Raw genomic sequence first — 115,343 nt, forward strand, 5'->3', positions numbered from 1 at the left:
TAAATACATCCATTCTTTCACCTTTTGCCAAGTTCTGTTTCTTTCATTATATGAAGGAACATTGAAAACAATCTCCAAAAAGTCTATACTAGAAAGCAGAATGAATCGATAAGGAATGATAGCAACTATGCAAAACTCAAGTGATTTCAGCAAAGGAAGTATTTCTGGAAACATTCTCCGCCTGGCTGTTCCCATGACTTTAGCTCAGCTCATTAACGTCCTGTACAATGTGGTAGACCGCATCTATATCGGCCATATCCCCCATACTTCCACAGAAGCACTGACCGGTATCGGACTGACTCTTCCAGTCATTACAATCATCACTGCATTTGCCAATCTGTTCGGCATGGGCGGCGCTCCCCTCTTTTCTATAGCCAGAGGATCCGGCGACGAGAAAAAGGCCGAAAAGATCATGGCAAACTCCTTTTCCATGCTCCTGATCAGCGGGATTCTCCTGGCTCTTCTTTGCTTTATATTTCGGCGCCCCCTCATGTATCTGTTCGGCGCCAGTGATGTCACCTACCCTTATGCCGATGCTTATCTGTCCATTTACCTGTGCGGCACACTGTTTGTCATGGTAAGTCTTGGTATGAATAATTTTATCAACGCGCAGGGATTTGGCGTAATGGGAATGCTCACTGTTTCCATCGGAGCAGTCCTGAATCTGATTCTGGATCCGATTTTTATTTTTGTATTCCATATGGGTGTCCGTGGGGCTGCCCTTGCCACTATTTTGTCGCAGTTCGTCTCCGCAGTATGGGTGTTCCGCTTTCTGACAGGGGAAAAAGCTGTGATCCGCCTCCCCCGCACTCTGGCGCGTCCACAGCTTTCTATCGTAAAAGATATTACAGGGCTTGGACTGTCCGGCTTTGTCATGTCCATTACCAACGGTTCTGTACAGATCATGTGCAACGCTATGCTGCAGCGCTGGGGCGGTGATCTCTATGTAGGCATCATGACTGTTATAAACTCTGTCCGCGAGATTATCACCATGCCTGTAAACGGGTTGACCAGCGGCGCGCAGCCTGTCATGAGTTTTAACTACGGAGCCGGGGAATACCGCCGGGTAAAAGCAGCAATCCGTTTTACTTCTGTCGCCTGTATTATCTTTTCCCTGGCAGCGTGGGCCCTTTTATTTTTCTTCCCGCACTTTTTTATTCATCTGTTCAACAGTGAACCGGAATTGCTGGAAAAGGGCGTTCCTGCTATGAGACTGTACTTTTTCGGAATTTTCATGATGGCTTTGCAGTTTGCAGGTCAGTCTACCTTCGTTGCTCTGGGCAGATCAAAGCAGGCTGTCTTTTTCTCCCTGTTCCGAAAAGTTATTATCGTGATCCCCCTTACCATTTTCCTCCCGGCAATCGGATTTGGCACCGACGGCGTATTTCTGGCAGAACCCGTGTCCAATTTTATCGGGGGAACAGCAAGCTTCGTTACAATGCTCCTTACCGTCTGGCCCCGGCTGAAAGAGACACCGACTGCAAAAGCGCCGGAATAGGATTCTTTCTATTCCGGCACTTTTGATGGCCGGTGCTTTTGATGTCTCATACTTCCAAAGACCGATATTTTTTACAAATGTATCGCATTCTCCCGAATCTCGTCCAAAATTTTCATTACTTTAAGACTTTCCTTCCTCGGCATTGTACTATTGTCTAGTTCTCCTTTATATACAGTCTCTTGAAAGGCAGCCGCTTCGTATTGATAACCATTCCCCTTTATTTCAAACACGTTTTTTTGACAGGGACGGTTCATATCAAAATTCTGACCGGGGGAGAAGCGGAATAATGTATCCGGCCTCCAGAAATACGGGATATAATATTCCCCTTTGTCTGTCATAATCCACATACTATTCTCTAATTTCTTTTCAATAGATACTGTCATTTCAACATCACACAGATCAGAAAAGTGCATGCTACAAAATGTTGTCAGATCAACACCCTCTTCATTCACTCTCACCCAGCTTTGGATTTTTTTCGGGTCTTCTTCTAGAAGCCATTTTGCAAGATTAATCCCATAAACACCGATATCCATCAATGCCCCTCCGCCCAGGTCAGCACTGAACAGCCGTTTCTTCGAGGGCTCTGCCTTTTCTCCAAAGCTGATTTTCATATGCTCTATTTTCCCAAATTCTCCCTTTTTTATCTTTTCTTTTAAGTAAACGTACAACGGAAGGAACCTGCTCCACATTGCTTCCATCAAAAGAGTTCCACTCTTTTCAGACAATTCCAGCAAACATTCCATTTGAGATGCATGCATTACAATAGGCTTCTCACATAAAACAGGCTTTTTCTTCTGCAGACACAGACAAATATTTTCAAAATGCCGAGGATGGATCGTCCCTATATATATGGCGTCTATTTCTTCATCCTCCGCCAATTGCTCATAATCATTATAATATCGTTCTGCACTGATAGGCGATCCTGTATGAGAGGCAGATGCCACTGCTCCTATCCGTACGTCAGACAGATTCTTTAGTCCTTCCGCAAATTGGTGCGAAATAAAACCTCCCCCTATAATCCCCCATGTAAACGGTTTTTTCATTCCTTTCCCTTCCCCTCTTCCTTTCGGTAACTGCTCGGCGTCATCTGGTAGGTTTCTTTGAACAGACGGGTAAAATAATTCTGATCCCTGTACCCGATTCTTGATGCCACGTCACCAATACTAAGATTTGTATGGACCAGTAGCTTTTTCGCTTCCACCATTCTGACTTTATTTAAATATTCCATAAAAGTAATTTTCATATGTTTTTTAAACATTTTGCAAAAGTAGGAATAACTTAAAAAGACATAATCAGCTGCATCCGACGTAGTAATCGGATACATATAGTTTTCGCTCACATAGCGGAAAACTATATTCATACGCTCCTCATCACTTCTGTTTTCCCGGATTCCCTGCATCCTGACATCTTTTTCAAACTCCTCAGCTTTTCGATAATACCAGACGATCAGTTTATAAAAATCCGCCTTTAAGATCATTTCATATCCCACCTTCTTTTCTTCAACTTCCTTCAGCAGTTCGTAAAGAATGGGAAGAATGTCACTTTCCGACTCCAGATCTATATAGGCCGGGTATGGAACTTTGTGGTTTAGAAGCGCTGCGATATATTTCATCTCATGTCCAATCCCGCCCAGTGTATACAAAATATCCGCATCAAATTGAATACATAAGATTTTATGCTTCTCATGGTTGATAAAATCTGTATAATGCTCCTCCTTTGTATTAATAAAAATCAATGTCCCCGGTTCTACAATCCTCTCTTTTCCATTTATAGACACCAGGACCCTGCCTTCTAAAATATAGAGTATCTCCAGATATTTATGCCAGTGAAGGGGAGATGAATATTCATGTACAAAAATTTTAAAAGACGCGCTATTGCTTTCACTTACAAAATATCTCTCTTCAATCCCTTCCTGCATAAATATCCTCCTCCCTTTTCACTACAAGATTTTTTCCATAACTTTTTTTACAAATTGCTGCGCGTCCCCGATTACCTTTTCCGGTTCCATATAATGTGAAAGTTCAAAGGAGACACTTCCATCAAATCCAACTTTTTTTAAAGAAGCAAATGTATCTTCCCAGTTATTAATTCCTCTTCCCGGCGGAAGTCCATAGTTTCCTATGCCGTCACCGTCGCGCATATGGACATGAAATATCTTTTTCCCCAGTTTTTCAATTACCATGGGAATGTACTCCCTCTGGATCATGTGCCATGCCACATCTAAATTAATCCCCAGAGCCGGATCCGATATCGAATCAAACATTCTTAGCATTGCATCGGAATTTCCTACAATTACATTAGCATGCCCTTCAATATTAAAACGCATGCCATACTTTTTACATATATCGACACACCTTTGTATTGTCTGTATATATTCCTTCCATATTATTTCCCCGTCGTAATCTTCCGGCATCTTCATATTCTGGGTCAGCTCTGCAAAAGCTCCGCCGCCAAGAAACGGCGACCAATAATTTGGAAGATACTGCACCTGACATTCATATCCGTTTACCCAGTTTGAAACCATATTGATCATCCCGGTTCCCAACTCATATCCGATTTTTACCATTTTTTCAAAATTATTCAGAGCTTCTTCCCTTATTTCTTCATTGATACTGGACAGCCCCTGAGTCAGCTCTGTATATATTGCAAACTGTGAAAGCTCCATCCCGTATGAGGCTATCAAGTGGCGCAGTTCCCGGATTTTTTCATTTGTATAATAAACGTCTACATCCTTTTGATTATGGGCAATCAATTCAATCGTATCAAATCCCATCTTTCCAATCGTATGAATTGCTGGTTCATACGGCGCTTGATACTGCGGAGCTGTAAAGCACCACACTGCACATCCAAGCTTCATTCCTATATTCCTCCTTATTCCAAATACTGTCTCTCCCCTGTTACTGCACTTTTATATGCCGCTAATATGGTTTCAACCGATTTTATTCCATCATATCCTGTAGTCATAGGCTTTCTGTGCTGTAAAATACAGTCGGCAAAATGTTTTTCCATAGCGAAAAATCCGTCTATTTCCTCATAAGGATAATCTGTCCACTGCAAATCACCCTTTTTGACAATCTGAAATCTCGGAGCATTATTTCTGTCCCACGTCACAAAAACAGTTCCTTTCTCTCCATATAATTCAAACTTGTCATAACACACGCCTTCCGGCGCAATGGTAGAAAAGCTCCAATGACCTTGCGCCATAATTCCATTCTGATAGGTAATATTCACGATTGCATTTTTTTCCGGAATCCCCGTACCCGCCTCGTCTATCTGAGCGTCTATACATTTCACTTCTGATTGTGCCAGCCATCTCATCAGATCCAGATGATGTGCCCCCATATCTGCAAGACATCCTCCTCCGGCCAACGACAGATCATGAAACCATTTTGTCTTAGGATAATAAAAGTCTCCGATTCCAGCATGAGACATCTGTGTCTTTATCATCTTCAGCTTTCCTATTTCTCCTGATTCGATACATTTTTTCATCGCCTGACAATATCCGCGAAATCTCTCGAAAAATGCCGACTGCAAAATAACTTTATTTTCTGAAGCTACCTCGCACATTTCCTGTGCTTCCTCCAGTGTATTGGCGAAGGGTTTCTGTGTCAGAATGTGTTTTTTCGCCTTTGCCGCATCCACAACCACTTGCCTGTGCATAAAATTGGGAGTACAGTTATAGACTGCATCGATCAAATCTGTCTGCAACATTTCTTTATAATCTGTAAATACATTTGGCACATTCAACTTCCTTGCAAACTCCCAGGCATTTTCCTCAATCACGTCGCACACAGCTGTCAGTTCTGTATTTTTCAACTGTTTAGCCGCAATAGCTTGTCCTTCCGCAATTGTGCCGCATCCAATAATTCCTACTTTCAATTTTTTCATTGCTTTTCCTCACTCTTATTCTTTTAATGCTCCCATCGTAAGACCTTGGGTAATATTTTTTTGAAAAATAATAGATATTGCCACCGGTATGACAGTGGCTATGCAGCCTGCTGCCATCATCATTCCATAATCAATACCGAATTTCGATGTAAATTCCGACAAAGCTACCGTTATCGTTTTATTTGACTGCGAGTTCATAAATATGAGCGCATACATAAATTCGTCCCACGCCATTAAAAACGCCAATATCCCGACCGCTGTAAGGCCTGGTCTTGCTATTGGAAGAATCACCCTTACATATGCTTCGAACCTCGAACATCCGTCCACCATTGCCGCTGCTTCTAGATCACGGGATATCGAACGGAAGTAGCCGCTCATCACCCATATGGTATATGTCATTGTAAAAGAAACGTAAAGCAGAATCAGGCAAATCATGTTGTCAATAATTCCCATCTTCCGAAAGATCACATACAGCGGGATCAAAAGCGAGATAGTAGGAAGAAGCTGGAAGAAGAGAATCAAAAGCAGCAGTTTATCCCGAAATCGAAATCTTAACCTGGCAAAAGCATATGCCGCCATACTTCCCACCGCCAAAGATATCACTGTGGTCACTCCGGACACAAAAATACTGTTAAACAGGGCCCTTTTAAAAACAGCGGCCGGAGAAGATACAATCGTCCCTTTGTTTAAAATTGTTTCAGAAAACATGATTTCCCGGTATCTGCTCCAGTCCGGGTGTTCCGGGAACCACGAAGCCGACAGATCCAGAAGATGCTTGGTAGGACTGATGCTGGAAATAAACATCCATATCAGCGGAAGAAGAGTCCATACAATAAACATAATACTCCCCGCCAGCAGTAATATTTTGCGGATGCTCCTTTTTGTCAGACTCCTTTTCATATATTCACCCCCTAGTATATATCATCTGATTTCAATACCTTCTTGTAGATAACCGCTATTCCCACTGTCAAAACTGTCACAATCATGGCTAAAGCAGAGCCATATCCGAAGTCGAACAGCCCAAATGTCTGATAGTAAGTATAATAGCTGATCGTCATCGTACTGCTATTTGGGCCGCCTTGGGTCAACATATACACAATGTCAAAAACTCTCATCGCCTGCGCTGTTCTCATGATTAAAACTACGAGAAGCATTGGCTTCAAAAGAGGAAATGTAATTTTTCTGAAAGAAAACCAGAATCCGGCTCCTTCCAGTTTTGCTGCTTCATAGTGGGATTCCGGTATGGTCGACATCCCCGCTAACAGCATAATCACAAACAGCGGAAGCATTTTCCATGTATCTGCCAAAATAATGACGTTCATTGCCAATTTGGGATCCCCAAGCCATACAATAGGTTCATCGATCAAACCTATCTGAAGCAGTAATTTGTTCAGCGCTCCATAGCTGGCATTCAAAATCCAGTTCCAAAGCTGTGCATTTACAACTGTGGGAACTGCCCAAGGCGCCAGCATCACCGCTCTTAAAAGTTTTTGGCCTTTAAACGGAATATTTAAAAATAACGCAACAATAAACCCCAGAATTGTCTGCAACACAAGAGAGCCTGCTACAAAATACATCGTAACACCCATTGCATTCCAGAAGTCACTGTCTGTCAGCACTCGGACATATTTTTCAATTCCGGTAAAACCATTATTTACCCCTGTCAGAACATTATAATCCGCAACTGTGAGATAGAGCGTATATATTAGAGGATATAACATCAATCCTATTATAATCAGCATGGCCGGGGATATCATAAATATCCCCAGTCTTGCCTCCTTTGCCAAAAACTTACTTTTCATTTCTGCCTCCTTAAAAGCCTTACCCCTTTATAGTCTCTGTGGTCTGATTCTGAAGATCGTTCAAAACCGTTTCCGGATCTTCATTGTTAGCAATCACTTTATGGATAGACTCCTGAACCATCTTGCTCCATTCCTGATACTGTACTAAAATCGGTCTGAAATGAGCGTATTCGTACTGTGGATATGCCATATCCAGTATCGGGAACTCTTCAACCAGGGCTTCGTCACTATAAAGCTCCTTTAAAGTCGGCATCTGTGAAACTCCACTCAAAAAGTCTTTTTGAACTTCTGGCCTGCAAAGCAACTTCAGAAATTCGACTGACCATTTTTCGCTGGCTGTTGTTGACACTACTGCGAAACCTCCGCCACCTGCCACGCTTCCACTGACGGCCTCCTCTGATCCGGGAAGCATTGTCATTCCTACTTTCCCGGCAACAGCAGATTCCTCTTCACTGTTTGTGGTTGTCCAGTAAGAAGACCATCCGGTTACAAACGCAACATCACCTGCCATAAATGTATTCATTACATTGCGGTCTGTATAAGTGATAGATGCAGGATCTACTACCCCGTTACCCATAGACTCTTTCAGCCATGTCAGTGCTTCTACCGACTGCTCACTGTTCAGCATCCACTCTCCGCTTGCATCTTCATCGCTTTCTCTATACTGACCTCCAAATCCATATAACAAGGATGTAAAATCACAGGTAAGTCCTTCCGACTGGCTTGCACCAAAGGCCATCCCATATTTCACAAGTCCTTCTTCTTTCATTTTTAAAGACATCTCACTTAACTCTTTCCACGTTTTTGGAGGCTCTGTATATCCGGCCTTTTCCAATATTTCCTTATTATAAAACAGCCATTTTGCATCGTTTCCTGTCGGAATACCATATTGGTGTCCGTCATATTTCAATTGCTCCCACGCAATGTCTACAAACTGCGACCCAAACTCATCATCCACATAATCATCCAGTGGAACGATCAGCTCTGAATCCGCAAATTCTGCCGGCCATACCGTATCAAGCGAAACAATATCCAGCTGGCTGCCTCCTGCAACCATAGTCATAATTTTGTTGTGCATATTGTCATACGCCTCAGAAAGCAGTTCAATTTCAATCCCTGTCTCTTCTTCAAATGTCTTTACTGCGTTCTCCATAGGACCTGTTCCTTCTGAAGACATTAAAATCACAAGTTTTTCAGGTTTATTATCCTCCCCTTCCTCTGTTCCACTATCTGTCTCTGCTTCCTGCGTCCCGCAGGCCGCACATAATCCTAATGTCAGTATAATTGTCATAAACATTGCCAAGATTCTTTTTTTCTTCATAACTTTTCTCCTCTCTTTGTTGTTGGATTCTGATCAGTCATCCATGCCTCAAAAATTCGTACCTCCCTTTAGTCAGTCTCATTATATCAATCAACTTTCTATATTGTCCATTTAATAGAATATCTCAATTTAGTACTGTATTGTCTTTTTTTCTTTTAATTGGAAATTTTTTCTATTATTCGCTATATTGTCTCTTTATTTTCTCCAATATTCCTGTTGGTTATAAATCCGAAATATTAAAATGCTAATTTTTATCACTCTCATCTTCTCTTTTTGTTTCTTTTTTGACAAATATTGACTTCCTGTTTTCCTCTGTGATACTTTCATTTTAACCTCCCTTTCATATAAAATAATAAGGAGGAAAAGCTATGATTAATGTAGGAATTATCGGCTGCGGCAAGATCGCCTTGACAAGGCATCTGCCGGAATACAGCCAGAGACAGGACTGCCGGGTCGCAGCTGTCTATGACCCCAATATAGAGCGGGCAAAAAATACCGCTTCAATTTATCATGCAAAAGTCTGCACCTCTGCTGAAGAATTGCTTCATCTTCCAAATCTTCATGCTGTCAGTATATGTACCGCTAATGTATTCCACGCTCCGCTGACATTACAGGCTCTAAAGGCGGGCAAACATGTCCTTTGTGAAAAACCCATGGGAATTACACTGGAAGAGTGCATCCAAATGACAGAAACCGCCGCCTTGACACAGCACATTTTAATGATCGGTCACAATCAAAGGTTCACAAAAACACATCAAAAGGCCAAAGAATTAATAGACGCTACTGCTATCGGAAAAGTTCTCACTTTTCAGACCCGCTTTTCTCACAGCGGGCCGGAAAACTGGACCATTGACCGGCAAAACAACTGGTTTTTCGATAAGTCAAAATCTTCCATGGGCGCCATGGGTGACTTAGGTGTCCACAAAACAGATTTGATCCAATATCTGACCGGAAAAGAAATAACAGCTGTCATGGCCTGCATGGATACTCTGGACAAAAAAAGGCCTGACGGCAGTCCCATAACAGTTGATGACAACGCCATTTGCATTTATAGGCTGGAAGGAGGTATTATAGGTTCCATGACCGTAAGTTGGTCAAATTATGGAGAAGAAGAAAACTCTACTATTTTGTATGGAACGGACGGTGTAATGCGCCTGTATGATCACCCTTCCTATTCCATTGTTATCGATCATAAAGATTCCACTCATGAGTACTATCAACTTGACCAGATACAGACAAACGATCATCAGACAAACTCCGGTATAATAGATGCTTTTATAGACGCCGTCTCTTCCGGCAAATCCCCCTTATCATCCGCTGAAAATGTTCTTTCCGCGATGAAAGCCGTCTTCGCATGTATGGATTCTGCCCGCACTGGAGAGTGGGTTTCCCTCAGACAAAAATAAAAGAAAGGAGCGACAGAAAATGAACAGACCTATTACATTGGCATCCGGACAATTCGGAGATCTCCCTTTGGAAAAACTTTGCCGTATTTCTTCGGACATCGGTTATGACGGCCTAGAGCTTGCCACTCATGCCCATTTTAATGTATACAGCGCACTGTACAAAAAAGAATATATTCCTTTCATAAAAGATACTATGGAAAAATATGGATTAAAGTGCTGGACTCTGTCCGCCCATCTCACCGGACAGTGTGTCGGGGATGTGTGGGACCCCCGCCTGGATGCTTTTGCTCCTTCCGATTTGTCCGGACAGCCCCAGAAAATTCGGAAATGGGCGATAGAAGAAATGAAAAAAACTGCCGAGGCAGCCTGTCTATTGGGCGTAAACACTATAACCGGTTTTACTGGATCTCCTATATGGGCATGGTGGTATTCCTATCCCCAGACAACTCCCGCCATGGTGGAAAAAGGATTCCAGGATATTTATGATTTATGGAATCCTATATTAGACGTCTTTGACCAATATCATATCCGGTTCGCACTGGAAATTCATCCGACCGAAATCGCTTTCGACTATTATTCTACACAAAGATTATTAGAAATATTTGATTTTCGCAATACACTGGGAATTAATTTTGATCCCAGCCATCTTGTATGGCAAGGTGTAAATGAATTGACATTTTTAAGAGATTTTAAAGATCATATTTATCATGTACATATGAAAGATGTGAAAATAAACAAAAATGAAAAGGCCGGTATCCTTGGTTCCCACCTCCCATTTGGGGATACCCGCCGAAAATGGAATTTCGTTTCAGTCGGTCATGGGAATGTTGATTTTGATGGAATCATACGAGAATTAAACCTGATCGGCTATCAGGGACCTCTCTCCATAGAATGGGAAGATACCGGGATGGATCGTTTAGCCGGAATGAAAGAATCCTATCAATATGTCAAGAAAATCAATTTTTCTCCTTCTGAAACCTCTTTTGATTCCGCTTTAAAACATCAATAACCGTTCCCGACAAAGAGGGAGTCCAAAATTAGACGGTGCAAATTACTTCGCACCGTCTTTTTTGATCACCGACTGGATTGTTTTGAAAAGAATACGAAAATCCAGTCCCATGCTCCAATCTGTAATATACTGCTTGTCCAATTTGACTACTTCTTCAAAATCTGTAATCTTGCTGCGCCCACTGACCTGCCAAAGTCCGGTAATTCCCGGCTTAATGGAAAGTCTTGCCCGGTGTCGGAGTTCATACTTCTCCCACTCGTCTAATGTAGGAGGCCGTGTTCCCACAAGAGACATATCTCCTTTGAGCACATTAAAAAACTGCGGAAATTCATCCAGCGATGTTCTCCGGATAAAATCCCCGATACCCGTCTTTTTCTGTCCGTTCGGAAGAATCTTATTTCCAATGACCCTCGGATCAAAATCCATTTTGAACATCATGCCGTCTTTCATGTTATTTTGATCCATCAGCTCTTTCTTCATCTCCTCGGCATTCATATACATGCTTCGGAATTTGTACATTTTAAACTTGCGTCCATTCTTCCCGATTCTTGTCTGGGTAAAAAATACCGGTCCCGGTGATTCTTTCTTGATTGCAGGTGCAATAAAAATGAACAGGACTATTGTAATGAGGCAGCCTACAAGTCCTCCAATAATATCCAGTATCCGTTTTCCCAAAAGCTGCTTGTCTGTGGCATAATTTATGCTTGTACTAAGAACAGTATACCGGCCGATCTTTTCCACAAACTGTCTTTTTCCTTCAAATTCCGGCAGCTGCCCCACATTAATGTGTACGGTGATTCCGGTTTCGCTCAACTGGTTAATGAGCTGTTCCGGCAAAGGATCTCTTGGCGGCATCACAACCAACGCTTCATCCACCCATTCCCGGCATACAAAATCAGCTGCTGTTCTTACTGTTGCAACAACCGGAATCTTATGGACGGACTGCCCTTCCATATTTTTATCAATCACAACGATTCCCGCCAATTTGTACCGCTCAAAACTGTAGTCCACAATTTCATGCACAACAGACTCTGCCATGGATTCTGTTGTAATAATAATAAGCGATGTCCGCTCGTCCTTAAGCCTCTTTCGCAGCAGCCGCTTCCACCCAAGACGCACAAAGTAGGTGACCAGCAAGTAAATAAGCCCCATCGCATACAAAGTGATACGCGAATAGATAAAGCCATCCTGTACACTGAACAAATAAAGAGTTGCCAGAAGTTCCAATATCAGTGTCTGCTGCACAATAGCCGCAAATTCTTTATAATATCCTCGTTTCAGTACATTTTTCAATGTCTCAAACAGGAAAATGATCATAATATCCGCCATGGTAAGGAAAATAGCCATGCTGCGGTATACTTCTATTCTGTATGGGTTGATAAAACCATGTCTGATCACATAGGACAATACAAAAGCAATGTGGAGACAGATCAGATCCAACACGAGAAAATCACCGTGTTTAAACCAGCCCTTAGAACCTTTTTTATACATCGCGTAATCTCCTTCCCCTTTTTTCCCTTATAACATAGTCTTTCCAGGATATTTGATTCTTCGATGTAATTTGTCGCTTTATTTTAACTTATAAGCAGTAAAATGTCAAATTTATCCCCTTTCGTTTGCTTCCGGACTGATATTTTCTTCTCCCAGAAGCTCCTCTATATTCTGCGGTGTCACCTTAAAATAAGGGACCATAAGATAGCGGTCGTTTTCAAAAGGAAGATCTTCCATTCCCTCCCCCGATACAAGAGCCGCTGCCAGCTTTGCCATCATTTCCGCCTGTCCCTCTTTATCATTATACACTGTCCCTGTAAGCTTGGAATCCCGAATCGCTTTCAATCCATCATCTGTTCCGTCTATGCCAAAGATCACAGGCCTTGAAGTTTCACTGTAATTCAGCTTTTCATAAGCATCTATCGCTCCCAGCGCCATGTCATCATTATTCGCCAGCACAAGCTCAATGCTGGTCTGATACTGACCGATCATCTGCTCCATCCGGTTCTCCGCCTGTGCTCTGTTCCAGTTTGCAATCTCGTAACTTAACTTTTCCAGTGCAATTCCTTTCTGCTGCAGCGTATTCACTGAATTTTCTGTACGGATAACGGAATCCTGGTGCCCTGCCTCTCCTTCCAGCACAACGTACTGAATCTTCCCATCCTTGTTGCGGTCGATCTGCTCATTCTCCCATATCTCGTCTGCTGCCAGCTCTCCCTGCATCACCCCGGACTGCTTCGCATCTGCTCCTACATAGTAAAGCCGGTCCCACTGCATGAGATCCTCCGCCACCGGTTCCCGGTTAAAGAAAATAATCGGCACATCATACTCTCTTGCCAGATCGATGATATCCGACGGATCTGCCCGGTCTACCAGATTGACGCACAGTACATTACAGCCGGCGTCAATCAGTTCTTTCACCTGGTCGTTCTGCGTCTTCTGCAGCCCCGCGGCATCTCTCACCGTCACTGCAGGCACTGTGCCGCCAACCTCCATCTCTTCTAACTGCGCTTTAAAAGAGTCAAGCATCTCATTTAAAAAAGTGTCACTTTGATTGTAGTAAGTAACTCCTATATAAAGCCGGTTTTCCTGATTTTGCTGCTGATTCCCGCAGGCACTAAGAAGCAATGCTGTCGTTCCCAGAATGATTCCCGCCGACAAAATTCTCTTTTTCTTCATTGCGCTTCCTTTCATTTTCTACTGACTCATTGTAAAAAGAATTTCCTGATTTTCTTCAGAAAACAGTTCTTCCTTTCGTATGATAGTATGATACACTTCTATACTCTGCATGTGATACAGATAATCATCCAGTTCTTTGGCTATTTCATTAAGACTCTGATATCCCAGATTAAATTCATCTGCTACCAGCAGACATTCCACCACACCGGTGTCCAGATAATAAGCCGCTTCTGTGGAATTTCCGATTCCATAAATCCGTGCGCCGTGGAGACTGTCTGAGGCCGCACATTCTCCTGCTGCCGTCAGGCTGCTGTCATCCAGCGCCGCAATAATATCGACCGCCGGCTGCACTCCGAGAAAGCTCTCTCCGCCTTCTGTAAAGGGATGTCCTACCGCCCACCGGATCCTGACATTTGAATCCGCCAGGGCAGCCCGAAATCCCATCTCCCGGCTTATCACTGCTGCCGAATCTGTTGTTTCAGAAAGGATTCCCAGTGTTTTACCGTCAAGTTTCCCTTCATAATCTTTTATCAATTCCTCCCCTAAGGCTTTTCCCATGGTATAATGATCCGGTTCCGTCACCGGGAACACAGTGTCTTCCCCATCTGTTAAAGCAGAACCCACCAGCATAATGGGAACTTTCTTCCCAATCTCCTGCAGCATTTCTTCTGTTTCTTCTCCTGGTACCGGATAGAGGATCAGCGCATCCGCCCCGTTTTCGATCTCATCCCGGAGCAAACGCTCTTCCTCCTGGGCTGTCAGTGTCTCTGCTGTACTTGCCACAGACATCTCTATGTTATTATCAGCGGCAGCCATTCTAAGGCCATATTTAAAAGCTGACCATTGCCGGTCATCGGAATTTGGGACAACAACTGAAATCTTGTATCTGTCATCCTGTCTCTTCTCGCTGATCATAACAATCGCCAACACGAGAATAAGTACTGCCAGCACCGCCTCGATCAGAATAAACGTTTTCTTGTCATTCTTCATCTTTGCTTTCCTTTGTCTTCTCTTCTATATCATTGATCTTCTCTTTACTTAATATATATCCGTTTTCCAGAATCTTTCCGTTTTCCTCTGTGTATGGAACTGCCGGAATGCGGATGGAAACCTTTGTTCCTTCATCCGGCTCACTCTCTACTACAAGCCCGTATTCTTTTCCAAATAAAATCTGGATCCGGTTGTTGATATTGATCAGTCCAACTCCCGAACCATGCTTATGGATCCGGTTGCTGTCTGTGAGCACAAATTCCACCTCTTCTTCCGACATGCCAAGTCCATTGTCCTCTACTGCAAGGATAATGACTTCCCCTTCTTTCCTTCCGGTCACCCTGATCTCTCCGCAGTCATCCATACTGCTGACACCGTAATTAATAGCGTTTTCCAAAATCGGCTGAAGGATCAGTTTCACTGTACAGTAGGAATAAACCTCTTCATCTACATCGAATTTCACTGAAAATGTATTTTTATAACGAATCTTCTGGATATTCATGTAGCTTTTCGCATGCTGAAGCTCATCCCGAATGCTGATCACTGTACGTCCCTTGGAAAGGCTGATCCGGAACAGGCGGGCCAGCTGTGAAATCATAAATACTGCTTCCTCATTACGCTCGCCTTCCACCATCCAGGTAATAGATTCCAGGGCGTTATATAGAAAATGAGGATTAATCTGACTCTGTAATGCATCCAGTTCGCTCTTTCTCCGCTCGTTCTGCTCCAGAACAATCTCCTTCATCAGACGGTCGATCTGTTCATAAGAATTTTGAATGGACTGTCCCAGATGCCGGATCTCAGGCGAACCTCCAATATAAATCTCCGGCTTTTTCCCCGCTTCATATTCCCTGACTGACTCATTTAACAGAAGGACAGGCCTTGATATCCTCTGAGAAACAACCCGGTTGATCGCACACAGCATCATAATCATCACAAGAATGATCATTACGATAAAATACCGGATATCGATCATTCCATGTGTAAAAGTTGAATAGGGAATTACCCCTACAAGCTTCCAGCCGGTGTAGCTTATTGTATTGACAACGACTTTCCGCCTCTCCCCTTCAAACTTCTCATCATAAACTCCGTCTTTGTATTCTGCAGCGCCCTTACTGTTTTCGCTGCTAATTCCATCACTGATCTGGATCTGCCTGGGGTGATAAATAATCTCACCGTTACTGTCACACAGATAATAATACTGTCCGTTATTATCTGTATTCAGTTTATTCATCATCCGGGAAATGCCCGAATAATCCATATCTACCAGAAGAACCCCCAGTCTGGTCACTCCGTCTTCCGTAATCTCTACTGCACGGCTTAAAGAGATGACCCAATAGTAACGCAGACTGTTATCATCAAAAAGATTTTGAATATGAGGAGTAGAAAAATGCACATTTTCCACTTCTTCCATCGCTTTCACATACCAATCCTGCTGTGTTACATTGGGATCTGCCTTTTCAGACACCACCGGTTCCGCTGCCATAAGACTTCCATAACTGTTGTACAAAGCAACACTTCTTAGATTTTCCCGGTTTGCTTCGTACATGAGATTCATTCCTTCCTGAATCACCTGATCCTGGTTGGAAAAATCATTTTCCTTAATGATATTATAATACAGGACATCAGATATCTGGCGCATACTCACCAGATAATCCTCCATGCTTTCTCCTGCCTGTTCTGTCAGCTTCTGCGTGCTTTGCACCATATCTTCTCTGGACAGAGTGGAAAATCGCATATACAGGATCAGACCCAAAACTATCATAATTGAAATAGAAATTACAGAAAGAACGATCATTAAAACCGACTGTATCCCTCTTGGCTTTAATTTTTGTAAATATCTGAAATATTTTTTCTTCACTTTTCCTCCTGCTCCGTCCTGTATTTTGACGGTGACACTCCAAACTGCCTCTTAAATACATAGCTGAAATAATTTGGATCCGCATATCCTACACTTTTTGCTATCATGTAACTTTTCTCCGCTGTTTCCAGCAGCAAATGCGCCGCCTTCTCCATTCGGTAACTGGTCAGATACCCGATAAACGACTGCCCTGTCTCCTTTTTGAAAATGGTTGAGAAATAGGAATTGGAAACACCCAGCAGATCACAGATGCTGTCCAAAGATAATTCCTCTTCAAAATAATGATTATCAATATATTCTTTGGCCCTGAATACAAAAGATTTACTGGAGCGGCTTCTTGCATTCATCAAGTTTTCCCGAAATAAAAAACTGATGTCCAACAGCCATTTTCGCAGAGCCTCCGGCTCCAGATCCAGAAGATTACTGTACAGCTGTCTTGTATCCCCTGAAAATTCTTCCACAACCAGATCATTATTAGATACAAACCGGTACAGAGCGCTCACCATCTCCATCACAGCAATATGATGATACTGCAAAGATTTATCGGGAAAAGACATCCGATCCATATACTTATCCACAGCTTCCGTCACATCCTGAGGTGATCCGATCCGAATCTTCTTAAACAGTTCCGATAACTCCGCATCATTAGCCGTAACGGCTCTTCCCGTTTCAGAAGGCGCAATTTCCTTAATGTTGATCGCCCTGCAGGCGCCATATATTGCACGGTAAGAAACCGCCTCCCTGGCACCGTTATAGGACTGGGACAACTCCAGGATATCGCTGCACACCTGTCCTACTCCAATGATAACCACCGCTCCGATCATACGACTGGCATAGCGGCAGAAGCGATCGCACTCGTCTGTCAGATCTGATACCTCATTTTCATTCTTCAGCTGTGCGATCATCACTGTATTTCCCAGATAGGAAAAATATTTTGGATGCCATTTACCGCCCAATCGTTCCATTGCCTGCTTCTGAACAGAAGTCGCCAAAAGCACCGGGTTCATATTCTTTGGAACCTGCCTTGAGGATGTATGGATCACAACACAGCAAAAAAACGGCCCTTTCAGGGAAATCTGATAATCTTCAATATATTTGGGAAGATCTCCCTCCATAATCCTTCCTTCTATCAAGGTAGAATAAAAGTTCGCCTGCAAAAGAGGCAGGGATTCCATATAATATTTCTGAAGGATTTCCGTATTTCTTTTCTCACTGATCTCCTGATCCAGCTTTATTTTCAATTGAGTAAATACATTTGTAAGCTCCAGTGAATTGACCGGCTTCAAAATATATTCTTCTACCTCCAGGTGTACTGCTTCCTTGGCATACTCGAACTCGTCAAACCCGGTAAAGATCAAAAGCTTAGTTGCCGGAAACTCCTCCTTGATCCGTCCCGCCAGTTCCATACCGTCCATATATGGCATCTTTATATCTGTCATGACTACATCCGGCTGGAACTCCTCTACCATTTCAAACGCCTTTACGCCATTGTTTGCATAGCCGATCACAGAAAACCCAAGGCCCTCCCAATTGATCTTCTTCATGATCACCTGTATAACTTCTTCTTCGTCGTCTACCAAAAGAACCGTATATTTATCCATAAATCTTTCTCCATGTACATAATTTCCATCCGTCATATAAACATTACCATACAAAAGAATGGCTGCTATTATTATAGCAACCACCAAAACCATTTGTAAACATTTACGGATGTTTTGAAACATACAACCCTGTCTTGACAAATAAATAAGGGAAGTATATCGTAAAATCACAGCGTATCCTTTATCCGCTCCACTCTCTTTTCACAAAGGATATACTCTTGCAAAAAGAGGGTAGTATTATTTGAACAAAAAAGGAGTCAACATGAAAAAAATATTATTTGTCAATGCCTGCGTAAGACCCTGCTCACGCACCTGTTTACTGGCACAGGAAGTTCTGAAAAAATTAAACGGACAGATAGAAGAAGTCCATCTTGGCCATGAACAACTTTCCCCTCTGGATCTGGAACTGTTAGAAAAGCGAAACCAGCTTATTTCATCCAAAAATTTTTCAGATCCTCTATTTCGCTATGCAGCCCAGTTTGCTGCCGCAGATGAAATTGTTATTGCAGCGCCCTACTGGGATCTGGCTTTTCCTTCCATCTTAAGGATATATCTCGAACATGTTACAGTAGTCGGCGTAACCTTCCAGTATTCCCCGGACGGTATTCCCCTGGGACTTTGCAAAGCAAAACGTATCATTTATGTGACAACAGCAGGCGGCCCTATCGCAGACCGAAACCTGGGCTACGATTATGTAAAGGCTCTGTCTGATGCCTTTTACAGTATACCGGAAGTGCTCTGCTTTCAGGCTGAAAACCTGGATATCCAGGGCGCTGACGTAAACGGCATTCTTGAAGACGCTGTTTTGCGAATCAAAGAAGCGCTCTGATCTTTTCCATTTCTATTATCAAACGGACCAGACAGCACATTGATCCTGTGCTCTGTCTGATCCGTTTGTTTTGTATATTATGCTGTTTTCTTTTCCAGCACGATCACCCGTTCCTGCAGGTCCCCCACTATTTTTAATAAAATGGAGGTATTATCGTTTTCAAGCTTTGTTATCCTGTAATAAGTTTCCAGATTATCTACCTTTTTATCGACATTTGCAATTTTCTCTTCTAGGCTTTCTCTCATCCTGTCCATTTCCTCAAGTAGACCATTCTCTGTCTCACGCAGCGCTCTCTGCAGCTTCTGATCGAATTTTTCCATTATCCGCTCTTCCGACTCCTGCATAATCGACCGTATTATTTCAATATCCTGTTTTTCTAACATAGTATTCCTCCTTTTGAATATGTGTAATTTACTGTTCCTTCTATATTTTTCAATTACTATTTCACTTACATCGTCTTTATGTCATCTATTATATCGACGAATTATACTTATGTCAAGTAAAAAAGAGGATTACTGCCATTTTTCTGATGTGCTGCTCTCTTCCCTTTAGTCCTGACTGTTCAGTCCGCTTTCCTCTGGGAAAAGATATGGTTCCGGGTCAATTGCTTCTCCGTCTATCTCCAACTGGAAATGCAGGTGATTCCCTGTAGAACGCCCTGTGGTTCCGCTTAAACCGATCTGCTCTCCCTTTTCCACCCTGTCTCCTTCTTTGACATACATCTCGCTGTGATGCATATATTTTGTCACAATTCCTTCTCCGTGGTCAATGATGATCCAGTTGCCGGCGGATCCGCCCCAGCCTGCTTCAATCACTGTTCCCGCTGCCACCGCATAGGTAGGGATATTTTCACTGCCGGTTCCAAGGTCAATCCCTTTATGATAGGAATGGCTCCACTGCCGCCACCCGAATCTGCTTGTTACCTGTGACCCCGGACATGGATCTGCAAACTCTCCAAGCAGACTGTCAAAAGTCTCCAGTGTCATTCGGTCCAAACGATAGAGATCATAAGTTTCCATCTGCCGGATCAGGCTTTTTCCGTAATCAACGTCCGTTGCCCAACGGCTTCCGATCCTCATGGCAAAAGTATTGGCGTCCGTTACCCCTTCGATCAGATCACTATATACTTCCTTCAAAAGTTTTGCCCTGTCCTCCATACTTTCGCTGTATGTATGGTACATCCGGAATCCTGCCCGAATGGTATAGCTTCTCCCTTCTTCTGTTTCTTCCCCTGTTTTCATCTGAACAGACCCGGCCGGCCCTCTCCCTTTGACTCCGAAAAGATTATTGTACTGAAAGGCCAGGTAGGAAAGCCCCTGTCCCTTCTCACCATAAGGACCATACTTTCCAAATCCGGATTCCTGAATAACCTGAGCAATCGTTACAGAAGCCGGATAGCCGTATTCATCCTGTACCTTCAAAGCTCCTGTGATCATCTCTGTAGTAATAAAGGGCGGAATATTCTCAAGAGGCATATCTGTACTGTACTTTATCCGTAAAACCTTGGGAATGAGCCGTTCTGACGGAGTAAACTCTTCCAGGAATCTTTCCTTTTGATTTCCCGTCACTGGTAGTACCTGTGGATTCCATCCTGTCTGCGGTACAGATGGCGACGGAGCAATCGGTTTTGTCTCTTCATCTGACCCGTTATCCGGTTCGGTTGGTGTCTCTGCAATCTCCGGTTCTTCCGGTTCCGTTGGTGTTTCCGGCTCCGCTGGAATTTCCGGTTCTTCCGGTTCCATTGGCGTTTCCGGCTCCGTTGAACCTTCCGGAGTTTCCGGCTCTGTCGGTGTCTCTGGTTCCTCTGGAATCTCTGGTTCTTCCGGTTCCGTTGGCGTTTCCGGCTCCGCTGGAATTTCCGGTTCTTCCGGTGTCTCTGGCTCCGTTGGAACTTCCGGAGTTTCCGGTTCCGTCGGTGTCTCTGGTTCCTCCGGAATCTCCGGTTCTTCCGGTTCCATCGATGTCTCCGGTTCCGTTGAAACTTCCGGCTCGCCTGACATTTCTACTTCATTAGCTTGTCCCAATCCCTGCTCCCCTGACGGCTCTTCTGCCCACGCTGTTGAGAATCCCGAAAATACTACGGTCGCCGCCATCAGCAGCGGAAGTACTTTCTTTACTTTTTTCTTTTCCAATCCTTTCCACTTCCTTTCCTCCTGTTTTTCCTCCCCTTTTTCCTGTTCTTTCTCCTAATCCTTCCTTAAGGACCATAAGACTTTTCCTCTGATCTGTCCTTCTTTCACTGGTCCGTAATATCTGGAATCGGAAGAATTCTCCCGATTATCTCCCATAATAAAGTATTCCCCTTCTTGCAGCGTCAACGGATTTTCCTGACCAATCCCGGGGCTTGTCTGTCCCTGTATATAAGGTTCTTCCAGTTTATCCCCATCTATGTATACTCCTCCGCTTTCTTTCTCTATATAAATTTCTTCTCCGGGAAGCCCAATGACCCGTTTGATCAGTGTCCTCCCATCCTGTATCCTGGCAAGCACCACATCTCCTCGTTTCAATTCCCCACGGACTTTTCCGTAAAGGGTCAGATCCTGATCCTGATATCCGGGAACCATAGAAGAACCTTCTACAACAGCAAGTCCGAAAAACACATGAGACAGCAAAAAAAGTACACAAGCCATTGCTCCGGTCCCTGCTGCCCACTTCTTCCAGCCCCGCTTTTCTGTTCGGATCTCTTCTATCCGACTGGAAACTGCCTGTTCCACCGGGCTCTCTTCTTTTATTTCCTTCCTATTCCATTCCGTCATGAAGCGCCTCTATCTCCTCCAAAATCTTCCGGGCATTCTCGCTGAAAATGCGCCCCTGCTCCTTCAAAAGCCCTGCCTTTTTCTGATATTCCTGCCGCTCCTTTTCATACATCACTTTTAATTCCCGGATCCGCTCCTCGCCCTCTTTTTCTTGCTCCCGGACTGCTTTTAAAATTTCTTCTGCCTCCTCTTTGGCTTTCCCCAGCATATGCTCCCGATACTCTCGGATCTGGGCCATGCTGTCAATCAGTTCCGTACTCTTTTTCCCGTATTCCTTCTTCCTCTCTTCCTCTTCCTCCGCCTGTTCCTCTATCTTCGCCTGCAGGCTCCGGATCACTTCTTCATACTTCCCGCTGATTATTCGGATGTGCTCCAGCACATCCTCTTCTTCCCAGCCTCCGATTACTTTCTTCCGGATCTCCATCTCTTCAATATAACGGGCGATCTCCTCTGTTTGCGGTAATTTCTTTTTTTCTGACATGGCTTCCTTTTCTCCTTCTGCCTATTCTTTTACTCGAACAGCTCCAGGGTAATCTTATGATCCCATTTTTCTCCTTCTTTTGCTTCTGTAAAACCATCATTATAGAAAAACCCAAGTTCCTCCGGCTCTTCCTCTTCTCTGATCAAGGTAAACAAGTAAAAATCCCAGCTTCCCTTCTTGCTGTCTGCCGGCAGAGTATCCCAAAATTCTGTCCCCGGAGCCGCCAAAATGAGGAGTTTTCCTTCCCTTGGTTCGCCATCCACGTATCCTTCCACATAGCATCTCTTTGGGTTGAAATCTTCTCCGCTTCGGTTCTCTGTCGTCCCCGATACCACCAGATACCTCCAGCCTTCTTCTTCCGGATAATAGTCATAATATCCCATGGGACTTGGCGGCTTTACCTGAGACATGTACTGGGTATCTTCTATATAGAGGGTAATCTCCTCCCCGATTCGGAGCGTCCCCTCCGCCTTGGTGACTTCCTGTGCCTCTGCCGGCTTCTTCCCGCATCCTGCAAGGGCCGATAAAACAAATACTCCCATTAACAGTAATACAGCCTGCCGGAATCCTTTCTTCTTTTGTTCTCTCTTCATGGTTTTACTCCACATGCAGGGTAGCATTAATGGTTCCTTTATTCATTTCCTGCTGATAATCATCCAGACTTCCAGTGTCCACCAAAAGGGAAATTGGATAATCTCCCGGCTCCAGTTCTTCCGCGATCTCCCATTTTGTCACTGCCGTTCCCGGCTCCAGCCATCCACTCTCATAGAGGACATCTCCTCCTTCCTGCAGACTTACTGTATATTTGAAGTAACAGGGATTTCCCTCCGGATTGGACAATGCTGCATGAACCGTCCTCTGACCTGCTTCCATATCGATGGTTCCGAATCCGGGAAGCATGATCTGGCTTGGATCCTCATTCTTCAGACCGCCCGGCATCTGATAAGCCATGGCTGAATCGTCCAGATCCGGCCCCCGGTTCTGGGCAAAATACCACCAGAGTCCGCCGGCAATCAACGCCAGCAAAATTACCAGCGGAATCAGAATCTTTCCCCAGCTCTTTCCGATCACCCGCACATAGATCACTCCCCCATCTTCCTCCTCACAGGGGATATATCCCAGTACTTTCTGTCCGTATCCCAGTTTAGCCTTAAAGGGGTTTACCGCCACTTCCGTCCCTTCCTCTCCCAGCAGGAACGCTGCCTCTTCTTTCTTTGAACGGTACCCGATATCCCCTATAATCTTCTGGGGCGTAATCTCCTCTTCTTCCGCCATCCCTGCCGGAATGTAATTCCAACAGCCTTCTTTCCTGCTGTAAGTTTTACTGCTGGTTTCCAGCTCTTTCTCCACTAATCTTCTGCTCATAGACTTTTCATTCCCTTCTCTTTTGTTCCTATTCCACTACCAGAGTAGTCTTGATCGCCCCTTGGTTCATTTCACCTTCCGGATCATCCACCGGATGAGTCTCCACCTGTACTGTTACTTCATAACTTCCCGCTTCCAGAGGTTCTGTAAGGTCGAACTCCATAACCGCATTTCCCGGCTCCACAAGTCCGGAAGTGTAAAGTTCTTCCCCAGTATCATTGCGTACAAGGTGGAATTTGAAATAACAGGGATTGCCTTCCGGATTAAAAAGAACATGCTCCACATGCTCCTCCCCTGCCCGGGCTGTGATCTGACTGATCCCCGGCAGCATGATCTGGCTTGGATCCTTATTTACCATCCCTTCCACATGGTAAGCAATCTGGGCTTCATCCAGTCCCGGAACCTCTTCATCCCTTAGATACCACAAAAATCCCAGCACAATCCCTGCCAGGAGGCACAAAAGCAACAGGGGTAAAAGGATGGTCTTTACCAGGGAGCGTCCTAAGATTCTCACACAACAGACCGGCTCATCCCCCTCTCCTTCCGGTACAACCGGAATATAACCAATGGTCTTTTCGTTCCACCGCTTCCCCGGGCGATATTCATAAAGCCCTGTCAGGGCCTCCCCGTCTTCTAAAGTAAGCTCTGCACTTCCGGAATCCTGCCGTCTTAAATCCCCGGCAATGCGTCTTTCCTTTTCCGGAAGTTCCTTATATTCTTCGATGGTAAGGTAAGGCCACTGATGACCTTTTTTATCCTGAAAGGAGCGCTGCTCCTTAATATTCTTTGTTATTGCATCAAACTGTATAAAATACTTCATGAGTTTCTCCTGTTTCTTACTTCCATTCTCTTTTTTCTTACATTTTATAGAAGGACTCTGACTGCTCTTTATTTTTCAAAACAGGGAGCCAGATCCTTTTCCGGCTCCCTGTTTTTCTTTGAATCATTTATTTTACTTTTCTTGTTTTTGATAGAATCAGGATTAGAGGGCTAAGAAGACAACTAATTCTGTGTGATCGTGTAAGTCAGGGTATCTACAAATTCTGTTCCTTTCGGTGTTCCAACTCCTGCAGCTTGTAGAAGCCTTGCCTGACCTGTAAGAGCCAGAGTCTGATCACCTGCAGATGGTGTACTCTTACTCTTCAACGTTCCTACAAAAACATCTGTCGGATCTCCAGTAGAACCTTCTGCTAATTTCGCCCCACCTTCATTTGCTGTATAGTCTACTTCATATTTAAGAGATCCATAAGTTCCATTGCTAACTACAGCACCCTGTGCTGACGCAACACCAACTCCTACTTCCAGACCATACGGAAGACCTTTGGTAGTATCAACCGGTTTCAGTTCCAGTTTCTGCTCTACTGCAGTAGCTGTATCTTGGAACATAATGTCTGACGGAATGGTTACATAGTATCCTGCATCTCCACCACCTGGTGTTACTGCTCCAGTAATATACTTCACTTCCGTTTCTGACTCTGCTGCAAATACGCTCATCGGTGCTACTGCACTCACTGTCATTGCTCCTAAAATTGCTAATGTTGCTAATCTCTTCTTCATACTTCTTTTTTTCCTTTTCTCTGTGTTTTTTTATTGTTTGGATGGCCTCTCCATCCTGTTCCCCTCCATCTCTTTTTTCCCGGCTGATGGATTTCCGTGTGTCTTGAAAGTGTATTTTTTAAAATGCACTTTCCTCCTCTTTTTCTTCTTTTTTATCCTTCAGCAGGATCAGTAAAATTGCTCCCGCTGAAATCATAACCATAGCCAGATATGCTATGGGTAAGGAGGCATCTCCTGTCCGTACCGGACTAGTGCGTTTCCCGGCGTTGATCGTGCTGCTTCCTTCGCTACCGTCTCCGCCGATTCCCTGAGTCTCTTTTGCAACATACGTTACATTAACTCCACTGTCCACTCCGGCGGCCTTAGCGCTCCCTAAGGGAGCTACCGCCAGCAGCAGACAGAGTCCGGCACATACCAGTACTTTTCTGATTACTTTAGATGTTTTCATCTCTTTTCCTCCATCTGCTGTTTTATGATGTTGGCCTTACATAATCCCGAAGTGTCAGAATATACTCTACAGTTCCCGTATAGCTTGTTCCTCTGGCATCTCCATTATTGGTTTTGGCATTAATCTGATAAGAAATACTTTTTCCTGTTGGAACGCTTTCTTTGGTGTCTGCTGTTGTTTCTGTTGAATCACCTGCATTTTTCAATACACCTACCCAAGCATAATTCCCTGTTGTTCCGGCTATAGGATCCGGACTTTCTTGAGTTATCTGGCGTTTTGTACCATCTGTTCCGTAAATTCCCATTGTCATGGTTTTGTTTCCAGTGGCTTCTTCTGTCATAGCTTTATCAGCCTCTACCTTAACCTCTACTTCTGGCTGGTCTTTTTCATTGTTGCCTTCTGCCGGATTCCCGCTACTTGGGTTCTTATAACGAATTGTTGCTGCTGCTCCTGCATAGCCTTCAGATCCTCCGCTTACATTAGCTTCATCCTCTGTCAGGATTACGTTAGCCGGTATGTAAACATAATAGTTGCTCTCCTGCCACTGCAGTTGAATTTCTGATGTTACACTAGGTGCTTCATCAGACTGTGCTCCTCCCGGACATAAATTGTTTTCAGTAAATGTTGGATTATCTCCCGCCAGATCTTTATTAGATTCATTCCACGCCACGATACAGTACTTGGCCCTGTCATCCCACTGCCAGGAAACGGTCGGATTACCATTAGTAGGATTTATCCGATTAAAAATAGGGAATGTGACAGTAGCCTCTCCATCGCCTCCGAAATCAATCCTTCCTTTATTTGTCTTTTGCTCTGTAGAACCTGCAACACTTGCTCCGCTTGTTAAATCTCCATCAAAAGCCCAGCTATGCCAATCTGGTGGATTACTATCTGGATTCTTCTTGTAAAGTGCAATATGTACTTTTGCTTCTGAAGCTGCACTATTGCCAATCTGTAAATCTACTGGATACCAAGGATCTGCCTGGAAGCTTCCGGTAACATCAAAACCTGTTTCTGCATTTGTTACTATAGGATCCGGACTTTCAATCTGCTGAATTGCTTCACCACCAGGTACCTTCTGCTCTTCAATCGTAGATACTGCCTTTGGAAGAACCTTGAGCTGGTTAGTATCTCCCGGAATATCAGAACTTCCTCCTGTAAGCAGGTTTCGCTCTGTATCACTGATTCCATCTGCCAGATTAATCTGTGCTGCAGACGCATTCCCTGCAGACCATACATAAATTTTGTAATCTGCCTTTTCATCCTCTTCATATCGGATAGACGGCTTACCGCTTTCATCTATACTGTTGATCGTAAATGGAAGAGAAATCGTGCCGTTATTAATGGCAACTCCTTTTGTCAGATCAAGGGTCAGCTTATTGTTCCAGTAGCTTCCTCCTGTGTTTTCTGTTGTTATTCCTCCTGAAGCATCGCTTTTCAGCGTTCCGTAGGCAACCGCTTCTGTCGCCTTAACATTATCTGTCATGATTCCTGTTGTCGAATCCGGCGTTTTCGTATCCTTCACTACTGCAAAGCTTACGCCTCCTGCCAGCAGGTCAGCTGCATTCCCGTTGAATCTAAAGTCTGCGCTTAAAGTTACACTGCCATTGTTGACATCCATGTCGGCATTTCCGCCTGTATAGGTCTCTTTATTGTAACTTGTCTCTCCATCCTGATCGATCCTTAAGGATGCATAAACCGGTACCAGTGTCAGCACACCGTCTGTTTGGCTTGCTGTAAACAGCGCATTCCAGATATCTCGGTAATTATCACTATATGGATTATTTGTTTCTACACTATTTCCTCCATACAGCTTATAGAGATCGACTCCGGTTTTTTCCGGAAGGAGCAAACTGTTATAAGTAGTGCTTCCTACCTTGGCTGCAAATCCACTGAAGTTATTCGAGTCTACAGCCTCAAGCTTCTGATAAACGTCAGTATAATCAATGACATTATCCTCTCCACTGATACTGGTATAGTACCGATCTGCGTTCGCTGCATTAAAAGCGTCAATGGCATTTTGCGCTTCTGTACCTGCGCTTCCGCCACTGGTAAGAACATCATTGATACCGCTGCTGTCGATTTTTACAGATACTCCATAGAGATAATAAAGTTTTGCAAATGGATCTGTCGCAGAAACTTTTCCCTCTGTCTTGCTGGACTTTCCAAAGACATAAGTCCTACTATTTAATTCCAGCTGTTCTTTATAACCTACCGCTACTACTTCCGATCCGTTGACTGCTTTCAGAGTATACTCTGACTTCTCATTAAAAGCGTCATCCTGATAGGTTGTTCCATTGTTAAATCCCGTCTGTCTCTGGATCGTAAATTTTCCATCTATCAGGGAGTCTGCTCCTGGTGTTCGGGCATACTGAGGTACGATTTCAAGAGTATACTTTACGGTATCTTCATCCAGGAAGATTTTCTCCATCTGACTATAGAGCTCATCAAAATTTACCAGATCTCCCAGATGCCAGACATTCTTATCCTGTCCTGTTTGACTGTTTGGATTTGTAATCTTTAATGTATCGGTATCTGAGTTCCCTTTTTTCATCGTAAGAGTAAAACCGTTAAAATACTGGCCTGTCGGGATATTTCCAAAGGATGTCAACACTGTGTTCAGCACTGCCTGATTCCCTCCGTACCCCATTTTGACTCCTTCTTTTGTACCTCCGTTGCTGTTCTTATCGTTATAGAGTACTTGAACCTCAATAGGCTCCGCATTAATCCGGAAGGTTCCCGGCTGATTGAACAAATCCTGATCTCCGGCGATCTTAAGACTATAAGTGTACCTTCCGGCCTCTCCTAACGGAAAGCTTGTCCCGGCTCCGTTGGTAGGGGTGCTTGTTATTTTATTTGAATTTGAAATAACTTTAGGCTTTGTATATCCTATTTTGGGTTTTAATCCTAACTGAACAGAATTATTTTCCGTTCCGGAATTATGTATGTTGTACCCATAAACAGCATATGGAATTGTAAGAGGATAATATAATGGTCCCTGTCCAGCACTGGGTCTTTTCCAGATATAGGAATTTTTTATATCTGTATTTGAAGCGGAAGCCTGATTTCCTGTTCCCAGCTCTATGCCGTTCGCTTCTGTCAAAACAGCTCCTGTCTGCGCTCCGGAAGCATGCGTTTGAAACAGTTTAAATGGGTATGCGCAGCCCTGAACCTTCACTTCATAGGAATACCATCTTACCCAGCTCTGATTCCAGGTACTTCCACTGGGTGTCCTTGCATAAGCATGAGAATCTCCTACCTTTAGCGTAAAGTTATTCATCTCATCGTCAGTTAATTTATGATTTGCATTAAAAGGTTCCGTTTCTTGCTGCTGCCAACTTGTACATGTAATGGTAATCTTTCCTCCCATTTCAAGATTTTTAGTAATGGATTGATTATTTCCTGATGGGAGTATAAAAGTCTGCCTCGCAAAGTCCTCGGTACTAAAAGCAGCATTACTTGTATAAATATCTATTGACAATGCCGTAGGTACAAAACTGTAACCGCCAGAACCACTTGGATTGTTGGATATAGTATCAAACTGGAAAGCCACCTCCGAACCGGGTGTGTATTGCCCTACCGGAACAGTGTCCTTCTGCCCCGTGCCTTGATCTCTTACAACGCTTACCTTACTGCCGTTTCCAGGAGTAAGACCTGAATTTTCCGTATAACTGGTATCAATCTCCAATCCCTCTGTGCTGCCTGTCCAGCCCTTATTGGCCCGTACAAATTTGCTCGCATGCGAATAACTGCTTCCACTTCCCTGATACACAGCGCGGGTCTGCCAGTCCCCCATGACATAAGGTTCTCCTCCGCCCGAATAGCTTCCCATTCCATAACCCAGATTATCATAATCCCATCTCTGGCCGTTTACATCGTCTATTTTAAGGTCGTATGTTGGGGTGCTGGTTCCTCCTGCTACATTCCCTGACTTAGTATAGACTCTGGAACCGCCTCTTGTCTGCGGATTACTTACCGGATCCCATGCACCGGAATCCATTGCCATATCAGAGTAGGCTGCAAAATACAGCCTGGCATCGGAATTATAGAGATAACCTTTGAAGTTTACGGTTGTAGGGCCGTCCAGCGTTACAAAGTAACCACTGTAAGATCTTGCATCGGCGCTCCGTTCAAGAGAATGGTCTTCTCCTTCCTTCGTTGTGTATACGGTTGTTGTTTCTTTATTATTGTCACTGACAGAGACTGTCTTCACTTCTATTTCCGCATACTCATATCTCGCCGGAAGGGTAAAGCTAAACGGAACAACTTTCCCGTCCGGGACATTAGTGATCGGCATTGCTGAAGGCAGATTATTCACTGTCGGTGATTGTCCATTTACAGATATATTCCAGTCTGTTCTGGATGACTGATTTTTATCTTGTATGCCTCCAAAATTAACAGTCACTGTATGACTTTTGCTGCTTTCTGTAGTATAGAAGAAACGAATCTCCACCTCTGCCGGTGTACCATCTGTCTCATTTCCTTTTGTCTCCGGCAGCTTATGCCCTACACTGACCTCTCCATAGTCGCCTGTATCCCGCGACTGATCGCCATCCTTCAAAACATAGTACCATTGCACCGGATTACTTCCATCTACCGGTCCCGGATACAGCCCGGTGATTTCAACTGCGTTCTCATAATCTGTACCGCTGCTATATACCAGTTCTGCATGTCCATATTTCCTCGGTACGCCATTCCCATACAAACTTTTTGGAACGTTGCTGTTATCCATCATGCCGCCTGCAAATCCTGCCGATTGGGTTGAAAGAAGATAATCTCTTTCTTCCCGATAATACTGCCATACCTGTATCTGTTCTTCCTGCTGTACAGATGTACTCTGTGCCTGAAAGGCTTTCAAATTCGCTTTCAACTGCTCCACAGGAATGGTTTCCGGCAACTCTGTTCCAGCTGTATCAGACATATCTGCCGCACTATCGGCTGCATTTGTGCCGGCTGCATCTGTACCGTCAGCAGTATTTTTTTCACTGCCTTGTATGGCTGCTTCAGCTTTAGAATCTGTACTCTGACTTTCGTTCGATGTCTGGCCGCTGTCTGAATCTGCTGTTTGTTTCTGTTGGGAATCAGCTGCCTCTCCGCCCGTTGTCACACTTTCCGGGTCATTGTTATGATCTGCAGGGTCAGCTGCATTAGCTGCGGCTGTATTCTCATCTGCCTCGCCTGTCTCCGCCTGTGTCTGAACTTCTGTCTGCGCACTCTGCTGTGTCTCGATTTTGCCGTTACTTACCGCCTCATCTGCAAACACGCTTTCCAGCCCTACGCCTGTCATCAGCGTTGCCGCTGCCAAACAGACTGCCAGGCTCCGTTTCAGCCAGTTTACTCTGCCTTTCCTTTTTCTGTGCTTTTTGATCTTGCCTTCTTCTCCTTTCACTTTTCCTTTTCACCTCCTCCCTTTTAATCTCTTATTCTTTCTGGTTCAGGAATGTCTCTCCTGCCTCTGCGTCGATCCATATCTGTCTGGCCTCACCTCCTTTAACAACGCGGGCTGCCCAGTACATGTTGTCCTGGTATTTTTCCAGCCCCAGCCGCTCTATCTCATATCCTTTTCCTGCTTCTTTCAGGATCTTCTTTTCTGCTTCTTCCCGGCTGACTGCCGCGGACTCTTCTTCCTCCAGAATTTCTCCGATATTCACCTCTACGGTTCCATCGTTTTGGACTGTCACTCCGGTCTGTTCCTCTATCCGCGCTTTTTCTTCTTCGGTATATTCTTTTTTCTTTGATGCATTGGCTTGTTCAGATCTTTCGGAGTTGTCTGCTTTACTTTTTTCATTTGTCTGTTCAGAATGATGATTTTCCGGAACACTTTTTCCTTTTTCCCTGATCCAGAATCCAGCTGTCAGGGCAAGAATTACTATGATGCAGATAGCAACCAAAATATTCCGTCTTTTTCTATTCACCACTTATCGCCTCATTTTCATACAATTTTTTCATGGTATCCTTTCCCATTCTCTTCCGATACACATTGTGCTACAGGAATACTTTCTATAATATTCGCTTGAAGCTCTCTTCTTCTTGCCAATCTCTGTTCCCGCAAACCATGGCTGCACTTTATCTCCGTCAATTCCTTTTGCATATCATCTGCTGCACAGGTTTCTGCATCCATCATTTTTACAATCTCTCCCAGGCTTCTGGAAAACCACTTATTTTCCATCTCCTTCTGGATGTACTGGTAATACTTTCTAATCTGGCAGGTGCTTACCGCTCCGCGATTACAGTATCCATCATCTTCCAGGCAACGGTTGACTTTCACTGACGATTCCATTACATTCAGAACATCAAGAAGAGTAATTTCTTCCAATGATCTTAGAAGATAATATCCTCCTTTTGCACCGGTTACTGTACCAAGCATTCCTGCTCCGCGCAGTTTTCGCGCTATCTTCAGAAGGTATTTGGGGGGTATTTTCATCTGGTCTGCAATCAAACTTCCTGTCATTATCCCTTTTGTATCGCCCAGGCATAAGAGAAACCGGATTGCGTAATCTGTCGTGAGGTTTAGCTGCATAATCTTCTCCTTTTTCTGCTTTTGTGTTCATCTTCAGTTTCATCTTCCATTCCAAACCCAAACCGGTAAGGTTTGTATTCAGTTTCTTTTAAAACAACACAATCCGCCCTGTGTTGTTTAATGAGTTAGAAAAATTTATTTTTTCACAAGATGTTTTTAAAACCAGAAAAATATATTAAAAATTTATTTGACGTGCAGATAAAAATAAAAGGGGAAATATGGATTTTTGGCATAGATTTTCCGTTTTTTACATTTTTATAAAAAACTATTGACAAAAATTGGAAATTTATGATATAGAATAAGAAAGAAAAACAACACAAGGCGGATTGTGTTGTTTTTTATTTGACTAAATCCATCTCATTGATTTTCTGACGGTGCCCTTTGCCGCTTGATACCAGATATTGCCTGGTAGTCTCAATGCTGCTATGACCTAAAATATCAGCTAATTTCAAAAGATCTTTCTCCCGTCTGTAAAATACACTTGCAAATAAGTGGCGTAAATTGTGAGGATAGACTTTCTCCGATGAAAGTCCCGCTTTTTCTCCCGCTCTTTTCATGCTGCGCCACAAGTTGCTCCGATCCAGCGGACGTCCTGTACGTGTTACAAACACGGGGCCTTCCTCTATGTTTTGCTCCTTGCAGTACTGCTTTAAACGTTCAATCAGTCGATCCGGTAAAAGGATTCTTCTTTGTTTTCCTTTGAGCAGAACATTGACGCTCCCTGTATCCAACAGTTCTGCCCGTATATGTTTCAGTTCTCCAATACGGATCCCGGTAGAGCACAGTGTTTCCACAGCCAGATACAAGCGCTTATCTTCCTCACATGCCTTTAGAAGGTTTTCATACTCTTTTCTCCCGAATTCCCTGGACTCCTCAATATATGCTTTTTTCTGAATGCGGATATATTTTACTTTCCAGGTTTCTCCCTTATATTCGAGATAATTATTAATAGCTGCCAGACGGTTATTTACCGTCGTTCCGCTATAACGTTCCTTCAGTCTGTTTCGATAGACAGCCATCCATTCTTTTGACAGAACATAATCTGGCTGCTGTATCATATCCCGAATTGTCCTTACATAATTTTTTTGTGTGGAAATCCCTTTTTCGCATTCAATCAGATATTTCCTAAAGTCTTCAAGCGCTTCTTCTGTGCTTTCCATATCTTGTTACGCTCCTTTCTTTTTGACATAAACAGATATTTTTTGTCTATATGGTACAAAAGACAGTATAGCGCGATTATATTAGACAACGGGGAAATAAAGTGAAAATTATATGACATAGATTGCTGGTAAATATTTACAATTTAAGACAGGGTAAAATGCAATTTGGCACGTAACACAGAAAAAGTGCCACGTGCCAAATCAATTAAATTATATTATTTCTTCTGAACATATTTCAGACAGTCCAGTGTTACCGCTACAAGGATAATGATACCGGAGAACACGAACTGAAGGTTTGTGTCGATACCGAGGATTGTAAGAGAATAGGTAAGTGCGGTGAAGATAAATACACCAACTACTACACCGGAGATCTTACCGATACCACCGGTAAAGGATACACCACCTACAACGCAGGCTGCGATCGCATCCATCTCCCAGCCCTGCCCATAAGCTGCAGATCCTGATCCTACCATTCTGATACACTCCAGCCATGATCCGAATCCGTAAAGGATTCCTGCCAGAACGAAAGCTCCTACTGTTACAGCAAATACGGAAATACCTGAAACTGCTGCTGCTTCCGGGTTTCCGCCGACTGCATACAGATTCTTTCCGAATGTTGTCTTATTCCAGATGAACCATACAATTGCAATGGCTGCTACTGCCCAAAGGATAATAGTTGGGAAACCATTGATCTTTGGAATGATCATGTTCGGAATTGTAGGCTCGATCGCACCAAAGGATACACCTTTTGTTGCGTAAGTAACAAGACCGAAAATAACAAGCATGTTTGCCATTGTTGAAATGAACGGATGCATCTTAAATTTCGCTGTGAAAAATCCTGCAATAGCTGTGAAGAATGTACATAAAACAACACATGCTACCAGCGCCAGAACGATTCTTAAGGCGATCGGCATAGTCGTAAAGTCAAAGATATGTCCGAACACACCGCCTGTATTGATTCCCTGGTGCATGATGATCGTTGCTGTGGTCATACCCATACCAACCATACGTCCGATGGAAAGGTCTGTACCTGCAAGGAGGATCAGAGCTGCAACACCAAGTGCAAGGAACATTCTTGGTGAAGCCTGCTGCAGGATATTCAATACGTTATTGTATGTAAGAAGCGGTGATCCTTTTATCATCGGAGTGATGATACACAGGATGATAAAGATTAAAAGGATCGCAATATACAAACCGTTCTGCAGGAGGAATGACCTGCGGTTAAATGTATATTTGTAGTTTTCCCATCTTTGAGCCATTGTCTCTCCGAATGTAAACTTGGACATACGGAGCAGGTCGATCAAATGGTATCTGTATGAGAAAGCTGCATGTCTTCTGTCTTTGATCTGCTGAAGATTTTTCTGCAGTTCCATTTTAGCATCAAACAGCCTGTTCTTATGAACGTATTTTTCATCTTTGATTTCCTGGTGATCAGAAAGCTTGGAAAGGTTCTGCTGATGTTCTTTTTCCAGTCTGGCAACATCCTCTTTGTATTTTTCTTTTGCCAGCACTTTTTCCTGCTCGCAGCTTTCTTTTACCGGCTGATAATATTCTTTATCGAAATGAGCGTTCAGATATTTCTCTGCATCAGCAATCAGTTTAGATATTTTATCTTTATTCTGTGCCTCTACTGCCTTTGCCTTTCCCAGAGTCTCCTGAAGTTTTGCAATTTCTGCATCCTTCTCACTCTTTGTCCGGCTTTTGTCTCTTTTCAGTCCGTCCATAACGTTCTGGATTGAAACAACTTTATCTGTACCATCTTCTCTCAGGCTGTCAATCTCTGTCTGAATTTTCCCGACATAATCCTTAATTGGCGCAAGCAGCTCCATTTCCTGCTCTGCCGTAAGGACTTTACTGTTTCCATTAGCCATATCTATCAATCTCCCTCATTATAGGTATTTTGCACTGAGTCTTAAAAGCTCTTCCTGATTTGTCTCTTTCGTATTTACAATTCCGGAAAGGTGTCCGTTGGACATAACTCCGATACGGTTGGTAATTCCCAGAATTTCCGGCATTTCTGAAGAAACAACAATGATCGTTTTCCCTTCTTTTGCCATTTTAATGATCAACTCGTAGATTTCGTATTTTGCTCCGACATCGATACCTCTTGTCGGCTCATCCATCATGAATACCTGCGGATCTCTCTCCAGCCACTTTCCGAAAATTACTTTCTGTTGATTTCCTCCTGAAAGACTGGTGATCATATCATCAGGTCCCATACATTTTGTATGCATCGTCTTAATTTCATTTGCGGTTGCCTTTACCATTTTGGCGTCTGAAAGCGCCAGACCGGATTTGTACTGATCCAGATTCGCAATGGTCGTGTTGAAGGTCAGGTCCGCTTTCAGGAAAAGTCCATTGGCTTTACGTTCCTCCGTAATCATGGCAAAGCCGTGATCCATTGCCTCTTTGGCACTGCTGAAGTTCATGAGTTTGTTATTAAAGTAAACACGCCCTGCTGCTCTGGTCCTCACTCCGAAGATTGTTTCCAGAAGCTCTGTACGTCCGGCTCCTACCAGTCCGTACAATCCGAAAATCTCACCTTCCCTTACATCAAAAGAAATATCCTGAAGGTATGGTTCAAATTTTGTAGATAAATGCTGAACAGACAGGATTACATCCTTCGGTGTATTATCTACTGGCGGGAATCTGTTCTCAAGAGAACGTCCAACCATCGCCGCAATCAGTTCATTCATATCTGTTTCTTGGGAACTCTTTGTCATAACAAGGTTACCATCCCGAAGTACAGATACCTCATCACAGATCGTAAAGATCTCATCCATTTTATGAGAAATGTAGATCAGAGCAATTCCCTGCTCCTTCAGCATTCTCATCATTTCAAAGAGCTTATCTACCTCCTGTACTGTCAGGGAAGAAGTAGGCTCATCCAGAACGATTACCTTTGAATTGTAGGAAATCGCTTTTGCAATCTCACACATCTGCCTCTGGGATACGGACATGTTCCGCATCGGCTGTGTAAGGTTAACTGTCATTCCAAGCTTTCTGAAAAGCTCAGATGCCTCTTTTTTCATTCGCCCCTCATCAACGATACCCATAGAGTTTACTGGATAACGTCCAAGGAATAAATTATCAACTACATTTCGTTCCAGACACTGATTCAGTTCCTGATGCACCATTGCAATGCCGTTTTCAAGAGCATCTTTTGGTCCGGAAAAACTGACTTCCTTTCCATCAAGGAAGATATTGCCTTCATCTTTCTGGTATGTCCCGAAGAGGCATTTCATCATTGTTGACTTACCGGCGCCATTTTCACCCATCAGTCCCATAACTGTTCCTCTCTTCACATCCAGATTGATGTGATCCAGAACCCGGTTACGACCGAAGGATTTGCTCATACCGCGTATCGATAAGACGATATCATCTTTCTTATCTGCCATTACTATTACTCCTGTATACGTATATTGATTTTCATGATCTATACCGGAAAGTTGTTTCCGGTATCTTCATAGTCCTAAATAGATTATTAGGGGAGAATTTCTTCTCCCCTATAATCGCCTCATCCCTATTCCCCAAAATTCTATTGACTAAGTATTGATGTGTAGGAACTTGCATTGTCTGTCTTAACCATGTTGATAGCAAATGCATCATACTGGCTTGGGTTTCCAAGACGGTTTGTGATGTTGGACTCTGTCTGTCCATCTCCACCGATGTATTCAACATCCAGGTTAAGAAGATCATCATAGTTCTGAAGAAGCGGCTGATATGTTGAGCTTAAGAAGTTATCAGAAGCATTGTAAATGTTCAGCCATACCTTCTTTGTTGCATGGTCTGCTTCATCAAGCTGGTTGGATACCGGCTCGTAAACTTTTGTAGAATCTGTAAATTCTTCATAGTTTTCAGCTGTTACTGCAACGTTCAGTGCGTAGTAAGAACGCTCATCTGCATTGTATGTATAAACATCGTCTGTCAGAACGTTTCCTGCTTCGTCTTCTGTTCCGATACCTGTATCAACATCTACGCCGTCCAGTGCGTTACGAAGTACACGAAGTGTCAGGTAAGCCTGTACGTCTGCATGCTGGCTGATTGTTCCACCGTATCCTTCAGCGATAGCAGCTACAGCATCGTTGTTTGCATCATATCCGAATGTCGGAACTTTGTTGTCTTTTGACCATGCATTGAACATTGACATTCCCATTCCGTCGTTGTTAGAAACAACTACGTCAATCTGATCACCAAAGGAGGAAGACCATGTTCCAATTGCATTACCTGCTGTAGCTGCATCCCATGTAGCACCTGCAGAGTTTTTCATTTCCTGTGAAGCCAGCTCACGAACAACATATGTTTTTCCACCTGCTTCAATGGAACCATCCTGTACTGCTGTTGCAGATCCGTCTGTGTTTGTTCCGATCGGCTCGCTGTTGATTGCTCCATCTGCCTCAACGCCTGTTCCAAGAGCTTTACGAACACCTCTTGTACGTGCGATAGAGTCGTTGTGTCCGATATCACCGATAGCCAGTACATATCCGATCACGCCGTCACCGTTACGGTCGATTGTATCGATGTTTGCTTCGATGTAGTCTTTTACCATTGTTCCCTGAAGTTCAGCACCCTGGTTTGCATCGAATCCTACATAGTATGTGTCATCGTTGAAGCTAAGTGCTGTCATGTCAAGCTCTCCTGTAGAGCTGTTAGATGGCTGACGGTTGAACCATACCAGCGGTTTGTCTTTGTTAGCTACCTCTGAGCTTGATGAGCTGGAGGAATCGTCACTTGAGGATCCGCTGTCGCTGGAACCACATGCAGTAACAGAAAGCGCCAGTACTGCAGCCATTGTCAATAAGGCCATTTTCTTTTTCATTTTACTTTTCTCCCTTCTTTTTCGCACAACTCGTCTGTGCTTTTGTTGATATTGACAGTATATCTAAGAAGCAGATTATAAAACATAGAATTTTTTTTGCCTTTCATTGAAATTTTTTAATATTTTTTGTGTATTATCAACAAGAAATTTTAAAAACGGAGAGCTCTACGCTCTCCATTTTCGTTCTTTCATCTTACAATATACAACTGCTGCTCCCGTACTCACGGTAGTCGCCAGGATCCCTGCTCCCACAATAGCCGCCGGATTCACGCTTCCGTACTGGCTCCTGTAGGCGATAATATTAACCGGGATCAGCTGCAAAGAAGAGATATTGATGATCAAAAATGTACACATTTCATTGCTGGCAATCCCCTTCTTTCTTACCGGCCCGGGCAGGATTCCTCTTCTTCTGTCCTCTTCTACATTTTTCAGTTCTTCCATAGCCTTAAGTCCTGCCGGTGTCGCCGCCCAGCCAAGCCCCAGTATATTGGCAATGATATTCGTTGTAATATGCCTGGCAGCCGGATGACCTTTAGGCAAAGCGGGAAATAAAAAGCGGATGACCGGCCTCATTTTTCTGGCAAGGCCTGTGATCATTCCGCTTCGTTCTGCAATCTCCATTAATCCTGTCCAAAAGGCCATTACACCTGCCATCGTTATACACAGTGTAATGGCCTCTTTGGAGGAATCCAGAGCTGCATTTGTAATTTCCACAAGATTTCCGGTACAGGCCCCATAAATGATCCCGGTCAGGATCATTCCGGCCCACAGATAATTGAGCATTCTTTCACCTGAACTGTCTTCTTTCTATATCTTATGAAAGCAGACGCCAGATATCACCAGAAATCTGTTTATTCTATTTCAGACGGATCAATCTGCTGCTGTTTCAGTTTCAGATACACGATCTCACGAAACAGTGCGTACAATACCGACACAATAGGAATAAAAATAAGCATTCCCACAATCCCCATCAGGCTTCCGCCTATACTGACTGCTGCCAGTACCCAAATAGACGGCAGTCCTACAGAATTTCCCACCACATGGGGATAGATCAGATTTCCTTCAATCTGCTGTAAAATTAAAAATAAAATGACAAAGATCAATGCTTTTACAGGATTTACCATAAATATAAGAAACGCACCGATGGCGCACCCGATAAAAGCACCGAAAATAGGAATCAGAGCGGTAAATGCTATTACAATACCTATCAGCAGAGCATATGGTATTTTTAAAACAGACATAGAAACCACAAACATGGATCCGAGGATTACCGCCTCCACACATTGCCCTGTCAAAAAACTGGAAAAGGTATTATAGGTAAGAGAAAATACCTCCAGCGCTGCCTCCGCTTTTCCTCTTGGAATAAAAGCGAACATTACCTTTTTCACCTGAATATTGAGCTTTTCCTTCTGCAGAAGAATATAGCAGGCAAATACAAATGCAATAAAGAAAGTTGTCAGTCCACTGATAATACTCCTTGCCACTGTTATAGTGGAATCCAGCATATTGCCTGCACCATGGCGGAAAAAATCCACTCCTACTTCCATAATCCTGTTCCAGTCAAAATTCAGGTTGCCAATCCAGCTTCTGATCTGTTCATTTCCTTCAAAAACATTTTCCGCCCATTTTTGTACTTTTGGCACAAAATTCTGGATACTGCTGCCCAGGCTTCCAAATGTAGCTCCCAGCTGCGGAATCAATATAAACATAACTACAGACACAACTCCGATTACCAGAATCAGAACCAGGATCAGACTGAAAGGCCGGGCGGCTTTTTTAAGCCACCTGGTCTTTTCTATTCTTTCCTCCGGGAAGAGATGGCGCTGAAAAAAATTCATAGGTACATTCAGTACAAACGCAAAGGCTCCTCCCAAAATGAAGGGAAAGGTAACACCAAAGATAAAGCGAAAAAACTCAAACACTACATCATATTTCCAGAGACATACGATAAGAAGTGCCGTAAAAATGATAATTCCTCTTATTTTTTTGATGTTTTCTTTATTTAAATCCATTTTATTTCCTCAATTTCTTTAAAAACTGTATGATCGGCAGGTTAAGAAGCGCCAGTCCATATACAGTCAGAAGCTGTGTTCCGTTTAATGTGACAACCTGGAAGATATTGTGAAGTCCAGGTATCATCAGCACGCCTGTGATCAGTAAAAGCCCTAATACGAATGCACCTATCAGATATACATTATTGAAGAAACGATTCGTAAAGATCACCGGCCTGTTGGATTTACAGTTAAATCCATGTACCAGCCTGGATGTACATAAGGTTCCGAATGCCAGAGTGCTTCCAAGAAGACTGCCTCCCTGATTCAGACCGATCAAAAATGCAATTGTAGTCATGGCTCCGATACAGAGTCCCTCTGTTCCTATTCTAAGGAGATAATCCTTGGTAAGGATCGATTCGTTGATCGGTCTTGGTTTTTCCTTCATTACATCCTTTGTATGAGGTTCCAGACCCAGTGCGATAGCAGGAAGACTGTCTGTCAAAAGGTTAATAAACAAAAGATGTACGGGTTCAAACGGAACCGGCAAGCTTGCGATTGATGCGAACAAAACAGTAAGAATCGCTCCGAAGTTTCCGGAAAGAAGGAACTGAATGGAATATTTGATATTCCTGTACAGGTTACGTCCGTTTTCTACCGCCTTAACGATAGTAGCAAAATTATCATCTGTCAGCACCATCGCCGCTGCATCTTTGGAAACTTCTGTTCCCGTAATTCCCATTGCCACACCGATATCCGCCTGTTTCAGAGCCGGCGCATCGTTTACACCATCTCCTGTCATGGCAACGATGTTGCCTCTGTCCTGCCATGCGCGGACGATTCGGATCTTATGCTCCGGTGATACTCTTGCATATACCGAAATTTTCGGAACAAACTCCTGCAGCTCTTCGTCAGACATATTTTCAATGACTGCTCCCTCACAGGCTTCTGATTCATCTTTTAAGATTCCGATCCGTTTTGCAATAGCTGCTGCTGTTACCTTATGGTCTCCGGTAATCATGATCGGCTTGATTCCTGCCTCGATACATTCTTCAACTGCTGCTTTAGATTCTTCTCTCGGCGGATCCATCATGGATACCAGTCCGAGGAAGATCAGATCATTTTCATCTTCCAGAGTAATAGCCCGGTCACCTTCGATTTCCCTGTAGGCAAAAGCCAGAACTCTAAGACCTCCTCTGGAGAATTCCATATTCTGGGCCTCGATCTTCGCCTTTTCCTCCTCTGTCATAGGCAATACATCTTTGCCAATGCGGACATGGGTCATTCTTGTAAGGAGAACATCTACCGCTCCTTTTACAACCATAATATGTTTTCCGCGAAGCTCATGCGCTGTAGACATCAGTTTTCTGTCGCTGTCAAACGGAATTTCTGACTTTCTTTCATAAGTATCTCTGACCTCAAGAGCCTCTTTGCCAAGACGGCTTCCCAGGTTAATAAGTGCAGTCTCTGTAGGATCACCGATTTCCTGACCGTCTGTGTTGGTGGAATCGTTGCAGAGAATACTGAAATGAAGCAGCATATTTTGATTTTCTTCATTCAGATCAATCTGTGCTGCCGGGATTCTTTTTTCATCCACATAGTAATCTTCCACTGTCATCTTATTCTGAGTCAGTGTACCTGTCTTATCGGAACAGACAATAGACACACTTCCAAGACCTTCTACTGCCTGCAGTTTACGGATAATAGCATGTTCTCTTGCCATTTTCTGAGTACCAAAGGAGAGTACGATCGTTACAATAGAACTTAATGCCTCCGGGATCGCCGCAACGGCCAGCGCAACAGCAAAAAGGAATGCATCTCCTACCGAACCGCCCTGGAAAATATTAATGGCAAATAAGATTCCACAGAAGATCAGTATTAATATAGAAAGTTTTCTTCCAAACTCATCCAGATTTACCTGAAGCGGTGTACGTTTTTCGGATGTGTTTTTCAAAAGGCTGGCAATCTTTCCGACTTCTGTTCCCATACCAATTCCGGTTACTTCAAAAGCTCCCCGTCCGTACGTAACAAAACTTCCTGAAAATACCCGATTCGTCTGATCACCAAGAGCCGCTCCTTCCGGAACCTCATCCAGAGATTTTTCTACGGAAAGACTTTCTCCTGTCAAAGCACTTTCATCTACTTTTAAGCTGGCACACTCTGCCAGTTTTCCATCTGCAGGTACACAGTCACCCGCCTCCAAAATAACACGGTCACCGATTGTAACCTCTCTTGCGGGAATCTGAATCAACGTTCCGTCACGAATAACCTTTGCTTCCGGTGCGGACATTTGCTTTAAGCTGTCCAACGACTGCTCTGCCTTAACGGTCTGTACAGTTCCCAGGATTGCATTCATGGTAATAACTACCAGAATAACAACAGTACTTTCCACATCTCCCAGAAATCCTGATACAATAGCCGCTATGATCAGTATGATAACGAGAAAGTCCTTATACTGTTCCAGAAAAATCTGAAAGACACTTTTTTTCTTTCCTTCTACCAGCTCATTAAAACCGTATTTTTCCTGGTTTTGTCTGGCTTGTTCGCTTGTCAGCATATTTTTCTCCTCACTTTCTTTTGCAATAAAACTCTTTGATGAAAAGGAACAAAAAAAGAGACTTTATTGCATAAAATTTGTTATGCAATAAAAGTCTCACTATTTCATTACGATACGGATGATTTCTCATCGTACTGACGTTATCGCAAACATACTATAAAATGTGTATGCTAGTTACTCCCTTTTATCTACAAACAAATATAAACGATATTTCCGGAACTGTCAACCTTATTTTTTCCAGAAATTCCCCCTTTTATGCATATTCTCCTTGAGTTTCCGCAAACTGCATTAAAAAGATAGATATGTCTTCCTAAAGTACCAATCTGCTGTTTTTTGAGAAATTTAGAATGGCAGCACCGAGAATAGAGGCACTTTTATAAGCCCCGTCGGAACCGGGCTTGGGGAGATATATTCTTTTATCTATTCAAACGGTCAGCTTAAGGCAGAGTTGACGGTTCACTGGACGTTTTGTCCTGTACCAGAGCCGGATGCCCTCTTTTGCATATGACAGTATGCCGAAGATGCCTTTTGCCAACCGATAATAGCAGAAACTGACTTTCTCCTTGATTGGATTAGCTTCCTGTATGATTGAAACTTTCAGGGGGTTTGTATCAGGACTTAATTCTTCCTGCGCTAAAAATGCCATGGCTAAAGTAATATAAAAGTTAAGCGCATTAATGGCTTCCAGTTTCCTTACACGGAAGTTTTCAAACTGATAGGTCTGCTTTTTACAACGAAAATATTCCTCGATCCGCCATCTGGAAAAGTAGGTTCTGGCAATGCGGATCACATCATCCTTTGAACGGATCTCTTTGTTTGTAGCCAGCATCATGGGATGTTCCGTGATCCCATAGACCAGGACCAGATAGATATCCTTCCGGGAGGCAGTGATATGAACTTTTACGTGGGAAAGATATGCGGTATGTCTTTTTCCTTTATAGAAAACATCCGCTTTTACTTTTCCTTTCCTCCGGTTCCGCAGTTCCGTTGCCTTTGTCCATTTATTGTGATAAAGAAGTTTCCGGTTGGATTTCAGACGGATCACGTAATTCTGCTTCAGATGGTCGAGGACGAGAAATATCTTATTGTCATCATAACCGCGGTCCATAACAAAGGTGGCCTTCCCAAAAAGAGCAGCTGCCTGTTTGATCGCATCAAACGTGATGGTGTTTACAGATTTATAGTCCTTCTCAGCAGAAGAATGGATCATGGAAAAAACACTGACAGGATGCTTGCTGGCAGTCAGGGCACAGGCCTCTGTTACATGGTATCCTTTTTTATAAACACTTTTCGTCTGTGTGCTTTCAGAACCATCGCGAATGATACCAAGAGCTTCAAACTGTTTTCCATCTGGTTTTACGATATCACTTTCATCAATGAGGACCACTGGTTCAGAGGGAACGCGTCTCTTTACGGTATGGAGATAAGAAGCAGCCGCAGAAGCCGGCGTTCCTTCTGAAAGATGATTGGAAAGCCGTTTTACAGTATTGGCTTTCTGTACTGTTTCATGAAGCTGGTCGGAAATATCAGTGAGCAGGCAGCTTCTGGATGCCAGAATGCCATAAACCATATCTGCTGTGAACTTTCGGTCTGGTTTCGAAAGTCTGCGGGAGATTTTATTAGTAAAAGTCAAAATTTTTCTTTTCAAACGATAAGTAGTTGATGTAGAATTAGCCATAAGGAATCCCCTTTCTTTTTTGTTTAGTAAAGTTTTTGTTTGGTAGCTTAATTTTACATCAAAAAGGAACAGGATTCCTTATATTTTGGACATTTTTTGAAAGTTGTGGATAACAAAACGCAGCATATTTGTCTTAGGGGATAATTCTGCGGAAACTCAAGATATTCTCTGATTGACAAGGCATATACTATTCCTTAGAATAGAAAGGATGAGAGTGTAGAAAATGAGGTTAAATAAAAATGAAAAGAGAAAAGTTTTCTTCCCGGCTCGGCTTTGTCCTTATCAGCGCCGGATGTGCCATCGGACTTGGAAACGTATGGCGCTTCCCCTATATTACAGGACAGTACGGAGGAGCTGCCTTTGTCATTATTTATCTGATCTTCCTGGCAATACTGGGACTTCCTATTATGACAATGGAATTTTCTGTCGGGCGGGCTTCACAAAAATCTGCAGCCAAATCTTTTGAGGTTCTGGAACCTGCAGGAACAAAATGGCACCTTACCAAGCTGGTTCCGCTTATTGGAAACTATATGCTTATGATGTTTTACACAACTGTCGGCGGCTGGACATTGGCTTATTTTTACAAAATGGCCTCCGGTCAGATGACCGGGTTAAACACCGCACAAGTAGAAACTACTTTCAGTGAATTTCTTGCAGATCCCGTACAGCAGATAAGCTGGATGCTGGTTGTAACAATTGTAGGATTTTTAATCTGTTCACGCGGCTTGAAAGGCGGTGTGGAAAAAGTATCGAAATACATGATGGGACTTCTGTTCTTCATTCTGATCATACTGGTTATCCACAGTTTTTTCCTGGAAGGCGCAAAGGAAGGGCTTTCCTTCTATCTGATTCCTAATTTCAAAACGGCTCTTGAAAATTACTCCCTTGGAGAAATCTTATTTGCTGCATTGGGACAGTCTTTCTTTACTTTGAGTCTTGGAATCGGAGCACTGGCAATTTTCGGAAGCTATATCGATAAAGAACACTCTCTCGTTTCCGAAAGCCTGAATGTAGTAATCCTTGATACAACAGTTGCCTTCTTCTCAGGACTGGTTATTTTCCCAGCCTGCTTCACTTACAATGTGGATGCCGGAAGCGGTCCGAGCCTGATCTTTGTTACATTGCCGCAGACATTCAGCGAAATGGCCGGAGGTCGTGTATGGGGTTCCCTGTTCTTCGTATTCCTGGCTTTTGCTTCTCTTACAACAATCATTGCTGTATTTGAGAATATTATCGCATTTGCCATTGATTTTGGCTGGACACGTAAAAAAGCTGTTATTGTAAATATTATTGCAATCATTATACTTTCCCTGCCATGTGCTCTCGGATTCAATCTATGGAGCGGATTCCAGCCCTTTGGACCCGGCACAACTGTACAGGACCTGGAAGACTTTATTTTATCCAATACGCTTCTTCCGCTTGGATCTCTTTTATACCTTTTATTCTGTACTAACCGGTACGCATGGAATTGGGATAATTACTATACAGAAGTAAACAGCGGAAAGGGCCTGAAGCTTCCAAAATGGACGAAAGGCTACCTGACCTATATTCTCCCTTTGATCATCATCTTTATTTTGATCCAAGGATTTATTGAAAAATTAGGTTTTCCGGCAAATTATCTTCTTCCGCTGCTTTGTCTGATCTATCCGCTGTATCTGATTATACAGGCAAGAATGGTAAAGAAAAAAGGATAAATTGTACTGGGGACGTAGTAAAGTTAAAATTTACTACGTCCCCAGTTACATATATCCATGGGTAAAACTGCGAAATACCCCGGGTAAAAATGTAAATATCTTTAAACTTCTGTTTCATTCATATACTGAATATATTGTTTTCCCCAATCTTCTAAAGTATCTAATACAGGAAGAAACTGCTCCCCTATATCGCTCAAATAATATTCTACTTTGGGTGCACTTGAGGAATTTCATCTGGAAAATGCAACTGCTGAATTTAGAAGAAAGCTGGGTATTTCTAAAGAGTATCATTTCTAAAAAGTATTACTTCTAAAGAATCCTTTACTTTGAAAATCTCAAAAAAATAACGGAGAGCCAATTACATGGCTTTCCGTTATTTTCAATAATGAGCGTGCGGGGATTCGAACCCCGGACAACTTGATTAAAAGTCAAGTGCTCTACCACCTGAGCTACACGCCCCTATTTACCTAAAAGTTTTGAAGAAAAGAAAGTGCCCAGAGCCGGAATCGAACCAGCGACACGAGGATTTTCAGTCCTCTGCTCTACCGACTGAGCTATCTGGGCAAAATTGCGGGGGCAGGATTTGAACCTACGACCTTCGGGTTATGAGCCCGACGAGCTTCCAGACTGCTCCACCCCGCGTCAGTATTTAACAAATATTTGGATTGAAAAGCCGATGATCGGACTCGAACCGATAACCTGCTGATTACAAATCAGCTGCTCTGCCAATTGAGCCACATCGGCTTATTGCAAGTATTGCTTGCTTCTCCGCCGATTCTTATCTCTCAAGAACTTAATCGGCTAATGGATGGAGAAGGATTCGAACCTTCGAAGGCGTTGCCAACAGATTTACAGTCTGCCCCCTTTGGCCACTCGGGAATCCATCCATAATATGGGACCTATAGGGCTCGAACCTATGACCCTCTGCTTGTAAGGCAGATGCTCTCCCAGCTGAGCTAAGATCCCATATAAACGACCCAGAAGAGACTCGAACTCTCGACCTCCGCCGTGACAGGGCGGCGCTCTAACCAACTGAGCCACTGGGCCATATTGAAGTAATACATAACTGATTATTATGTACCTTCAAAACCACATACAAGAAATCTATCCATCTTCCAGCCTTTTTGAACCTTCCTTGGTTATGCCCTCGACCGATTAGTAACAGTCAGCTCCATGTGTTACCACACTTCCACCTCTGCCCTATCTACCTCGTCGTCTTCAAGGGGTCTTACTACTTATCGTAGGGATATCTCATCTTGAGGGGGGCTTCACGCTTAGATGCCTTCAGCGTTTATCCCTTCCCGGCTTGGCTACTCTGCCATGGCCTTGGTAAACCAACAGATACACCAGCGGCCAGTCCATCCCGGTCCTCTCGTACTAAGGACAGCTCCTCTCAAATATCCTACGCCCACGCCGGATAGGGACCGAACTGTCTCACGACGTTCTGAACCCAGCTCGCGTACCGCTTTAATGGGCGAACAGCCCAACCCTTGGGACCTACTTCATCCCCAGGATGCGATGAGCCGACATCGAGGTGCCAAACCACTCCGTCGATGTGAACTCTTGGGAGTGATAAGCCTGTTATCCCCAGGGTAGCTTTTATCCGTTGAGCGATGGCAATCCCACTTTATACCACCGGATCACTAAGTCCTACTTTCGTACCTGCTCCACCCGTCGGTGTCGCAGTCAAGCTCCCTTCTGCCTTTGCACTCTTCGAATGGTTTCCGACCATTCTGAGGGAACCTTTGAGCGCCTCCGATACCCTTTCGGAGGCGACCGCCCCAGTCAAACTCCCCACCTGACATTGTCCCCCAGCCGGATCACGGCTGCAGGTTAGAAACCCAGCACTGCAAGGGTGGTATCCCAACAGCGGCTCCAAAAAGACTGGCGTCTTCTCTTCCTAGCCTCCCACCTATCCTGTACATGCAATACCGAATCCCAGTATCAAGCTGGAGTAAAGCTCCATGGGGTCTTTCCGTCCTGGCGCAGGTAACCAGCATCTTCACTGGTATTTCAATTTCACCGGGTGCATTGTCGAGACAGTGCCCAAATCATTACGCCTTTCGTGCGGGTCGGAACTTACCCGACAAGGAATTTCGCTACCTTAGGACCGTTATAGTTACGGCCGCCGTTTACTGGGGCTTAAGTTCAAAGCTTCGCTTGCGCTAACCTCTCCCCTTAACCTTCCAGCACCGGGCAGGCGTCAGCCCATATACCTCACCTTTCGGTTTCGCATAGACCTGTGTTTTTGCTAAACAGTTGCTTGGGCCAATTCTCTGCGGCCTGGTCTCCCAGGCACTCCTTCTCCCGAAGTTACGGAGTCATTTTGCCGAGTTCCTTAACAATGCTTCTCCCGTCGGCCTTAGGATTCTCTCCTCATCTACCTGTGTCGGTTTACGGTACGGGTACGATATGAACAATAGCGGCTTTTCTTGGCAGCCAGCTCACACATTTCCCTACTCTTAGTTCGGTATGCATCACGTCTTCAGATTGGCAGGCGGATTTGCCTACCTGCCTCCTACCTCGCTTGCCCCGGTCTCTCCATTCCCGGTAGTGCTCTCTTTCTGCGTCCCCACAGTTCTGTCATATCGTAGTACAGGAATCTCAACCTGTTGTCCATCGGCTACGCCTCTCGGCCTCGCCTTAGGTCCCGACTTACCCAGAGCAGATCAGCTTTACTCTGGAAACCTTGGATATTCGGCCGGAAGGATTCTCACCTTCCTCTCGCTACTCATTCCGGCATTCTCTCTTCCATACAGTCCACAGCTCCTTCCGGTACTGCTTCTTCCCGTATGCAATGCTCCTCTACCAATTGATCAGATCAATTCCCGAGCTTCGGTGGTGTGTTTCAGCCCCGGACATTTTCGGCGCAGGACCTCTCGACCAGTGAGCTATTACGCACTCTTTTAATGTATGGCTGCTTCTAAGCCAACATCCTGGTTGTCTTTGAAATCCCACATCCTTTTCCACTTAACACACACTTTGGGACCTTAGCTGCAGGTCTGGGCTCTTTCCCTTTCGACTGTCCAACTTATCTCGTACAGTCTGACTCCCACACACCATCTACACGGCATTCGGAGTTTGATATTCTTCGGTAAGCTTTGACGCCCCCTAGGAAATTCAGTGCTCTACCTCCGTAAGACTTGTGTGAGGCTAGCCCTAAAGCTATTTCGAGGAGAACCAGCTATCTCCGGGTTCGATTGGAATTTCTCCCCTATCCACACCTCATCCCCACCCTTTTCAACGGATGTGGGTTCGGTCCTCCATTGCCTTTTACGGCAACTTCAACCTGGACATGGATAGATCACCCGGTTTCGGGTCTACTCCGACTGACTCATCGCCCTATTAAGACTTGGTTTCCCTTCGGCTCCATCCCTTAAGGACTTAACCTCGCCAGCCAGCGTAACTCGCCGGACCGTTCTACAAAAAGTACGCGGTCGGACCTATATAGTCCTTCCACAGCTTGTAAACACAGGGTTTCAGGTTCTCTTTCACTCCCCTCCCGGGGTCCTTTTCACCTTTCCTTCACAGTACTATGCGCTATCGGTCACTAAGGAGTATTTAGCCTTACGGGGTGGTCCCCGCTCCTTCCTACAAGGTTCCACGTGTCTCGTAGTACTCTGGATCCCGCCTTGTCAACTTATCTTTCGCTTACGGGGCTTTCACCCTCTCTGGCTGGCTTTCCCAAAACCATTCTGCTAGACTTGTTGAATCAATTGTGCGGTCCGAACCCCAGCATGCACGCACGCTGGTTTGGGCTCTTTCCATTTCGCTCGCCGCTACTTTGGAAATCGATGTTTCTTTCTCTTCCTCCGGCTACTTAGATGTTTCAGTTCACCGGGTTCCCCACGCATGGCTATGGATTCACCATACGCTGACGGAGCTTTTCTCCGCCGGGTTTCCCCATTCAGATATCTCCGGATCATTGGATATTTGCTCCTCCCCGAAGCTTTTCGCAGCTTATCACGTCTTTCATCGGCTCTTAGTGCCAAGGCATCCACCCTGTGCTCTTTTCTGCATAACCAACGTGGATGAAAGGGACGGGTTCCCTTCCCTCCTCACATGTATAGCGTTACATGTGTTGGTTCTTTCGGCCAATTTTTTTACTTTGTTTTCTTCAAAGTGTTGTAATCATCACAACAGTTTCCTGTTCATAACAATTACCTCGGATGTCTTGTTAAGATATTTCATCTTATCTATTTCTTATATGCGGTTTTCAAGGTACATATCGTGCCTCATTCCTGAAGCACAGTGGAGAATACGAGATTCGAACTCGTGACCTCCTGCTTGCAAGGCAGGCGCTCTCCCAACTGAGCTAATCCCCCGTATGGGCTTAAGTGGGTTTTACCTCTTTTATCTGAAGGCTTTCGCCAATGGGCTTAAGTGGACTCGAACCACCGACCTCACGCTTATCAGGCGTGCGCTCTAACCGGCTGAGCTATAAGCCCATCTTTTCCAAAGGGCTTCCGCCACTTCTTTTCTTTTTTAATCTGGCGGCCACCTACTCTCCCACACCGTCTCCAGTGCAGTACCATCGGCCGCCCGGGTCTTAACCATCGTGTTCGGGATGGGTACGGGTGTTTCCCCCAGGCGCATCGCCACCAGAATCAAGTCATCAGCTTTTGACAGCTTGATCACTCAACAATAGACAACAACTCCCTACTTCTTTTCCCTAGAAAGGAGGTGATCCAGCCGCACCTTCCGATACGGCTACCTTGTTACGACTTCACCCCAGTTACTGGTCCCGCCTTCGGCAGCTCCCTCCTAAAAGGTTGGGTCACTGACTTCGGGCGTTACCAACTCCCATGGTGTGACGGGCGGTGTGTACAAGACCCGGGAACGTATTCACCGCGACATTCTGATTCGCGATTACTAGCGATTCCAGCTTCATGTAGTCGAGTTGCAGACTACAATCCGAACTGAGACGTTATTTTTGAGATTTGCTCCGCTTCACAGCCTCGCCTCTCTTTGTTTACGCCATTGTAGCACGTGTGTAGCCCTGGCCATAAGGGGCATGATGATTTGACGTCATCCCCACCTTCCTCCAGGTTGTCCCTGGCAGTCCCTCCAGAGTCCCCAACTTTACTTGCTGGCTACTGAAGGTAAGGGTTGCGCTCGTTGCGGGACTTAACCCAACATCTCACGACACGAGCTGACGACAACCATGCACCACCTGTCTCGATTGCCCCGAAGGGAAGGTGACATTACTCACCGGTCACTCGGATGTCAAGGCCAGGTAAGGTTCTTCGCGTTGCTTCGAATTAAACCACATGCTCCACCGCTTGTGCGGGTCCCCGTCAATTCCTTTGAGTTTCATTCTTGCGAACGTACTCCCCAGGTGGACTACTTATTGCGTTAGCTGCGGCACCGATAAGCTTTGCTTACCGACACCTAGTAGTCATCGTTTACGGCGTGGACTACCAGGGTATCTAATCCTGTTTGCTCCCCACGCTTTCGAGCCTCAACGTCAGTTACCGTCCAGCAAGCCGCCTTCGCCACTGGTGTTCCTCCTAATATCTACGCATTTCACCGCTACACTAGGAATTCCACTTGCCTCTCCGGTACTCCAGCTCCACAGTTTCCAAAGCAATCCCGGGGTTGAGCCCCGGGTTTTCACTCCAGACTTGCAATGCCGTCTACGCTCCCTTTACACCCAGTAAATCCGGATAACGCTTGCCCCCTACGTATTACCGCGGCTGCTGGCACGTAGTTAGCCGGGGCTTCTTAGTCAGGTACCGTCATTTTCTTCCCTGCTGATAGAAGTTTACATACCGAAATACTTCATCCTTCACGCGGCGTCGCTGCATCAGGGTTTCCCCCATTGTGCAATATTCCCCACTGCTGCCTCCCGTAGGAGTTTGGGCCGTGTCTCAGTCCCAATGTGGCCGGTCACCCTCTCAGGTCGGCTACTGATCGTCGGCTTGGTGCGCCGTTACCGCACCAACTACCTAATCAGACGCGGGCCCATCTCACACCACCGGAGTTTTTACCTCAAAACCATGCGGTTTCGTGGTCTTATGCGGTATTAGCAGTCATTTCTAACTGTTATCCCCCTGTGTGAGGCAGGTTGCCCACGCGTTACTCACCCGTCCGCCGCTCAGTCACAAACCTCGTCATTCCGAAGAAATCCAAAGTAGGTGCTTCGCTCGACTTGCATGTGTTAAGCACGCCGCCAGCGTTCATCCTGAGCCAGGATCAAACTCTCGTTAAAAAGTTCTCTCTCGGTCAGGAAAACTACTAGCTTTCCTATCCCGTTATTTACTGTTGGCACCAGGCTTCTATCTCTCGATTTCTGCCTGATTTCCGTTCTGAATATTTCTCTTAGAAATTTTCAGGGTCGTTGTCTATTGTTCAGTTATCAAGGTGCTTTCTGCTGTTTGCTGCCTCAACGAGTCAGCTCAAATATAATAGCATTTTTACTTTGTAGTGTCAATAGCTTTTTTTAACTTTTTTTCAAGTTTTTTCGACACCCAACAATTAGTATATTTATAATAGAAGAAACACTATATATTATACTATTGCTATTATGCAATTTGGCAAACAAAAAACCACTGATCTTTTATCAGTAGTTTTGCCAACGGAGAAAGAGGGATTTGAACCCTCGCGCCGGTTGCCCGACCTACACCCTTAGCAGGGGCGCCTCTTCAGCCTCTTGAGTATTTCTCCAGCAGAGGTTATTATACTAGACCTCCTCTTAAATGTCAATGTATTTTTTTATTTTCAAAAGAACTTTTTCTCCAGTAATAAAAGATAAATGCCAACGATGTCAATATCCACGTTACAGGATAACTGAACAAAATGCTTCCTATTGTCGGAGACAGTTCCAACGCTCCCACAAGCCATATGATCCTCATTGCACAGATTCCCACCAATGTAATAATTGCAGGACCTATAACATCCCCCACTCCCCGCAGGGCCTCAGGCAGTACCTCAATAAATACATAAAGAGTATACCACGGAACAATCCTCATCAGCATATCGCATCCTATTTCTATCACTCTTTCGTCCGATGTGAATAAACGAAACAGAGCACTTTTTCCTATAACAAGGAACAAACTTATCACTATAGCGCACAAGGTATACATTCCAATACAGATCTTCGTACTTTTTTTCACACGATCCATGCGGCCTGCGCCGTAATTTTGTCCGACAAATGATGTAATAGCAATACCGAAAGAAGTGCTGACAATCCAGAAAATCATATCCATTTTACCAAGAGCTGACCATGCCGCCACTGTATCTGTTCCAAATGTATTCAGTGCGGATAGAATTGCAATATTTGTAATGGCAAACAAAGTTGATTCAAATGCTGTCGGCAACCCCAGCCACAGTTGGGATTTCATAATATCTTTTGAAACTTTAAGTTTTCTTATAGATAAATGAAGAGATCCCTTTTCCCGGATCATATTCGCTAATACCAGGACAGCACTGAATACTTGAGACAGAAAGGTCGCTAATGCCGCTCCGGCCACCCCCATTTTCAACCCGACAACAAATAAAATATCCAGAATAATATTTAAAAAACAGCAGGCAATCAGATAGTAAAGAGGTGTCTTCGAATCTCCCGCCGCCCTCAAAATACTGGATCCCATATTATAAATGAAAGCAAAAGTAAGTCCTGCAAAATAGATTCTCAGATATACAGTAGCCTCCGGGATTGTTTCAGAAGGCGTATTCATTCCAGCCAGCATCTGCGGAGCAAAAATTATCCCTACAATCGTAAAGAAAATCCCTCCTGCCAGAGCAAGCACGAAAGCATTATGTAGGCCTTTTCCGATTCTTACCTGGTCTCTGGCTCCGAAGAAATGGGCTATAATTACTGACGCGCCCGAACAGAGACCTGTAAAGAATCCTACAATCAGGCTGACGATCTGTGCTGCAGATCCTCCAACTGCCGCCAGAGCAGTTTTCCCTACAAACTGTCCCACGATCACTGTATCTACTGTATTATAGAGCTGCTGAAAAAAACTCCCCAGCATGATCGGAAAAAAGAAAAACAAAAGCTGTTTCCAGATCACCCCTTCTGTAATACGCCGGGAATCCTCTATTTCACCAGACATACAAAATCCCTCCATATTCTATTACTTTATCCTTTCTGAATTATAGAATGTGGGGAGAAAGATTACAATTCCTTTATATATAGAAATATCAAATATTTTATCACGATAAAACAAAAAAAATTTATGATTCGTTTTCACGGATCACTTTTTCTATTCTGCTCTTTACTTCCGCTGCGATCTCTGTGGTTTTCATATCCTTGTATTCTTCATAATACATGGGTTTGAGAAAATGCACCTGTACTGTAACAGGAGCAATCGTATTTGTATCAAATGGTTTATAAGCATTTAAAAGTGCTACCGGAACAATAGGACACTTTGCTTTTGTAGCTGATTTAAAACTTCCTCCTTTAAAATCCCGAAGCTGATTGCCGTTTTTCGACCGTGTCCCTTCTGCAAAGATCAGGTAATTTCTTCCTTTTTTTACTTCATTTGTCACATCGATAATTACCTGCATAGCCTGTCTCACATCTTCTCTGTCAAGCATATATGCCTTCATGCAGGCAAAGACCTGCTTTAAAAACGGTATATTTGCAATCTCTTTTTTTGCTACTACAGAAAAAGGGCAGGGAGTTGCTTCTATTATTGCCAGAACATCATATAATCCCTGATGGTTCGGAAAAAACATAAATCCATTTTTCTTTGGTATATTTTCACTTCCGTGAACATCTATCGTCACATTTCCGCCACGATTAGCCCGAAGTGTAATATATTTCAGTAAAGCATACTGTTCCTCATCAGAATACTTTTCCGTATGGCTGGCATGATAACAAAGTCTGCACCAGGCAAACGGAACAAGCAAAAAGTTTCTGAAAACCATAAGTAATATTCTTTTCATCTCGTTTTTCTTCCCTTTTTAATTATACTTATTTTCTATACTCTTTCATTGCACTTTCATACAGATTGTTTCCATGACAGTCTGCCACAACGATCACCGGGAAATCTTCCACTTCCAATTTTCGCACCGCTTCTGTCCCCAAATCTTCATATGCAATCACTTCAGAGCTTTTGATACATTTTGACAGAAGAGCTCCGGCGCCTCCTACTGCTGCAAAATATACACTTTTATTTCTCACAATCGCATCCAGAACTTCCTGACTTCTTTTTCCTTTTCCTATCATGGCTCCAAGTCCCAGATCAAGCAGGCGAGGAGTATATTTATCCATACGGCTTGCCGTTGTAGGGCCTGCCGATCCGATAGGACGCCCCTCTCTGGCAGGAGAAGGACCCATATAGTAAATCATTGCGTTTTCAATTGGAAAAGGAAGCTTCTCTCCTCTTTTCAGCGCTTCGTCCATTCTCTTATGAGCTGCATCCCGGGCAGTATAAATGGTTCCGGTAATATAAACATAATCTCCGGATGTTAATTGTTCTGCCACTTCTTTTAATATAGGTGCTTTTATATGTTTATCCATAACGGATACTTCCTTTCTTCTCATATTCCTAGGTTATCTATTCTAAAATTCTATGTTTTAAAGTTCTCTGTTTTAAATCTCTCTGACTACGTGTCTGTTTACATGACAGCAGATATTGACTGCAACCGGAAGGCCTGCTATATGAGTAGGATAAGTATTTACATTGACTGCAAGGGCTGTTGTCGTTCCTCCAAGCCCTCCCGGTCCGATGCCAAGGCTGTTTACTTTTTTAAGCATTTCTTCTTCCAGTTCTCTTACCCAGCAAATATCCGAATGAACTCCGACTTCTCTCGTCAAAGCCTCCTTTGCCATCAGTGCGCATTTCTCAAAAGTACCTCCGATTCCCACGCCTACAACCATAGGAGGACAGGCGTTTGGACCTGCATCCTTCACTGCTGTTAAAATGGAATTTTTCACACCTTCCAGTCCATCGGCCGGTTTCAGCATGAACACGCGGCTCATATTCTCACTGCCGAATCCTTTGGGTGCCACTTTTATTTTTATTTTGTCTCCAGCCACAATTTTGGTGTGTATGACTGCCGGTGTATTATCTTTTGTATTCTCACGAATGATAGGATCTCCTACTACTGACTTTCTTAAGAATCCCTGTACATATCCCTGACGGACTCCTTCATTTACAGCTTCTTCAAGAAGTCCTCCCTCCAGATGGACATCCTGCCCTATTTCCAGGAAAATTACTGCCATACCTGTATCCTGACATATAGGAATGGTATCTTTTGCTGCAATTTCTAAATTTTCCTGGAGCTGATGCAAAATTTTTTTTCCAAGAGGAGCAGCTTCTTCCTCCTCTGCTCTTTTCATTGCAATATCCATATCCTTTGATAAATAATGATTTGCTTCGATGCACATCTCCTTGATCTGCTCTGTAATTTCATTCACATTAATTGTTCGCATAGTCTGTCCCCTTTTTAGTAAATTTCCCTGTATTATCCTTATATCTGCTGACTTATCCACATTTTATCTCTATAAGTATAATTGGTTTGGGAACATATTTCAATGTCGCTATTGACTTTTATCCTTTTCTATGCTTTAATACATATATAGTTAATTACTCAACTAATTAACCACTTAGCTAAATAACATGGACATAAAGTATGAAGAGAACTTTTGGGAAAGGAGGAAACTATGGAATGAAATTTAATCTTGACCAGGAAAAACCTATTTTTTTGCAAATTGCCGAAGGGATCGAAGATGGTATCCTGACCGGGGCTTTTCCAGAGGGGAGCCAGATTCCATCTATTACGGAATTTTCAGTAAATTATAAAATTAATCCTGCCACAGCTTTAAAGGGAATTAATCTTCTTGTAGATGAAAATATTATTTTTAAGAAAAGGGGTGTTGGAATGTTTGTTTCCGATGGTGCCGTTCAGAAGCTAAGACAAAAAAGACAAGATCAGTTTTATACAAATTATATCAGCAGCCTGATCGAAGAAGCCAAAAGGCTGGGAATTACCAGTGACGATATTATTGCAATGATTGAAAGGGGATTTTCACAATGAAAGGAATCGAGGTAAAGAATATATCCAGATCTTTTAAGGATACCAGGGCTTTGCACCAGATAAATCTCACATTTGAGGAGGGTAAAATATACGGCCTTCTTGGTCGCAACGGAGCCGGAAAATCTACGCTTCTTAATATTATCAGTAACCGCAAATATCCCGATGAAGGGTATGTAACTGTGGATGGTGTCCCATCTGTTGAAAACGATGACGCCTTAAGAAAAATTTTTCTGATCAATGAGAAAAATCTGTATCCTGAAAGTATGAAAGTAAAAGACGCCTTCAAAATATCAAAAGATTTTTATCCTTCTTTTGATGAAGCATATGCTTTGAAACTTTCTGAAATGTTTGAATTAAATATAAAGAAGAAAATAAAAAGCCTATCTACAGGATATCAATCTATTTTTAGAAATATTCTGGCTTTATCCGTAAATGTTCCTTATGTTTTCTTTGATGAACCTGTTCTCGGGCTGGATGCATACCATAGGGATTTATTTTATAAAATTTTGATTGAAAAATATAGTGAAGAGCCATTTACAGCAGTAATTTCTACTCATCTTATTGAAGAAGTAGCAAATGTCATAGAAGAAGTAATTATTATAAAAAAAGGAGAAATTCTTAAAAACGAATCCCGCGATAACCTTTTAGCCAACAGTTACACTGTCTCTGGAACTATTTCACAAGTAGATAGTTATTTATCTTCTCTTCCTAAATATACAGAGGTTCTGGGAGCAGATGTCATTGGCGGTCTGAAATCGGCATATATCCTTGGAAAGTCTGATAAGCACCTTCCTGAAGGACTGGAAAAGTCTCCTATGGATCTGCAGAAACTCTTTATCCATCTTACAAGTATATAAATTGGCTGTTATCGAAAGGAGTGTTTTTATATGAAAAAAATTTTAAAATATCAATGCCTTGATCTTTCCAAAGCATTAATTATTTACTATATCGTAATTGCTCTTATTCTCGCTATCGCTGTTGTGGGAATGAACATTGCCGGAGACAAAAATACAGGTGGAATTGGCTTTTCCTCAGAGTTTTTCTGTCTCATTGTAGGTCTTTGTCTGTTCCGTGAATATTTTTGTCTGTTCATGCAAAACGGAGTATCAAGAAAAAAGATTTTCCTGGGAGGATTACTTACTATTTCTATCCTTAGCCTGATCATGTCCATTATGGATACTTTGTTTCTATATATCATAGATATTATTTCGGTAAATAATGTACGTTATATAACTCTTTCTTCCAGTTTGTATTTTAATTTTATGTATGAAGCAAATCCGATAATAAAAACTTTCGTGGATCTTATTATTACCTTTCTTATCATGCTTATATTCTTCTCCGCTGGATATTTGATCGCCATTTTATTTTACCGATCTGCCAAGCCTGGAAAAGTATTGATCGCTGTAGGTCTGCCTCTGCTTGTTGTTGGCGGAATCCCCGTTATTACGGTATGCTTTCCCGATATTTTTGCGGCGCTTTTCTCCTTCTGCCTTATGGCTTTAGGTATTTCCAGCGGCAATCCGTTTATTGGAATGCTGACATTAGCTATTTGCATTTTTGTTATCAATACTTTCAGCTATCTGGTAATGCGGCGGGCAGAAATCTGATTCTCTTAATAAAGTAAACCATCCTCTAAATGCAAAACAGGCGGCCAGGCCGCCTGCTTTTTTTTATTCTTCCTTCCATTCTTCGCAAACTGTAAAAACTGCTTTTTTTACCTCTTCAATCTGCTCTTCCGTAATATGATCCGTGTGGAATCCGCCTGTGCATACTGTTACTGCATTTTCCCTGGCAGCAAAATTTTCTGCAAGATATCTGCAGAGAAATTCATCCTTATGACCGGTTACATTAATAACAGAAGCTGTACTGCTTATGCTTCCATCCTCCTTCAAAGAAGGACGGGGAATTGCCAAAACAGTACATCCTATGTGAGGTCTGTTTCCTCCCTCGAGAATAATATGATAATCATTTCCTATCTTTGTAAACTTTATTATTAATTTTGAAAAAGAAAGTTCTTTTTCGATTCTTTTTTCCTTCATTTTCTTCCTCTTATTTTGTGTTTTTTGTCCATTTTTCAGGATCTACATCCATAAACCTTGCTCTTTTAAATCTGTCTTTCTGGTCAAATGGAACAGTACAGTCGAAAATAGTCTTGCACGCAATCCCATGATCCCTGATACTTACGGAACAAGACGGATCATTGGATGGATCCAGCGGATGACAGCGGACGCCTGGAATTGTGATAATATCTGCATCTCCCTGGAACCGTGTATTCATTGCCCACAATACATCGTTCATATCAAAGCAGTCCACATCATCATCCACAAGGAACACATGCTTCAGTTCACTGAAAGCAGAAAATGCCAGAAGCGCTGCCTGTCTCTGCCGCCCTTCGTCACTTGCTTCCTTCTTCTGAAACTGAAGAACCGCCATATATTTTCCGCCTCCTGCGGAAGCACAGTATACATTTTTCAGCCTTCCCGGCATTGCTTTTTCCACCATTCCATAAATACTGGCTTCTGTAGGGATTCCTGCCATAGATACGTGTTCTTCACTTGGTCCGATGCAAGTCTGCATGATAGGATTTTCTCTATGAGTCACAGCTTTTACTTTAATCAGCCAGCAATTGGAACTTGCAGGTCCTGTATATCCTGGAAATTCAGGCATTGCATATCCGGTATGGCTGTTTTGATCTTCCTGCACCCTTACGCCCGGAATCACTTCTCCTTCTATTACATATTCTGCATTTGCAATAGCCCGCTCATTAACTGTAAGACATTTGCACAGCTCTACCGGTTTTTCGCGGAGAGCACCTGCAACTGCAAGTTCGTCATAACCAAGAGGAGTAGTAGGCGGCTCAAAGCAGGAACCGATCTCTATTGCCGGATCTACACCAATACTGATGGAAATCGGCAGTTTCTGTCCCAGCTGTTCTGCTCTTTCTGCCATAGCTCCGATATGTCTTGCTCCCGGCGTAAAGAAAATAGAAAGCTCATCTTTTCCCTGGATGCAGAGCCTGTGGATCGTCACATCACTTAGTCCTGTATCCGGATGTGTGGCATAGCACATTCCCATTGTAATATAGGGACCTGCATCATCCGGCGTATTGGTAGGCGCCGGAACAAGCTTATAGAGATCAAAATCCTCTTCATCCGCACGGTGTACGACCTGCTGGCATGGAGCCGGTTCCTTTGTAACAACAGGCGGAATCGGATGATCCACACTACGATAAAGCATTTTTCCCAGATCTTCAGGTTTTCCGCCAAGAAGAGCTGCCACCCTCTTTCTGCTTGCCAGAAGCCCAATTGCAACTCTTGCCCCGGGATGTCCTTTTACATGATTAAAAATCATGGCAGGTCCTTCTTTTGTAGGGCGCATCACCGTTCCTCCTGCTCCTACATGTCTATATACGCCGGACAATTCCGCCATCGGCTCCACTTCCGTATCTGTTTCTATCAGCTGTCCCGGCAGGCTTCTTAATAAATCAAGAGCACTTCTTAAATCATTTACTTTATAATCATTCTCTCTATGTTCCACTCTTGTTCCCTCCTTATTTTCATTACTATTTTCTTTTTCTATTTTATTTAATTTTCCTTTTTGAAGCAATTCCTTTTCTGTGCAGATTCATTCCATAATCGAATGAATGACATGTTATTATATAAAATTACAAAAATACCCGGGGTATAATGCAATCTGACACGTAGTAAACTTAAAAAATGTTACGTCCCCAATTGCATTATACCCCGGGTCATTTTATAATTATCTTATCTACAAAAGGAGGTTTTTTCTATGACTACATCTATTGACATGGAACACCTGAAACAGGATGCTGTAGATATTTTCCATTCTGGTTTCACCTGTTCAGAATCTGTAATTTATGCGATTAAAAAAAATTTTGAATTGGATATGCCTGATGACGCTCTTGCCATGAGCACCGGATTTCCATGGGGACTTGGCGGAGGAGGCTGTATCTGCGGCGCTCTTGCAGGTTCAACTATGTGCATTGGCTACTTTTTCGGACGGACTAAGCCCGGTGATCCCAGCAATGGTTTCTGCTTCCAGCTGTGCAATGAAATGCATGACTTTTTCAAGGAAATATGCGGCGGAACCTGCTGCCGTGTTCTGACAAGAGGTATGGAAAAAGATTCTCCGGAGAGAAAAGCTCAATGTACTAAATTTGTAATTGCCGCTGTTGAAAAAACTGCCCAGATCATTATCCGGGAATTTGAACACAGCAGATTTTACAATAAGTAAAAAAGATAAGTAAAAGAAAAAGCACCCTGCAAGTGAACAGCCATTAAATAGCGTATCAATTGCAGGGTGCTTTTATTTCTTTTTATTGATTACATCAATATTTTACTGCTCTTTTGTATCCTCTTCCGAGTCATTATCATCTTCATCGCCTTTTCTTACTTTCGCGATACTTGCAACTTTATCATTTTCTTGTAAATTAATAAGTTTCACTCCAGAAGTAATCCTTCCAAGTATAGATATACTTGCACATTCCATCCGGATCACAATTCCTTCTGTATTGATGATCATGATCTCATTTTCTTCATTTACTGCCTTGATGCCCACAACATTTCCTGTCTTCTCGGTGATCTTGTAGCATTTCACACCTTTTCCGCCTCTGTTCTGGGTAGTAAATTCATCCATAGAAGTACGTTTTCCCATTCCTCTTTCTGATACGATCAGAAGGTGTGTTCCCTGGGAATCAAGCTGCATTCCGATAATTTCATCATGATCTGTCAGATTCATTCCTCTGACACCCATAGAAGTACGTCCGGTAGGTCTTACATCCTTCTCGCTGAAACGAATACACTGTCCATATTTTGTAGCAAGAAGAACATCCCTGTCATTATCCGTATATTTTACTTCTATCAGTTCATCATCTTCCCGAAGTGTAATGGCTGCAAGCCCTGTCTTTCTTACATTGGCATATTCTTTCAGAGGCGTTTTCTTTACAAGTCCTTTTCTGGTTGCCATAAACAGATATTCTCCATCCCGGTATTCATCAATCGGAATAACTGCTGTAATTTTTTCCTCCGGCATAATCTGAAGAAGATTGATGATCGCTGTTCCTCTGGCTGTCCTTCCGGCTTCCGGAATCTCATATCCTTTCAGTCGGTATACACGTCCTGCATTTGTAAAGAACATAATGTAGTGATGTGTATTTGTCATGAACAATTCTTCTACATAATCCGCATCAATTGTCTGCATTCCTTTGATTCCTTTTCCGCCCCTGTTTTGAGCTTTAAAGGTATCTTCTGACATTCTCTTGATATAGCCAAGTTTTGTCATTGTGATAACCACATTTTCTTTTGGAATCAGATCTTCCATAGAAATATCATATACATCAAAACCGATCTTTGTTTTTCTGTCATCGCCGTATTTATCGCGAATCACAAGAATTTCTTTACGGATCACTCCAAGAAGAATTTTCCGGTCTGCTAAAATAGCTTTTAATTCCTTGATCTGCTCCATCAGCTCATTATATTCTTTTTCCAGTTTTTCTCTTTCCAGACCTGTCAGAGCACGAAGACGCATATCTACAATTGCCTGTGCCTGCGCGTCTGAAAGATCAAACCGTTTAATAAGTTCTGCCTTAGCAATCTGCACAGTCTCAGAACCACGGATGATACTGATCACTTCATCAATATGATCCAGAGCAATAAGCAGACCTTTTAAAATATGAGCTCTTTCTTCTGCCTTATTCAGCTCATATTTTGTTCTTCTTGTTACAACCTCTTCCTGGTGAGCCAGATAATGATTCAGCATATCAAGAAGATTCATTACTTTCGGCTCATTATTTACCAGAGCAAGCATAATGACTCCGAAAGTATCCTGAAGCTGTGTATGTTTGTAAAGCTGGTTCAGAATGACATTTGCATTGGCATCTCTTCTTAGTTCAATACATACCCTCATCCCTTCCCTGCTGGACTGATCACTTAATTCTGTGATCCCGTCAATCTTTTTATCTCTGACAAGTTCGGCAATCTTCTCAATCAGTCTTGCCTTATTTACCATGTAAGGAAGTTCCGTAACAATAATCCGGCTTTTTCCATTTGGAAGAGTCTCTATATCTGTCACTGCACGAACCCTGATCTTGCCGCGCCCTGTACGGTACGCCTCCTCAATTCCCTTTGTTCCGAGAATAGTGGCTCCTGTCGGAAAATCAGGACCTTTTATGATATTCAGTATATCTTCCATTGTAGTAACGCCCTTGTCTTCAATCTGATCATCTATGATCTTCACAACAGCGTCAATAACTTCTCTTAAATTGTGAGGCGGAATATTTGTTGCCATTCCGACTGCAATACCGGAAGTACCATTTACTAAGAGATTTGGAAATCTTGACGGAAGTACAACAGGTTCCTTTTCCGTTTCATCAAAGTTTGGTGCAAAATCAACGGTATCTTTATTGATATCTGCAGTCAGCTCCATTGATATTTTACTTAACCTTGCCTCTGTATAACGCATGGCAGCCGCGCCGTCTCCGTCCACGCTTCCGAAATTTCCGTGACCGTCAACAAGAGGATATCTGGTTGACCACTCCTGCGCCATATTGACAAGGGCTCCATAGATAGAACTGTCTCCGTGAGGATGATACTTACCCATGGTATCACCGACGATACGGGCACATTTTCTGTGTGGTTTATCCGGCCCGTTGTTCAGCTCGATCATAGAATAAAGGATTCTTCTTTGCACCGGCTTTAATCCGTCTCTTACATCCGGAAGCGCTCTGGAAGCAATAACGCTCATGGCGTAATCAATATAGGATTTCTCCATTGTTTTTTTCAGGTCTACTTCCTGGACTTTATCAAAAATGTTATCTTCCATTCTTTTCTACCTTTCTGTCTGCTTATCAGGCATTCAAATTATATATCCAGATTCTGAACATATTTTGCGTTTTCCTCAATAAATTCACGTCTTGGTTCTACCTTATCCCCCATCAGGGTTGTAAAGGTCAGATCCAGCTCTGATGTTGTCTCATCATCCATCACCACTTTTTCCAAAATGCGGTGTTCCGGATCCATGGTTGTCTCCCATAGCTGCTCAGCATCCATTTCTCCAAGTCCTTTGTAGCGCTGAATCTTATTATTTGAATCTCTTCCTACTTCCTGCAGAATCTTGTCTAATTCTTTTTCATCGTAGGCATACCAGATCTTTTTATTTTTTTCCAGCTTAAAGAGAGGCGGTTTTGCAAGATATACATATCCCTGCTTTATAAGCTCAGGCATAAATCTGTACATAAATGTCAAAAGCAGCGTACTGATATGTGCTCCGTCCACATCGGCATCTGTCATAATAATGATCTTATGATAACGAAGTTTTGATATATCAAAATCATCGTGGATACCTGTTCCGAATGCAGTGATCATTGCTTTTATCTCCGCATTGGCATAAATCTTATCCAGACGGGCTTTTTCCACATTCAATATCTTTCCTCGAAGGGGAAGGATAGCCTGTGTTGCCCTGTCTCTTGCCGTTTTGGCAGATCCTCCCGCGGAATCTCCCTCTACAATATAAATTTCGCAGTTTGCAGGATCCTTATCTGAACAATCTGCCAGTTTTCCCGGAAGGGACATTCCATCCAGAGCAGATTTTCTTCTTGTCAGATCTCTTGCCTTTCTTGCTGCTTCTCTTGCTCTTTGGGCAAGAACCGATTTTTCTATAGTGGTCTTGGCAATCGATGGATTCTGTTCCAGATAGATTTCCAGCTGCCTGCTCACTACATTATCCACAGCTCCTCTTGCCTCGCTGTTTCCAAGCTTTTGTTTTGTCTGTCCTTCAAACTGAGGCTCTTCAATTTTTACACTAACAATAGCTGTCAGGCCTTCTCTTATATCTTCTCCTGAAAGGTTTGGCTCGCTGTCTTTTAAAAGTTTATTTTTTCTTGCATAATCATTAAAGGTCTTTGTAAGCGCATTTCTAAAACCTACAATATGTGTTCCGCCTTCAGGAGTTGTAATGTTATTAACAAATCCATACGTATTATCTGTGTAGGAATCGTTATGCTGCATTGCAACTTCCACCTGCACGTTATTTACCATTCCTTCACAGTAAATAACATCCTCATAAAGCGGAGTGCTGCTTCTGTTCAAATACGTTACAAATTCTTTGATTCCCCCCTCATAATGAAAGGACTTTTCCACATCCCCGTCCTCTGGTCTGTGATCTGTCAACACAATTTTCAGGCCTCTGGTAAGAAACGCCATTTCCCGAAGCCTTCTTTTAAGCACATCATATTCAAAAACGGTTTCCTCAAATATAGTATCATCCGGCATAAAAGTTACCTTTGTTCCTGTCTTATCGGGATCGCATTCCCCGATCACTTCCAGTTTATTGATAACTTTTCCTCTTTCATAACGCTGTTTATAAATTTTTCCTTCATTACAGATTTCCACTTCCAGCCAATTGGAAAGAGCATTTACAACAGAAGCCCCTACTCCGTGAAGTCCTCCGGATACTTTATATCCTCCGCCTCCGAATTTTCCGCCGGCATGAAGTACAGTAAAGACAACTTCTACAGCCGGAATGCCTGCCTTATGATTAATTCCAACCGGAATCCCCCGCCCATTGTCAGTTACTGTAATGGAATTATCTTTATTGATTTCCACATAAATACTGTCACAGAATCCTGCCAATGCTTCATCTACGGAATTATCAACAATCTCATAGACAAGATGATGCAATCCTCTTGCAGATGTGCTTCCGATATACATACCGGGCCTTTTTCTTACAGCCTCAAGTCCTTCCAATATCTGAATTTCATCTGCACCATACTCATGCTGTACCTTTTCTGTACTCATAATATCCTCCTAGTTCTCCATTGTCACATGCCCCTGATGGACATGAAATACTTTATTAACAGAAAAACGCTTATTTACAAATTCATCTACTCCTGTACATGTAATCAAAGTCTGAATATCATTTATACTTTCTAATAAATAGTTTTGCCTGTATTTATCCAGTTCAGACAAAACATCATCAAGAAGGAGTACAGGGGTATCCTTTACAGACATTTTTACCAGTTCAATCTCTGAAAGCTTCAAAGAAAGAGCTGCCGTCCTTTGCTGTCCCTGCGATCCAAACTTACGTATATCTATTCCGTTTGTTACAAAACATATATCATCTCTGTGGGGACCGCATGTGGTACTTTTCATACGCATATCTCTTTCCCTGTATTTTTTCAACGAATCCAAAAGAGACATTTCTCCTGTATCAGGCTCATATGAAACCTCTATTTTTTCTGTATTTCCGGTTAATCTACAGTGAATATCTGAAATAATTTCATTAACCTGGTTAATAAATTTATTTCTTGTTTCTATTAATTTTTCGCCATATTCTGCAAGCTGGATATCCCATATATCCAATGTATCCAGAAGTCCTTTTTCTGTATGTTCCTGTCTTACTATATCTTTCAGCAAGTGATTTCTCTGGTTTATAATACGGTTATAATTAGATAAATTACTAAGATATACTTTGTCAAGCTGTGAAAGCTCCAGATCGATAAATCTTCTTCTCTCTGAAGGACCGTTTTTTATAATATTTAAATCTTCCGGTGAGAAAAAAACAATATTTACAATACCAAACAATTCGCTGGCTTTTTTGATAGGCATTTTATTTATGGCAATTCCCTTGGGACTGTTCTTTTTCAGATGAATATCAATTTGATAAATAATTCCTCTTTTTTCGATAAATGCTTCAATATGCGCTTCATCCTGTCCGAAAAGAATCATGTCTCTGTCTTTTGTACCTCTGTGGGACTTTGTTGTCCCGCACAGGTAGACAGATTCCAGTATATTTGTTTTTCCCTGGGCATTATTTCCATAAAAAATATTAGTAGAATCATCAAAATCCAGATTCAGAATATCATAATTTCTGAAATTCTTGAGTTTCAAAGATTTAATCTTCAATTTTTATCTCTTCCCCGTTATAAGTAACAATATCTCCGGCATACAGCTTTCTGCCCCGTCTTGTATCGGTTTCACCATTTACCTTAACAAGGCCGTCCTGGATCACTTCTTTTGCTTCTACACCGGATTCTACAAGCCCGGCCGCCTTAAGCGCCTGTCCCAGCTTGATAAATTCATCCCTTAAATGTACAGACTGCATTTTTTATTCTCCTCTTCCCTTAAATCGCATTAAAATTTACAGGAAGAATCAGATAAATATAATTTTCTGCTTCATCCTTAATAAAACATGGCGCCTTTGCATTCATAAGATAAAGATCCACTTCCTCATCATCGATTACTCTTAAAGCATCGATCAAAAATTTAGGATTAAATCCGATCATAAGATCCTTTCCTTCTTTATGGATCATAATATCTTCATTCATAGAGCCCAGCTGTGATTTGATCCGAAGTTCCATAACTTCGTCACCAATATTAATAATAATTGGTTTTTTATCCCCTTCTTTTACAAGAAGAGTAGCTCTGTCAATACAATTCAAAAGCTCTCTTTTATTGATCCTTACCTTTGTTTCATAATCACTGGAAAGCATCTGATCGATCTTGAAGTATTCTCCTTCGATCAGTCTGGAAACAACAATAGTATTATCAAACTCAAATACAATATGATTATTTGTAAAGTACATACATACTTCACTTTCAGCTTCACCGGAAAGAATCTTACTGATCTCGATTAATGTTTTTCCGGGAACAACAATCTTTCTGTCTTCGCAAGGCTCTTTTAATTCAATTTTACGAATAGAAATACGATGGCCGTCCAAAGATACCACTCTTAAAATTCCATTCTGTATTTCAAACAATTCTCCTGTCATCAGTTTATTGCTTTCATTATCAGCAATAGAAAAAATGGTCTGTCTGATCACTTCTTTTAATGTAAACTGTGAAATTGTAACAGTCTCATTTTTTTCGATAATAGGAAGATAAGAAAAGTCATCTCCTGATTTACCGGAAATATCAAATTTAGCTTTCTCACAGGTAATTGTCATCTGAAGATTGTTATCTGTCTCAATCACAATTTCATTATCAGGAAGCTTTCTTACAATCTCTGAAAAGATTTTTGCATCAATGGCAATCATGCCATGTTCTATAATTTCTCCTTCTATCTCTGTCTGAATACCAAGTTCCATATCGTTGGCTGTAAGTCTTATGATATCCATAGTGGCATCGATAAGGATACATTCCAGAATAGGCATTGTTGTTTTAGAAGGAACTGCTTTAGATACAATACTGACTCCTTTTACGAGATTTGATTTATTGCATATGATTTTCATAGCTGTGTATAACTCCTTTCACACGCGAAGTAAATAAAAATATATATTATAATTTCGTCTTATTCTTAGTAGGGCTTTTGATAAGGTGGAAAACCCCTCTAAGGCTTTGTATTCAGGGATTTGTCACTTTAAAAAGTATGTGGAAACCATTTTATTTCCATGTGGAACTGATTTGGAAAACTCTGTTCATGTTACAGACAAAAAAGAAATCAAAATGTTAATCCCCAGCTTGTCCACATAGTTATAAACAAGCTTTCCACGAAAGATTCCAAGCCTTTATAAAGGATTGATCTTCTTTTTAATGATATCTATTGTATTGTTAAGTGTTTCATTTTCTTCTATTTCAGATTTTATTTTATTTACGCCATGATTGATGGTGGAATGATCTTTTCCTCCAAGAATAATACCGATAACTTTCAATGATGTATCTGTCATGCTTCTGCAAAGATACATGAAAATCTGCCTTGGAACAGCAATTTCAGCATTTCTTTTATTGCTTTTTAAATCATCTATTGATATGCCGAAATGTTCAGATACGGTATCAAGAATAAGTTCCGGCGTTACTTCCCGCTGATTTTTGGAAGAAATGATATCCTTGAGAGCTTCTGCTGCAAGAGTGATATCAATTTCCCGCTGATTATTTTCCAGTTTGTAAAGCGCAATCAGTTTATTAAGAGATCCTTCCAGTTCACGTATATTTGTTTTTACATTTGATGCAATATACTCCAGAACATCGGCCGGAATGTTATACTTCTGTAAGGAATCCATTTCAATCTTTTTCTGAAGGATTGCCATTCTTGTCTCATAATCAGGAGTAGATATATCGGCAATCAGCCCCCATTCAAACCGGGTACGAAGTCTTGCCTCCAGCGTTTCAATATCCTTGGGAGGACGGTCACTGGAAATAATGATCTGTTTCCCGGCTGTATGTAAATGGTTGAAAGTGTGGAAAAATTCTTCCTGGGTACTTTCTTTTCCAATAATAAACTGAATATCATCAATAAGCAGAACGTCATTATTTCTATACTTATCACGAAAATCCGCCATAGAAGTTTCCTTTGGATTTTTCAGTGCGTGGATCAGTTCATTGGTGAAAGTTTCGCTCGTCACATACAGAACTTTTTTCTTTGGATTTTTTTCCAAAATAAAATGAGCAACGGAATGCATCAGATGAGTCTTCCCAAGTCCTACACCTCCGTAAAGGAAAAGGGGATTGTAAACTTCACCGGGAGATTCCGCTACCGCAAGAGAAGCAGCATGTGCAAAGCTGTTGTTTCCACCTACAACGAAAGTATCAAAAGTATATTTCGGATTCAGACCTGCCTTTTGTGCAGCTGATTTTGTTTTCTTTTTTTCAGAAGTTTTGGAGGCCATCTCCATAATTTCCTCTAATTGTTCATCGTCCTCAGAAATGAATACCACCTCGTATTCTTTTTCCGTAATTTCTGCAATAGAAACGGTAAGAGGAAGTCTGTACTTTTTATCAATATATTCGACGCTGGCATTCATATTGACAAGAATAAATACCGTGTTGTCTACTACTTTATAAACCCTCAGAGGTTTTATCCAGGTATTAAAGGAAACATTGGATAATTCATGTTCAATCCTTAAATGTTCAATGATTTCCTGCCATTTTTCTTCTACGATGTTCATTACAATTAACTCCTAATCTATCTGCATTTCAGGCATTTTATAACAAAAACCACTCCCTTATATTCTACATCAAAACGGATATTTAAGCAATGAAAAAAGCTTGTGGATAACTTTTTGAAAATCAAATCTGTGTAAAATAAAGGATTTGGAAGATAAAAAAAATCAAAATTAACATATTATCCACAAAAAAATTAAAAGATATCCACAAACTGTTGATAACTTTACTTCCTATTTATATATACAAATTTTTCAAAATCGTCGGTTTTGCTTGACTTGCGGGGCTTTTTTGCATATAATCAAAACGATGTCTTTTAGAAATAAGCGGGAGTATTCCTGTGTAAAATATAAGGGAGGTGGATATCAATGAAAATGACATTCCAGCCAAAAAAGAGACAAAGAGCTAAGGTTCATGGTTTTAGATCAAGAATGAGCACAGCAGGCGGAAGAAAAGTTCTTGCTGCAAGAAGAGCAAAAGGAAGAAAGAGATTATCAGCGTAGGCCGCATATTTGTGGCCTTTTCTTCTCTTCTTAATTTTATAAGGAAAGTTTTTGAACTTCCCAGCTAAAAAAAGGGATCATAATATGAATTTTTCCGAATCATTAAAGAAGAATAAAGATTTTCAGTACGTTTATAAAAATGGAAGATCAAATGCCAACAGATATCTGGTTATGTATGTTATTGATAATTGTACGGAAAAAAACAGAATTGGAATTTCAGTGAGTAAGAAAGTTGGCAACAGTATAGTAAGACATCGTTTAACAAGATTGATACGTGAAAGTTACCGTTTGAATGAAGATATGTTTCTAAGAGGAAAGGACATTGTAGTTATAGCAAGAGCAGGATCGAAAGGGAAAAGCTTTAAGGAAATCGAGAGTGCTCTCCTGCATCTTTCCCGTCTTCATAAAATGGTACCCTCCTAGAAAATAAGAGAGGGTAATATAGATTCAGTAAATGGAGTGAAAGACATGAAAAAGTTTTTGATAGGTCTTGTGAGATTTTATCAAAAATATCTTTCAGGAATGAAAGGATATTCTACCTGTATTTATTTTCCCACCTGTTCGCAGTATGCAATAGAAGCTTTGGAAAAATACGGAGCCCTCAAAGGAGGTCTTCTGGCAGTATGGAGGATCCTTCGCTGTAATCCATTTGCAAAAGGAGGATACGACCCGGTTCCATAGAATGATGGAAAGAGAGGTTGTAAAACGAATGACCATAAACGGAGGATAAGTAAATATGGAAGGTGTTGTGTTGACAGCAGCAAATTGGCCTATTGTCGGACAGATTGCATGGCTTTTGGGAAAGGTCATGAATGTTATCTATACGGTCTTAGATAATATTCTTCCTTCAGATGTAGGTCTGGTGGGATTATCAATTATTTTATATACTATTATTGTTTATATGATCATGATGCCGCTCACGATCAAACAGCAGAGAACGTCAAAAATGACAAGCGTTATGAATCCTGAGCTGACAGCAATAAGAAAGAAATATCAGAATAAAAGAGATCAGGCGTCACAGCTGAAAATGAATGAAGAAATGCAGCAGGTGTATGATAAATATGGAACATCCATGACAGGCGGATGTCTGACTATGGCGATCCAGATGGTTCTTCTGTTTGCATTGTATCCTGTTGTTTATGATATGGAAAGTTATGTTCCGGCAATCAAAAATGCAGCTGGTGATGTGCAGAAATTCCTTACTATTCCGGATCTGTCTCTTTCACCGATGCAGATGTTTTCTGAAAGAGCAGAAATAAGCAGTCAGTTTGGAGTTTCATCAGTAATTCTCATTGTAACGGCAATTGCACTTCCTGCCCTTTCTGTTCTGACACAGTATTTAAGTATGAGACTTTCACAGGCTATTTCAGGACAGGCAATGGATAAAGATAATCCAATGGCAGGAACAATGAAAACAATGAATATCACGATGCCGCTTATGTCATTGTTCTTTGTTATATCCCTGCCGGCAGGTCTTGGTATTTACTGGATCATCAGTGCAGTAGTACGTTGTATCCAGCAGGTGATCATTAACAGTCATCTGAAGAAAATGTCAGTGGAAGAACTGATTGAAAAAAATAAAGAAAAAGCTGAAAAGAAACGTGAAAAACGTGGAGAAAAGGCAGAAAAAATAAATGCCATGGCTCAGACAAATGCAAGAAGCATCCAGACAAAAGCAAAGACTTCAGTTATCAGTGATAAAGAAAAAGAAGAAAAACTGAAAAAAGCGGAAGAAAACAAGAAAAACGCAAAGGCAGGAAGTCTTGCTTCCAAAGCAAATCTTGTAAAGAATTATAACGAAAATAAATAAGAAATTCAGAAATGATCTTTTACAGGTTATTTTTGAGAAAATGTAGGGAGGGACATACTATGGATGAAATCACAGTATCTGCAAAAACACTTGATGATGCAATTACGGAAGCCTTGATCCAGCTTGGAGTAACAAGTGATCAGTTAGAGTACGATATTATCGAAAAAGGCAGTGCAGGATTTTTAGGGATTGGAATGAAGCAGGCTGTAATCAAAGCCAGAAGAAAACCTGAGAAAGAAAAAGAAGAAGAATTGTTGGAAGAAAGCATGGAAGAACTGGTAAAAGAAGCTGTTCCGTCCAATATTGATCTCGAAGTAGAAGAAGAGAAAGAACCTGTAAAAACAATCAAAAAGGAAACAAAGAAAGAAATAAAAAAAGATACTAAGAAAGCAGAAACTGAACTTGCCAAGGTAGAAGAAGGTACGATCAAAGAATGTGAGAAATTTCTTCAGAATGTACTTAATTCAATGGGCATGGAAGTAGAGATTCAATCATCCATTGATGAAGAAGGAGCCCTTAATATTGATATGAAGGGCGATAATATGGGAATCCTCATTGGAAAAAGAGGACAGACTCTGGATGCCCTCCAATATTTGACAAACAGAGTAGCAAATAAGATGCAGGCAGGATATGTGAGAGTAAAGCTTGATACAGAAGATTACAGAAGAAGAAGAAAAGAAACTCTTGAAAATCTTGCAAGAAATATTGCACACAAAGTAAAACGAACAAGAAAAGCAGTTTCACTTGAACCGATGAATCCATATGAAAGAAGGATCATCCACTCTGCTTTGCAGGCGGATAAGCATGTAACAACACACAGTGAAGGAGAAGAGCCGTATCGCCGCGTAGTTGTAACACCAGTGAGAAAGTAAAGGGGCAGGGGTTGTAAAACCCCTGCTTTTTTATTCAATAGGAAACTTCGTTCTTCAAATAGGAAGATTTATTTGTTTCAATAATATAGGAGAAGATTGAGTATGGAAAATAATCATACGATTGCAGCGATATCTACGGCTATGGCAGAGTCTGGAATCGGGATCGTAAGAATGAGCGGAGAAGAGGCTTTTGCGATTGCCGATAAAATATATAAAAATAAAAAAGGAAAAAGGCTGTCTGATCAGAAAACTCATACGATTCATTACGGGTTTATTGAAGAAGAGGGAAAAGTAATAGATGAAGTTCTCGTTATGCTGATGAGAGGTCCCCATACTTTTACCGGAGAAGATACAGTAGAGATAGATTGTCACGGCGGCGTTTATGTTGTAAAAAAGATTCTGGAAGCCTGTATAAGAAATGGAGCCAGACCGGCACAGCCAGGAGAATTTACAAAGAGAGCATTTTTAAATGGAAAGATGGACTTGTCACAGGCAGAGGCAGTCATTGATGTCATACAGTCACAAAATGATTATGCATTAAAAAGTTCACTTAAGCAGCTTCGGGGAAGCGTAAAAGAAAAGATAAGTGACTTAAGAAATAAAATTATTTACCACACTGCATTTATAGAGTCTGCTTTAGATGATCCTGAACATATCAGTATTGATGGATATGGAAATGTTTTAAAAAAGGAAACAAAAGAAATTATTGAAGAAATAGAAACTCTTTTAAAAACTGCAGACGATGGAAGGATTATCCGGGAAGGGATCAATACAGTTATTCTTGGTAAACCGAATGCAGGAAAATCTTCTCTGTTAAATGTACTGCTTGGAGAAGAAAGGGCAATTGTAACCGAAATTGCCGGAACAACAAGAGATATTCTTCAGGAAACGATTAATCTCCAGGGAATTTCCCTGAATATTATTGATACTGCCGGAATCAGGAATACAGACGATAAAGTAGAAAAAATAGGAGTGGACAAGGCAAAAGATTATGCAAAAGAGGCGGATCTTATTATTTATGTAGTTGACTCTTCCAATGATTTAGATGAAAATGATTATGAGATCATGAAATTTATTCAGGGGAAAAAATCAATCCTTCTTTTAAATAAGTCAGATCTGGAAAGAAAAGTAACAAAAGAAGAAATCAAAAAAATATGTAAGGAGTATAACATTGAAAATATTCCTGTAATTGAAATTTCAGCAAAAGAAGAAAAAGGGATAGATCGGCTGGAAGAAATCGTGAAAGAGATGTTTTATCATGGTGAAATTTCATTTAATAATGAAATCTATATTACAAATATCCGTCATAAAACAGCTTTGGAACGTGCAAAAGACAGTTTGATGAAAGTGATAGAAAGTATAGAGAATGATATGCCGGAAGACTTTTATTCAATTGATCTTATGGATGCTTATGAAACTCTGGGCAGTATTACAGGAGAGATGGTAGGAGAGGATTTGGTAAATGAAATTTTCAGCAAATTCTGTATGGGAAAGTAAAGATAAATATGATGTAGCTGTCATAGGGGCAGGTCATGCAGGATGTGAGGCAGCTTTGGCATGTGCGAGACTGGGATTTAAAACTCTTGTTTTTACCGTAAGTGTAGACAGTATTGCACTGATGCCCTGTAATCCAAATATAGGAGGAACTTCCAAAGGACATCTTGTAAGAGAAGTGGATGCTCTTGGAGGAGAAATGGGAAAAGTAATAGACAGGACATTTATCCAGTCAAAAATGCTGAACAGATCAAAAGGACCGGCAGTACATTCCTTGAGAGCACAGGCAGATAAAGCATGTTACAGCAGGACAATGCGTCAGGTTTTGGAAAATCAGGAAAATCTGGAAATAAAACAGACAGAAGTTGTAAATATTCTCACAGAAGATATAGAGACACCAGGCGCTGAAAAAAAGAAAAAAGTTATTGGTGTGCAGATTTATTCAGGAGGAATTTACCGCTGTCAGGCAGTTATTCTATGTACAGGAACTTATCTGAAGTCAAGATGTATTTATGGAGATGTAAGTATGAATACCGGGCCAAACGGACTTCAGGCTGCCAATTATCTTACAGACTGCTTAAAAGAGCTTGGAATCAAGATGTATAGGTTTAAGACAGGAACACCTGCCAGAATAGACAAGAATACAGTAGATTTCAGTAAAATGGAAGAACAGACAGGTGATGAAAGAATCGTTCCTTTTTCTTTTACTACAGATCCGGAAAGTATACAAAAGGAACAGGTTTCCTGCTGGCTGACTTATACCAATGAAAAGACGCATGAAATTATCCGGCAGAATCTGGATCGTTCTCCGCTGTTTTCAGGTATGATAGAGGGAACAGGGCCAAGGTACTGTCCTTCTATTGAAGATAAAGTTGTAAAATTTGCAGATAAGAACCGGCACCAGGTATTTATTGAGCCGGAAGGACTGGAAACAAATGAAATGTATATTGGAGGAATGTCCAGTTCTCTTCCGGAAGATGTGCAGTATGCCATGTACCGTACAGTTCCCGGACTTGAAAATGTAAGAATTGTAAGAAATGCATATGCAATTGAGTATGACTGCATTGATGCAAGACAACTGTGGCCTACACTGGAATTTAAGAAAATTGACGGACTTTTCAGCGGAGGACAGTTTAATGGAAGTTCCGGATATGAAGAGGCGGCGGCACAGGGACTGATAGCAGGAATTAATGCAGCAAGAAAACTTCAAGAGAAAGAACCTCTGGTTCTTGACCGTTCAGAAGCTTATATAGGAGTTTTAATTGATGATCTGGTGACAAAAGAAAGTCACGAACCTTACAGGATGATGACTTCAAGAGCAGAATACAGGCTTTTGTTAAGACAGGATAATGCGGATCAAAGGCTGACTGAAAAGGGATATGAAGTAGGTCTTATCACAGAAGAAAGATATCAAAGACTTCTCTATAAGGAAAAGCTGATCGAAGAAGAGATTGAGAGATTAAAAAAAGTACATGTCGGTACTGAAAAGAAAGTGCAGGAAATCTTGCAAAAATATAATAGCACTCCTCTTAATTCCGGCATTTCTCTTGCAGAATTAGTCAGGCGTCCGGAACTTTCCTATGAATGTCTTGAAGAGATTGATAAAGATCGTCCGGAATTTCCGAATGACCTGAAAGAAGAAGTGTGGGAACAAGTTAACATAAATATTAAATATGAAGGTTATATATCCAGGCAAAAGAAGCAGGTAGAGCAATTTAAAAAACTTGAAAATAAAAAAATACCGGCAAATATTGATTATGATAGTATAAAGAGTTTAAGAATAGAAGCTCTGCAGAAATTAAAGGAGTACCGTCCGGTATCAATCGGGCAGGCCTCCAGAATATCAGGTGTTTCGCCGGCAGATATTTCAGTTCTTCTTGTATATATGGAACAATACAGAAACCGGGAGTAAATTATGAGTAAAATATTTGAAAAGAGAGCAGCTGATCTTGGCATTATACTTTCTGATGAAATGAAGAGACAATTTTCAAAATATTATGAAATGCTTGTTGAGTGGAATAAGGTGATGAACCTTACGGGAATTACAGAATACGAAGAAGTTTATGAAAAGCATTTTCTTGACAGTATTTGTATTGTAAAGGCATTTTCAGAAAAGAATATCTTCTTGTCTGATACAACAAAAAAGGTAATTGATATCGGAACAGGAGCAGGGTTTCCGGGGATTCCTTTAAAGATTGTTTTTCCTGATATGGATATTACACTTCTGGATTCCCTGAATAAGAGAATTAATTTCTTAAATGCAGTAATTGAAGAGCTTGGTCTTTCCGGAATCGATACTATTCACGGGAGAGCAGAGGATTATGCGAAAAATCAACAACACAGAGAGAAATATGATCTATGCGTCTCCAGAGCTGTTGCCAATCTATCCACTTTATCAGAATACTGTGTCCCATTCTTAAAAAGGGGAGGATATTTTATATCCTATAAATCAGGAGAAGTAGATGAAGAATTAAAGGATGCAGAAAAAGCACTGTCGCTTCTTGGTGGAAAAGCAGAAAAAGTAGTGAAATTTAAGATTCCGGAAACAGATATTGGACGATCTTTTGTTATAATAAATAAGATAAAAAGTACGCCGGGAAAATATCCCAGAAAAGCAGGTCTTCCGTCAAAAGAACCGCTGCATTAAGCAGCGGTTCTTTTATTTCAGATCAGAGATATTTCATGTTTACTCTTCTGTCGGATCATCAAGATAAATATTGATTTGTTCCAAAATACCTGAAGGATCTTCAAGCTGCGGAAGATATGATGTCTTATCTATAGAAGTGATTTCAATGGAAGGAAGTATATCTTTATATTTTGAAGCAGTTTCAAGATACTTTTCCTTACTTCCGGTAATGATAAATATGCTGTTGTTCAAATTTTCAAGATATAATTTAATATTGGAAGTCAGATATCTTCCGGAAATACTTGCAAACAGATTTTTGGATTCAGCATTTCCGATATGAGCAGCTTCGTAATAAACCTTAGTATCTCTTTCAGATATGTTGTTTTTATCATAGAAATATTCGGTACAAAACAGATTTTCTATGGTTTTTCTTTGAGTAAGGATGTTATATAAAAGTGTTCCGATAAGAGGAAGCTGAATTAATTTGGTCAAAATTTTAGTTTTGCTATTAGGTATATGCGCAGATGTCTGTATATCAGATGGATTTATCATAATAATCCGATCTATAATATCATGGTCATTCTGACAAGATCCTAAAATAAAAGAAGAAGATTCTCCTGTAACAATAACATCTGTTTTACTTTTTATAACATTTTTAATAAAATCAGTGATCATTTGTACATAGAGAAAATTTGTATAGGTAAGAGCAGGCTTATCTGATCTTCCACATCCAAGCAGATCCAAAGCATATACAGTTCTGGTTTTTGATAATTCATCTATCATATAGCTCCATTCATAAGAAGAACTGTATGAGGAGAGATCATGTATTAGTAAAATAGGTTTTCCATTTCCGGCTTTTCGATAAAAAATCTTACCGAATTTCCATTCGTAGTAGTTTTCGGGTGTATGACTTAACAGATTGTCCAGGGTGGCAGAAACGTAAATTGCTTTATTTATCAGATGTATACCAATTGCAGTTGTTCCGGCAAGAATAGTTGTGATTGTAAGATTCTTTTTCCAGCTCATATTTATTCTCCCTTCTTTTTTATAATTATCATCCGCCTATATGTTTATATATACTGAATGAGTTATAAATATTTTATCATAAATAGGAGTATAACTAAAGAGTTTTTGAAAAATGTTTCACGTGAAACATCTTAAAGGAATGGTTTTATTTTTTAATAGAAAATATGTCTTAAAAATATTTGATTTGTTTCTACAAAAATATAGAGCGTATTGTCCCCTTGTACACCGACGCTGTCGATAAAAAATAAATTTTTCTCTTTTCATATTTGTATTTTAATAGTGGAGAGATTTAAACTTTTTAAGGCGGATAATTAAAAAGTACCAGCTATACCTTAAATAAAGATAATAATGTAAAGTACAGAATAGCAAAGATTAATATATATTTTTTATAGAGGGAGAAAATTAAGATAATATTGTAGAAGTGAAAAAGAAAGTACGAACGTATACAAAAAAGTAAATGTTTCACGTGAAACATTTATGAAAAACAGAAAAAATATGTTTCACGTGAAACATAATGTAGATAATAGCAAAAAAAGATGTTATACTAATAACTATCATGAGAAAGGTGAGTATAAAAAATGGGAAGAATTATAGCGATTGCTAACCAAAAAGGTGGAGTTGGAAAAACGACTACGGCAATTAATCTTTCGGCATGTCTGGCGGAAAAAGGAAAAAAAGTACTTTCCATTGATATGGATCCACAGGGAAACATGACGAGTGGATTAGGAGTCAGTAAAGATGAAGTTGAAAAGACAGTTTATGATCTGATTATTGGCGAAGCAGAAATAGAAGATATTATCTGCCGGGAAGTATCTGAAAATCTGGATATTCTTCCAACAAATATAGATCTGTCTGCAGCGGAAATAGAATTAATAGGAATTGATGATAAAGAGTATATTATAAAGAAAGAAGTGGAAAAAATCAGAGATAATTATGATTTTATTATTATTGATTGTCCTCCATCATTAAGTATGCTGACCATTAATGCTATGACAACGGCAGATTCTGTTTTGGTTCCAATTCAGTGTGAATATTACGCTTTGGAAGGTTTAAGCCAGTTAATACATACCATTGAACTGGTTCAGGAAAGATTAAATCCAGTTTTATCTATAGAAGGAGTTGTTTTTACAATGTATGATGCAAGAACAAATCTTTCGCTGCAAGTAGTAGAAAATGTCAAAGATAATCTGAATCAGAATATTTACAAAACCATTATTCCCAGAAATATACGTCTGGCAGAAGCTCCAAGTTACGGAATGCCTATCAATCAATATGATTCAAAATCAGCGGGAGCAGAAAGCTATAGATTATTGGCAGATGAAGTGATCAATAAATAGTGGAGGGAAAAATATGGCGGTAAAAAAGAAAGGTTTAGGAAAAGGACTTGACAGTCTCATTCCAGATAACAGGTCATCAAAAGCATCAGAAAAACCGGAAAAAAAGGAGCCTTCACATGTTGAAGAAATGAAAACCGGTGAACAGATGATGAAAATAAATATGGTAGAGCCAAACAGAGAGCAGCCGCGAAGAAATTTTGAAGAGGATGCCCTTCTGGAACTTGCTGATTCTATCAAACAATTTGGGGTTCTTCAGCCTCTTATTGTGAGAAAAAGAAATGATTATTATGAAATTATTGCCGGTGAGAGAAGATGGAGAGCTGCTAAAATAGCAGGGATTAAAGAAGTTCCTGTTATCATTAAGGACTATAATGAACAGGAAGTCGTAGAAATTGCTCTCATTGAAAATATTCAAAGAGAAAATTTAAATCCGATTGAAGAAGCAATGGCTTTTAAAAAGCTTCTGGAAGAATATCACCTGAAACAGGATGAGGTAGCTGAAAGAGTTTCAAAAAGCAGGACAGCAGTTACCAATTCTATGAGACTTCTGAAACTTAATGAAAAAGTTCAGCAGATGATTATTGATGATATGATCAGTACAGGACATGCAAGAGCACTTCTCGCTATTGATGATCTGGAACAACAGTATATTCTCGCAAATAAAATCTTTGATGAAAAACTGAGTGTAAGAGAGACTGAAAAGTTGATCAAGGAATTGAAAAATCCTAAAAAGGCAAAAGAGAAGAAAAAAGTAGAAAATTCTTTTATTTATACAGATTTAGAAGATAAAATGAAAGAAGTGTTCGGTACAAAAGTACATGTTGCAGTGAAAGGAAAGGGAAAGGGAAAAATAGAAATAGAATATTATTCGGATGATGAATTAGAACGTATGTTCGATATGATTATGTCCATAAGAAAGGAAGAATAGATTTAATGGAAAGTACAATATTATCAAGATTGGGAATAGATCCTGCATTTATATTTTTATTTCTGATCATTTTAATTATTGCTCTGTTCGCTTTATATGTAAATGTAAGTATGAAATATGACAGACTAAAAAACAGCTACAACTCGTTTATGAGAGGAAAAGATGGCAAAACTTTAGAAGAAAGTATCCTTTCAAAATTTTCGGAAATTGATGGTCTTGCTAAACTGACAAAACAGAACAGACAGGATGTAAAAGATATATACCGAAAGATGGAAAAAGACTTTAAAAAGCTGGGTATAGTGAAATATGACGCCTTCAATGAAATGGGCGGAAAATTAAGTTTTGCACTTGCAATGCTGGATGGAAATAACAGTGGATGGGTAATTAATGCTATGCATAGCCGAGAAGGATGTTATACTTATATAAAGGAAATTGTAAAGGGAGAAAGTTATGTAGAACTTGCAGAAGAAGAAGCAGAAGCTTTGGACCGTGCAATTTTCAGTGAAGTATATAACATGGATGTAAAAGAAACAAAGAAACGGCCAGGCGGAAAAGGCAGCGCAACCGGAAGGATGAATGCAACAGGCAAAATCGGAGCAACCGGAAAAATAAATACAACAGGTAAAATTGGTGCAACAAGTAAAATTAATATAAAGGATGAGGTGTAAAAGATGTTAGATATCAAATTTGTGAGAAATAATCCGGAAGTAGTAAAGGAAAACATTAAAAAGAAATTTCAGGATGAAAAGCTTCCCCTTGTAGATGAAGTATTAGAGCTTGATAAGAAAAACAGAGACATCAAGCAGGAGGTTGAGGTACTTCGTGCAGAGAGAAATAAGATTTCCAAAGAAATCGGCGCATGTATGGCACAGGGTAAAAAGGATGAAGCAGAAGAATTAAAGAAAAAAGTTCAGGCAAATGCTGACAGAGTGGAAAGCCTTTCTAATGAAGAAAAGGATGTAGAAGCAAAGATCAAAAAGATTATGATGACAATTCCGAATATCATTGATCCTTCTGTACCGATCGGAAAAGATGACAGCGAAAACGTTGAGATTGAAAAATTCGGAGAACCTGTTGTACCGGATTTTGAGATTCCATATCACACAGAAATAATGGAAAGCTTTAATGGAATTGACCTGGAGAGTGCAGGAAGAGTTGCAGGAAACGGATTCTATTATCTGATGGGAGACATTGCAAGACTGCATTCTGCTGTACTGGCTTATGCAAGAGATTTCATGATCAACAGAGGATTTACTTACTGCATTCCTCCGTTTATGATCAGAAGCAATGTAGTAACCGGAGTTATGAGCTTTGCAGAGATGGATTCCATGATGTATAAGATCGAGGGAGAAGATCTGTATCTGATCGGAACAAGCGAGCACTCCATGATCGGAAAATTTATCGACACAATGCTGGATGAAAGCACACTTCCGCAGACACTGACATCTTATTCACCATGTTTCAGAAAAGAAAAAGGAGCTCACGGAATCGAGGAAAGAGGAGTTTACCGTATTCACCAGTTTGAAAAACAGGAAATGATCGTTGTATGTAAACCGGAAGAAAGTATGGTATGGTATGATAAATTGTGGCAGAATACAGTAGACCTGTTCCGTTCTCTTGACATTCCGGTACGTACACTGGAATGCTGTTCAGGAGATCTGGCAGACCTGAAAGTAAAATCCTGTGATGTGGAGGCATGGTCCCCGAGACAGAAGAAATATTTTGAAGTAGGAAGCTGCTCTAATCTTGGAGATGCACAGGCAAGAAGACTTGGCATCCGTGTAAAAGGAGCAGAAGGCAAATATTTTGCCCATACTCTGAATAATACTGTAGTAGCACCTCCGAGAATGTTAATTGCATTCCTGGAAAATAATCTGCAGGCAGACGGATCTGTGAAGATTCCGGAGGTACTGCGTCCATATATGGGTGGAATGGAAAAAATAGAAAAGAAAAAATAAATCCTTGTAGACAATGATTCAGGAAAGAAGCCGATGCATAAATATTTAAAAGCAATAGGATATGGAAATATTTCAACAAGAAAAAAGCTGAATACCTTTTTAAAAGAAATGGAAGAGCATTATTCCAGTCATGAGCTGATATCAGTAGAGACAGAATCCGATTTCTGCGAATACCAGAAAGAGTGCGGAGCAGGAATCGGAGTGGCGCTCTGCGGAGATATGGATATGGAGGAAAATTTTTTCAGACAGTATTATTATCCATATTTTATCGGAAGCGGGATTTCTTCTTATGCTGATATCAGTGTGGAAAAAAGAATGGACAGGGAAGCATATGTAGGCATATGTGAAGATGTAAAAGTAGGGATCAGCCTTATTTTTCATCTTCAGAATGTGTTGGAATATATGAAAGAGAATCAGCTTTCAGGCGGAAGCATGAAATTCGGATCTGTCACTTTGTCCGGTCTTTGTAATTCCGGTACAGTTCTTTTTCCTGTTCTGAAAACAAAAGAGCTGGAGAAACGGAGCAGGGAAGAATCAAGAAACAGAATGATGCTTTTAAGCGCTGCAAGAAATGGGGATCAGACAGCAATGGAAAGCCTGACTCTGGATGATATTGATATTTATTCCAAAGTTTCAAAACGTCTTGTAACAGAAGATGTATTCAGTATTGTGGATACATATTTTATGCCCTATGGAGTGGAATGCGACAGATATTCTATTCTGGGAGAAATATTGGAACTGCATACAATTGAAAATGAAGAAACAAGAGAAGAACTGTATGTGATGAAACTTGATGTCAATGAACTGCAGTTTGATGTGTGCGTGCCTGTAAAGGAAGTGCTGGGAGAACCTGCAGTTGGAAGAAGATTTAAAGCAAATATGTGGCTTCAGGGAAGAATTAACTTTTAGTTTAGGACGGGATTTTTTATCCCGTCTTAATTTAAAATAAGGGTATCTACTTCAAAAAATGATTGATTTTATATCTGCAAAATGCTAAACTATACTAGTACGGCAGTTATTATGAAATGATAACTGGGACATTATTTTAATAAGTCGCTATAGCTCAGCTGGATAGAGCGACCGCCTCCTAAGCGGTAGGCCGGAGGTTCAAATCCTCTTAGCGACGCTTACAAAAAAAGCCGAAAACACTGATTTTTCAAGATTTTCGGCTTTTTTCATATTTTTTCGGGAAAAGTTGAACTTATAGAAAGAGCAAACTTATGGGAAAAATAGGTCATGGAAAGATTTGGCAGACAGGGGATCAGTTCCCTGTCTGTCTGTTTTTTAAGATTCTCCATAGTGTGCTGCGGCTGATTCCGAGCCGGCGAGAAGTTTTCTCTTTGCTGCCGTTTTCCTCTTTGAGAACCATCTGAATAATCTGATAATTGATTTCTTCCATAGTCTGGGAGAGATCCAGATTAATGGGAACCTGAGTTGCGGAAAGATTAAGTTCCTGATCAAGCATATACTTCACATTCTGATAAGATATATATGGCGTCTGGGTGATAACTGCCAGTTCCCGGAGAATATGGCGAAGTTGATTCAGATTTTGCGGCCAGGAAAAATTTGTCATTAGCTCCATGGCTTCCGACTCTACCCCGATGATCTGCCTGCCCAGATGGACGTTGAGCCGGTGCAGGTATAGAGCGACAATGCTGGGAATTTCTTCTTTTCGTTCCCGCAAAGGTGGAAGCTTTAGTGTGAGACAGGAGAAATGATTTTCCAGGTAAGTTCTGCAGGTTTTTGTGTTTGGGTACTGTCTGGTATTCAAAACAAGGGAGAATATCAGACGGTTCCGGTTGGCCAGACCGGCATTATCCAGATAGGCAAAAAGTTTATTGGCCTGTTCCTCGCTCAATGCCCCTGGATTCTTAATGTAAATTGTGGTGTGCAGAGTGTTCAACGGGGAATTTTCACTGGAAAGGAGGGTATTCCATTTACGTTCGTTTATCAGCTCACAGTCGATGGTATAAAAAGGTGCATGGCAAAATGGACCGTTTTCGTAAAGAAGCGAGGCGGCTTTGTCTTTTCCTGTTCCGGATTCTCCTAGGATCAGAACCGGGAGCCGGCTCTTGCTATACTCATCGATGGTGAATGAAATTGTTCCCATATTGTTGGAACTGCTGTAGGAATCCATGAAATCATTGGGAGTCTGATCTAATTTATTATAAATGTTGAACCCCAGATTTTCCTCTGAAAAAATGGCTTCCTTCTGTTTGATGGTGATGCCTGTATATTTTTGGCCAGCATAGTATAAATGGCGGTTGGACAGAGTATATATTTTATCCCGGATTTGACGTTCTATGCTCTGATTAGGTACTTTCAAAAAGGCTTTTAGATAGGTCTGCACCAGATTCATCAGGGAATTATTCTGGTCTTCCTGAGGAAAACTGGAGAACCAGAGAAAACCGGCCGGATCATAGATCAGAAATTCCCGGTCATCGCTGGTAAGAAGCGCCTGAAAAAGATCTTTCTGCCTGTATACGTGTTCGGCGGAATGGATCAGTTCAATGGCGTTGTCGATTGCTGAATGAATGCTTTCTGTTCCAGAGGTGATGAGGATGGAATTTAAATTCAGCCGTTTGGCTGCGTTGATTCCTGTGATGTCACACAGTACCAGGGTACACCCGTTTTTTTTGGCGGCCTGAAGGGAGCGGTAAGCATCCTCTTCACTGGCGAACGTAAAAATGTCAATGTCGTACTGCAGCAAGTCGCAGATCATGTGTGCATTTTCGGTGATGGAAGAGAAACCGGCGATGGCGAACTTCCCGGAATAATTCTGCGCCAGTTTGATAGTGCGGAGAATATCATAACCGGAGATAGAAATCTCCGCAACAGGAAGATCGACTGCGGAACGGATTAGCTTTGCTGTACCTCCCCGAGAGAGGATGACGTCATAATTATTGTGGGCAAGGCTCATTGCGATTCTTTTTCCGGCGTCCAGGTCGCCCACTTCTACAGTTATATCCACGTCCTGTCGTTCTTGAGCAATGGCAGAGACCGCGTCTGCCAGCCCCTCGTAGGGAGCGATAACTAAAATTCTGATTTTACGCATAAAAATCTCCTTTTATTGATGATAAAAATATTATAATCTATTATGTTTCATATTACAACAAACAATAATAAAAACGTGTCAAAATTAAACGAAAAAACAAATATTTTGCGTTGAATCATGAATATAAAAATGCTATTGTATAAACACAAATGAAATAGGAATAAAATTTGTATTAAAATGAAACATTATGAATGGAGGAGATTATATGGGATATCAAATTAAGATTCCAGCTTGCATTTACGGTGGAGAAGGATGTATTGAGAATATTAACAACATTATCGAAAAAGAAAATGCAAAGAAATTGATCGTTTATACAGACAAAGGAATTAGAAAAGCTGGTCTTCTTGATATTTTTACCAGAGTAGTGGATGAGATTGAGGCCGAGTATAAAGTGATTGATGATCTGACAGCAGAGCCTGCTTATCAGGATGCAGAGCGTGTTATCAGGGAGGCAGAAGATTACAGCGCAGACCTGATCATTGGTATTGGCGGCGGAAGCGTTATGGATGCGGCAAAATTGTGCTCCGTATTAAAAGGTGCAGATTATACCATCCGTGATCTTTTGAAAGATCCGACTCGGGCGAGAAAACAGGTGAAAACAGTGATGATCCCGACCACCTGTGGTACCGGATCCGAGGCAACATGTAACGCCATCGTTGCAATTCCGGAAGAAGAGTCCAAGCAGGGAATTGTTAATGACAGCATGATTCCGGACTATGTGATCCTGGATTCTCAAATGATCCGTAAACTTCCCAAATCCATTGTTGCAGCTACCGGCGTAGACGCTTTGGCTCATGTAGTGGAATGCTATACATCTAAAAAAGCAACTCCATTTTCCGATACATACGCAGCGGCAGGCGCAAGATTAATCTTCCATAATATCCGCGAAGCATACAGTAATCCGGATAATATGGAGGCAAAGAACAGCATGCTTCTTGGCGCTTTTTACGGCGGCGTTGCCATTACAGGAAGCGGAACCACAGCCGTTCATGCACTCTCCTATCCGCTTGGAGGAAAATATCATATTGCGCACGGTGTATCCAATGCGATTTTGTTTGCGCATGTTATGGAATACAACAAAGAGGCATGCAAAGACAGACTGGCACAGCTGTGCGATGCAGTATTTCCGGAGCAGAACTCCAAAAATGTTGATGAGAAAGCAGACTATATAATCGGACAGATAGCTGATATCGTGAAAGTGACTGACATTCCTACGGATCTGAATCAGTTTGGTGTAAAGATGGAAGACCTTGATTTTCTGGTAGACGCAGGAAGCAAACAGACCAGGCTTCTGGTGAATAATATGAGAGAGTTAAGCCTGGAAGATATCCGTACGATTTATAAGAGAGTCCTGAAATAAAATGAAAGCTTACAGATCATAATCTGGCAGGAAAGGAAGGATGAAGAAATGATTAAGAGGCCGATTATTGGAATTACCATGGGAGATCCGGCGGGAAATGGATCCGAGTTATCCGTAAAAGCATTGACAGATCCGAAAGTATACGAAGAGTGTCGTCCGATTATCATCGGCGATGCTAACTGTATGGAACAGGCAGTGAAGATTGCCGGAAAAGAAGGGCAGATTAAGATTCATCCGGTGGAGGAAGTAAAAGACGCTAAGTTCGAATACGGAACCATTGATGTTTATGATATGGGCCTTGTGGATATGGAAAAACATATCTTTGGAAAAGTTTCCAAAATGTGCGGTGAGGCGGCGTTCCAGTATGTAGTGAAAGTGATTGAGCTGGTCATGAAAGGAGAAATCGACGCTACAGTGACTAATGCACTGAACAAAGAGGCGATCAATATGGCTGGCCATCATTATTCCGGACATACCGAGATTTATGCGGATTATACCCATACATCTAAATATACAATGATGCTCGCACATGACAATCTCCGGGTGGTTCACGTATCTACCCATGTTTCTTTGAGCCAGGCCTGTAGTCTGGTGAAAAAGGATCGAGTTCTGGATGTGATCCGCATTGCGAACCAGGCCTGCAAGGATTTGGGAATCAAGACCCCGAAGATTGGAGTTGCCGGATTGAATCCGCATTGTGGGGAGAATGGAATGTTTGGTACCGAGGAGATTGAGGAGATTCAGCCGGCAATCGACGCAGCGATGGAAGAGGGAATCTGTATTCCGGAGAAAAAACCGACTCCGCCGGATACAGTGTTTTCCAAAGCTCTCGGTGGATGGTACGACATTGTAGTTGCCATGTACCACGATCAGGGGCACATCCCGCTGAAAGTCAAAGGGTTTGTTTATAATAAGGAACTGAAGAAATGGGATGCGGTGGCTGGTGTGAATATTACCCTTGGGATTCCGATCATCCGTGTATCAGTGGATCATGGAACCGGGTTTGATCAGGCGGGAAAGGGAACTTCAGATGCGCTGAGTCTGTTAAACTCCATTGAATACGCAATTCTCTTTGCCCGGAATCGAAAATAAACAGGGGGAAGAAAAATGGTAAAACTGTTGATGATTGCAGACGATTTTACCGGAGCTTTGGACACAGGTGTCCAGTTTGCTAAAAAAGGGATTTGTACACAGATTTTCACAAAACAAAAGCTGGAGAAAGATGACATTAAAGAGGAAACAGAGGTTTTGGTGGTGGATACGGAATCCCGTTCCATGTCAAAAGAAGATGCATACAACGCTGTATACCAGCTATGTATCTGGGCAGCAGAGCACGAAGTGGAATATATCTTTAAGAAGACGGATTCGGCTCTGCGTGGCAACATTGGAGCTGAATTGCAGGCTATTCTGGATAGCGAAAAAGACAAAAGACTGTACTTTCTGCCAGGATATCCTCAGATCGATCGAATCACCAAAAATGGTATCCATTACATATCAGGAGAACTTCTGGAGAAAAGTGTTTTTGGCAGGGATCCCTTTGAACCGGTGACGAAATCATATCTGCCGGATATTATAGGAGAACAGAGCAGTGTTCCCACTATCTGTGTCAGATGCGGGGAAAATATTCCTTCCCGAAAAGAGGAAAAGGAGATTGTGGTCTGCGACCTTGTTGAAACGGAGGATATTGACCTGCGTCTGGATGAACTGTTCCGGAAGGAAAATATAAATCTGTTAGCTGGATGTGCGGCTCTGGCAGACCGTCTGGTGGAACGGATCCCATTCCAGCGCCAAACGCCCGGAACCTACAGAAAGACTGAGTATTTCTACGTAGCTTGCGGAAGTCTGAACCGGATCACAGAACAGCAGGTGGTTTATGCAAAGGAAAAAGCCGGATTTGCGGGAAGACATCTTACGGCATGTCAGAAACTGAATCCTTTCTACTATGATACGCCAGAGGGAAAACAATTTTTGGAAGAAATCTTACAGCTTTGTCAGAAAAAGAAAAAGGTAGTGCTTGATACCTTCGATGAGAATGAGGAAAAGGAAATCTATATGAGGGAGCATAAAATCTCTCCAGAAGAAGTGAGATACCTGATCGCAAATGCTCATGGAAGAATCGTTCGGGAGATCGTGAGCCGTCGGATGGACGTGACGATCCTGATGACAGGAGGCGATACCTTGATGGGATATATGAAAAATATCGGATGCTCTCAACTGGAGCCGGTTTGTGAAATCGAACCTGGTATTGCAGTCTCTGTTCTGGAATGGAACGGATGCCGGCAGCAGGTAATCTCGAAGTCAGGAGGTTTCGGTACAGAGGACATCATGGAAAAGATTGCAATAAAAATTTTAAAATAAAGTGCAAAGGAGAGATTCAACATGAAAAACGTGGAATTGAAAGGAATTATCACACCAATTCTGACCCCGATGAAAGAGGATGAGAGCATAAATCTGGATGAGCTTTGTATTCAGATTGACCGTCTGATCGACGGAGGCGTACATGGCATTTTCTGCTTCGGGACCAACGGCGAGGGTTACATCCTGGACGAAAATGAGAAAATCGCAGTTTTGGAAGCAACTATTGATCATGTAAAAGGCCGTGTTCCGGTTTACGCAGGTTCGGGATGTATTTCCACCAGGGACACCATCCGTATGAGCAAAAAAGCACAGGAGCTGGGGGCAGATGTTCTGTCCATTATTACGCCAAGCTTTGCAGTTGCTTCACAGAAAGAACTGTATGATCACTATGTAGAAGTTGCAAAACATGTGGACATCCCGATTGTTCTGTACAATATTCCTGCACGTACAGGAAACAAACTGCTTCCGGAGACAGTAGCAAAGCTTGCAAAGGATGTGGATGTAATCGTTGGTGCAAAGGATTCCAGTGGCGACTGGGACAACTTAAAAGCATATATTCAGCAGACAAAAGATCTGGATAAAGATTTTTATGTACTGTCCGGTAATGACTCCCTGATTCTTCCGAGCCTGAAGGAAGGCGGATTCGGTGGTATCGCAGGATGCTCCAATGTATATCCACATGTACTTTCTTCTATCTATAATCTGTTCAAAGAGGGCAGAATCTCAGAAGCAGAGGCAGCACAGGAATCCATCGCCGGTTTCCGTGCGGTATTCAAATACGGCAATCCGAACACTGTTGTAAAAAAAGCCGTTTCAATGCTTGGCTATCCGGTAGGCGAGTGCCGCAGCCCGTTTAACTATCTGTGCGACGAGGGGGTGGAAGCCCTGAAGAAAGTTCTTAAAGAGAACAAGAACAATGGGATGAACTAATACATACATGTGAGAGGAGAAATCGGCATGAAAGTAGTAATGACACAGGCTGTATGTCCGGAAGGACTGGCTATGCTGGAAGGAAAAGCTGACATTTACGTGGCTGATAATGGAGACCCCAACAATTATCTGGATGAAATGAAAGATGCAGATGCGCTGATCGTACGTATTGCAAAATGCGATGAACATGCCATTGAGAACAGTTCGAATCTAAAAGTCATCGGACGTACTGGTGTGGGCTATGATTCTGTGGACGTGAAAACGGCTACTGCCCATGGGATTCCGGTTGTGATCACTCCGGGAGCGAACAATCGGAGCGTGGCAGAGCATGCTGTCGCTATGATGTTCGCTCTGTCCAAGAATATGCTGGAAGCGCAGATAGAGATGGGCAAAGGCAATTGGAAAATCCGTGACGCGAAGAAGGCTTTTGAGCTGGAGGGAAAGACTGTAGGTATCCTGGGCCTTGGCGCAATCGGAAGAGAAGTTGCCAGGATATGTGAAGGATGTGGAATGAAAGTTTCAGCTTACGATCCGTTTATGAACAAAGAGCAGATTGAAGGTTACGGCGCCGTCTACTATGAGGACTATGAAGAACTTCTGAAAGACAGTGATGTGGTGACTATCCATGTACCGCTCACCGAGCAGACAAAAGATATGATAAAAAAAGAGCAGCTGGAACTGATGAAGAAGACCGCTATTTTGATCAACTGCAGTCGCGGCGGGATCATCAACGAGGCAGATTGGGTAGAAGCATTGAAAAACGGCGTGATTGCTGGAGGCGGCACTGATGTGTACTGCAACGAACCGCCGGCAGCAGACGATCCGCTGCTGAACTGCCCGAATCTGGTGGCTAGTCCTCACTCTGCTGCCCAGACCCGGGAAGCTGTGATCAAGATGGCGCAGATGTGTATAAATGGCTGCCTGGCTATCATAGAAGGAAAGAAATGGCCTTACGTGGCCGACAAAGCTGTCTATGATCATCCGAAGTGGAAAAACGCCGAGTGGGCGGAAGTATAATAGAGAAGACTTTAATTGGAGGGATGGGAAATAATGGATTCAAGTTTAGTTGCAATTATTGTTATTATAATTACGATTGCCTTTTTTATATGGGGTAAATTCCCTATGAGTATTGTTTCTATGGCCGGCGCTGTGGCTATGGCAATGTTGGTACCGGAAGTAGAGCTGTCAGAAGTATATGAAGGATTCTCTGCTCCCGGATGGATCATGGTAGTCGGTATGTGCGTGGTCAGCGCTGCTCTGTTCGAGACTGGTGTGGCGGACCGTATCGGTAAAAAGATCGGCAACTCCTGGTGGGCAAAATCTGAGCGCCGTTTCGTGGTTGCGGCGGCAACCTGTTGTACGATTATGTCTGCATTCATGAGCAACAACGGAACCGTTGCCATCTGGATGCCGCTGATCGCGGTAGTAGCGGCAGGATCTGCTGGAAAGATCCGTTCCAAAATGGTTATCTTCGCGGCAGGAACCGGCGCTATCATCGGAGGAGGTTCTACCCTGATAGGTTCTACGTCTCAGCTGGCAGCTAACTCCGTACTGCAGGGTTATAAAGGTTATGAGGCGGGGCTGGGTGTATTCGATATGACCAAGATCATGCTCCCAGTATGTATCGTACAGATTATTTTCTGGGGAACTTTTGGTTACTGGCTGCTGAAAAAAGTCCTGAAACCGGGAAGCCCGCATTTCAACGATGGAAATATGTATGCAGAGGATCTCTATGAGGATAACGGAGAAGACAAATATGCAGATATTCCAAAGTGGAAAGGCAATGTGGCTCTGGGTACTATGCTTCTTTGTATCGTACTGTTCATTATTCAGGGATTTGAACCTTTCAGCAATTATCTGAATATTGCGCTGGTTGGTATGATCGGCGCCACCATCGTAATCGCTACCGGATGTATCGGTGTGAAGAAAGCTTACGCAGATCTTCCATGGGATGTATTTATCGTAATCGGTACAGTAAGTACACTGGGAACTGGTCTTGATGTGACCGGCGGCGGTGAGATGATCGCCAACTTCGTACTGAACTTCTTCGGAGGACAGAATGCTTCTGTTCCGGTACTGACTGTGGTTATCGCAGTGCTGTGTAGTGTACTGACCAATTTCATGCAGAACAATGCGACTGCGGCCATGTTGTGCCCGATTTGCATCCCGATGGCTCTTGCCCTGGGAATCAGCCCGGTACCGTGGGTAATTCTGATTGCGGCAACCTCCAATTTCGCAATCGCTACTTCTTACGGGACTGCTGTAAACATTCAGATCCTGCCGGCTGGTTACAAGTTTATGGACTTTGTGAAGATTGGTGGACCGTTGCTGATTATCTCTATCATTGTAGTTTCACTTACAGCGAACATGTTCCTCTTTTAATAACAAAGAGGGATGTAAAGGAGGCGTTGCAAAATAGATGATTAATTCATCTATGGAGCAACGCTCCTTTTTTACTTTATAGAAAAAAGCATGATTGATGAATTTTGAGAAAAAGAAAACCCGCTGAAAAGCGAGCATGGAAATTAGACGGTTCAAGGTCAGAAGATGTAAAAACCTTCCTCACCGAAGTCGTCATCCTCCAGATCATCAAATTCGTGTAAGAAATAATCCATGTCCAAAAGGTCGTCATAGCTCAAGTCGCGGACCTCATCAGAGGTCATGCCTTCTGGAGGATTTTTCATATACTGTTCCCGAAGTTCCTTTGCAAGTTCAGCCTCAGTGACTCGTTTGATAGTGACCGCCTCCATTCTGTATCAGGTACCTTGATTGTACCATGCAGCAGGAGACTATGGAAGAGAAGAAAAAGCGGCAGGGGATCGGCACCGATGCTTTCGCATAGCCCTTTCATATAATTCATGCAAAGGAACGGGTTTGTGGTTGAAATATAATTCAAGAAACAGCATGGGCGTACCGCAGGAAGGACATTTTAAAGGATCATATCCGAAGGAATGAAGGATGGAATCCCGCCAACGGTTAAAAGAAAGAAATATTTTATGTTTTTCCCTTGAGATAGCCTTGTGAAGATATCTGTCAGATTTGCGATGCCTGGCATAAATCCCATAATAACGGATCATTTTGAAATGTTTTTCCGGGATATGCTGGGTAAGCCGGGCCATGAAATCAAGAACAGGAATGGTTTCGGTAACCAGCTTCTCGTCTTCGTGGCGGTTGTAATGGAAGGTAACAAATTTGCCGTCATAAGAGTCAATACGTGAAGTGGCAATGACTGGCCTGCCAAGGTAACGGCCAATGTACTTGATTACTTGAGAAGGATTACATTTATTGGGCATGGCCCGGACATAAAACCCATTTTTGTGGTCGGCATAGACAGAAGCCTTAAGTTTTTTAAAGGAATCGCCGATTCTGGAATGCAATTCGTTCAAAAGGGCGGTCTGAAAGGAGTCACGCAAGAGTTTGTAGTTGAAGTGTTTCTTATGACGCCAGCGAAGAGAATTTCCAACCCCACCTTCAGAAACGAGACAATGGATATGAGGATTCCATTTCGAGTCCCTGACAAAGGTATGAAGAACACAGATAAAACCAGGAGTAAAGAGTTCGGATTTGTTGTCTTTATGGAACATACGAGAGATAACACTGTTAACGGCAGAGAAAAGGCAGTTTAAAAGAGAACGGTCAGATAAGAACAAAGGGCGGAGTTCCCTGGCGATTGTGAAAACGCAATGGCGATGCTGGACATTGATGATCTTAAAAGACATAGAGGTAGTCCTGTCAATGGCATACATGTTGCCGCAGGAAGGACAAAAACGTGAATGACAGCGGAAGGGGACAAATTTGAAATTTCGGCAGGAAGGGCAGGCATACATGGCGCCACCGAAAGAAGGATCGCCACAATGAATCATTTTTTCTACATTTTCGATGACAGAGTCACGGGGATGTTGAAGATAGAGCATTTCTTCAAAATGGTCTGTAAAAATTTTCTGTAGTATGTTCATAAGGCTATTATGAAGGAAAATGGCACAAAAAGAAACCCCTAACCCCTCAAGATTGAGGGGCAGGGGAGTTGAAGTGTCGAAGACACTTTTTTACATGCCGAAAAAGCAGGAGGGAGAAAACCGATGCAGGTTACATTAACAATAGATTATGCTATGTGGATTCTTACACTTTTGGGAAAAACGACAGAAAGGATCAATGCAGCGACGATGTCGGAGCGCCTCCACATTCCAAGAAGATATACAATTAAAATCCTCAACAGATTGAAAGAGTCCGGCCTGGTAGAGGTACGCGCCGGAGTGAAAGGCGGTTATCATCTGGCAAGAGGGCTGGATGAGATCAGTTTCGGAGATGTGGCTAAGGCTATGGGGCAGAGCATCAAGATAAGTAAATGCCTGGAAGATGGAGGTGGGTGCACCTTTGGAAAAAAAGAAGAATGCAATGCCAGATGCTTTTATCAGGCATTGCAGGAGAAGCTGGAGGAAGGGCTTTTTAACGTCACTTTACAGGAGATACAAAGACCTTAGAGATCTTCCAGATTAATACCTCTTGGTACATCCATATGCCGCAGAGTAATGTCATAGATATGTGCAATATCTCCCTGCTCCATGGCATTCAGGATAGCAAGATGCTCATCATATGTATCTTTCATTCTTCCCGGATGGGAAAGGGACATTTGGGCCAGCCGCTGCATCCGGTACATAAAGGTATCGAAAATAGCAGAGAATTGCTGGTTCTCAAGGTAGTGAACGATGGAAATATGAAATTGAAAATCGTAAGTACAGAAATCCTGGATGGACTGAGAAACCTCCAGGATTTCTTTCATTTCATCCATAATAAAGTGAAGCTCGCTAAAGAGGCGCTTTGCCTTTTTAGAAGCGAAAGTGCGCGTAATCTCCATGGTACAGTAAGTTTCCAGAGCTGAGCGGACCTGGAATGTTTCTGTCACATCCTGCCGGGTAAGCTGATGAAGGCGAAATCCCTTGCTTGGAATAATATCAATATAGCCTTCCTGCACCAGCCTGTGGATCGCATCGCGGAAAGGAGTGCGGGAAATGCCAAGTTCTCTGGAAAGCTTTGTCTCAGAATAGATTTCGTGATAGGAAAGCTCTCCTTCGGAAATCATTTTCTTTAAATGTTCATAGGCCTGTTCGTTGAGTGTCATCATTGGTAGATGCTCCTTTACTGTGTTTGTCTATATTTTATCAAAAACTATGGGAAAATCCAACAATTTTCTGTGGATTTTGCTCAAAAAATAAGGGGTAAAATTAGCGAAAACGGAGAAAGAGAATTTGAGGGATTGACCGGTATACCGGTATGTAGTAGAGTGAAAACAGGAACAAAAAAGAACACTTTAGAAAGAAAAAAAACAAAAAGGAGAGAAGAAAGTATGAAAACAGGATTTATCGGACTGGGAATCATGGGAAGACCAATGGCAAAAAATCTGCTCAAAGCAGGAGTGGATCTGATCGTAACAGATCTGAACAAAGAGGCGGTAAAAGATGTAGTGGCAGCCGGAGCACAGGAGGGTACATACGAGGAAATCGGAAAGGAATGTGGTGTTGTATTTATTATGGTGCCAAGCGGTGATATTACAAAATCCATCCTTTTCGGAGAAGGCGGAGTGGCATCTTTTATAAAAGAAGGAAGCATTGTATGTGATATGAGCTCTGTTACGCCCGTTGAGTCCAAAGAGTGCTATGAAAGGTTGAAAGAGATTGGCGTTGGTTTTGTAGACGCCCCTGTATCAGGAGGAGAAACAGGAGGCATCAACGGAACACTGGCTATTATGGCGGGAGGAGATCAAAAGGACTTTGATGCCCTGAAAACATATTTTGACATCATGGGATCTTCCGCTTTGCTGATCGGCGGTCCGGGAAGCGGAAGCGTGACAAAGCTGGCAAATCAGATCATTGTCAACAATACGATCGCTGTTGTATCCGAAGCGTTTGTTATGGCGGCAAAAGCCGGGGCTGATCCGGTTAAAGTATATGAAGCGATCCGGGGCGGTCTGGCAGGAAGCGCTGTTCTTGATTCCAAGATTCCTATGATCGTGGAGAGGAATTTCAAACCAGGCGGACCGATCCGCATCAATCATAAAGACATTAAAAATGTGGTAAATACAGCTCATGCGATCGATGTTCCGATTCCATACACGGCACAGCTCTATGAAATTCTCCAGACTCTGAAAATTCATGGACATATGGAGGATGACCACGGCGGAATCGTACAGTATTTTGAAAAGCTGGCAGACGTGGAAGTGAAAAAAGTGGATTAGGGCAGAGAGAGCAGAGGAGAAGGAGGAAACAAAAATGGCGATCAGTACAGATATTTTGACTTCCTATAAAAAAATAGACGAGGCATATATCGATAGTCTCTTAGAAAAAGAGATTGAAAAGAACCATAAAAAAATTGTTGTGCTGGACGATGATCCTACAGGAGTACAGACGGTTCATGATATTTCTGTATATACAGGATGGGATAAGGACAGCATCCGCCAGGGATTTGAAGAAGAAAACAGCCTTTTCTATGTACTGACTAATTCCAGGGGATTCACGGAAGAACAGACAATAAAAGCTCACCATGAGATTTCCGCAGTGACAGACGAGGCGGCCAAAGCAACAGGAAAAGAGTACATTTACATCAGCAGAAGCGACAGTACGCTTCGGGGACATTATCCTTTAGAGACAGAGCTTTTGAAAGCAGATTATGAAAAATATACAGGGAAAACCGTAGACGGCGAGATCCTTTGCCCTTTCTTTAAAGAAGGCGGAAGATTTACCATTAACAACGTACATTATGTGAAATACGGCGATACTCTTGTACCTGCCAATGAGACAGAATTTGCCAAAGACAAGACATTTGGCTATACAGCTGCTGATCTGCCATCCTATGTAGAGGAGAAAACAAAAGGAGCTTATAAGAAAGAGGATGTCACCTGTATTTCTCTGGAAGATATCCATGATATGGCTGTAGATAGGATAGAGGAGCAGCTTCTGGCAGTAAAAGATTTTAATAAGATTATTGTCAATGCTGTGGATTATGCGGATATCAAAGTATTCTGCGTGGCTTTGTACCGGGCAATGGCAAAGGGAAAGACCTTTATGATGCGTACGGCGGCCGCTATTGTAAAAGTTATGGGCGGCGTGACAAGCCAGCCTCTTCTTACAAGAGAAAAAATGGTAGTCAAAGAGACAGACAACGGCGGTATCATTGTGGTAGGATCTCACACTGAAAAGACAACCCGCCAGCTGGAGGCACTGAAAGAGCTGAAAGACATTGAATTTATCGAGTTAAATGCAGCTCTTGTGAAGGATGACGCGGCGTTTGAGGAAGAAGTAAAACGCTGCCTGGAAAAAGAGGAAGAATGTATTCGTGCCGGAAAGACGGTATGCTGCAGTACGACCCGTACACTTATTACAGCAGACACAGGAGATAAGGAAGACGAACTTCGTCTTTCTGTAAAAATCTCAGATGCAGTGCAGTCCCTGGTGGGGCGTCTTACCGTTACGCCTGCCTTTGTGATTGCAAAAGGCGGCATTACATCCAGTGATGTGGGAACAAAGGCGCTGGCAGTAAAAAAAGCAAATGTGCTTGGACAGATCAGGCCGGGTATCCCGGTATGGCAGACAGGGGAGGAAAGCAGATTTCCTTCTGTTCCATACGTCATCTTTCCGGGTAATGTAGGTGATGACAGTACGCTGAAAGAAGCGGTAGAAATTTTATTGAAGAAATAGACGGACCATTTAACATTTACAGGCAGACAGGGGCTGTAAAATGCAGCCCTGGCGGCCGTACTATTCTAATCATGTCTTTAAAATAAAGTTGGTTCTTAAAATCTTCTTTGCCAATTTCTTATAGTTCAAATCAAATGTTTTAAAATAAAAAATGAACAAAAATAGAGATGAAAAACAACAAAAACAAACATAATAATTGTAAAAAATCTCTAAAAACATTGATAAAAAATAGATTAAATTGACACAAATAAACATTAGAAGTATTATATAAACATAAAAGAACATTAAGGCAAAGGAGGAATAAGAAATGCCACAGTGTGTAGTGATTGCGGATGATCTGACAGGAGCAAATGCCACAGGTGTGCTTTTGAAAAAGATGAACTACACTGCCTATACAGTCATGAACACAGAGCGGATTGAACTAAGTACGCTGAAGGACTGTGATTGTGTATTGTATCCTACAGACAGCCGGGGGGTAGATCCCAAGATTGCTTACAATCGGGTATATAATGTCTGCGGTCTGTTAAAGAATGATGAGGTTAAGGTATATTCTAAAAGGATTGACAGTACATTGAGAGGAAATCTCGGCAGTGAGACAGATGCTATGCTGGATTGTCTGGGAGAAGATTATGTGGCTGTTGTTGCGCCGTGTTTTCCCTCTTCGGGACGTATCGTGATCGGAGGCTACATGCTGGTAAACGGACTGCCCTTACATAAAACAGATATCGCCATTGATCCGAAAACACCTGTTAAGATCTCGGAGGACGCAGTGCTTTTTGCAGAGCAGAGCAAATACAAAGTAGCGTCTGTCCTTATGAAAGATCTGATGCATGGAAAGCATTATCTGGCGGATCTGATGAAGAAACATGTGGAAGAGGGCTGCAGGATTCTGGTCGTTGACTGTGTGACTCAGGAAGACCTGGACCTGATCGCAGACGCAGTGATCACCAGCAAACTGAAAGTAGTTGCAGTAGATCCGGGTGTATTTACGGCAACTCTTTCAAGAAAGCTGATCACACCTTCCGAGAAGAAGGAGAAGAGCCGTATTCTGGCAGTAGTAGGAAGCGTCCATCCTAATACAAGGAAACAGATGGAGGAATTGTGGCTGTCCCAGAGAACTCACAACGTGTTTGTCAATACAAAGGAACTTCTGGAGGACGAGGCAAGAAGGGAAGAAGAAATTTCCAGAGTGACAGAGGAAATCCTAAGGGAGTGCAAGCTGAATATGGTATCCACTGTGACAGGGGACGGTATATATCCGGAAAACCGTATAGATTTTAAACCTTATATGGAGAAATATCATTGCTCCATGGATGAAGTGACAGAGCGGATCAATTCGGGATTTGCAGAGATTACCTACCGCATTTTCAAGGCCGAGCCGGAGTTCAAGGGTCTTTACACAAGCGGCGGGGATATTACGGTATCTGTGTGTGCCCGATTTAATACCGCAGGATTAAGCCTTATGGATGAAGTACTTCCACTGGCAGCTTACGGACAGTTCTTAAAGGGAGAATTTGAAGGTGTACACATCATTACAAAGGGCGGAAGCCAGGGACAAAATGATGCGATCAACCGCTGTATTACTTATCTGAAAGAGAAACTTTATATTTAAGACAGGGAGGAATGAAAGATGAAAAAACCATTGATTGCAGTAACGATGGGAGACCCGGCCGGAGTTGGTCCGGAGATTGTAGCAATGTCGCTTGCATCTGCAGAGGTGACAGATGTAGCAGACTGCATTATTGTAGGAGACAAAAAATGCATGGAAAACGCAATTGACATTACAGGTGTGAAGCTGGAAGTCAATGTAGTGGAAAAGCCGGCGGATGGAAGATACGAAAAAGGCGTACTCAATCTGATCGACCTTGACAATATCAATATGGATGAGTTTGCTTTTGGAAAAGTCAGCGGCATGTGCGGAAAAGCGGCATATGAGTATATTGCAAAAAGTATTGAGCTGGCAAATGCAGGAGAAGTAGACGCAGTATCTACAACGCCGATCAACAAGGAAGCCCTGAAGGCAGGAAATGTAAACTTTATCGGCCATACCGAGATTTTCGGCGCTTTAACCGGGACGGAAGATCCTCTGACTATGTTCGAGACAAATGGTATGAGAGTATTTTTCCTGACAAGACATGTTTCCCTGCGGCAGATGCTTGATATGATCAAGAAAGACCGGATCATCGACTATGTAGTGCGGTGCACAGAGGCTTTAAAAAGGCTGGGCGTCAATGAAGGAACAATGGCGATCGCAGGACTTAATCCGCACAGTGGAGAGCATGGACTCTTTGGCTGGGAAGAAGTGGAAGAGATTATTCCGGCTATCGAAGAACTGAAGAAAATGGGCTATGATGTGGCGGGGCCTGTAGGAGCGGATTCTGTATTCCATCAGGCAGCCATTGGAAAATACAACAGCGTTCTTTCCCTGTATCATGACCAGGGACATATCGCGACAAAGACGCTGGATTTTGAAAAAACAATCGCAATAACAAATGGAATGCCGATTCTTAGAACTTCTGTAGATCACGGCACTGCATTTGATATAGCGGGCACCGGAAAGGTAAGTGCCGTGAGCATGATCGAAGCCATCCGGCTGGCCGCAAAATACGCACCTCATTTTGTAAAGTAAAAGAGAAAAGTAAAGAGAGAAAACTTATCTAAAGGAGGGTTCTATTATGGTAGGAGGACTTGACGGCAACAGAATGCTGCTGGGTCTTGCAGTAGGTATTATTATTCTTATTGTCCTGGTATTAAAAACAAAGGTGCAGGCATTTCTTGCCCTTATCATCTGTACCGTTATCGTGGGGGTTGTAGGCGGTATGCCTTTGGCAAACACCACATTGGAGGACGGCACTACACTTGGAATTATTAACTCTATCACCGGAGGTTTTGGAAGCACACTTGGAAGCATCGGTATCATCATCGGATTTGGTGTTATGATGGGACAGATCTTTGAAGTGACGGGAGCTGCAAAGAGGATGGCGCATACATTCTTAAAGCTCTTTGGAAAGAAAAGAGAAGAGGAGGCTCTTTGCCTGACAGGTTTCCTTGTATCTATTCCGATCTTCTGTGACTCTGGTTTTGTGGTTCTTTCACCTATCGCAAAGGCGATCTCAAGAGCAACGAAGAAGTCCGTCATCGGTCTTGGCGTTGCGCTGGCAGCAGGGCTTGTTATCACACACTCCCTCGTTCCGCCAACTCCGGGCCCCTTAGGCGTATGCGGTATCTTTGGAATCGATGTAGGTACATTTATTTTAATGACACTGGTTCTTGCCCTTCCAATGGCAATTGCCTGTATCATTTATGCAAAGAAGATTCTGCCGAAGAAATTTTACCGTATTCCAAACGATGACGGTGAAATCGTAGAGATGCCTTACCGTGAACCGGATTATGAGAATGCGTTCCATATGGGTGATGAGAACATGCCGGGCACATTTGAATCTTTTGCACCGCTGTTTCTCCCTATTATTCTTATCCTGATCAATACAGTAGCCACTGCTATGGGAGCGACAACAGGAGTATGGGAAGTACTTATCTTCCTCGGACAGCCGATCATCGCGGTAGGTCTTGGACTTCTTCTTGCTATCTTTACACTTGGAAGGAATCTTGACAGACATACTGCTCTGACAGAAATGGAAAAAGGAATGCAGTCTGCCGGTATTATCATGCTTGTAACCGGCGGAGGCGGAGCTCTCGGACAGATCATCAAAGATTCCGGTCTTGGTACCTATATGGCAGAGGGACTGGCACAGACAGCGATTCCGATCATTGTGCTGCCGCTTATCATTTCCACTTTAATGCGTTTTATCCAGGGATCAGGAACTGTTGCCATGACAACAGCAGCAAGTATTTCTGCTCCGATCATTGTAGCAGCGGGCGTAAATCCGACACTTGGCGCGATCGCATGCTGCGTGGGTTCCCTGTTCTTCGGATACTTTAATGACAGTTATTTCTGGGTAGTAAACAGAACGCTGGGTGTTACAGAAGCAAAAGACCAGCTGCAGGTATGGTCAGTGACATCCACAATCGCATGGGCTGTCGGTGTTGTTGAAGTTCTCGTATTGAGTATTTTCATGTAATCGTGTACAATGACCAGTAAGAGGTGATTTGTATGCTGGCGGCAGAGAGACAGGCTAAAATAGTGGAAATTATCAGAAGGCAGGGGAGCGCACAGGTAGAAGATCTGGCGCAGAACCTGCAGGTAAGCACTATGACAATAAGAAGGGATCTGGAAAAACTGCAGGAGGACGATTTACTGGAGCGGTGCCACGGAGGTGCGGTGGCAAAGCAGGAGGTAGCCTATGCAGATAAATGTACCAGCCATAAAGATGAGAAGCGGAAACTGGCAGCGGCCTGCCGGTCGCTGGTTTCAGACGGAGACAATATCTATCTGGATGCGGGGACAACTACATATGAAATCGCAAAAGTGATTCAGGATGTATCGGATATTATGGTTGTGACAAACGATCTTGAAATAGCAGGACTTCTGAAAAACAGCCCGGCAGAGATTCTGCTCTGCGGAGGGGTGGTACAGAAAAGTACAGGAAGTATGCTTGGATATTATGCAACTCAAATGCTGGAAAATTTCAGATTTGATGTGGGATTTTTCGGCGCTGCTTCCATTAATGAAGAGTTAGAAGTTTCGACGCCGACGGTAGACAAGGCATTTTTAAAAAGAATGGCTCTGGAACGATGCAGCCGGGGATATCTGGTAGTAGATGAATCAAAGTTTGGCAAACAGGCCATGGCAAAGGTCAGTCATCTGGCAGATTACACGGCGGTTATTACAGACAGGAATTTCACGGAAGAGGAAAAGGAAGAAGCGAAAAAATCCGGAGTCAGGATTATACGTGTTTAGTGGGGACGGGGTTTTTCAAAAACCCCGTCCCCATTTGAAAATCTGCTTTTTAGTTGTTGACAGTTTTAATAGACAGAGATAAAATGAAATTACCCAAAAGGTAATTTCATTTTTGATAGGAGGGGTGGATTGGAACTGATATATGCATCGGAGACACTTAAGTCACAATGTACGAATAGGAAGGCGGCTAAAAAATTATTTCATGGAGATTCGCAATTGTCAGTAAGTTTGTTATCAAGAATAAATGCTCTTCAACAAGCAGAGATATTGAAAGACATTATAGTTCAGCCTATATTTCATTTCCATAAACTCAAAAATAAAAATGGAAGAAATCTGGAAGGGTATTTTGCAATTGATGTTAAGTCCAGAAGGGATCCGTGGAGAATAATATTGCAGCCACTGGATGAAAATGAAAAGCCTTATATTCCATGTAATATAGACCAGATAGCAGGTAAGGTTAAAGTAGTAGAAATTTCGGAGGTGAGCAAACATTATGAGTAATTATATTGAATATAATGATACCATTGCATTTCACCCTGGTTATTATATTAAAGAAATAGTAGATGAAAGTGGTTTGACCCAGGAGGATTTTGCGAAAAGGCTGGATACAACGCCTAAGAATCTTAGCCTTCTTATTAGAGGAGAGCAGAATTTATCCATTGATATTGCAATGAAATTGTCTCGTATGATGGGAACTACGGTTTCTTATTGGCTTAATCTTCAAAATGCTTATGATGCTTTAATTGCGGAATTTAAATCAGAAGAAGAATTAGAACAAGAAAAAGAAACTTTCAAATCATTGGATTATAAGTATTTTCGGGAGAATTTTGGATTACCTGATTTGCCAAGAAAAATTGATGAACAGATTATTGAAGTGAGAAAGTTCCTTAAAGTTGCCACATTGTCTGTTTTCAAGAAAAGAGATATGGCTGTAAGCTTTCGAAGTGCTTCAAATGAAATATCTAATGCCAATATAATTAAGGCAAACGCTATGGTTCAAATTGCCATTAATAAAGCCTTGATTATTGATGCTCCAAAGTATAATAAGATGAAATTTAAGCAGGCCGTAGATTATGCATTATCATTAACAAAGAACCATGAAGATTTTTATCCTTTGATTAAAAATGCATTTCTTGAAGCAGGAGTGATTTTTGTTATTCTTCCTAATTTGCCCGGTTCTAAGATTAACGGAGCAACAAAGAAGCTCGAAAAAAATGTAATGCTCATGGTAAATGACCGACGATTAAATTCAGATACATTCTGGTTTACACTCTTCCATGAAATTGGTCACATCATTCATGGTGATTATGGAATTTCATTTGAACAAGAGACCGGAGAGAAGGAAGAAATTGCAGATAAATTTGCGGCAGATTCTTTGATTGATCCAGGTGAGTATGAGAAATTTACTAAAGAGAAGATATTTAGTTTAGCAACAATACAGGAGTTTGCAGACTTGATTGATCGAGATCCTGGGATTGTTTTGGGAAGATTGCAAAATGACGGCTTAGTCAGATATGATGATAGGACATTACAGTCATTAAGGCATAAATATAAAGTAAAAACTTTTTGTTGATATCGGAATAAGAATTTGGGCGAAGTGCTATGATTAGCACTTCGCTTTTAGATTGACAAACATACTGACGGTATGATACCATATACATACTAATAGTATGTATATGGGAGGCGGATAAAATGGCAAGAAATAAACATCCCGAAGAGACAGTCAATCTCATATTAGATGTTGCTTTCCGGCTGTTCATGGAGAAAGGGTATGAGCATACCTCTATTCAGGATATTATTGATAATTTGGGAGGACTTAGCAAAGGAGCCATCTATCATCATTTTAAATCAAAAGAAGAGATCTTAATGGCAGTGACGGATCGTATGACGGAGGAATCCAACCGGACTTTGATGGAAATTCGAGACCGGCAGGATCTTAACGGAAAAGAAAAGTTAAAGACAATTTTCAAAGCATCGATCTGCCGTCCTGTGCAGAATGATATTTTTACAGTTGCTCCGAATTTCAGTAATAATCCAAAACTTCTCTTTTCGCTGCTAAGTGACACGATAGAAGAAGTGGCGCCAAACTATATTCTTCCCATCATTGAGCAGGGCATTCTCGATGGAAGTATCCGGACAGAATATCCAAAGCAGCTGGCGGAGCTGATCATACTCGTGGCTAACATTTGGATGAATCCTATGATATTCGGAAATACAGAAGAGGAAACCTATTCCAAATTTATGGTATTCAGTGAGATGATGAGAGGCTTCGGACTGGATATCATGGACGAGGAAATGATCGAGAGGATACAGGAGCTGACAACGATTTATCAGAAAAACAAATAAAAGGAGCTGTCCGGCAAAATAAGCAGATTATTGATATGCTCCAATTTACCGGACAGTTCTCTTTTTTTAAAATTATACATACCAACGTGCGGTATTAAAAGGAGGAATTTATCTAAATGAAGAAAAAATTGTTCACGATCTGTTATTAATACGGTCAACTCTTTTTCTTCCTTGACGGGACCTGTGATTGGAGGGATCTTATACAGTGCCTACGGATTAGAAACGGTACTATTGATCTGCGGAATCTGCTTTTTCCTGTCAGCTGTTATGGAAATTTTTATAAAAATACCATTTCAGAAACAGATTTCCGGAGGAAATATATGGGAAACTGTGAAAAAGGATTTTACCAAAAGCGTTTATTTTATTCGCAGAGAAAAGCCGGTTGTGGGCAAATGTCTCCTTGTGATCAGCGGAATTAATTTGTTTTTATCTGCTATGATCGTGGTTGCACTGCCGTATTTGATAACAGAAGTCTTGAGTTTTGAAGAAACCCGGGCAAATACACTTTACGGTTTCGCGCAAGGAGCTCTTGCGGGAGGAGGACTGGCAGGAGCCATGTGTGCAGGTATATTCAGAGAAAAGCTGACGATCAAAAGAGCAGGCAATCTGCTGACCGCCTGCGCCTTATCTGTACTTCCCATGAGTTTCACTTTACTGCTGACTCCATCTGAAACGATAAATTATATGATTATTGTATTATGCTGTTTTGCGGTTATGGTGTTTTCCACTGTTTTTTCTGTACAGATGATGTCATTTATACAGACGGAGACGCCGAAAAATTTAGTAGGAAAAGTGATCGCGGTCATGATCACTGTTTCTACATGCGCCCAGTCATTAGGCAACGCACTTTACGGTATTTTGTTTGAATTGGGAAAAGGGGCGGAATTTGCCGTCATTTTATTCTCCGGAATTGTCTCTTTGTCTATTGCTATGAAAACAAAGAACATATTTGCCCGACTTTAATTATCTGTAAGATATTCGCTTCGTTTCGCTCTCTATGTGAAAATCAAAAAATAAGATTTTTTGAAATTTTTAACAGGTGTCGTTTTTATACGACACCTATTGCTGTATCTTATGATTAAACAAGTTGATTGGAACAAAAAAGGAGAGTGGAACGATGAAAGGTTACAATACAGAAAACGGCTATATGGGATATGTTGACGGCGAATATCAGTTGTTTGCAAGTGAAGCGGATTATGCAGAGTGGATGGAAGAGTAAAAGGGAGGATATGAAGAAAATGGAAAAAGTATATTTCACACTAACTGGAACAGAACATTATTATGGTTCAGAATTTCTAGAACCTGGTATGAAAGTGCAGCTTGAAAAAGAGCCGGAGAATAAATATGATAAGGAAGCCATCCGTGTGGAAATAGAAGGGCTTGGTCGAATCGGCTATGTGGCAAACAGTATCTATACTGTCGCTAAATTGAAATTTTAAATTCCGGTGAAGAGGTAAATTCCACCATACTTTATTTTTCGCGGATTTTACAGGGGATTTTTAAGCAAAATCTCCAGTTTTCTGTTATAATTAGCTAAACTCATCGAAAAATACTTGATTTCTGGGCATGGGAAACGGACCGCTGGAATACGGTGTGCGGGACTGAATTCCACCGGCCACATCTAAAAAATGTGAAACGTTTACTTCCAGTCTGACAGCAGATTTCGATCAGTTGATTAGTGATTAAAGCGGATCAGCTTAGGCGTCAGATTTACCTCATCCGGGGCAATCGGTCTAAGCTGAAATGCGTTTAAGACCTCTTCTCCAAGTGCTTCCAACGCGACGCTGTATGGCGTCCTCCCACCCAGGCTTTCCCTCGGTGTGGAATTGATATGGTTCACAATCAGGTTTACGTCCCATTGTGTAAGGAATTCAAAACTGGTTCCTTTTGGGAGGATCATCCGCAGCATCGTGTGTGCTTGTTCCAATCCGCCCTTCTGCCCACTCTGCATCGGGTCACAGTAATAAATGCTGGAACGCTGTATTCCGTTTACGCCGGTTTCCAAAGCATCCGGATCACCAAATTCAGAGCCCCGGTCCGTGAGGATATATTCAAACACGGAAGTAAATTCATAGGTTCCCATACGCTTTTCCAGACGGTCAAAAACAAGACGGACAGCGCCTTTGGTGCAGCGGTTCATCAGAAAAGCAAGGAAGAGTTTTTCTTTGGTGAAAAACATGGTCAGCAAGGTCTTTTTTGATTCCCTGGAAGAATGGACAGTATCCATCTGGACATAGCCTGTAAGGGCAAGGGAACAGAAGTCATGATATAATCGGTTGCTAAAGACTGCTCTGTCCGTGATCTGTGTTTTATGGCACCTTCTTGGTTTGAAATGAACTTTCCGTTTCAGATCTATGTTCCTTGCCGTAAAGAGTCCCTGGTCAAGATACGAATACAGGGTACGGACGGACATATCCAGCTCCGGATGGTTTGTCAGGATATGATAGGGAGACTGTCCCTGTTCGATCAGAGGGGAAATGATCTGATCCTTTTTGTGAAGCTCCCGTTTGGTCATGTTAATACCTGTTCTAGAATCCCGGAGTTTTTCCCGGTATTTCCTGTCAGCGAACCTGGCGTTATAAGAGTATTTGTGGGCAAGCGTGCAGTGATTGATTTTTTTCGTACAGCCGTTGCAGACATAGGGAGCCCGGTCAAGCCTTACGCAATGCTCTTTTTCAAAGTTTCTGCAGGTTTGGTTGCAGGTAGGACAGGATGCGCATTTGATTCCGCACAGGACAATCTTTCCACAGGCGTTCGTTTTCTTACAGTGATAGCGGTGAATACAGAAGTTTTTGGCATTATAGAAAGTCCCTTTGTGATACCAGTCTGAGAGACGGTGAGCCCTGACTTCTTTAGAGATTGTAGTAGGATCCTTACACAGGAACCTGGCAATATCCTTAAAGGAAGTGCCCTTATTTAGTTCGTTTTCGATATAGATACGGTTTTCAAGGGTAAGATGTTTTTGGTTACCAGGAATATATTTACTCATGATGAGCCTCCTTCTACTGCTGTCAGAAGGAGAGATAACCATACCATGGATGTATGAAAGAGTAAATATCAACTGTGCAGAAGTAAACGCTACTACCCGTAGGAGAGGTGGAATTTAAAATTTCATTTTTGGTATCTATACTGTCATGGGGGAGAGCATGAGCGCGGGGAGGTTGTATGATAAAATAGAAAATAAGGCTTTCGGAAAAATTGTTTTGATAACAGAAAAAGGAGTTCTCTGTAAAATATGTAAAAAAAGCCTGCGTCCTCCTTTTGGTGTACAATAATTTTACCAGCTATGCTATACTCATGATATATACCCTGTAAAGAGAGGGGAAGTATGATGAGGAATCCTGTGAAGAACATGATAAAAACTTCATAAGGGGCATCGGCGGGAGGGAAGAAGACATGCCAAAAGGAAGTAATCAGAAACTAAAGTTATACCGTCTTGCGCAGATCATGCTGGAAAATACAGATGATGACCACTATATTACAATGCCGGAGATCATGAGCGCTCTTGAAGCATATGAGGTTACTGCTGACCGGAGAACGATCTATGCGGATTTAAAAGATCTGGAAGCACTGGGGATCGAGGTAGAAGGAGAGCCTGTCGGCGGCGGATACCGGTATCATGTTGTGGAAAGACCTTTTGAGCTGCCGGAATTAAAGCTTTTGGTGGATGCGATCCAGTCGTCAAAATTTATTACTGAGCGGAAGACAAATGCGCTGATACGGAAGCTGGAGAAGCTGGTCAGCAAATACGAAGCCATGAAGCTCCAGCGGCAGGTATATGTTTCCGGGCGGATCAAAACAATGAATGAAAGTATTTATTATACAGTAGATACGATCCACAATGCGATTTCCGAAAACCGTAAGATCCGCTTCCAGTATTTTCAGTGGAATGTGAAAAAAGAGATGGAACTGCGTCATGACGGCGCCTATTACCATATCAGCCCGTGGGGACTTTCCTGGGACGCTGAAAATTATTATCTGATCGGGTACGATTCCGAGGCCGGGAAAATTAAACACTATCGTGTAGATAAGATGCTGCGGCTTCAGATGTCTGATGAGAAGCGGGAGGGAAAGGAACATTTTAAGAAGCTGGATATGGCAGATTATGCGAAAAAGAGCTTTGGCATGTTTGGCGGAAGGGAAGAGAAGGTGAAGCTCCTGGTGGAAAATACTCTGGCAGGCGTGATCATTGACCGGTTTGGAAAGGATATCATGCTGATTCCGTCGGATGAGGAACATTTTACAGTCAATGTGGATGTCCATGTCAGCACACAGTTTTTCGGATGGATCATTTCCCTTGGAGAGAGGGTGAAGATTCTCGGGCCGGAGGAAGTCGTGGCTCAAATGAAGGAAGAAATCCAAAGACTGGCGCGGCAGTACAGTTAAAATTTGAGAAAGGACAGACAAAAAGATGATCAGAAAATTTAAACCGGAAGACATACATCAGGTGATGCAGATATGGCTTGATGGCAATGTGGAAGCCCATGATTTTATAGATGCGTCTTATTGGAAATCTCACTATGACTCGGTACAGGAACAGCTTCCGGAGGCAGAGATTTACGTATATGAGGAAGAAACAGAAAAGAAAGATGAAATGCAGACTCCGGCCATCCGGGGATTCGTCGGTATGGCGGGAGACTATCTTGCCGGAATTTTTGTGGATCGCCGGTCCCGGTCTATGGGAATCGGAAAAACTCTGCTTGACTATGTGAAGGGAAAGCATGACAGTTTTTCTTTAAATGTTTATCAGAAAAATGAGGCTGCAGTCCGTTTCTATCTGCGGGAAGGTCTGACGATTTCTGCTGAAGGAACAGATGAGGAGACAAAAGAGCCTGACTATACGATGACATGGTGCGGGAATCAGGGTGTCTTTTGAGCAAGGTATTCCCTGACCGCCCGAATCTGCTCCTGAGTAAAGGAGACTTTTCCTCTCGTAATGCCGATCAGTCCGGCTTCTTTTAAAGCATGTATGGTGCGGTTCAATGTCTTGACGGAGATGCCTGTTTCCTCGTGCATTTCCTCCCGCGTGCGGCGGATGACGAAAGTTTGATATTCGTCCGCATATTGAAGAAAATATTTTAAAAGCAGGTGCTGCGGGGGATAAAAGAGGCGGTTTCCTCTATTATAAGAAGAACGGTACAGTTTATAGGCCACCTTCTGAGAAACTAATCTTAGGAGGTGGATATCTTTTGAGATCCAGTCTTCAAAATCTTTTCTGGAAAAATAGAGGACCGTACATTCTGTCAGCGTTTCGATCGTGACAGAGGTTCGTTCTTTTCCGGCCAGTATAGTGACCTCACCGACAAAATCGATGGGATCATTTCTTTCGATCATAAAGACATTTCCATTTTCAAATTCATTGATAACCCGGTGATAACCTTCGCACACAATACCGAAATAATCCAAAAGCTCATCCTTTTGATGGATGATCGTTTTTGGCGCATAGGTTTTGATCGTGTACCGGTTTTTCAACTCTTCCGGCATATAGCGAATGTAAGTTTCCAGTTCAGGAACCTTCAAAAGAAGCTCTTCCAGTGTCATTTCATTTCCCCCACATTTTCTTTTCCTATAGTATACTACAAATTCCGACATAATTTTATGGAAATGTGTCAAAAACATCCCATTTGTCCTTTTTTAAATGAAGAGATTCTTATATAATACTCGCGTATTATAAGTGAAAATAATAGATAAAAGACAAGTATGGAAGAGAAATGGGAGGGTATCTATGAAAAAGGAAATTTACATGTATCCGTCGACAAAAGCGAGATTTCAGGCAGAATATAAGATCTTTCTTCTGGCTTTTGTTTTTATTGTAATCGCCGATTCCATCGGACAGATCAAAGTTCCGCTTGGTCCGGGGACACTGATCTTATTTCCTATTTTTTACTCGCTTCTTCTGGGAATTATTTCCGGTCCTGAAGTGTTGAAGATTTTTAAGAAAAAAGAAGTAAAAGCAGCTTCCAAGCTGGTTATTGTGGCAATCTGCCCTTTTATTGCAAAGCTTGGGATCAATGCGGGGGCAAGTCTGGAAACAGTGCTCTCGGCCGGTCCGGCTCTTTTGTTCCAGGAAGTGGGAAATTTGGGAACGATCTTTTTTGCATTGCCGGTAGCGCTCCTTCTTGGATTGAAGAGAGAGGCTATCGGGGCAACTCATTCTATCAACAGAGAGTCTAATCTGGCGCTGATCACAGATATGTTCGGACCGGATTCGCCGGAAACAAGAGGAAGTCTTTCAATTTATGTTGTAGGCGGTATGGTTGGAACGATTTATTTCGGATTTCTGGCAACGATGATCGCCTCTTTGAACGTGTTTCATCCCTATGCACTGGGAATGGCGTCCGGTGTGGGAGCCGGTATCCTGATGGCAAGTTCTGTGGCAAGTCTTACGCTGGTATATCCTGATATGGCAACCCAGATATCGGCGCTTGCAAGTACAAGCGAGACGTTATCGGGACTGACAGGAATTTACGTGGCAATTTTTGTGGGAATCCCGCTGACCCAGAAGCTTTATGAACTGTTGGAGCCGCCTATTGCAAGGCTTAGAAAGGAGCCGAGCGAGGTGCTGACAAGAAAGAAGCAGGAAGCGGAAGATGCAAAGAAAACAATAGAAGAAATTACTGTGGAGGAAGAATAAATGAGATATGCAGAGTGGGGACTTTTGTTGATTATATCCGGGCTGGGAATTGCCCTTGCAAATTTTGTGGGATTTGAGGTCGGATTCATGGATTCTCTTCCGGGAATCCTCATTCTACTTGCGATTTCCGCTGTGGCTGTGGTGATCAGTAAAGTAGTGCCCCTGAAACTTCCGATCATTGCATATTGTTCTATTATCGGACTTCTTGTGGCAAGCCCTATTTGTCCGGCAAGAGAGTTCATCATTGCATCTGCCGACAAGATCAATTTCACAGCGCCTCTTACATTAGTGGGAGCGTATGCGGGGATTTCTATCAGTGATCAGATTAAATCCTTTGTAAAGCAGGGCTGGAAGATGATCATTATCGGCGTCCTTGTTATGACAGGAACTTTTCTGGGATCGGCATGTATTGCCCAGCTTGTACTTGGCTTAACAAACGCAATTTAACCGGGAGGATAGGAAGATGAAAATGCAGGCAGATCTGATGATCCGGGATGGTGACTTTTTAAATGAGGAATTTGAACTGGAAAAAGGAAAGAGTATCCTGATCCGGGACGGAAAGATTTTGGATATTGATACGGCAGAAGAGCTGGAAAAGAAGTATCAGTGGACGGAGGAAATAGACGGAAGCAGATGCATTTACATGCCGGGGCTTGTAGATGCCCATATGCACACGGGACAGCAGCTTCTTCGGGGCAGAGTTCTGGACGAAATGCCTATGATCTGGACAAGGATCATGCTTCCCTATGAAAGTACTCTGACAAAAGAAAAAATGCGCTTAAGTGCCCAGGCGGCAGCGGTTGAGATGATCCGGTCCGGGACATGCGGATTTATCGATGCGGGAAGCTATTACATGGAGGAGGCGGCAGCAGTTTATGAAGAAAGCGGCCTTAGAGGAGCGATTTCCTATTCGACCATGGATCAGAAAGGACTTCCCCGGTCCATAGCCATGGATGCAGAAGAGGCTGTAAAAAGGACGGATGAGCTGTATGACGGCTTCCATGGAAAAGGAAATCTGAAGGTCTATTATTCTCTGCGCTCTTTGATCTCCTGCTCCAGGGAGCTGATACTGGCAGCAGCGCAGAGGGCCAAGGAGCGCGGAACTATGCTGCAGGCTCATATGAATGAATATCCGGGAGAAATTAATTTTTATATGGAACGTTTTCAAATGCGTCCCTATGAATATTTGGAAAAACTTGGCGTGCTGAATGAAAATTTTCTGGGCGCTCACAGTCTTCTCCTTTCGGAAAACGAGAAAGAGATCCTGGAAAAGAGAGGGATAAAAGTATGTCACTGTCCTTTCAGCAATTGCGGAAAAGCAGCGCCTCACACGCCGGAATTGTTGAAAAAAGGTATTACAGCTGCGCTTGGGACGGATGGGGCAGCTCACGGAGGATTAAGTCTCTTTAATGAAATGAAGATTTTCCGTTCGGTAATGAATCTGACCTGGGGCGTGCCTCTAAGCGAGCCTGCCATTATGCCGGCAAAAACGATCCTTTCTATGGCAACAGAAAAAGGACAGCAGTGTCTGGGAGGACAGGACGGCGTAGACGGCTTTCTGAAAAAGGGAGCAAGAGCTGATATCGTCGGCATTGACAGAAGCCGCATTTATATGGCAGAATACGGAAAGATTTCCAACACGATCATGGAGAGCGTGAATGCGGGAGATATCAGGGATTCTGTCAGCGGCGGCAGGATTTTGATGAAAGATTACGAGATACAGACACTGGATGAAGAAAGAATCCTGCATGATCTGAGAAGTTATCAGGAAAGGGCGGAAAGCAATTGATAGAGTATCTGATTATTATAGCGGCAAATATAATAATAGGGGGAATGATCGGCCTGACAGGGATTGCCGGATTTCTCCTCCCTATGCTGTACAGCGGATTTATGGGAATGCCGGCAGCCCAGGGGATGGCTCTTAGCTTTTTTGCTTTTCTGATTTCCGGGATTTTGGGATCCCGGAATTACTATAAGTCCGATAACTTAGATGTGAAACTTGCTGTTACTATCAGTATCGGAAGTATCATTGGGGCAATTGCCGGGGTGTGGATGAATCTTCTTATTGATGAAAGTATTGTGAAACGGATTCTCTATCTGGTAGTGCTGCTCTCCGGAATTTCCATACTGGTGCGCAAGGATAAAGAGAGGGAAGAAGCAGGGAAACGGAAGATACCGGCTGCTGCGGCCATCTTATTCGGTCTGGCGACAGGGTGTATCTGTGCTCTTTCCGGAGCAGGGGGCCCTATTCTTGTAATGCCGCTTCTTGTGACGTTCGGCGTACAGGTCAAAACGGCAGTGGGAGTGGCTCTGTTTAATTCTATCTTTATTGCGATCCCTTCCTGCATAGGTTATAGTATGCAGTGTGATGCGTCCTCTATGGCGCTGTTGCTTGTGGTTTCTATGATCAGTCATGGCGCGGGCGTCTGGATCGGGAGCCGCAACGCGGATATGATAAAGCCGCAGCCGCTGAAAAAAGGAGTGGCGATATTTTCTATTTTGATTGCAATATTTAAATTGATTACCGGCTAAAAAGCAGGCGCTGACAGGGTATTTGGCGGGGTATAATAAGATTCGGCTTGTATATACAGGCCGAATCATTTATAATAGTGCATAATTAGAGCGTAAATTAAGGCATAAATGTTATGATATAGCAGGGAGAATATCAGGAATGAAGAAATATATACGGGCAGCTGCCGCCGCGCTTATTGCTGTAAATATTTTCACAGCAGCGGCGCCAAAACTCTATGCCGCCCCGGAGTCAGACAGTACAGATACAGTACAGCAGGAGGGAGCAGTTGATGGTACACAGGAGGAGATAGATCCGTACCAAAAAGAACTGGAGAATACCTACAAGGAAAAGGTTCAGACCAATGAGCTGGACGGATGGGTCAAAGGTCCGGGCATTTATGGCGATGCAGGAATAGTAATGGACGCGGAAACCGGAGCAGTTCTCTATGGAAAAAACATAGATAAAAAGGAGTACCCGGCAAGTATTACGAAGATATTGACAGCACTGCTGGCGCTGGAGTATGCGGAGATGACAGATGAGGTGCAGATCACGGCGGAGAGTCTTACCTGTCTGGGGTCAGGATATGCTTCTATCGGAATGAAAGAAGGAAATGTCATTACAATGGAGCAGGCGCTGTATGCCATGCTTCTTGCATCATCCAACGAAGTGGCTTATGCAGTGGCAGAAACGGTAGCAAAAGGGCAGGGCGAAGACTACCAGTGGTTTTTGGATCAGATGAATCAGAAAGCCAGGGATCTGGGCGGTTCCAATTCTAACTTTGTCAATGCAAATGGAGTGCAGGATGAACAGCATTATACCTGTGCAAAAGATATGGCTTTGATTGCCTGTGAATTATTTGAATATCCGGAATTTTTACAGATTTGCCAGACGGCAAGTTATACAATTCCGGCGTCAAGTACAACGGAGGAACATATCTTTCAGCAGAAGCATGAAATGCTGCTTGAGGGAAATTCCGAGTATTACAACTATGCGGTGGCCGGCAAGACCGGATATACAACAGAGGCAAACAATACATTGGTGACTCTGGCGGATAACGGAGAAATGAAGTTGGTATGTGTTACATTGAAGACTTATCCCGGCCACGTGTATTCTGATACAAAAGCACTTCTGGAATATGGATTTAACAATTTTAAAAAAGTGAAGATTTCCGGGCAGAATGACAGTGAAAAGATAACATCTATTCCCGACGATGCCTGTGTAACACTTCCTGAAAATGTGAAATTTTCTGATCTGGACAG

Annotated in this window: 98 protein-coding genes, 11 tRNA genes, 3 rRNA genes and 2 pseudogenes (2 of these 114 cut by a window edge); 48 read left to right on the forward strand and 66 right to left on the reverse strand. The window is 42.3% G+C overall.

What is annotated here, in order from left to right; translation table 11 throughout:
• On the reverse strand, positions 1 to 13 hold the 5' portion of the coding sequence (locus R2J37_RS00210) for a spore maturation protein (protein WP_230107568.1). 515 nt of this gene lie to the left of the window's left edge; only the first 13 of its 528 coding nucleotides appear in the window; it begins with the start codon at positions 11 to 13; its stop codon lies beyond the left edge, outside the window.
• 114 nt (positions 14 to 127) lie between these two features.
• Here R2J37_RS00210 and R2J37_RS00215 point away from each other — a divergent pair, with 114 nt between their 5' ends.
• On the forward strand, positions 128 to 1,498 hold the full coding sequence (locus R2J37_RS00215; protein WP_316265915.1) for an MATE family efflux transporter: 1,371 nt from the start codon (positions 128 to 130) through the stop codon (positions 1,496 to 1,498).
• A 71-nt stretch (positions 1,499 to 1,569) separates the two neighbouring features.
• Here R2J37_RS00215 and R2J37_RS00220 read toward each other — a convergent pair whose 3' ends face one another.
• From R2J37_RS00220 to R2J37_RS00250, 7 genes are read right to left on the reverse strand one after another with little or no spacing between them, the layout of a single operon-like run.
• Positions 1,570 to 2,541 (reverse strand): Gfo/Idh/MocA family protein, encoded by a 972-nt coding sequence (locus tag R2J37_RS00220; protein ID WP_316265917.1) that lies wholly within the window; start codon positions 2,539 to 2,541, stop codon positions 1,570 to 1,572.
• Positions 2,538 to 3,416 carry an AraC family transcriptional regulator gene (locus tag R2J37_RS00225; RefSeq protein WP_316265919.1) on the reverse strand — a complete coding sequence of 293 codons (879 nt, stop codon included), beginning with the start codon at positions 3,414 to 3,416 and terminating at the stop codon, positions 2,538 to 2,540. The genes R2J37_RS00220 and R2J37_RS00225 overlap by 4 nt, the downstream gene beginning before the upstream one ends.
• Positions 3,417 to 3,437: 21 nt before the next feature.
• Positions 3,438 to 4,355 (reverse strand): sugar phosphate isomerase/epimerase family protein, encoded by a 918-nt coding sequence (locus R2J37_RS00230; protein WP_256194770.1) that lies wholly within the window; start codon positions 4,353 to 4,355, stop codon positions 3,438 to 3,440.
• Positions 4,356 to 4,369: 14 nt separating this feature from the next.
• The gene (locus tag R2J37_RS00235; RefSeq protein WP_256194772.1) at positions 4,370 to 5,386 is read right to left on the reverse strand and encodes a Gfo/Idh/MocA family protein; all 1,017 of its coding nucleotides are present in this window, start codon (positions 5,384 to 5,386) and stop codon (positions 4,370 to 4,372) included.
• Between the two features lie 15 nt (positions 5,387 to 5,401).
• Positions 5,402 to 6,286, reverse strand: coding sequence for a carbohydrate ABC transporter permease (locus tag R2J37_RS00240; protein WP_316265920.1), 885 nt, complete (start codon positions 6,284 to 6,286; stop codon positions 5,402 to 5,404).
• Between the two features lie 11 nt (positions 6,287 to 6,297).
• Entirely contained in the window at positions 6,298 to 7,188 is an 891-nt protein-coding gene (locus tag R2J37_RS00245) for a carbohydrate ABC transporter permease (RefSeq protein ID WP_316265922.1), read from the reverse strand.
• Between the two features lie 19 nt (positions 7,189 to 7,207).
• Positions 7,208 to 8,509 (reverse strand): extracellular solute-binding protein, encoded by a 1,302-nt coding sequence (locus R2J37_RS00250; RefSeq protein WP_256194777.1) that lies wholly within the window; start codon positions 8,507 to 8,509, stop codon positions 7,208 to 7,210.
• 368 nt (positions 8,510 to 8,877) lie between these two features.
• Between R2J37_RS00250 and R2J37_RS00255 the strand changes: the two genes are divergently transcribed.
• Both R2J37_RS00255 and R2J37_RS00260 read left to right on the forward strand, forming a co-directional pair.
• Entirely contained in the window at positions 8,878 to 9,915 is a 1,038-nt protein-coding gene (locus tag R2J37_RS00255; RefSeq protein WP_316265926.1) for a Gfo/Idh/MocA family protein, read from the forward strand.
• A gap of 19 nt (positions 9,916 to 9,934) precedes the next feature.
• The gene (locus R2J37_RS00260) at positions 9,935 to 10,924 is read left to right on the forward strand and encodes a sugar phosphate isomerase/epimerase family protein (RefSeq protein ID WP_256194781.1); all 990 of its coding nucleotides are present in this window, start codon (positions 9,935 to 9,937) and stop codon (positions 10,922 to 10,924) included.
• 42 nt (positions 10,925 to 10,966) lie between these two features.
• Here R2J37_RS00260 and R2J37_RS00265 read toward each other — a convergent pair whose 3' ends face one another.
• The 5 genes from R2J37_RS00265 to R2J37_RS00285 form a co-directional block, all read right to left on the reverse strand.
• Positions 10,967 to 12,415, reverse strand: coding sequence for a sugar transferase (locus tag R2J37_RS00265; RefSeq protein ID WP_230107505.1), 1,449 nt, complete (start codon positions 12,413 to 12,415; stop codon positions 10,967 to 10,969).
• A 111-nt stretch (positions 12,416 to 12,526) separates the two neighbouring features.
• Positions 12,527 to 13,594 (reverse strand): galactose ABC transporter substrate-binding protein, encoded by a 1,068-nt coding sequence (locus R2J37_RS00270; RefSeq protein ID WP_256194783.1) that lies wholly within the window; start codon positions 13,592 to 13,594, stop codon positions 12,527 to 12,529.
• 18 nt (positions 13,595 to 13,612) lie between these two features.
• Positions 13,613 to 14,584, reverse strand: a complete 972-nt coding sequence (locus tag R2J37_RS00275; protein WP_316265929.1) for a sugar ABC transporter substrate-binding protein — start codon at positions 14,582 to 14,584, stop codon at positions 13,613 to 13,615.
• Positions 14,574 to 16,445 (reverse strand): sensor histidine kinase family protein, encoded by a 1,872-nt coding sequence (locus R2J37_RS00280; protein ID WP_256194787.1) that lies wholly within the window; start codon positions 16,443 to 16,445, stop codon positions 14,574 to 14,576. The genes R2J37_RS00275 and R2J37_RS00280 overlap by 11 nt, the downstream gene beginning before the upstream one ends.
• On the reverse strand, positions 16,442 to 18,046 hold the full coding sequence (locus R2J37_RS00285) for a response regulator (protein WP_316265932.1): 1,605 nt from the start codon (positions 18,044 to 18,046) through the stop codon (positions 16,442 to 16,444). The genes R2J37_RS00280 and R2J37_RS00285 overlap by 4 nt, the downstream gene beginning before the upstream one ends.
• A 262-nt stretch (positions 18,047 to 18,308) precedes the next feature.
• Between R2J37_RS00285 and R2J37_RS00290 the strand changes: the two genes are divergently transcribed.
• On the forward strand, positions 18,309 to 18,875 hold the full coding sequence (locus tag R2J37_RS00290) for an NAD(P)H-dependent oxidoreductase (RefSeq protein ID WP_230107500.1): 567 nt from the start codon (positions 18,309 to 18,311) through the stop codon (positions 18,873 to 18,875).
• A 77-nt stretch (positions 18,876 to 18,952) separates the two neighbouring features.
• Here R2J37_RS00290 and R2J37_RS00295 read toward each other — a convergent pair whose 3' ends face one another.
• The 20 genes from R2J37_RS00295 to R2J37_RS00390 form a co-directional block, all read right to left on the reverse strand.
• Positions 18,953 to 19,258: a hypothetical protein gene (locus R2J37_RS00295; RefSeq protein WP_316265934.1), complete on the reverse strand. Its 306-nt coding sequence runs from the start codon at positions 19,256 to 19,258 to the stop codon at positions 18,953 to 18,955.
• 165 nt (positions 19,259 to 19,423) lie between these two features.
• Positions 19,424 to 21,007, reverse strand: a complete 1,584-nt coding sequence (locus R2J37_RS00300; RefSeq protein WP_316265936.1) for a peptidoglycan DD-metalloendopeptidase family protein — start codon at positions 21,005 to 21,007, stop codon at positions 19,424 to 19,426.
• Positions 21,008 to 21,061: 54 nt separating this feature from the next.
• A complete protein-coding gene (gene lepB / locus R2J37_RS00305) occupies positions 21,062 to 21,631 on the reverse strand; it encodes a signal peptidase I (RefSeq protein WP_230107497.1) in 570 nt (189 codons plus the stop codon).
• On the reverse strand, positions 21,615 to 22,112 hold the full coding sequence (locus R2J37_RS00310) for a hypothetical protein (protein WP_316265938.1): 498 nt from the start codon (positions 22,110 to 22,112) through the stop codon (positions 21,615 to 21,617). The genes lepB and R2J37_RS00310 overlap by 17 nt, the downstream gene beginning before the upstream one ends.
• Before the next feature lie 29 nt (positions 22,113 to 22,141).
• Positions 22,142 to 22,705: a hypothetical protein gene (locus R2J37_RS00315; RefSeq protein ID WP_230107495.1), complete on the reverse strand. Its 564-nt coding sequence runs from the start codon at positions 22,703 to 22,705 to the stop codon at positions 22,142 to 22,144.
• 4 nt (positions 22,706 to 22,709) lie between these two features.
• A complete protein-coding gene (locus R2J37_RS00320; RefSeq protein WP_230107494.1) occupies positions 22,710 to 23,477 on the reverse strand; it encodes a hypothetical protein in 768 nt (255 codons plus the stop codon).
• 28 nt (positions 23,478 to 23,505) lie between these two features.
• Entirely contained in the window at positions 23,506 to 24,297 is a 792-nt protein-coding gene (locus tag R2J37_RS00325; RefSeq protein WP_316265941.1) for a hypothetical protein, read from the reverse strand.
• Positions 24,298 to 24,479: 182 nt separating this feature from the next.
• The gene (locus R2J37_RS00330) at positions 24,480 to 25,034 is read right to left on the reverse strand and encodes a hypothetical protein (RefSeq protein ID WP_316265943.1); all 555 of its coding nucleotides are present in this window, start codon (positions 25,032 to 25,034) and stop codon (positions 24,480 to 24,482) included.
• A gap of 118 nt (positions 25,035 to 25,152) precedes the next feature.
• On the reverse strand, positions 25,153 to 25,482 hold the full coding sequence (locus tag R2J37_RS00335; RefSeq protein ID WP_230107491.1) for a hypothetical protein: 330 nt from the start codon (positions 25,480 to 25,482) through the stop codon (positions 25,153 to 25,155).
• Positions 25,483 to 25,504: 22 nt separating this feature from the next.
• Complete coding sequence (locus tag R2J37_RS00340) at positions 25,505 to 30,871, reverse strand: hypothetical protein (protein WP_316265945.1); 5,367 nt, start codon at positions 30,869 to 30,871, stop codon at positions 25,505 to 25,507.
• A gap of 31 nt (positions 30,872 to 30,902) precedes the next feature.
• Complete coding sequence (locus tag R2J37_RS00345; protein ID WP_256194810.1) at positions 30,903 to 31,397, reverse strand: hypothetical protein; 495 nt, start codon at positions 31,395 to 31,397, stop codon at positions 30,903 to 30,905.
• Positions 31,398 to 31,414: 17 nt separating this feature from the next.
• Complete coding sequence (locus R2J37_RS00350; protein ID WP_256194811.1) at positions 31,415 to 32,002, reverse strand: RrF2 family transcriptional regulator; 588 nt, start codon at positions 32,000 to 32,002, stop codon at positions 31,415 to 31,417.
• Between the two features lie 338 nt (positions 32,003 to 32,340).
• Positions 32,341 to 33,162: a tyrosine-type recombinase/integrase gene (locus R2J37_RS00355; RefSeq protein WP_316265947.1), complete on the reverse strand. Its 822-nt coding sequence runs from the start codon at positions 33,160 to 33,162 to the stop codon at positions 32,341 to 32,343.
• Between the two features lie 215 nt (positions 33,163 to 33,377).
• Entirely contained in the window at positions 33,378 to 35,033 is a 1,656-nt protein-coding gene (locus tag R2J37_RS00360; RefSeq protein WP_256194813.1) for a galactose/methyl galactoside ABC transporter permease MglC, read from the reverse strand.
• An 18-nt stretch (positions 35,034 to 35,051) separates the two neighbouring features.
• The gene (locus R2J37_RS00365) at positions 35,052 to 36,560 is read right to left on the reverse strand and encodes a sugar ABC transporter ATP-binding protein (RefSeq protein ID WP_316265949.1); all 1,509 of its coding nucleotides are present in this window, start codon (positions 36,558 to 36,560) and stop codon (positions 35,052 to 35,054) included.
• A gap of 140 nt (positions 36,561 to 36,700) precedes the next feature.
• Positions 36,701 to 37,981, reverse strand: a complete 1,281-nt coding sequence (locus R2J37_RS00370; protein WP_230107484.1) for a substrate-binding domain-containing protein — start codon at positions 37,979 to 37,981, stop codon at positions 36,701 to 36,703.
• 165 nt (positions 37,982 to 38,146) lie between these two features.
• Entirely contained in the window at positions 38,147 to 38,764 is a 618-nt protein-coding gene (locus R2J37_RS00375) for a nucleoside recognition protein (protein ID WP_316265952.1), read from the reverse strand.
• 68 nt (positions 38,765 to 38,832) lie between these two features.
• The gene (locus tag R2J37_RS00380) at positions 38,833 to 39,993 is read right to left on the reverse strand and encodes an AI-2E family transporter (RefSeq protein WP_230107482.1); all 1,161 of its coding nucleotides are present in this window, start codon (positions 39,991 to 39,993) and stop codon (positions 38,833 to 38,835) included.
• 1 nt (position 39,994) lies between these two features.
• Positions 39,995 to 42,529, reverse strand: a complete 2,535-nt coding sequence (locus tag R2J37_RS00385; RefSeq protein WP_316265954.1) for a cation-translocating P-type ATPase — start codon at positions 42,527 to 42,529, stop codon at positions 39,995 to 39,997.
• Positions 42,530 to 42,953: 424 nt separating this feature from the next.
• Entirely contained in the window at positions 42,954 to 44,207 is a 1,254-nt protein-coding gene (locus R2J37_RS00390; protein WP_316264445.1) for a transposase, read from the reverse strand.
• 239 nt (positions 44,208 to 44,446) lie between these two features.
• Between R2J37_RS00390 and R2J37_RS00395 the strand changes: the two genes are divergently transcribed.
• Positions 44,447 to 45,901: a sodium-dependent transporter gene (locus R2J37_RS00395; protein WP_316265956.1), complete on the forward strand. Its 1,455-nt coding sequence runs from the start codon at positions 44,447 to 44,449 to the stop codon at positions 45,899 to 45,901.
• Positions 45,902 to 46,002: 101 nt separating this feature from the next.
• Here the strand turns inward: R2J37_RS00395 and R2J37_RS15250 are convergent, their stop codons facing one another.
• From R2J37_RS15250 to R2J37_RS00480, 18 genes are all read right to left on the reverse strand, one after another.
• On the reverse strand, positions 46,003 to 46,098 hold the full coding sequence (locus tag R2J37_RS15250; protein WP_416387392.1) for a hypothetical protein: 96 nt from the start codon (positions 46,096 to 46,098) through the stop codon (positions 46,003 to 46,005).
• Positions 46,099 to 46,287: 189 nt separating this feature from the next.
• A tRNA-Lys gene (locus R2J37_RS00400) sits at positions 46,288 to 46,360 on the reverse strand.
• A 32-nt stretch (positions 46,361 to 46,392) separates the two neighbouring features.
• Positions 46,393 to 46,465: transfer RNA gene (locus tag R2J37_RS00405), tRNA-Phe, on the reverse strand.
• A 4-nt stretch (positions 46,466 to 46,469) separates the two neighbouring features.
• Positions 46,470 to 46,543: transfer RNA gene (locus tag R2J37_RS00410), tRNA-Met, on the reverse strand.
• 29 nt (positions 46,544 to 46,572) lie between these two features.
• Positions 46,573 to 46,645 (reverse strand) — tRNA-Thr (locus R2J37_RS00415).
• A 61-nt stretch (positions 46,646 to 46,706) separates the two neighbouring features.
• Positions 46,707 to 46,788, reverse strand: a tRNA-Tyr gene (locus R2J37_RS00420).
• Between the two features lie 6 nt (positions 46,789 to 46,794).
• Positions 46,795 to 46,867, reverse strand: a tRNA-Val gene (locus R2J37_RS00425).
• A gap of 7 nt (positions 46,868 to 46,874) precedes the next feature.
• A tRNA-Asp gene (locus R2J37_RS00430) sits at positions 46,875 to 46,948 on the reverse strand.
• An 88-nt stretch (positions 46,949 to 47,036) separates the two neighbouring features.
• Positions 47,037 to 49,925, reverse strand: a 23S ribosomal RNA gene (locus tag R2J37_RS00435).
• 228 nt (positions 49,926 to 50,153) lie between these two features.
• A tRNA-Ala gene (locus R2J37_RS00440) sits at positions 50,154 to 50,226 on the reverse strand.
• Positions 50,227 to 50,275: 49 nt separating this feature from the next.
• Positions 50,276 to 50,349 (reverse strand) — tRNA-Ile (locus tag R2J37_RS00445).
• Positions 50,350 to 50,389: 40 nt separating this feature from the next.
• Positions 50,390 to 50,507 (reverse strand): 5S ribosomal RNA (gene rrf, locus R2J37_RS00450).
• A 70-nt stretch (positions 50,508 to 50,577) separates the two neighbouring features.
• Positions 50,578 to 52,112, reverse strand: a 16S ribosomal RNA gene (locus tag R2J37_RS00455).
• Together the 16S, 23S and 5S rRNA genes with 10 tRNA genes alongside form the textbook arrangement of a ribosomal RNA operon.
• A 367-nt stretch (positions 52,113 to 52,479) precedes the next feature.
• Positions 52,480 to 52,567 (reverse strand) — tRNA-Ser (locus R2J37_RS00460).
• A gap of 35 nt (positions 52,568 to 52,602) precedes the next feature.
• Entirely contained in the window at positions 52,603 to 53,961 is a 1,359-nt protein-coding gene (locus tag R2J37_RS00465) for an MATE family efflux transporter (RefSeq protein ID WP_316265958.1), read from the reverse strand.
• 121 nt (positions 53,962 to 54,082) lie between these two features.
• Entirely contained in the window at positions 54,083 to 54,796 is a 714-nt protein-coding gene (locus tag R2J37_RS00470) for a lysophospholipid acyltransferase family protein (protein ID WP_230107477.1), read from the reverse strand.
• A 28-nt stretch (positions 54,797 to 54,824) separates the two neighbouring features.
• On the reverse strand, positions 54,825 to 55,373 hold the full coding sequence (locus R2J37_RS00475) for a Fe-S-containing hydro-lyase (protein ID WP_256195464.1): 549 nt from the start codon (positions 55,371 to 55,373) through the stop codon (positions 54,825 to 54,827).
• Positions 55,374 to 55,445: 72 nt separating this feature from the next.
• Positions 55,446 to 56,288: a fumarate hydratase gene (locus R2J37_RS00480; protein ID WP_230107475.1), complete on the reverse strand. Its 843-nt coding sequence runs from the start codon at positions 56,286 to 56,288 to the stop codon at positions 55,446 to 55,448.
• Between the two features lie 236 nt (positions 56,289 to 56,524).
• Between R2J37_RS00480 and R2J37_RS00485 the strand changes: the two genes are divergently transcribed.
• Genes R2J37_RS00485 through R2J37_RS00495 form a run of 3 tightly spaced genes read left to right on the forward strand, consistent with a single transcriptional unit; the run spans position 56,525 to position 58,500 of the window.
• Positions 56,525 to 56,893: a GntR family transcriptional regulator gene (locus tag R2J37_RS00485; RefSeq protein WP_230107474.1), complete on the forward strand. Its 369-nt coding sequence runs from the start codon at positions 56,525 to 56,527 to the stop codon at positions 56,891 to 56,893.
• A complete protein-coding gene (locus R2J37_RS00490; protein ID WP_230107473.1) occupies positions 56,890 to 57,750 on the forward strand; it encodes an ATP-binding cassette domain-containing protein in 861 nt (286 codons plus the stop codon). The genes R2J37_RS00485 and R2J37_RS00490 overlap by 4 nt, the downstream gene beginning before the upstream one ends.
• A 30-nt stretch (positions 57,751 to 57,780) precedes the next feature.
• Positions 57,781 to 58,500, forward strand: coding sequence for a hypothetical protein (locus R2J37_RS00495; protein WP_316265962.1), 720 nt, complete (start codon positions 57,781 to 57,783; stop codon positions 58,498 to 58,500).
• Between the two features lie 63 nt (positions 58,501 to 58,563).
• On the opposite strand, the gene lpdD is transcribed toward R2J37_RS00495, so the two are convergent.
• Together lpdD and R2J37_RS00505 are read right to left on the reverse strand one after the other, a co-directional pair.
• Positions 58,564 to 58,932: a prenylated flavin chaperone LpdD gene (gene lpdD / locus R2J37_RS00500; protein WP_316265964.1), complete on the reverse strand. Its 369-nt coding sequence runs from the start codon at positions 58,930 to 58,932 to the stop codon at positions 58,564 to 58,566.
• A 10-nt stretch (positions 58,933 to 58,942) separates the two neighbouring features.
• Entirely contained in the window at positions 58,943 to 60,322 is a 1,380-nt protein-coding gene (locus R2J37_RS00505) for a UbiD family decarboxylase (RefSeq protein ID WP_465221519.1), read from the reverse strand.
• Positions 60,323 to 60,682: 360 nt separating this feature from the next.
• Here R2J37_RS00505 and R2J37_RS00510 point away from each other — a divergent pair, with 360 nt between their 5' ends.
• Positions 60,683 to 61,147 (forward strand): C-GCAxxG-C-C family protein, encoded by a 465-nt coding sequence (locus tag R2J37_RS00510; protein WP_316265968.1) that lies wholly within the window; start codon positions 60,683 to 60,685, stop codon positions 61,145 to 61,147.
• A gap of 102 nt (positions 61,148 to 61,249) precedes the next feature.
• Here the strand turns inward: R2J37_RS00510 and gyrA are convergent, their stop codons facing one another.
• From gyrA to dnaA, 6 genes are all read right to left on the reverse strand, one after another.
• Entirely contained in the window at positions 61,250 to 63,733 is a 2,484-nt protein-coding gene (gyrA, locus tag R2J37_RS00515) for a DNA gyrase subunit A (RefSeq protein ID WP_316265970.1), read from the reverse strand.
• 38 nt (positions 63,734 to 63,771) lie between these two features.
• Positions 63,772 to 65,706, reverse strand: a complete 1,935-nt coding sequence (gene gyrB / locus R2J37_RS00520; RefSeq protein WP_230107467.1) for a DNA topoisomerase (ATP-hydrolyzing) subunit B — start codon at positions 65,704 to 65,706, stop codon at positions 63,772 to 63,774.
• A gap of 9 nt (positions 65,707 to 65,715) precedes the next feature.
• Positions 65,716 to 66,813, reverse strand: a complete 1,098-nt coding sequence (recF, locus tag R2J37_RS00525) for a DNA replication/repair protein RecF (protein ID WP_316265972.1) — start codon at positions 66,811 to 66,813, stop codon at positions 65,716 to 65,718.
• Positions 66,803 to 67,012 (reverse strand): RNA-binding S4 domain-containing protein, encoded by a 210-nt coding sequence (locus R2J37_RS00530; RefSeq protein WP_230107465.1) that lies wholly within the window; start codon positions 67,010 to 67,012, stop codon positions 66,803 to 66,805. The genes recF and R2J37_RS00530 overlap by 11 nt, the downstream gene beginning before the upstream one ends.
• Before the next feature lie 19 nt (positions 67,013 to 67,031).
• Positions 67,032 to 68,138, reverse strand: coding sequence for a DNA polymerase III subunit beta (dnaN, locus tag R2J37_RS00535; RefSeq protein WP_230107464.1), 1,107 nt, complete (start codon positions 68,136 to 68,138; stop codon positions 67,032 to 67,034).
• Positions 68,139 to 68,414: 276 nt separating this feature from the next.
• Positions 68,415 to 69,791 carry a chromosomal replication initiator protein DnaA gene (gene dnaA / locus R2J37_RS00540; protein ID WP_256195481.1) on the reverse strand — a complete coding sequence of 459 codons (1,377 nt, stop codon included), beginning with the start codon at positions 69,789 to 69,791 and terminating at the stop codon, positions 68,415 to 68,417.
• A 363-nt stretch (positions 69,792 to 70,154) separates the two neighbouring features.
• Between dnaA and rpmH the strand changes: the two genes are divergently transcribed.
• From rpmH to rsmG, 8 genes are all read left to right on the forward strand, one after another.
• A complete protein-coding gene (gene rpmH, locus R2J37_RS00545) occupies positions 70,155 to 70,289 on the forward strand; it encodes a 50S ribosomal protein L34 (protein ID WP_101695292.1) in 135 nt (44 codons plus the stop codon).
• 84 nt (positions 70,290 to 70,373) lie between these two features.
• Positions 70,374 to 70,712 (forward strand): ribonuclease P protein component, encoded by a 339-nt coding sequence (gene rnpA, locus R2J37_RS00550; RefSeq protein WP_230107462.1) that lies wholly within the window; start codon positions 70,374 to 70,376, stop codon positions 70,710 to 70,712.
• Positions 70,713 to 70,757: 45 nt separating this feature from the next.
• A complete protein-coding gene (gene yidD, locus R2J37_RS00555) occupies positions 70,758 to 70,970 on the forward strand; it encodes a membrane protein insertion efficiency factor YidD (protein ID WP_230107461.1) in 213 nt (70 codons plus the stop codon).
• A gap of 55 nt (positions 70,971 to 71,025) precedes the next feature.
• The gene (locus R2J37_RS00560) at positions 71,026 to 72,099 is read left to right on the forward strand and encodes a YidC/Oxa1 family membrane protein insertase (RefSeq protein WP_230107460.1); all 1,074 of its coding nucleotides are present in this window, start codon (positions 71,026 to 71,028) and stop codon (positions 72,097 to 72,099) included.
• A 59-nt stretch (positions 72,100 to 72,158) separates the two neighbouring features.
• Positions 72,159 to 72,971 carry an RNA-binding cell elongation regulator Jag/EloR gene (jag, locus tag R2J37_RS00565; RefSeq protein WP_316265975.1) on the forward strand — a complete coding sequence of 271 codons (813 nt, stop codon included), beginning with the start codon at positions 72,159 to 72,161 and terminating at the stop codon, positions 72,969 to 72,971.
• A gap of 102 nt (positions 72,972 to 73,073) precedes the next feature.
• Positions 73,074 to 74,468, forward strand: a complete 1,395-nt coding sequence (gene mnmE / locus R2J37_RS00570; RefSeq protein WP_230107458.1) for a tRNA uridine-5-carboxymethylaminomethyl(34) synthesis GTPase MnmE — start codon at positions 73,074 to 73,076, stop codon at positions 74,466 to 74,468.
• Positions 74,434 to 76,377 (forward strand): tRNA uridine-5-carboxymethylaminomethyl(34) synthesis enzyme MnmG, encoded by a 1,944-nt coding sequence (gene mnmG / locus R2J37_RS00575; RefSeq protein ID WP_316265976.1) that lies wholly within the window; start codon positions 74,434 to 74,436, stop codon positions 76,375 to 76,377. Before mnmE ends, mnmG begins: the two co-directional genes overlap by 35 nt.
• A gap of 3 nt (positions 76,378 to 76,380) precedes the next feature.
• Positions 76,381 to 77,112, forward strand: a complete 732-nt coding sequence (gene rsmG / locus R2J37_RS00580) for a 16S rRNA (guanine(527)-N(7))-methyltransferase RsmG (RefSeq protein ID WP_230107456.1) — start codon at positions 76,381 to 76,383, stop codon at positions 77,110 to 77,112.
• Between the two features lie 39 nt (positions 77,113 to 77,151).
• Here the strand turns inward: rsmG and R2J37_RS00585 are convergent, their stop codons facing one another.
• Entirely contained in the window at positions 77,152 to 78,117 is a 966-nt protein-coding gene (locus tag R2J37_RS00585) for an alpha/beta fold hydrolase (protein ID WP_316265977.1), read from the reverse strand.
• Positions 78,118 to 78,695: 578 nt separating this feature from the next.
• Here R2J37_RS00585 and R2J37_RS00590 point away from each other — a divergent pair.
• The 6 genes and pseudogenes from R2J37_RS00590 (at position 78,696) to R2J37_RS00615 (ending at position 83,466) form a co-directional block, all read left to right on the forward strand.
• Positions 78,696 to 79,454, forward strand: coding sequence for a ParA family protein (locus R2J37_RS00590; RefSeq protein ID WP_256195496.1), 759 nt, complete (start codon positions 78,696 to 78,698; stop codon positions 79,452 to 79,454).
• 13 nt (positions 79,455 to 79,467) lie between these two features.
• Positions 79,468 to 80,382 (forward strand): ParB/RepB/Spo0J family partition protein, encoded by a 915-nt coding sequence (locus R2J37_RS00595; RefSeq protein WP_230107453.1) that lies wholly within the window; start codon positions 79,468 to 79,470, stop codon positions 80,380 to 80,382.
• A gap of 5 nt (positions 80,383 to 80,387) precedes the next feature.
• Positions 80,388 to 80,918, forward strand: a pseudogene (locus R2J37_RS00600) (DUF4446 family protein); the annotation flags it as partial.
• A gap of 135 nt (positions 80,919 to 81,053) precedes the next feature.
• Positions 81,054 to 82,340 carry a serine--tRNA ligase gene (serS, locus tag R2J37_RS00605; protein ID WP_256195498.1) on the forward strand — a complete coding sequence of 429 codons (1,287 nt, stop codon included), beginning with the start codon at positions 81,054 to 81,056 and terminating at the stop codon, positions 82,338 to 82,340.
• A gap of 33 nt (positions 82,341 to 82,373) precedes the next feature.
• Positions 82,374 to 83,249, forward strand: coding sequence for a DUF3881 family protein (locus R2J37_RS00610; RefSeq protein ID WP_230107451.1), 876 nt, complete (start codon positions 82,374 to 82,376; stop codon positions 83,247 to 83,249).
• A gap of 143 nt (positions 83,250 to 83,392) precedes the next feature.
• Positions 83,393 to 83,466 (forward strand) — tRNA-Arg (locus tag R2J37_RS00615).
• 135 nt (positions 83,467 to 83,601) lie between these two features.
• Here the strand turns inward: R2J37_RS00615 and R2J37_RS00620 are convergent.
• Complete coding sequence (locus R2J37_RS00620) at positions 83,602 to 85,395, reverse strand: sigma-54-dependent Fis family transcriptional regulator (RefSeq protein ID WP_316265978.1); 1,794 nt, start codon at positions 85,393 to 85,395, stop codon at positions 83,602 to 83,604.
• A 205-nt stretch (positions 85,396 to 85,600) separates the two neighbouring features.
• On the opposite strand from R2J37_RS00620, the gene R2J37_RS00625 reads away from it, so the two are divergent.
• Genes R2J37_RS00625 through R2J37_RS00650 form a run of 6 tightly spaced genes read left to right on the forward strand, consistent with a single transcriptional unit; the run spans position 85,601 to position 92,425 of the window.
• Complete coding sequence (locus R2J37_RS00625) at positions 85,601 to 86,755, forward strand: iron-containing alcohol dehydrogenase (protein ID WP_316265979.1); 1,155 nt, start codon at positions 85,601 to 85,603, stop codon at positions 86,753 to 86,755.
• A 48-nt stretch (positions 86,756 to 86,803) separates the two neighbouring features.
• Positions 86,804 to 87,847, forward strand: a complete 1,044-nt coding sequence (pdxA, locus tag R2J37_RS00630) for a 4-hydroxythreonine-4-phosphate dehydrogenase PdxA (RefSeq protein ID WP_256195532.1) — start codon at positions 86,804 to 86,806, stop codon at positions 87,845 to 87,847.
• Between the two features lie 15 nt (positions 87,848 to 87,862).
• Positions 87,863 to 89,113 carry a four-carbon acid sugar kinase family protein gene (locus R2J37_RS00635; protein WP_256195534.1) on the forward strand — a complete coding sequence of 417 codons (1,251 nt, stop codon included), beginning with the start codon at positions 87,863 to 87,865 and terminating at the stop codon, positions 89,111 to 89,113.
• A 21-nt stretch (positions 89,114 to 89,134) separates the two neighbouring features.
• A complete protein-coding gene (gene dapA / locus R2J37_RS00640; RefSeq protein WP_256195535.1) occupies positions 89,135 to 90,043 on the forward strand; it encodes a 4-hydroxy-tetrahydrodipicolinate synthase in 909 nt (302 codons plus the stop codon).
• Positions 90,044 to 90,070: 27 nt separating this feature from the next.
• Positions 90,071 to 91,060, forward strand: a complete 990-nt coding sequence (locus R2J37_RS00645; RefSeq protein WP_256195537.1) for a hydroxyacid dehydrogenase — start codon at positions 90,071 to 90,073, stop codon at positions 91,058 to 91,060.
• 33 nt (positions 91,061 to 91,093) lie between these two features.
• A complete protein-coding gene (locus tag R2J37_RS00650; protein ID WP_256195539.1) occupies positions 91,094 to 92,425 on the forward strand; it encodes an SLC13 family permease in 1,332 nt (443 codons plus the stop codon).
• Between the two features lie 158 nt (positions 92,426 to 92,583).
• On the opposite strand, the gene R2J37_RS00655 is transcribed toward R2J37_RS00650, so the two are convergent.
• Together R2J37_RS00655 and R2J37_RS00660 are read right to left on the reverse strand one after the other, a co-directional pair.
• Positions 92,584 to 92,793 (reverse strand): hypothetical protein, encoded by a 210-nt coding sequence (locus R2J37_RS00655; protein ID WP_256195541.1) that lies wholly within the window; start codon positions 92,791 to 92,793, stop codon positions 92,584 to 92,586.
• 39 nt (positions 92,794 to 92,832) lie between these two features.
• Positions 92,833 to 93,999 carry an IS91 family transposase gene (locus tag R2J37_RS00660; protein WP_316265980.1) on the reverse strand — a complete coding sequence of 389 codons (1,167 nt, stop codon included), beginning with the start codon at positions 93,997 to 93,999 and terminating at the stop codon, positions 92,833 to 92,835.
• A 123-nt stretch (positions 94,000 to 94,122) separates the two neighbouring features.
• On the opposite strand from R2J37_RS00660, the gene R2J37_RS00665 reads away from it, so the two are divergent.
• Positions 94,123 to 94,524, forward strand: coding sequence for an RrF2 family transcriptional regulator (locus R2J37_RS00665; protein WP_230107442.1), 402 nt, complete (start codon positions 94,123 to 94,125; stop codon positions 94,522 to 94,524).
• On the opposite strand, the gene R2J37_RS00670 is transcribed toward R2J37_RS00665, so the two are convergent.
• Complete coding sequence (locus R2J37_RS00670; RefSeq protein ID WP_230107441.1) at positions 94,521 to 95,165, reverse strand: GntR family transcriptional regulator; 645 nt, start codon at positions 95,163 to 95,165, stop codon at positions 94,521 to 94,523. The two genes, R2J37_RS00665 and R2J37_RS00670, sit on opposite strands and share 4 nt — an antisense overlap.
• A gap of 222 nt (positions 95,166 to 95,387) precedes the next feature.
• Here R2J37_RS00670 and garR point away from each other — a divergent pair, with 222 nt between their 5' ends.
• From garR to R2J37_RS00725, 11 genes and pseudogenes are all read left to right on the forward strand, one after another.
• Complete coding sequence (garR, locus tag R2J37_RS00675; RefSeq protein WP_230107440.1) at positions 95,388 to 96,275, forward strand: 2-hydroxy-3-oxopropionate reductase; 888 nt, start codon at positions 95,388 to 95,390, stop codon at positions 96,273 to 96,275.
• Positions 96,276 to 96,309: 34 nt separating this feature from the next.
• Positions 96,310 to 97,734: a four-carbon acid sugar kinase family protein gene (locus R2J37_RS00680; protein ID WP_316265981.1), complete on the forward strand. Its 1,425-nt coding sequence runs from the start codon at positions 96,310 to 96,312 to the stop codon at positions 97,732 to 97,734.
• 307 nt (positions 97,735 to 98,041) lie between these two features.
• Positions 98,042 to 99,346: a four-carbon acid sugar kinase family protein gene (locus tag R2J37_RS00685; protein WP_316265982.1), complete on the forward strand. Its 1,305-nt coding sequence runs from the start codon at positions 98,042 to 98,044 to the stop codon at positions 99,344 to 99,346.
• 18 nt (positions 99,347 to 99,364) lie between these two features.
• Positions 99,365 to 100,363, forward strand: a complete 999-nt coding sequence (gene pdxA / locus R2J37_RS00690; protein WP_230107437.1) for a 4-hydroxythreonine-4-phosphate dehydrogenase PdxA — start codon at positions 99,365 to 99,367, stop codon at positions 100,361 to 100,363.
• Between the two features lie 46 nt (positions 100,364 to 100,409).
• Positions 100,410 to 101,813: a GntP family permease gene (locus R2J37_RS00695; protein WP_316265983.1), complete on the forward strand. Its 1,404-nt coding sequence runs from the start codon at positions 100,410 to 100,412 to the stop codon at positions 101,811 to 101,813.
• A 32-nt stretch (positions 101,814 to 101,845) separates the two neighbouring features.
• Positions 101,846 to 102,592, forward strand: a complete 747-nt coding sequence (locus R2J37_RS00700; RefSeq protein ID WP_230107435.1) for a DeoR/GlpR family DNA-binding transcription regulator — start codon at positions 101,846 to 101,848, stop codon at positions 102,590 to 102,592.
• 129 nt (positions 102,593 to 102,721) lie between these two features.
• Positions 102,722 to 103,093 carry a hypothetical protein gene (locus R2J37_RS00705; protein ID WP_316265984.1) on the forward strand — a complete coding sequence of 124 codons (372 nt, stop codon included), beginning with the start codon at positions 102,722 to 102,724 and terminating at the stop codon, positions 103,091 to 103,093.
• A complete protein-coding gene (locus R2J37_RS00710; protein WP_316265985.1) occupies positions 103,086 to 104,165 on the forward strand; it encodes a HigA family addiction module antitoxin in 1,080 nt (359 codons plus the stop codon). The genes R2J37_RS00705 and R2J37_RS00710 overlap by 8 nt, the downstream gene beginning before the upstream one ends.
• A 119-nt stretch (positions 104,166 to 104,284) precedes the next feature.
• On the forward strand, positions 104,285 to 104,938 hold the full coding sequence (locus tag R2J37_RS00715; RefSeq protein ID WP_230107434.1) for a TetR/AcrR family transcriptional regulator: 654 nt from the start codon (positions 104,285 to 104,287) through the stop codon (positions 104,936 to 104,938).
• 183 nt (positions 104,939 to 105,121) lie between these two features.
• Complete coding sequence (locus tag R2J37_RS00720) at positions 105,122 to 105,901, forward strand: MFS transporter (protein WP_316265986.1); 780 nt, start codon at positions 105,122 to 105,124, stop codon at positions 105,899 to 105,901.
• Positions 105,902 to 106,176: 275 nt separating this feature from the next.
• Positions 106,177 to 106,359 (forward strand): annotated as a pseudogene (locus R2J37_RS00725) (HIRAN domain-containing protein); the annotation flags it as partial.
• A 254-nt stretch (positions 106,360 to 106,613) separates the two neighbouring features.
• On the opposite strand, the gene R2J37_RS00730 reads toward R2J37_RS00725, so the two are convergent.
• The gene (locus tag R2J37_RS00730) at positions 106,614 to 107,927 is read right to left on the reverse strand and encodes an IS30 family transposase (RefSeq protein ID WP_316264893.1); all 1,314 of its coding nucleotides are present in this window, start codon (positions 107,925 to 107,927) and stop codon (positions 106,614 to 106,616) included.
• A 407-nt stretch (positions 107,928 to 108,334) separates the two neighbouring features.
• Between R2J37_RS00730 and R2J37_RS00735 the strand changes: the two genes are divergently transcribed.
• The gene (locus tag R2J37_RS00735; protein WP_316265987.1) at positions 108,335 to 109,324 is read left to right on the forward strand and encodes a helix-turn-helix transcriptional regulator; all 990 of its coding nucleotides are present in this window, start codon (positions 108,335 to 108,337) and stop codon (positions 109,322 to 109,324) included.
• Between the two features lie 25 nt (positions 109,325 to 109,349).
• A complete protein-coding gene (locus R2J37_RS00740) occupies positions 109,350 to 109,814 on the forward strand; it encodes a GNAT family N-acetyltransferase (RefSeq protein WP_316265988.1) in 465 nt (154 codons plus the stop codon).
• Here the strand turns inward: R2J37_RS00740 and R2J37_RS00745 are convergent.
• On the reverse strand, positions 109,799 to 110,479 hold the full coding sequence (locus tag R2J37_RS00745) for a Crp/Fnr family transcriptional regulator (protein ID WP_316265989.1): 681 nt from the start codon (positions 110,477 to 110,479) through the stop codon (positions 109,799 to 109,801). The genes R2J37_RS00740 and R2J37_RS00745 overlap by 16 nt on opposite strands.
• Before the next feature lie 184 nt (positions 110,480 to 110,663).
• Here R2J37_RS00745 and R2J37_RS00750 point away from each other — a divergent pair, with 184 nt between their 5' ends.
• The 5 genes from R2J37_RS00750 to R2J37_RS00770 form a co-directional block, all read left to right on the forward strand.
• On the forward strand, positions 110,664 to 111,572 hold the full coding sequence (locus R2J37_RS00750; RefSeq protein ID WP_230107429.1) for a DUF3100 domain-containing protein: 909 nt from the start codon (positions 110,664 to 110,666) through the stop codon (positions 111,570 to 111,572).
• Complete coding sequence (locus tag R2J37_RS00755; RefSeq protein ID WP_230107428.1) at positions 111,573 to 112,019, forward strand: hypothetical protein; 447 nt, start codon at positions 111,573 to 111,575, stop codon at positions 112,017 to 112,019.
• Between the two features lie 16 nt (positions 112,020 to 112,035).
• Complete coding sequence (locus R2J37_RS00760) at positions 112,036 to 113,361, forward strand: amidohydrolase family protein (protein WP_316265990.1); 1,326 nt, start codon at positions 112,036 to 112,038, stop codon at positions 113,359 to 113,361.
• Positions 113,358 to 114,104 (forward strand): sulfite exporter TauE/SafE family protein, encoded by a 747-nt coding sequence (locus R2J37_RS00765; RefSeq protein ID WP_316265991.1) that lies wholly within the window; start codon positions 113,358 to 113,360, stop codon positions 114,102 to 114,104. Before R2J37_RS00760 ends, R2J37_RS00765 begins: the two co-directional genes overlap by 4 nt.
• A 139-nt stretch (positions 114,105 to 114,243) precedes the next feature.
• Positions 114,244 to 115,343: the 5' portion of a D-alanyl-D-alanine carboxypeptidase family protein gene (locus tag R2J37_RS00770; RefSeq protein WP_316265992.1), read on the forward strand. It continues 280 nt past the right edge of the window; only the first 1,100 of its 1,380 coding nucleotides appear in the window; the start codon lies at positions 114,244 to 114,246; the stop codon falls past the right edge of the window.

Source organism: Claveliimonas bilis (assembly GCF_030296775.1).
Lineage (GTDB): Bacteria > Bacillota > Clostridia > Lachnospirales > Lachnospiraceae > Claveliimonas > Claveliimonas bilis.

Excerpts from the sequence above, each read along its gene's own strand:
- R2J37_RS00650 (WP_256195539.1), top strand. The coding sequence starts at position 91,094 with ATGGATTCAAGTTTAGTTGCAATTATTGTTATTATAATTACGATTGCC.
- R2J37_RS00330 (WP_316265943.1), bottom strand. The coding sequence starts at position 25,034 with ATGAAGAAGAGATTAGCAACATTAGCAATTTTAGGAGCAATGACAGTG.
- R2J37_RS00660 (WP_316265980.1), bottom strand. The coding sequence starts at position 93,999 with ATGAACATACTACAGAAAATTTTTACAGACCATTTTGAAGAAATGCTC.
- serS (WP_256195498.1), top strand. The coding sequence starts at position 81,054 with ATGTTAGATATCAAATTTGTGAGAAATAATCCGGAAGTAGTAAAGGAA.
- mnmG (WP_316265976.1), top strand. The coding sequence starts at position 74,434 with ATGAAATTTTCAGCAAATTCTGTATGGGAAAGTAAAGATAAATATGAT.
- R2J37_RS00480 (WP_230107475.1), bottom strand. The coding sequence starts at position 56,288 with ATGCGAACAATTAATGTGAATGAAATTACAGAGCAGATCAAGGAGATG.
- R2J37_RS00375 (WP_316265952.1), bottom strand. The coding sequence starts at position 38,764 with ATGCTCAATTATCTGTGGGCCGGAATGATCCTGACCGGGATCATTTAT.
- R2J37_RS00295 (WP_316265934.1), bottom strand. The coding sequence starts at position 19,258 with ATGTTAGAAAAACAGGATATTGAAATAATACGGTCGATTATGCAGGAG.
- R2J37_RS00320 (WP_230107494.1), bottom strand. The coding sequence starts at position 23,477 with ATGAGCAGAAGATTAGTGGAGAAAGAGCTGGAAACCAGCAGTAAAACT.
- R2J37_RS00215 (WP_316265915.1), top strand. The coding sequence starts at position 128 with ATGCAAAACTCAAGTGATTTCAGCAAAGGAAGTATTTCTGGAAACATT.
- R2J37_RS00275 (WP_316265929.1), bottom strand. The coding sequence starts at position 14,584 with ATGAAGAATGACAAGAAAACGTTTATTCTGATCGAGGCGGTGCTGGCA.
- R2J37_RS00510 (WP_316265968.1), top strand. The coding sequence starts at position 60,683 with ATGACTACATCTATTGACATGGAACACCTGAAACAGGATGCTGTAGAT.
- R2J37_RS00595 (WP_230107453.1), top strand. The coding sequence starts at position 79,468 with ATGGCGGTAAAAAAGAAAGGTTTAGGAAAAGGACTTGACAGTCTCATT.
- R2J37_RS00755 (WP_230107428.1), top strand. The coding sequence starts at position 111,573 with ATGAGATATGCAGAGTGGGGACTTTTGTTGATTATATCCGGGCTGGGA.
- R2J37_RS00360 (WP_256194813.1), bottom strand. The coding sequence starts at position 35,033 with ATGGCTAATGGAAACAGTAAAGTCCTTACGGCAGAGCAGGAAATGGAG.
- dnaN (WP_230107464.1), bottom strand. The coding sequence starts at position 68,138 with ATGAAAATCATATGCAATAAATCAAATCTCGTAAAAGGAGTCAGTATT.
- R2J37_RS00370 (WP_230107484.1), bottom strand. The coding sequence starts at position 37,981 with ATGAAAAAGAAAATGGCCTTATTGACAATGGCTGCAGTACTGGCGCTT.
- R2J37_RS00465 (WP_316265958.1), bottom strand. The coding sequence starts at position 53,961 with ATGTCTGGTGAAATAGAGGATTCCCGGCGTATTACAGAAGGGGTGATC.
- R2J37_RS00255 (WP_316265926.1), top strand. The coding sequence starts at position 8,878 with ATGATTAATGTAGGAATTATCGGCTGCGGCAAGATCGCCTTGACAAGG.
- R2J37_RS00655 (WP_256195541.1), bottom strand. The coding sequence starts at position 92,793 with ATGGAGGCGGTCACTATCAAACGAGTCACTGAGGCTGAACTTGCAAAG.
- mnmE (WP_230107458.1), top strand. The coding sequence starts at position 73,074 with ATGGAAAATAATCATACGATTGCAGCGATATCTACGGCTATGGCAGAG.
- R2J37_RS00245 (WP_316265922.1), bottom strand. The coding sequence starts at position 7,188 with ATGAAAAGTAAGTTTTTGGCAAAGGAGGCAAGACTGGGGATATTTATG.
- R2J37_RS00355 (WP_316265947.1), bottom strand. The coding sequence starts at position 33,162 with ATGGAAAGCACAGAAGAAGCGCTTGAAGACTTTAGGAAATATCTGATT.
- R2J37_RS00620 (WP_316265978.1), bottom strand. The coding sequence starts at position 85,395 with ATGCGTAAAATCAGAATTTTAGTTATCGCTCCCTACGAGGGGCTGGCA.
- R2J37_RS00290 (WP_230107500.1), top strand. The coding sequence starts at position 18,309 with ATGAAAAAAATATTATTTGTCAATGCCTGCGTAAGACCCTGCTCACGC.
- R2J37_RS00760 (WP_316265990.1), top strand. The coding sequence starts at position 112,036 with ATGAAAATGCAGGCAGATCTGATGATCCGGGATGGTGACTTTTTAAAT.
- R2J37_RS00670 (WP_230107441.1), bottom strand. The coding sequence starts at position 95,165 with ATGATGACACTCAACGAACAGGCCTATGAACATTTAAAGAAAATGATT.
- R2J37_RS00310 (WP_316265938.1), bottom strand. The coding sequence starts at position 22,112 with ATGTCAGAAAAAAAGAAATTACCGCAAACAGAGGAGATCGCCCGTTAT.
- R2J37_RS00530 (WP_230107465.1), bottom strand. The coding sequence starts at position 67,012 with ATGCAGTCTGTACATTTAAGGGATGAATTTATCAAGCTGGGACAGGCG.
- rpmH (WP_101695292.1), top strand. The coding sequence starts at position 70,155 with ATGAAAATGACATTCCAGCCAAAAAAGAGACAAAGAGCTAAGGTTCAT.
- R2J37_RS00695 (WP_316265983.1), top strand. The coding sequence starts at position 100,410 with ATGGTAGGAGGACTTGACGGCAACAGAATGCTGCTGGGTCTTGCAGTA.
- R2J37_RS00715 (WP_230107434.1), top strand. The coding sequence starts at position 104,285 with ATGGCAAGAAATAAACATCCCGAAGAGACAGTCAATCTCATATTAGAT.
- rnpA (WP_230107462.1), top strand. The coding sequence starts at position 70,374 with ATGAATTTTTCCGAATCATTAAAGAAGAATAAAGATTTTCAGTACGTT.
- pdxA (WP_256195532.1), top strand. The coding sequence starts at position 86,804 with ATGATTAAGAGGCCGATTATTGGAATTACCATGGGAGATCCGGCGGGA.
- R2J37_RS00590 (WP_256195496.1), top strand. The coding sequence starts at position 78,696 with ATGGGAAGAATTATAGCGATTGCTAACCAAAAAGGTGGAGTTGGAAAA.
- pdxA (WP_230107437.1), top strand. The coding sequence starts at position 99,365 with ATGAAAAAACCATTGATTGCAGTAACGATGGGAGACCCGGCCGGAGTT.
- rsmG (WP_230107456.1), top strand. The coding sequence starts at position 76,381 with ATGAGTAAAATATTTGAAAAGAGAGCAGCTGATCTTGGCATTATACTT.
- R2J37_RS00490 (WP_230107473.1), top strand. The coding sequence starts at position 56,890 with ATGAAAGGAATCGAGGTAAAGAATATATCCAGATCTTTTAAGGATACC.
- R2J37_RS00285 (WP_316265932.1), bottom strand. The coding sequence starts at position 18,046 with ATGGATAAATATACGGTTCTTTTGGTAGACGACGAAGAAGAAGTTATA.
- garR (WP_230107440.1), top strand. The coding sequence starts at position 95,388 with ATGAAAACAGGATTTATCGGACTGGGAATCATGGGAAGACCAATGGCA.
- R2J37_RS00740 (WP_316265988.1), top strand. The coding sequence starts at position 109,350 with ATGATCAGAAAATTTAAACCGGAAGACATACATCAGGTGATGCAGATA.
- gyrA (WP_316265970.1), bottom strand. The coding sequence starts at position 63,733 with ATGGAAGATAACATTTTTGATAAAGTCCAGGAAGTAGACCTGAAAAAA.
- R2J37_RS00735 (WP_316265987.1), top strand. The coding sequence starts at position 108,335 with ATGCCAAAAGGAAGTAATCAGAAACTAAAGTTATACCGTCTTGCGCAG.
- R2J37_RS00585 (WP_316265977.1), bottom strand. The coding sequence starts at position 78,117 with ATGAGCTGGAAAAAGAATCTTACAATCACAACTATTCTTGCCGGAACA.
- R2J37_RS00315 (WP_230107495.1), bottom strand. The coding sequence starts at position 22,705 with ATGAAGAGAGAACAAAAGAAGAAAGGATTCCGGCAGGCTGTATTACTG.
- R2J37_RS00645 (WP_256195537.1), top strand. The coding sequence starts at position 90,071 with ATGAAAGTAGTAATGACACAGGCTGTATGTCCGGAAGGACTGGCTATG.
- R2J37_RS00390 (WP_316264445.1), bottom strand. The coding sequence starts at position 44,207 with ATGGCTAATTCTACATCAACTACTTATCGTTTGAAAAGAAAAATTTTG.
- R2J37_RS00240 (WP_316265920.1), bottom strand. The coding sequence starts at position 6,286 with ATGAAAAGGAGTCTGACAAAAAGGAGCATCCGCAAAATATTACTGCTG.
- R2J37_RS00385 (WP_316265954.1), bottom strand. The coding sequence starts at position 42,529 with ATGCTGACAAGCGAACAAGCCAGACAAAACCAGGAAAAATACGGTTTT.
- R2J37_RS00560 (WP_230107460.1), top strand. The coding sequence starts at position 71,026 with ATGGAAGGTGTTGTGTTGACAGCAGCAAATTGGCCTATTGTCGGACAG.
- R2J37_RS00710 (WP_316265985.1), top strand. The coding sequence starts at position 103,086 with ATGAGTAATTATATTGAATATAATGATACCATTGCATTTCACCCTGGT.
- R2J37_RS00495 (WP_316265962.1), top strand. The coding sequence starts at position 57,781 with ATGAAAAAAATTTTAAAATATCAATGCCTTGATCTTTCCAAAGCATTA.
- gyrB (WP_230107467.1), bottom strand. The coding sequence starts at position 65,706 with ATGAGTACAGAAAAGGTACAGCATGAGTATGGTGCAGATGAAATTCAG.
- R2J37_RS00745 (WP_316265989.1), bottom strand. The coding sequence starts at position 110,479 with ATGACACTGGAAGAGCTTCTTTTGAAGGTTCCTGAACTGGAAACTTAC.
- R2J37_RS00470 (WP_230107477.1), bottom strand. The coding sequence starts at position 54,796 with ATGAAAAGAATATTACTTATGGTTTTCAGAAACTTTTTGCTTGTTCCG.
- jag (WP_316265975.1), top strand. The coding sequence starts at position 72,159 with ATGGATGAAATCACAGTATCTGCAAAAACACTTGATGATGCAATTACG.
- lepB (WP_230107497.1), bottom strand. The coding sequence starts at position 21,631 with ATGACGGAATGGAATAGGAAGGAAATAAAAGAAGAGAGCCCGGTGGAA.
- R2J37_RS00325 (WP_316265941.1), bottom strand. The coding sequence starts at position 24,297 with ATGAAGTATTTTATACAGTTTGATGCAATAACAAAGAATATTAAGGAG.
- R2J37_RS00730 (WP_316264893.1), bottom strand. The coding sequence starts at position 107,927 with ATGAGTAAATATATTCCTGGTAACCAAAAACATCTTACCCTTGAAAAC.
- R2J37_RS00635 (WP_256195534.1), top strand. The coding sequence starts at position 87,863 with ATGGTAAAACTGTTGATGATTGCAGACGATTTTACCGGAGCTTTGGAC.
- dapA (WP_256195535.1), top strand. The coding sequence starts at position 89,135 with ATGAAAAACGTGGAATTGAAAGGAATTATCACACCAATTCTGACCCCG.
- R2J37_RS00680 (WP_316265981.1), top strand. The coding sequence starts at position 96,310 with ATGGCGATCAGTACAGATATTTTGACTTCCTATAAAAAAATAGACGAG.
- dnaA (WP_256195481.1), bottom strand. The coding sequence starts at position 69,791 with ATGAACATCGTAGAAGAAAAATGGCAGGAAATCATTGAACATTTAAGG.
- R2J37_RS00265 (WP_230107505.1), bottom strand. The coding sequence starts at position 12,415 with ATGTATAAAAAAGGTTCTAAGGGCTGGTTTAAACACGGTGATTTTCTC.
- R2J37_RS00665 (WP_230107442.1), top strand. The coding sequence starts at position 94,123 with ATGCAGGTTACATTAACAATAGATTATGCTATGTGGATTCTTACACTT.
- R2J37_RS00610 (WP_230107451.1), top strand. The coding sequence starts at position 82,374 with ATGCATAAATATTTAAAAGCAATAGGATATGGAAATATTTCAACAAGA.
- R2J37_RS00260 (WP_256194781.1), top strand. The coding sequence starts at position 9,935 with ATGAACAGACCTATTACATTGGCATCCGGACAATTCGGAGATCTCCCT.
- lpdD (WP_316265964.1), bottom strand. The coding sequence starts at position 58,932 with ATGAAGGAAAAAAGAATCGAAAAAGAACTTTCTTTTTCAAAATTAATA.
- R2J37_RS00475 (WP_256195464.1), bottom strand. The coding sequence starts at position 55,373 with ATGGATAAACATATAAAAGCACCTATATTAAAAGAAGTGGCAGAACAA.
- R2J37_RS00235 (WP_256194772.1), bottom strand. The coding sequence starts at position 5,386 with ATGAAAAAATTGAAAGTAGGAATTATTGGATGCGGCACAATTGCGGAA.
- R2J37_RS00335 (WP_230107491.1), bottom strand. The coding sequence starts at position 25,482 with ATGAAAACATCTAAAGTAATCAGAAAAGTACTGGTATGTGCCGGACTC.
- R2J37_RS00685 (WP_316265982.1), top strand. The coding sequence starts at position 98,042 with ATGCCACAGTGTGTAGTGATTGCGGATGATCTGACAGGAGCAAATGCC.
- R2J37_RS00700 (WP_230107435.1), top strand. The coding sequence starts at position 101,846 with ATGCTGGCGGCAGAGAGACAGGCTAAAATAGTGGAAATTATCAGAAGG.
- R2J37_RS00365 (WP_316265949.1), bottom strand. The coding sequence starts at position 36,560 with ATGGCAGATAAGAAAGATGATATCGTCTTATCGATACGCGGTATGAGC.
- yidD (WP_230107461.1), top strand. The coding sequence starts at position 70,758 with ATGAAAAAGTTTTTGATAGGTCTTGTGAGATTTTATCAAAAATATCTT.
- R2J37_RS00395 (WP_316265956.1), top strand. The coding sequence starts at position 44,447 with ATGAAAAGAGAAAAGTTTTCTTCCCGGCTCGGCTTTGTCCTTATCAGC.
- R2J37_RS00220 (WP_316265917.1), bottom strand. The coding sequence starts at position 2,541 with ATGAAAAAACCGTTTACATGGGGGATTATAGGGGGAGGTTTTATTTCG.
- R2J37_RS00625 (WP_316265979.1), top strand. The coding sequence starts at position 85,601 with ATGGGATATCAAATTAAGATTCCAGCTTGCATTTACGGTGGAGAAGGA.
- R2J37_RS00250 (WP_256194777.1), bottom strand. The coding sequence starts at position 8,509 with ATGAAGAAAAAAAGAATCTTGGCAATGTTTATGACAATTATACTGACA.
- R2J37_RS00225 (WP_316265919.1), bottom strand. The coding sequence starts at position 3,416 with ATGCAGGAAGGGATTGAAGAGAGATATTTTGTAAGTGAAAGCAATAGC.
- R2J37_RS00380 (WP_230107482.1), bottom strand. The coding sequence starts at position 39,993 with ATGGATTTAAATAAAGAAAACATCAAAAAAATAAGAGGAATTATCATT.
- R2J37_RS00750 (WP_230107429.1), top strand. The coding sequence starts at position 110,664 with ATGAAAAAGGAAATTTACATGTATCCGTCGACAAAAGCGAGATTTCAG.
- R2J37_RS00230 (WP_256194770.1), bottom strand. The coding sequence starts at position 4,355 with ATGAAGCTTGGATGTGCAGTGTGGTGCTTTACAGCTCCGCAGTATCAA.
- R2J37_RS00350 (WP_256194811.1), bottom strand. The coding sequence starts at position 32,002 with ATGCAGCTAAACCTCACGACAGATTACGCAATCCGGTTTCTCTTATGC.
- R2J37_RS00505 (WP_465221519.1), bottom strand. The coding sequence starts at position 60,322 with ATGGCGGAATTGTCCGGCGTATATAGACATGTAGGAGCAGGAGGAACG.
- R2J37_RS00270 (WP_256194783.1), bottom strand. The coding sequence starts at position 13,594 with ATGAAGAAAAAGAGAATTTTGTCGGCGGGAATCATTCTGGGAACGACA.
- R2J37_RS00485 (WP_230107474.1), top strand. The coding sequence starts at position 56,525 with ATGAAATTTAATCTTGACCAGGAAAAACCTATTTTTTTGCAAATTGCC.